Source organism: Pseudoalteromonas sp. NZS127 (genome assembly GCF_015864805.1).
Classification (GTDB): domain Bacteria; phylum Pseudomonadota; class Gammaproteobacteria; order Enterobacterales; family Alteromonadaceae; genus Pseudoalteromonas; species Pseudoalteromonas nigrifaciens.
Genome location: NZ_JADYWN010000001.1, coordinates 1 through 115,343, shown reverse-complemented (window position 1 = coordinate 115,343; position 115,343 = coordinate 1). Strand labels below are relative to the sequence as shown.

The window sequence follows — 115,343 nt, the reverse complement described above, 5'->3', positions numbered from 1 at the left end:
AATATTAGAAACATCACCTTTGTTGTTAATCTTTAAGTAACTATCTGGCAGCGCACTTAATAAACTGGTTAACTCATCGTGTTTATTTTTAAGGTTAGCCTCAGTAGCTAAGCGAGTTTCAGCCATTATTTTAAAGCGTTGATATAAAACCTTGAGTTCGGGGCTGTTAGGAGTGTCATTTTGCTCAGATGGCATAACGCCATTTGCTAAGCTGTCGGTTGCTTTAGTTAGGTTATTAATAGGTGTAAAAATACTTACTTTAAGTAGTTTGTAGGCAATAAATGTTAGCAGTAATAAAAAGATTATAAATACAGTTAAAGAGATTATAAAGTTATGATTTATTTGTGCTAAAACATCGGTGACGGGTAAACCAATATAAATATCTAAGTTGTTATTATGTGGATCGTTATAAATAGTTGAGCGAGAAAAAATACGGATAATACCTTGCTCATCTGTAATAAAATGAGAATCAGCCTGCATCGACTCCACATAACTTTGGGCAATGCTATTACCTATTAAAGTAGTGTTTTTGGGGTAGTGAGCTAAAATTTTAGTGTTAGAATCAACAATGGCAACTAACGATCCATCAGGTAAGTTAATTTCATTTATTGCTGCATTCCACCAATCTAAGGCAATCACAATTATAACAGCGCCTTTGGTAACCCCAGCGGTATTTTTTAACGACAGCGCAAAATTCACCGTTGTTGTTTGTAAACTTCGATCTAGCTGAAAATAGCCTACAGATAGCATGTCGCTATTTAATGCATTTTTAAAATAATCTCTATCTGCAATATTTATATTTTTTACTTGCCCCGATGTGGCGCAACTAATATTCCCCTGCAAGTCAATCATGCCAATATTAGCAACATTATTGTAGAGTGACTTAAATAGCTCAAAATAGTCAGGGCAGGTGGTTAGCAGCTCATCATGCTTGCTTTCTTGTTGTGCGATATAGCGCGCTAAACGCTCAATATCATCAAGCATATTTTTTTGTTGTAATGAAAAACGGTTGGCAATATTGGTTGCTTGTAGCTCACTTTGCTTAATTGAATAGCTACGTTCTAGTAATAACGTAAAAATGATCACAGCGATCCCAGGAATGCTAAATAAAATAAGCAAACGGTAAAGCTGATTTTTAAGTGAAGTGGTAAAAATAATAATGCCTTAATAGAGATTTACGCCAAAAATAATTGTAGCTAACTTTTTGTTTAATAACCATATAAATATTAAGGATTAAAGCATTGCTTATTAAATCAAAAATCAGCTGTAATAACTACTATAACAGCAAGTCATTTTATAACAGTAATGTTTTAGGATAAAAGCTAAAATTCGTTTAAAAAGAATAAATGGTACGAATTAAACATATATACGTAAATTTTCAGTGTGATTAAATAGTGTTATCTACTTTATTGGAGCAATAAAATGAAAGTAATTAAACAACTAAGTGCGCACGCAACCCAAGATGGTGATGGCGTTAATATTAGTAGAATTCCCGGTTTTGATGGCAAGCACCTAGATCCCTTTTTAATGATTGACGAACTAAAGTCAGATAATAAAAACGATTACATTGGCGGTTTTCCTGCGCATCCTCATCGTGGTATGGAAACCTTTACCTATATTATTAAAGGTGGCTTTGAACACCGTGACCAAATGGGTAATAAAAAGGCCATAAAAGCAGGCGATGTACAATGGATGAGTACAGGTAAAGGGGTAATGCATAGTGAAATGCCATTGGCAGATGCCAATGAAGGGTTACATGGTTTTCAGATATGGATCAATATGCCCAGTGCAGAAAAAATGCGCGCACCAATTTACCAAGATACAACAGCGCATCCTGCGCCAGTTGCCACCAATGATAATGGAGTAACACTTAAAGCATTGGCAGGCACATGGCAGTTTGCCGATCAGGCTTTAACATCAAGCCTACAAACGCTCGCTGCAAATGCCGCTTTAGCTGATGTAACTTTACCTGCAGGACAGCGTTTTGAGTTGCCACCACTGAGCCAGCAAAAAGTGATGCTATATATTCATACCGGTTCGTTAACTACGCAAGCAGGTAACGTTATTGCAGCAAAACAGCTGTTAATACTAGAACCAGGGAGTGACATTGACTTATATACAGAGCAAGGAGCAGGTGTGCTTATTTTAGCTGGTGATGAGCTTCAACAACCAATTGCTCACATGGGGCCATTTGTAATGACCACTGAAGCTGAAATTCAGCAAGCTATTCGTGATTATCAAAACGGTGAGTTTGGTAATATTTAGAATCGCCGATTTATGATCAATGATCAATTAAGCCGCTTAACAAAGGCTAAAGCTATCAATTAGTGCTGCGCTATTATTTATTGCGCGGCACTGGTTTTATCCATTAAGCTAATAATCTTGCTAGCCAAGCATATTTTTTGATTAAACCAGATTTAGTACTACTAGCCTGCACAACAGCACCGGCTAAAAATGCGCTTGAAATACCAACTTTGGTAACCGCAAAGCGTTTTAATCTGTACTTAAACGCCATGTGATGTTGGCGTTTTAATTCACTTTGTAAATCCATTTGTTTACTAAGATTATTCACCGCTTTGTTTGGCGACTGAATTAAATAGTTAACCAGCATTGTTATCTCCTTGAAGGTTAAATAACCTGAACTTTGGATAATAAATCTATCTCAAACAGCTACTTTAAGCGCTAACTGCGTTGAATTTACTTGCAATAGGCCAGCTATTGACGCGTCAATTCGTCTTGTTTTCACTGAAAGTTTCTGGCTAGAGAAAATAAATTTAAACATAGTTATGATTCAATACGTTAGTAAATCTTTTAACCAGAATTCAGGTTAAATAACTGTTTTAAGCTACGTAATGTTTTACTAAAGCCAATTTTGTTACTTAAATAAATAGCACTTTTCCAAAGCCAAATTAAGCCTATAACTTGTAGTAAAGTTGCGGTTGCTATACTTAGCCATACAGAGGCAAATAACTCATAAACTCCAAAGCCAATTGCGCCCAATAAAACAATCCACAACAAAATCAAACCGCTGGCAAAACAACCCAAAAGTATAGTAATGAGTGCAAGTGATCTGAGCGACAAATGCCACTCAGCTTTTGCTAATTGTTTGGTAAGTTTGCCTTGCGTTTTGTAGTCATCCTTAATTTGCTCAGAATAGGCTAAAAGCTTAGCAATATGATCTTGCCAATCTTCCTTTTGGCTCGCGTCTTGGGCCGTTTGATTTTGAGCGTCACCATCCTTGGTCGCTGTTGTTTGTGGATTATTCATCATTGTTTACTTACGACGAAACAATGCAGTTACTAGCATACCTGCGGCAAATGCAATTCCAGCTGTTGCTAATGGGTTCTCTGCTGCAAGGGTGCGTGTTTTAGATGTATATTCACCTAGTTTTTCACGGGCAATGAGTTGCTTTTCACTCAGTGTTTCAGCAGAGCTAGTTGCCCCTTTTCTTACGCTGCTCTCTGCTACGGCTGCTTTACTAGAAAGTGCATCTACTGCGTCGTGTGCAGCCGATGTTGCTTTTTCTGTAAAGGGTGCTTCGTTAACTTCAGGTTTAGTCGCTGTAGTTGTTGATGTTTTAGTATTTGTTGCAGTAGCCATAATCAATCCTTAATAAAAATAAAGTTAAAAAAATTTATTGGTAAGTATATAGCTGCAATGATCAAACCAACTTTAAAATAACTTTAACTACATGATTTATATTAATATATGTGTTTTACGGTTGGCCAGCTTTAACTTGAGTCGTAACAATTGCCATATAATTGAGTAAATTTTACAAATGGCTAAATCATGCCTTAAAATTTGTAATTGTTCACTGGTTATTCAGTAAGCAAAAAGTGTAAACGAAAGGTTACTTAAAATGATAAGAAAAAATCTCACCACGAATTCCATTTTTTCCCACTTAATTCAATCGCTTTACGCTAAGCCTTATTTTTTCTAGCTTTGAGACGCGTTAAAGGAAGCCTGATTACTTGACAAAAAGCCTTGTCAAGCCCTAAACTGGAGCACTGTGGTAAAAAGTGGTTTATAGTGGATCAAAATGGATCGGGTTAATCAAAAGTGTTGATTAAAACAATTTTAAAGTAGGCTTTTTATGTTTCGTGGCGCAAGTTCGCTGAGTTTGGATGATAAAGGACGTTTTGCGGTACCCACTAAGTACCGAGACGATCTATTGTCTGAAGATCAGGGAACGGTTATTTGTACCGTCGCATTAAATGAGCCGTGTTTATGGTTATATCCATTGGCACAATGGCAAGAAATAGAAAGCCGCCTAGCAAAAATATCTAATATGAACCCACGAGCCCGTCGTATGCAGCGCATGTTGCTGGGTAATGCTACTGAATATCAACTTGATAAAAATGGCCGGATTTTGCTAGCGCCTTCGTTGCGCGCCCATGCAGATCTTGGCAAAAAAATCATGCTAGTTGGTTTAATGAATAAATTTGAAATATGGGATGAAGCGCGTTGGCATCAGCAAATGCGCCAAGATACAGAGCTTGAAAGGCTTGGTGATTTTGAACCACACCCAGATTTAGATAATTTCACACTCTAACGGCACAATAAAAGGCAAACAATAGCTAATGACAGCACAATTTGAACACGTATCCGTGCTTATGGACGAAACCATAGATGCACTTGCAATTAAGCCAGACGGTATATACATGGATGGCACTTTTGGACGTGGCGGTCATTCAGGTCAAATATTAGCGCGCCTTGGTAGTGAAGGTCGCCTACAGGCCATAGATCAAGATCCACAAGCAATTAAATCGGCTGAAAAATTTGCAGATGATCCACGCTTTGCAATTGCTCATACACGCTTTTCAAACCTATACGATGTGGCTGAGCAAAACGATCTGATTGGCAAAGTTGATGGCATTTTACTTGATATTGGCGTGTCGTCGCCACAGCTTGACGATGCACTGCGTGGCTTTAGCTTTATGAAAGATGGCCCGCTAGATATGCGCATGGATCCAACCACAGGGCGCAGTGCTGCACAGTGGCTGGCCGAAGCTGAACTTGACGATATTACCCATGTTATTAAAAAACTAGGTGAAGAAAAGTTTGGTAAGCGCATTGCGCACAAAGTGCTGGAAGTTCGCGAACATACGCCAATTACCACCACTAAGCAGCTTGCCGACTTGGTAGATGAAGCGGTACCGGTTAAAGATAAATTTAAACACCCAGCTACACGAACTTTTCAGGCTATTCGCATTTATATAAATAGTGAATTAGAAGAAATTCAAACAGCATTACAATCTGCGATTAAAGTTCTTAAGCCAGGTGGTCGCTTAGTTGTTATTTCGTTCCACTCTTTAGAGGATCGTATTGTAAAACAATTTATTAGAAAGCAAAGTCGTGGCGAGACGCTACCTCGAGGTTTACCTTTAACTGACGCACAAATAAATCAAAATTTGACATTAAAAGCTGTGGGTAAAGCCATTAAGCCAAGCGCTGCAGAAGTAGAGCGTAACCCACGTTCACGTAGCTCTGTACTTAGGATTGCGCAGAGGCTGGGATGAGTAAAAAAGCGAGCTATCGTCAACCTAATTTATTTTTTGAAATAATTAAAGGCCTAGGTGCTAATAAGCTTACCTCGGCCTTATTGGTTGTGATACTCGCTTCTAGTTTAACTTTGGTGCAAATAACGCACCTTGCGCGAGGGCAACTTATCGAGCAAGACTCGTTACTGCAACAACGCGACGAATTAGATTTAGAGTGGCGTTACTTATTAGTAGAAGAAGAGTTTTACTCTCAGCATGCACGCATTGAAGAAGTTGCTATATCGCAGTTAAAAATGAAACGGCCAACCAGCCAAGATGAGCAGGTGATAATACTACAATGAGAACTCGCGGCAAAAAACCGGTTAATAATTTAATCACATGGCGCTTTACTTTAGTTTGCGCAGTGGTGTTTTTAGTGTTTGTAACACTGGTAGCCCGTGCTGCTTATTTGCAAATATTAGAACCAGATAAAGCCCGCTCAGAAAGCGATAAGCGTACGGTGCGAGTTGAAAAACTGCATGTACAACGAGGCATGATATTTGACCGCAATGGTAAAGAATTAGCGGTAAGTGTACCTGTAGTGAGTGTGTATGCAGACCCCAAAGCACTGCACAAATCATTGGTATCTAAAGTACTAAGGCAAGCACGTAAAAATGGTGAAGATCACCAAGCATTAGCAGAAAATGCTGCTGAGCTAGATAAGCGTACTGCACTTTATTATAAAAACGATTTGCGCTGGCGTGAGCTTGCCGATGTTTTACGTTTAGAACCTAAAAAAATAAACTCACGCTTGCTAAACGATCCAACGCGCCGCTTTGTATATTTAAAGCGTCAAGTAACCCCCGCAGTGGCAAATTACATTGGTGATTTACGCCTACCAGGCATTCATTTACTCGACGAGTCAAAACGCTATTATCCCGCAGGCGAAGTAACTGCGCATATTATTGGCTTCACAAATATTGATGGTAAGGGTATTGAAGGCATAGAAAAGCTTTACGAAAATGCCCTTACAGGTGAAGAAGGCCGTCGTACAATTCGTAAAGACGCCCAAGGCCGTGAAGTTGCAGTACTTGACGAGCGAGAGCGTGTAGAGCCCGAAAGCATTCACTTAAGTATTGATCAGCGCATTCAAGGTATTGCTTACAAAGCGCTAAAATCGGCAGTGCTTACTTATAAAGCTACATCTGGCTCTGCCATGGTGGTAGATGTTAAAACCGGCGAAGTATTGGCTATGGTAAATAGCCCATCGTTTAATCCTAATAATTTAAATGACGCTGCCCCGCATAAGCGCCGTAACCGTGCTATTACAGATTTGTTTGAACCAGGTTCAACCGTTAAGCCTCTAGCCATTTTAGCTGGGCTAGACTACGGCGCAATTAAGGCCGATGACACCATTGACACCTACCCAGGTTGGATGCGATTAGGCGGCAGCTTAGTACAAGATACCCGTAACCACGGTGAGATGACGCTGCGCGAAATTTTAAAATATTCCTCAAATATGGGCGTTGCTAAAGTAACTCAGTTGCTACCCAAAGATTATTTAGTGGGATTATTTCAAAAGGTAGGATTTGGATCGGATTCTGGCACCGGTATGGTGGGTGAAAGCAGTGGGTTGTTTTATCCAAATCGCCGTTGGTCTGACTTCGAAATTGCTACATTATCATTTGGTTATGCTATTGCGGTAAGTACCGCGCAAATGGCACGTTTTTACACCATGTTAGGCGCAGGCGGAATTAATCGGCCATTAACCATTTTAAAGCAAGATGACATCCCTGAGGGGGAGCGTGTTTTTAAACAAAAAGACGTAGAAGCGGTTGTACACATGATGGAAAGTGTATTTGAAAAAGACGGTACAGCGCGCAGAATTAACGTAGATGGTTATCGAGCTGCTGGTAAAACAGGTACTTCTAAAAAAGCAGCTGTTGGTGGCTACGGTGACGAATATGTAGGCTACTTTGCCGGTATTGCACCTGCAAGTAATCCTAGATTAGCAGTGGTAGTGATGATTAACGAACCCGGCGGCGATGTGTACTATGGAGGTGCCACTGCTGGCCCTGCATTTGCAGAAATCGTCTCTAACGCATTAAGAATATTAAACGTAGCGCCCGATAAGGAAGAGGTAGCGTACGTAAAAGGTAAAGAGAACGATGCGTGATTTAAAAGCAATTTTAAAATATATAGAGATAGATGCCCCCTCGCAGCAGGTAGGGCACCTACGCCTTGATAGCCGGGAAGTAACGCCCGGTGATGTATTTGTGGCAATTAAAGGTCATCAATTAGATGGCGGACAATTTATTGCGAAGGCAATTGAAAATGGCGCGGTTGCAATTATTGCCGACAGATTATGCGAATTTGAAACTAGTTTTGAGCCACTTTACTTAGTGTCAGAGCTGACTAAAAAGCTCCCTGAGCTGGCGAGTCGCTTTTACCAGCAGCCAAGCCACATGCTTGATTTAATTGGTGTGACAGGTACAAACGGTAAATCGACCACCACGGCTATGATCGCTCATTTAGCGCAGTTTTGTAACAGCCAGTCGGCCATTATTGGCACCTTAGGCTATGGTCATCCAGATAATCTAACACCACTAATAAATACCACGCCATCGTCGGTTGATTTACAACGAATTTTAAATGATTTAAAGCAGCAAAATACCAAGCTAGTGGCGATGGAAGTGTCATCCCACGGATTAGTACAGCAGCGGGTTGCACAGTGTCAATTTAAAGCGGCGGTATTTACTAATTTATCGCGCGATCACCTCGACTACCATGGTGACATGGCGCGTTATGGTGATGCTAAGCTAATGTTGTTTAAAGACTTTGAGCCTGAACTTGTGGTTCTTAATCAAGATGATGGACAAACAGATCAGTGGCTCGAAAAATACAGCTTTAACAGTTTAGTGTGTTACGGGCGAAAAAACTTACCACCTAAAAATGCACAGTTTGTGTACTTTTCAGACGTTACTTATTCAGCGCAAGGCATAGCAGCACAATTAACTACAAGCTGGGGCGATATTGCTATAAAGTCGCCGTTATTTGGCGAATTTAATTTATATAATTTAACTGCGGCACTTGCAACTTTATTGGGGCTAGGTTATCCGCTAGCACAATTAATTGCAGGCTGTGCGCAATTGCAACCGGTAGCCGGACGCATGCAAGCATTTAGCGCCAAAGGCAAGCCAACCTGTATTGTTGATTACGCTCACACACCCGAGGCGCTTGCGCTTGCGCTGCAAGCATTACAGCAGCATGTACCTGGTGGAGTAAGTTGTGTATTTGGTTGTGGTGGCGACCGCGATAAAGGCAAGCGGGCATTAATGGCACAAGCGGTAGAGCAAAATGCGGATAAGGTTATTATTACCAGTGATAATCCACGTTCAGAAAACCCTGACGCCATTATTGCCGATGTAGCACAAGGTTTAGCGCAACCAACAAAAGCTTATTTAGAGGCCGATAGAGCAACAGCTATTAGTTACGCTATAAACAATGCCAAAGCAGACGAGGTTATTCTTATTGCTGGTAAAGGCCATGAAGACTATCAAATAATAGGTGAACAGCGCATCGATTTTTGCGATCGCCGTTACGTACAACAACAACTAAAAAAAGCAGTAAGAGGGACTCAAGCATGATCCCGATGGATTTTGATTGGCTAGCTAACGTGCTGGCAACCGATTATCAAGGTGATAATCAACCAGTGCTAAATATAAATACAGATACTCGCAGCATTTGCAGTGGTGAAGTGTTTTTAGCACTAAAAGGGCCAAATTTTGATGGTCATAAATTTATTGCCCAAGCAAAACAAAATGGCGCGATTGGCGTTATTGTGCAGCACAAAGTTGATGTTGATATTCCACAGTTTATAGTTGCCGATACCCGTTTAGCATTGGGAATTATAGGCGGCGCAGTAATGGCGCAAGTAGCCCCTAAAACTATTGCCATTACTGGCAGCGTTGGCAAAACCACAGTAAAAGAAATGTGCGCTGCAATTTTATCTGTGCATGGTGATGTACTAGCCACTAAAGGTAATTTTAATAACGATATTGGCGTACCGCTAACCTTATTACGCTTAGAGCCGCAACACCGTTTTGCCGTTATAGAGTTGGGTGCAAATCATTTAGGTGAAATTGCTTATACCACCGCTATGACCAAACCCGATGTTGCCGTGGTATGTAATGTAGCCGCCGCTCACTTAGAAGGTTTTGGCAGCTTAATGGGTGTGGCTAAAGCCAAAGGCGAAATTTTTGATGGGCTTAAAGATGATGGCGTTGCCATTGTTAATTGCGACAGTGAGTTTAGCCAATATTGGCTAGATAAACTCGATGGCCGTAAAGTAACGCGTTTTTCGAGCAGTGAAAAACTCGATATTTGGGCTGAAAATATTAGCCTAGATGAAAATGCTCGCGCTAGCTTTACCCTATGTACTAAAAACGCACAAATACCGGTTAAGCTTGCGCTACCAGGTAAGCATAATATTAGTAATGCACTTATTGCAGCAGCACTAACCAGTGAGTTTGATGTCACCCTTGAGGATATAGCCAATGCGCTGGCAACCATGGGGGATGTAAAAGGCCGCGTTAATTTAATTAATGTTTCTGACTTATTAACTGTGGTTGATGATACCTATAACGCCAATGTTAAATCGGTTAAAGCCGCCATTGATTTACTAAGTGACATGCAAGGGCATCGTATTTTAGCACTGGGCGACATGGGTGAACTTGGCGAAGAAGCACGTCAATATCATCAAGAAGTAGGCGAATATGCATTAGAGCAAGGCATCAATGAGCTGTTTACTTTAGGTGTATTAAGTCGCTATGCCAGTGATGTGTATGGCCTGCCAAATAGGCACTTTTCAAACCGTGAGCAAATGCTGCAACAAATTCAAACAAGTATTAAAAAAGTAGATAAAAAAACCACCATAGTCGTGAAGGGATCACGCAGTTCTCGCATGGAGCTTTTAGTAACCGATTTAGTTAATGGCCAGCAACAAGCCATCAATGGAGTATTTTAATGTTAGTTTGGCTGGCAGAGTATTTAACCCAATATTACACGGGCTTTAATGTTTTTTCGTACTTAACCCTACGTGCGATTTTAGGGATTTTAACCGCATTAATGATGTCGCTTTATTTAGGGCCTAAGTTAATTCGCGCTTTGCAACGTATGCAAATAGGGCAAACAGTGCGCGATGACGGTCCACAATCGCATTTATCAAAATCAGGAACGCCGACTATGGGTGGCTTACTGATTTTAGCGGCTATTTTTACCAGTACCTTATTATGGGCCGATTTATCAAATAAATATGTTTGGGCAACGTTATTTGTTATTGGCTCGTTAGGAGTGGTTGGCTTTGTGGATGACTACCGAAAAGTTATTCGTAAAGACCCTAAAGGTTTAATTGCTAAGTGGAAGTATTTTTGGCAATCAGTTATAGCCTTAGTTGTTGCTTGTGCATTATTTTTTACCAGCACTCAAGCCAATGAAACTTCGTTAGTTGTACCATTTTTTAAAGATGTATTACCGCAACTAGGCTTGTTTTACATTGTTATTACCTACTTTGCGTTAGTAGGAACATCAAACGCGGTAAACCTTACCGATGGACTTGATGGCCTTGCCATAGTACCCACTATTTTAGTGGCAGCAGCACTGGCAATTATTGCTTACTTAACTGGTAATGTGAATTTTTCGAATTACTTACATATTCCATATTTACCGCTGGCCAGTGAGCTTGTTGTGGTATGTACCGCAATAGTAGGCGCAGGGCTGGGCTTTTTATGGTTTAACACTTACCCAGCGCAAGTATTTATGGGCGATGTAGGCTCATTAGCATTAGGCGGTGCATTGGGTATTATTGCCGTATTAGTTCGCCAAGAGTTACTGCTTATTATTATGGGGGGGGTATTTGTAATGGAAGCCTTGTCGGTTATTTTACAAGTAGGCTCGTATAAATTACGCGGGCAACGAATTTTTAGAATGGCGCCTATCCATCATCATTACGAATTAAAAGGTTGGCCAGAGCCGCGGGTTATTGTGCGCTTTTGGATTATTTCAATCGTGCTAGTGTTAGCTGGCCTTGCGACGTTAAAGATTCGATAAATGCGATACTTAAGTGAGATAAAAAACAAACAAATAACAGTGCTCGGACTCGGTGTAACCGGTCTGGGCATTGTGCGTTTTTTAGTGTCTCAGGGTTTAACACCAACCGTGGTTGATAGCCGAATAAACCCACCGGGAATTGATTGGCTAAAACAAAATACGCCAACCTTAACTACCCGTTTTGGTGATTTGGACAGTGCCGATCTTTGCGCCAGCGATATGATCATTATTAGCCCAGGCCTTAGCTTAACAATTCCAGCAATTGCTAAAGCTATAAACGCAGGCGTTGAAGTGATTGGTGATGTTGAGTTGTTTGCCCGTATTAATACTAAACCTGTGGTTGCTGTTACGGGATCTAATGGTAAATCCACAGTAGTCACACTGGCGCAGCAGGTATTACTTGCTGCGGGTTATAAAGCAGCATTAGGTGGCAACATTGGCACCGCAGTGCTTGATTTACTACAAAGTGATTTAAGTAACAACGACGTTGATGTGTACGTATTGGAGTTGTCTAGTTTTCAGCTAGATACCACAACAAGTTTACAGCCAATTAGCGCCACCGTGCTGAATGTTTCAGAGGATCACCTCGATCGTTACGCCAGTTATCAAGCTTATATAGATTCCAAGCTGAGTATTTATAATAACGCAGCTTTAGTGATAACCAATGCAGACGACGAAGCCACGCATAGTAAAGTAAAATCCCAATTAAGTTTTGGTGCTAACCAGGGCGATTACAGCCTAGGCGAATATCAGCAACAAACATATTTTATGCAGGCTAACAAAGCCTTTTTACCAGTAACTAGCTTGGCAGTAGTAGGCAAGCACAATTATTTAAATGCTCTTGCGGTAATGGCGCTACTTAGCCCGTTTAATATTAGTAAAACACAATGCAGTACAGCATTTAGCCAATTCAATGGCCTTGCACACCGCTGTCAGTTTGTTGCTGAACGTGCTGGAGTTAAATACTTTAATGACTCTAAAGCCACTAATGTGGGGGCTACTATTGCTGCAATAGATAGCCTTGCAACTAATGGTCAACAATTAATAGTTATTGCTGGTGGGGATGCAAAAGGGGCCGATTTAAACGCCCTTACACCTTACTTACAGCAGCATGTTAAAGCGCTAATTTGCTTTGGAAAAGATGCCAAAGATTTAATGGCATTAACCAATAAAAGCCATTTAACCAATAATATGAGCGAAGCGGTAACACTGGCTAAGCAATTAAGCGAGCCCGGTAATATTGTGTTACTTGCCCCAGCTTGTGCCAGTATTGATATGTACAATAACTACATGCAACGCGGCGATGACTTTATACAATGTGTTATGGCGGAACAGCCATGATGGCCTTTGCCGATATTAAAGAAGCACTAACGCCCAAGCCTTCGGCGCAGCTCTACGATGTACCATTATTGTATTGCATGCTGATGTTAATGGGGGTGGGTTTTGTCATGGTTACCAGTGCATCTATGCCTACAGCAGACAGATTATTTGGTAATATTTATCATTTTACTATTCGGCACGGTATATTTTTAGCTTTGTCGTTTTGTTTATTTTGGATCACCACTTCAGTGCCTATGAGTTGGTGGAAAAAAGCGAATCCGTACTTGTTGTTAGTGGGTTTAGGCTTATTACTTATAGTGCTTATTGTTGGCCGAGAAGTAAACGGTTCAACTCGTTGGATACCCATAGGGCCGTTTAACATTCAGGCATCTGAGCTGGCTAAGCTATTCTTTTTTAGTTATATATCAGGTTATTTGGTGCGTAAACGTAGCGAAGTCCAAGAAAACATAAAAGGTTTTATTAAGCCAATACTAGTATTTGCGGCTTATGCAGGATTAATTTTAATGCAGCCTGACTTAGGTACTGTGGTCGTTATGTTTGTAACTACCGTGGGTTTATTGTTTTTAGCTGGTGCCAAACTTTGGCAGTTTTTTGTATTAATTCTAACCGGTGTTGCCTTGGTTATCGGGCTAATAGTGCTAGAACCATACCGTATGGCGCGGGTTATTGGCTTTTTAGAACCGTGGGACGATCCATTTGGCAAAGGGTATCAGTTAGTGCAATCGTTAATGGCTTACAGTCAAGGTGATTGGTTTGGCCAAGGCCTAGGTAACAGCGTACAAAAGCTACAATACTTACCCGAGGCGCATACCGATTTTATTTTTGCGGTAATAGCCGAAGAGCTTGGTTTTGTTGGTGTATCGAGCATATTAATAGTATTAGGCACCTTAGTGTTTAGAGCCTTACTAATTGGCCAAAATGCGCTTAAAAATGGTAAAGAATACGAAGGCTATTTAGCGTTGGCAATAGGTATTTGGTTTGCTTTTCAAACCATGGTGAACGTAGGCGCAAGTGCGGGTATTTTACCTACTAAAGGGTTAACACTGCCGTTTATTTCTTACGGTGGGTCGAGTTTACTCATGATGACAATTGCTGCTGGTATTTTATTACGTGTTGATTTTGAAACTAAAATGGCGACCAAACAAGCCACGTCAGGTGGAGCTAAGCGATGAGTAAAAAGTGTGTTGTAGTTGCCGGTGGTACTGGCGGACATATATTTCCGGGTATTGCTGTGGCCGACTACTTAAAGCAGCAAGGCTGGCAAGTAAGTTGGATAGGCACTCCCGATAGAATGGAAGCAACGGTTGTTCCTAAGCATAATATTGATATCAATTTTATTAATGTAAAAGGCGTACGTGGTAACGGAATAAAGCGTCTTATTAAAGCCCCATTCATGGTGCTTAATGCAATATTACAAGCGCGTAAAGTATTGAAAAGCGAAAAGCCCGATGTGGTACTCGCTATGGGCGGTTATGTAACTGGCCCAACAGGTATTGCAGCTAAAAGTTTAGGTATTCCGCTGGTGATTCATGAGCAAAACGCCATTGCCGGTATGAGCAATAAGTGGCTTGCTAAGTTTGCTAATCGGGTATTGGCGGCTTTTCCAAGTGCATTTGCTACAGGGCAAGCCGAGTTGGTTGGTAATCCAGTGCGAGAAAGCGTGGCAAATATTGCAGTGCGAGAAGTATCAAGCCCAATTAATATTTTAGTGGTAGGCGGCTCATTAGGAGCGCAAGTACTTAATACAACTTTGCCTGCTGCGTTTGCAGAGCTGGGTAATACCAATGCTATAAGTGTTTGGCACCAAACAGGTAAAGGGCACTTAGGCAGTGTTGAAGCTGCTTATAAGTCGCATAAATTTAGCACTGAAAATACAAAAGTAGCTGAATTTATAGATGATATAGACACAGCTTACGGCTGGGCTGATATTGTTATTTGCCGCTCGGGCGCGCTCACTGTGAGTGAAATTGCCGCTGCTGGTAAAATGGCAGTGTTTGTACCTTTTCCGCATGCGGTGGACGACCATCAAACAGCTAACGCACAGTATTTAGTTGTGGCAAATGGTGCATTACTAATGCCACAAGGGCAGTTTAATCAACAATCAATTGTTGCGCTTTTAAGCCCATATTTAGCTAAACCTTCATTAATTAAAGAAATGGCGGCAAATGCAAAACAGCAAGCCATTTTAGATGCCACAGCAAGCGTAGCTATGCACTGTGAGCAAGTAACCAATAAGAGAGCATAAGTGAAACAAACGTCAATAAGAGAGCAATATACACGACCAGCAATGCGTCGCATTGAAACCATCCACTTTGTTGGTATTGGCGGCGCAGGCATGGGCGGCATTGCCGAAGTACTCGCGTTTGAAGGTTATAGGATTACCGGTTCAGACATTGCGCACAGCGCTATGACAGACAGGTTAATTAAAGCCGGTGCAGAGGTGTTTATTGGGCATCACGAAAATAACGTAAAAGATGCCAATGTAGTGGTTGTTTCCAGTGCTATTGATGAAACAAATCCAGAAATTATAGCCGCAAAGGCCGCAAGAGTACCTGTGGTACGCCGCGCCGAAATGCTCGCTGAGCTAATGCGCTTTCGCCACGGTATAGCTATTGCGGGTACACACGGTAAAACTACAACAACCAGTTTAATTGCCAGTATTTATGCACAAGCTGGCCTTGATCCAACATTTATAATTGGTGGCTTGTTAAATAGTGCCGGCAGCAATGCAAAAGTAGGTAAAAGCGACTTTTTAATCGCCGAAGCGGATGAAAGCGATGCCTCATTTTTACACTTACAGCCAATGGTATCGGTGATCACTAATATTGAAGAAGATCACATGGAAACCTATGGCGGCAGCCTAGAAAAAATGAAAGACACTTATGTGGACTTTATTCATAACCTGCCGTTTTATGGCTTAGCTGTAGTGTGTATTGACTCTGAAGTCGCGAGCGAGCTTATACCGCGCTTTGGTCGCCCAGTGATTACTTATGGTGAGTCGAGCGATGCGGATTATCGCATGAGCGACTTTAGCCAGTCGGCAAACACGTGCAAGTTTACGGTAACCAATAAACATGGCGAGAGCTTAACCGCAACGCTAAATATGCCAGGCAAGCATAATGCACTTAATGCCACTGCAGCTATAGCGGTAGCAAAAGATCAAAATATTGCTAATTTCGCTATTTTAGAAGCATTGCAAAAATTTGAAGGTATTGGCCGACGTTTTCAGCACTACGGTGAATTTGAAAACGAACGTGGCAGCGTAATGTTAGTTGACGATTATGGGCATCATCCGTCAGAAGTGGCCGCCACTATTACCGCTGCTCGTGAAGGCTGGCCAGATAAACGTTTAGTTATGGTGTATCAACCTCATCGCTTTACTCGTACTCGCGACTTGTACGAGGATTTTGTAAAGGTATTAGCCGAGGTTGATCAGTTGTTATTACTCGATGTATACAGTGCTGGCGAAGAGCCAATTGTAGGCGCAGATAGTAAAAGCTTATGCCGTAGTTTACGCCAGCGCGGTAAAGAGCCCCGCCACGTAGCTAATAGCGCAGAGTTGGCAAGCGTATTAGCCGATTGCTTACAAAATAACGATTTAGTATTAACCCAAGGGGCTGGCAACATAGGGCAATTAGTAAAAACCTTAGCCGCTACGGGTATGTCGATAGAAAAACTTAAACAAGGTGAAGTATGACACAGTTAAATACGCAGTTTGGTAAAGTAGCGGTGCTGTTAGGGGGTAACTCAGCAGAGCGTGAAGTGTCATTAAGATCAGGACAAGCGGTATTAAATGCATTGCAAAATCATGGCATAAACGCCATTGCCTTTGACCCAAAAGAGCGCCCGTTATGGGAGCTAAATGAGTTAGCAATTGATAGAGTGTTCATTGCACTGCATGGTCGTGGTGGCGAAGATGGTACAGTGCAAGGTGCGCTTGAATTTATGAACCTGCCGTATACTGGCAGTAACGTACTAGGCTCAGCGCTGGCTATGGATAAAGTGCGTTGTAAGCATTTATTTAAATCGGCAGGGTTAAGTACCGCTCCTTATACCGTGGTTGATGCCAAAAAAGGCTTTGATGCAGCGGCAATAATGCAGCAATTTAAAAAAGTGATGGTAAAGCCGTCACACGAAGGCTCAAGTATTGGTATGGCACAAGCAAGCACGCCACAAGAGCTTGAAGATGCACTGAGTAATGCGTTTAAGTTTGATAGCCAAGTGCTAGTTGAACAGTGGATCAGTGGCCGCGAATTTACCATAACGGTATTAGGCGATGAAGTGTTGCCAGTAATCGAAATGACAACCCCCAATGGTTTTTATGATTACCAAGCTAAATATCAAGCAACCACCACGCAGTATCATTGCCCGGCAGATTTATCGCCTGCAGATACCGAGCACTTACAAGCAATGGCACTCGATGCATTTGATTTAGTAGGTGCTAGCGGCTGGGGACGCGTAGATGCAATGCAAGATCAGCAAGGTAATTTTTACTTATTAGAAGTAAATACAGTACCCGGTATGACCGAAAAGTCGCTTGTACCTATGGCGGCAAAAGCACATGGTGCAAGTTTTGAGCAATTAGTTGTTCGCATTTTGGAGCAAACACTTTAATATGCATCCCCTTTTAGAAAAAACGCTACAAATCAAACAGCAACTAAACTGGTCGCTGATTTTTGGGGTGAGTTTTTTTCTAGCTGTGGTAATCGGCTTAGTGCAAATTACCACTGGTGTATCGGATTGGTTGGTAGAAAATAAAGATGCCCAAATTAAACACTTAACGGTGCAGGGTAATCCTAAATATACCGACGAAATCGCTATTATTAGGGCGATTAAAAAAGCAGATTTAACTAGCTTTTTTGACCTTAATGTAAAGCATGTACAGCAATTGGTACAAGATTTACCTTGGGTGGCAAGTGTATCGGTGCGTAAACAATGGCCCGACACACTGCAAGTTTATGTAGTTGAGCACCGCGCTGTTGCGCATTGGAATAGTGACTTGTTACTTAATCAAAACGGCGATGCATTTGAAGCTAAAAGTAATAAGTTAAGTAAAAACTTACCTCAACTATATGGCCCAGAGGGCAGTGAGCAAGAAGCATGGATTGCGTTTCAGCAATTTGACGAAATGCTAAAAGTAAACGCATTAACGTTAAAAAGTTTAGCGTTATCGGAGCGTTTCTCATGGCAGTTGTGGCTAGATAATGGAGTGCGCTTAAATTTAGGGCGCAAAGATAAAGCTAAGCGTGTACAGCGTTTTATAGACGTTTATCCACGCATGGAAAAGCGTGCAGATGCTCAAATAGATGCAATCGATTTACGCTACGATACTGGCCTTGCAGTCAGCTTTAAGCCATTGCAAGAAGAACAATTACAAAATAAGAGTAAGGCATGACTAAGTCAGCAGAAAGAAACCTAGTGATTGGATTAGACGTTGGCACCTCAAAAGTGATTGCAACGGTAGGTGAAATCACCGCAGACAACAAACTCAGTATTGTTGGTGTAGGCACGCAAATATCCCGAGGTATGGATAAAGGCGGCGTAAACGATTTAAACTTAGTATCTGAGTCTATTCGCCGAGCCATAGACGAAGCCGAATTGATGGCTGATTGTCGTATTAGCTCAGTGTACCTTGGTATCTCTGGCAAGCATATACAATGCCAAAACGAAAGCGGTGTAGTAGCAATTAACAACACCGAAGTAACCGATGAAGACATTGAAAATGTGATTCATATTGCCCGCTCAGTGCCTATTTCAGCAGAGCGTAAAATGCTACATGCGTTACCACAAGAATACAGTATCGACATGCAAGAGGGGATTAAAAACCCACTCGGTATGAGCGGCGTACGTATGGAAGCACGTGCTCACATTATTACGTGCTCAAACGATATGGCAAAAAATATCGAAAAATGTGTACAGCGTTGTGGGCTTGAAGTTGACCAGCTTATTTTTACTGCACTTGCCTCATGTTACTCGGTACTGACCGATGATGAAAAAGAGCTGGGAGTAGCAGTACTTGATATTGGTGGTGGCACTATGGATATCACTATATACATTAATGGTGCACTGCGTCACTCAGCGGTTATTCCGGTGGCGGGTAACCAAGTAACTGGCGATATAGCAAAAATATTTCGCACACCTATATCACATGCAGAGGCACTCAAAGTACAATACGCCTGTGCTAGTAGCCAAATGGCCAGTAATGAAGACACCATAGAAGTACCGAGTGTAGGCGGACGCCCAGCTAGATTAATGTCACGTCATACATTATCGGAAGTGGTAGAGCCAAGATTTAGAGAATTATTTGAATTAGCGATGGAAGAAATTCGTCGCTCAGGGTTAGAAGACCAAATTGCAGCAGGTCTCGTTATCACAGGCGGAACTGCTAAAATGGCCGGCGCAATGGAAGTAGCAGAAGATATTTTCCAAATGCCGGTAAGAATAGGCAAACCAATTGGGATAGTTGGTTTGACAGACTATGTGGACGATCCTTCGTACGCAACCGCTGTTGGTTTGTTACAATACGGGCGTACCATGCAATCAATGAATGCACAAAAGTTGAAAGCAGAAGGGAATAATAATTTATGGAGCCGCATTACTAAGTGGTTCCAAGGCGAGTTTTAGTACTCAAGTCGGAGAGTAAACATGTTTGATATGATGGAACAACATAGCGAAGAAGCTGTAATAAAAGTAATTGGCGTGGGCGGCGGCGGCGGTAACGCTGTTGAGCACATGGTAAAACAGCAAATTGAAGGCGTATGCTTTATTGCTGCTAATACAGACGCACAAGCATTACGTAACTCAGCAGCGCACGTTACTGTACAATTAGGCACGCAAATAACCTCAGGGTTAGGAGCCGGTGCAAACCCAGAAATAGGTCGTCAATCAGCTGAAGAAGATGCCGATACAATTCGTGCCAGCCTTGAAGGTGCCGACATGGTATTTATTGCAGCAGGTATGGGCGGCGGTACTGGTACTGGTGCAGCGCCTGTAGTGGCAAAAATTGCAAAAGAGCTTGGTATTTTAACCGTAGCAGTAGTTACGCGTCCTTTTGATTTTGAAGGTAAAAAGCGAGCTGCAGCGGCTGAACAAGGCATTAATGAATTGTCAGAAATTGTAGATTCACTTATTACAATTCCAAACAATAAACTGCTTAAAGTTTTAGGAAAAGGGACTACACTTTTAGATGCCTTCGCTAAAGCTAACGACGTATTATTTGGTGCGGTTCAGGGTATTGCAGAGTTAATTACTCGCTCTGGTCTGATCAACGTGGATTTCGCCGACGTACGTACAGTAATGTCAGCAATGGGTCCTGCAATGATGGGTACAGCGTCTGCATCAGGTCCTGATCGTGCGCAAGAAGCAGCAGAAGCGGCTATCTCAAGCCCATTACTTGAAGACGTAGATTTAACTGGTGCTAAAGGTATCTTGGTTAATATTACTGCGGGTATGGACATTGCGATTGAAGAATTTGAGATCGTTGGTAACCACGTAAAAGCATTGGCATCAGAAAACGCTACTGTGGTTGTAGGTGCAGTAATTGACCCTGAAATGACCGATGAATTACGTGTAACTGTAGTTGCAACTGGCTTAGGTGGCGATCGTCGTCCGCAGTTTGGCATTGTTGATAATGGCTTTAAAAAAGCATCAGGTTCTGATGTAGCCAGCACTTCAAACCAAAGTAGCAGCATGTACGTACCAAGCTTTGCAAGCCAAGGCACAAGCGCTGAAGAAAACACTGCAAAGACGCAAGTTGAAAGTGACGAAAAAACAACTTCATCTAGTGCTAACAAAAGCACAACGAGTGCTGCAGCGCCAAGTAACAAAAAATCAGACAAGTCAGAAGGCGGAGATTACTTTGATATTCCTGCTTTTTTACGTAAACAAGCTGATTAATATAAACAGTATTTCGTTTGAAATGTGAACGAATATTGCAATTGCGGCGTATTTATGTTAGTATCCGCCGTCTAACTGTAACTGAATTTAAGTGAGCGAACCTATGATTAAACAGCGAACGATTGCACAAGTAGTCAAAGCCATAGGAATTGGACTTCATAAAGGTGAGAAGGTCACAATAACTCTCCGACCTGCGAGCGCAAATACTGGGATTGTATTTCGTCGTGTCGACCTTGATCCGGTTGTTGATTTTGAAACAACACCTGAAGCCGTTGGTGATACGCAATTATGTACCTGTTTAATTAACAAAGATGGTGTTCGCTTATCAACTACTGAGCATCTTATTGCCGCTGTTGCTGCAATGGGTATTGATAATCTAATTGTAGAATTAGATAGCTCAGAAGTGCCAATAATGGATGGTAGTGCATTACCATTCATTTATTTGTTACAAAAAGGCGGTATTGAAGAGCAAAATGCAGCAAAACGCTTTATTCGTATTAAAGAAAAAGTACGTATTGAAGAAGGCGATAAATGGGCCGAGTTAGAACCGTATGACGGTTTTCATATCGACTTTGAAATTGCCTTTGATCACCCAGCTATCAATGAAAGTCGCCAACGTATTGGTTTAGATATTACGACGAAAAGCTTTATTGAAGAAATTAGCCGTGCACGTACTTTTGGTTTTATGAAAGACATTGAATATATGCATGCTAACAACCTAGCATTAGGTGGCAGCATGGATAGCGCAGTAGTACTTGATGAGTTTAAAGTGTTAAATCCAAACGGTTTACGCTACAGCGATGAGTTTGTTAAGCATAAGATATTAGACTGTGTTGGTGACATGTTTATGACAGGTCATAACATTTTAGGTAAAGTAACTGCATTTAAATCGGGTCACGATTTAAATAATAAATTACTACGTAAATTAATGGCTACTGAGTCAGCATGGGAGTGGGCAACCTTTGAAACGCCTGTAACGATGCCTGCACCCGGCCTTGAATTAGCGCCAGCCTAATTTATTGCTCACACAGTTATAAAAAATGACGCTAATTAGCGTCATTTTTTTTGCCTATTGAAAATACTTTAAGTGCGTAGCTACCTACAGCTCTAAAATACTTTGTAACTGCTTCAAATGAGTAACGGTATAGGTAGGCTTTATACCCTCGGGCAACTGCTCGTTTGGGTGTTGTAACCAGCAGGTATCAATCCCCGCATTATTACCGCCTAAAATATCGCTTGTGGCAGTATCGCCAACCATTAATATTTGGCTTTTATCTGGGTTACCCATTAATTCAAAGGTATGGTCAAAAATAGCTTTATTAGGCTTAGCTATGCCCACTAATTCAGAAATGACTAACCATTCAAACATATCTTTTAAACCAGTATGCTCAAGGCGCACGGTTTGTAAACGTGCAAAACCATTAGTAATAATACCTAACTTAGCGTGGGGCTTAAGTTTATTTAACAGCTCTATGGCACCGGGTAGCGGCTCGCATATTTCTGCCATAGCATCTAAAAATGCATCATTAAGCTCTTTTGCTGGCACATTTAGTTTAGTAGCCCATTCGCTAAAGCGAGTAACCTGCAAGTAGTCGGCACTAATGTCGCCATTTTGGTAATCAACCCATAGTTGCTTATTGGTTTTTTGATAATGAAGATAGTCGGCTTGGCTAAAATCTACGTTATATGTTTTAAACATGCGAGTCATGCCCGCTAAAATATCAAATCTAAACAAGGTTTCGTCTGCATCAAACAGCACGTAACTGTATTTCATTAAACTTCCTAAAATTAATTTGTTTGGCAATAAAGCGCTGAATGTAAAAAAGGTGCCATGGCCAAAGTAAGTGCCTGAGTATAGGTACTTTCGCGGGTGGCGTGGTTATTAGTGAGTAAACCAATAGCGCCGCCTTGCTGCTTTATATTGGTGGTATTAAAAGTCTTATCCATAACATCGCCAAGCTCTGCACCATTAAGTAATGCGTTATACAGTATTTGCGGCAAAGGTAGGTTGCTACTGCGTCCTACAACTTGATTTACCGCGTTATCGATAACTACATAGGCAAAGGTTGCGGCACCGTAACTAAATTGCTCTGCACCGCCTTCCATGGCCACATAATAGTGGGCTTGGTAGTGCTCTTTGCAGTAATTCACTCGGTTTTGTGCGCCAATGCGAGTTTGCTCTTCACCAATAGGTTGATCAGGCACACCCGAGGGAGCATTTACACCTTGGCAGTCAATGTCACGCTCTGGAAAATATATGCTAAAAATGCACTTAGCAGCATTTATTTTTACTGGGTTTTTAGAGCCCACAATAACTTTTAATGGTTGCGACATGCTGATCTCACTTTAAGCAAAATCAGCAGTGTACGTGAGTTGGCTTTAACAAAAAAGGGCAGTGGGTTATCCAATATCAAATAGGTAAATCCAGTGGTGCTAGGTTTTCTAATGCTCGTTTTTTTAAAATAATATCTTTAATGAGTGGGGTAAGTACCAACTCCATTGCCAAGCCCATTTTACCGCCAGGCACTACCAAGGTATTAATACGCGACATAAAGCTACCTTGGATCATCTGTAAATAGTACGGAAAATCGACATCTTCAATGCCCCTAAAGCGGATCACCACAAAGCTTTCATCGAGTGATGGAATGTCTTTTGCGCTGAACGGGTTAGAGGTATCTACGGTAGGGACTCGTTGAAAGTTAATATGGGTGCGTGAAAATTGTGGAGTAATATGGTTAATATAATCGTCCATACTGCGCACTATAGATCCCATTACCGCTTCGCGTGAGTGACCACGATCAGAGGTGTCGCGGATCAGCTTTTGGATCCACTCAAGGTTGATAATGGGCACCATACCAATAAGTAAATCTACATGTTTTGCTACATCCACATTGTGCTCTTGATCTACAACAGCGCCATGCAATCCTTCGTAAAATAATAAATCGGTATTTTGCTCTAGGTTTTGCCACGGAGTAAATGTGCCGGGCAATTGGTTGTAAGGCACCGCTTCGTCAAAGGTATGTAAATAACGACGCAGTTTACCTTGGCCGGTTTCACCGTAGCTATCAAATAGGGTTTCTAGTAAACCAAAGTCGTTGGCTTCGCGGCCAAAGTAGCTAATATGTTTGCCTTCTTGTTGCGCGTCACGTACTTTTTTTTCCATTTCAGGGCGAGTGTAACGATGAAAGCTATCCCCTTCGATAAAAGCCGCACTAATGTTAAGGCTACGAAAAATATGTTTAATTGCATTCGTGGTGGTAGTTGTCCCCGCACCTGAAGAGCCGGTTATTGCAATAATAGGATGTTTAGCTGACATATTAATTCTCTTTTATAAGACCCGGTTAGTTATAAAGATGTTGCTGGTCTAGGTCAAGTGACGTAATCAGCAAATAACGTTATCATGGGGTGCTTAAAAATAAAACGAGATAGAGCATGAAATTTTTAAAACCACTACTAGGGTTGTTTTCAATAAGCGCTTTAACGCTCTCAGTAGCACAGGCAAGTATGCCCAAAAGCCAAGTATTATTAGCCGATTTAAATACTCCTTATGGCCTGCAAGTTACTATTGTGAGCGACAGTGATAGTTATAATAATCAGCCTCATATACACAATAATGGTGTTTACTTTACCCATGAAGTATTAAGTATTGAGCAAAGCCAAACCGATATTGCTTACTACGACTTTGCAACAAAACAAATTATTAATATAACCAATACGCCAGTAAGCGAATACTCACCAACCGTAATGCCAAATAAACAAAGCTTATCGGCAATTGTGGTAGAGGCCAATGGCAAGCAAAAGCTATGGCAATATCCGCTTGATAGCGAAGTTGCAGCAAGTCGTATTTTTGACTGGATAGAGCCAGTGGGATATCACGCATGGGGTATAAATAACGATTTAGTAATGTTTATTTTAGGTGAGCCACATACATTACAATATAGCTTGGTTGCAGCGGCAAAAGGGCAAGTTGTGGCAAAAAACATTGGTCGTACGCTTATTTACAATCATACAATGGCGCAGTTTATATTTAGTTACACCCAAAATGAGCAACATATTGTAGCGCGTTTTAATCCACAAACTAAGCAGGTAGAAAACTTACTTAGATTGCCGCTACAAGTACAAGACTTTATCTTAAAAGACGACAGTACGCTGGCTTATGCGCTTAACAACCGTGTTTACCAACGTAACCTTAGTGGCAATAACACTGTATCGCAATGGCTGGATTTAACACCCTATTGCCATACCAATATTACCCGTATGAGTTATAACAACGACAAACTTGCTTTTGTTTGTGATGTAGCTGAGGACTAATTTAAATAAATTTCAGACTTTATAATGCGTATGCGTTAAGGTTATGCGCAAATTTAACTAATAGGGATTACAACGTGGCTTATAGTGCAGACGAGCTTACTGAGCAGCTAATTAAATTAGAGTGTAGAAGTAATTTTAAAATAAAGAATATTGCCGAATACATGTTAGTTAATTCAAAAGAAGCGTTTTACACGCACAGTGAAGGCGGCAAAGGTAAAATTATAATTCGCCCAGCATTTGAAGTGTTTAGTGATGATTTTACCGATATTGATGGGGTAGTGCGTACTCAGGGCTATTTTCATAGTAGCGAAATGACGCGTTTTCCTACGCGCATTTATAAAAGTGCACAGCCGATTCATTATGGTGTCGCGTTTAAAATAAACTCTGAGCAAGCAGCAAAAGATTTTATTGCTAAACTAACGATGATTTTAGGCGGGTAATAGTAAAGGTTTATAAATCAGCTTTCAGACTTCAGATTTAACAAAATATCGGCCAAGCTGGGTTTAGGTTATAAGTAGGCAAGGCAGTATGCCGCGCTTTTTTAAAGCCTGGTAAATTTAACACCACAGCGCAAAATGCTAGGTATTAGTAAAAAACAAACCAAGCTCGCAGTAAATTATTAGCTACGAAGCTTGGTTTTGTTATCAGCTCTAGGCTCTAAAATAAAACCTAGAACCCTAATATAGCTACTTACCTTTTAAGAAGTTATTAACCGATTCAAGCTCACGATTTTTCAGTGCAATACAATCATTAGTACTTTCTTCTAGTTTACTTAAAGTACGAGCGTAACCTGGTATTTCAGCTAACTTAGTATTAAAGAAGCTTTGTGTTGTGGCAAAGCTATTTGCATCACAATTTGCAGTCGTAAAATACGGTAGGTTAGGGATAAAAAACGGCGGTAAGCTTGCTGTTACTTTATCGTAATTACTGTAAACCCAGTCAATAAACAGCGCTTGGCGCTCATCAGTATAGCTTTGTCCTGCTAAAATAGTGCGCATGTCGGATGCGGTTACTTCATCTGTTAAGCTGTAAGCCAATACTGCTTTTTGCAGTGCAGGTTTTGCAAAGTAGCCCATAGCCGAGAGCATATTAGTACGTACTTGTGGATCTTTGGTGGTTTTAAAGGTTGCCATAAATTGATCAAGCAACGCTTTATCGCCGTTAAAAGCAGCTAAAGTTAAATAAGTACCTGCTAAGTACGGGTCTACTTTTTGTGGATCGTTTAAATAAACCTGAGTTTGCTGTTTTGCTTTATTGATCACATTTTGATCTTCGCCATCAAAACCTAAACGCGATACAACCGCAGCTCGAAGTTGTGAAATAGCGCCATCTTCACCTACTTTTGCCTCTAAGCCATATTTTTTAGCCGCAGGGGTTACTGCACCACGAATAAATTTAGGCCATAAGTCTTTATTGCTATCGTCTTTAAAGGTGCGTTGTTGCGATACTAAATAGCCCAGCGCGGTATTAGCAACGCGAGGGTGGCTGTCGCTTATAAATACTTCAAGCGTTTGCATTAACTTAGCGGCCGATATAACACCAGCATCAAGTAGTGCATCGGTAGCAGATAATAACGCTAAACGTTCGCGGTCATCTAGCTTGTCAGCAGCATTGTCGATAAGCGCACTAAACTGTGCATCGTCCATCACCCAGCGGTAATAACCCAATGCGCCTTGATCGGGATAAATCCACTCGGGTGCAAAATCTAAATCTAGCGTTTGGCTTTGTTTATTAAGTAATACGTTCGCTGTTTTTACTTTATCGCCCGCGCCATATTTAATTGCAACAGGCACATTCCATAATTGCTCAGGCGCATCAACACCGGCATTTACAAAGCGACTTTGCGATATAGTTATTTTACTACCTTGCTGAGCTACTTTAATCAGTGGGTAGGAAGATTGCTCAATAAACGATTTTAAAACACTCGCTACATCTTTATTAGAAGCTTTGCCAAGTGCTTGCCATAAATCGGCAGCTTCGGCATTTTTATAGGAAAATTCTTTTAAGTAATTTTGAATACCTTTTTGAAAGGCCTCTTCACCTATCCAGTTTTCAACCATAGCAAGTACCGAGCTACCTTTGCTATAAGCAAGGCCTAAACCATCCATAATATCGGCTTCGGTTTTAATTGGTTTACGAATTGGTTTAGTACTCAAACGTGCATCAAGTGGCATAACGTTATTTTGTGGTAAATCTAGGTGCGATTCAAATTCAGGGTTTAGTTGCTTGGTAATTTTTGCCGCCATCCAACTAGCAAACGCTTCGTTTAACCATAAATCGTTCCACCACTTCATCGTTACTAAGTTACCGTACCATTGGTGTGCAAGTTCGTGAGCAATAATAGACACATTGCGTTGTTTTTTACTGCGCGTAGCGGCAGCTAAATCAACCAATAAAATATCTTCTCGGTAGGTTACAAGTCCTGAGTTTTCCATGGCACCAAACGGAAATTCAGGTACAGCCACCGAATCTAGTTTTTGATACACATAAGGAATACCAAAATACGCCTCAAGTGCGCCTAGTACTTTTGGCATGTTTTCTTTTGCGTACTGGGCTAAATGAATTTTACCTTGTGGGGTAATTACGCGCCCTGGCACCGACATACCTTCAACATTAAGCTCTTCAAAAGGGCCCACAGCCATTGCTACTAAATAAGAAGGAATAGGCGGTGTTTTATCAAAAAAGTGGGTGGTCATGTCGCCATTTACTGTAGTTTTAAGCTCAGGTGTATTGGCATATACTTTTTGTGAGGTAGGCGCGGTAATAGTGAGCTGAAATGGAATTTTGTAGCTTGGCTCGTCAAACACCGGAAATGCACGGCGCGCATCACTCATTTCAAACTGAGTAAATAAGTAAGGTGTACCTTGATCTAAGGTTTTATATAGCCCAACACTTTGGCGATTATATGGCGCTGAAAAATCAATTTTTAAGGTGTATTTACCCGGCTGAATTTGCTCATCACAGCTAAATTTTACTTTACCGGTTTTGAGCATTTCGCTGTTTAAGTCACAATTTTGCTCGCCAAGTAATTGTGCCATTTTAGTTGCGTAAGCCACGCCGTTTAGCTCTATGTAGTTAGTTGGCTTGAGTACTTCTAAAATAATTTCAGTCATTCCAGTAAAGGTATCTTGGCTTGGATCGAGTGTTAACGACACTGATTGACTGCTTGGTTTTGCGAGTTTTTCAATTACGAATTCGTTAGCATTTGCGGCGTTCATCGCGAATGCAACACTTACGGTTAAGAGGCTTTTAAGAAACATAGTATCCCTAGTTTATTATTGTTATAAATGACTAAAGCAGACAGCGTTACCACGCTACTTCAATAGAAACGGTATTATATGCGGATATCCTAGCAGCTTTCTTTTATGGAGTAATCGAATAACCCCGGATTTGGACGAGTAAAGAGTAACAAAGTTTGTCAGTGACTATCGCGATTGATAAAGCGCTGCCAATGCAGTTGTGAGTTAATAACGCGAATTTGCCCAATTATGCTATTTAACACTGCTACATTGCTATAATTTGGGTGTGGGTATTCGTTAAAGCCCATTAAATAATTAAACGCGTCTTTAGAGTTGGCTTGCAGTGCATAAATACGTACTTGCTGCTCAAAGTTAAGCCGCAGGCTACTTATAGCGGTTTTCATTCCGAGTTGGTCAATGTTTGGAATTGCACATTTTTGTAAGTAACCAGCGCGCTCGCCTTCGCCGCTAAACCAAATGCGAACTTTTTCGCTGTAGCGACCGGTTTTAGCTGGCAAGTCGAACATTAATCGCTGTTGGTTTTGGCTTTTTATAAATGCTAAATAGTCGTTAAAGCCAGCATTAATTAGCGCTTGATGTACAGGAATAAGTCGCGGTTTTATTTTTCCGTGGGTATGAAAACTAAAACATAAAATATTTTGCTCAACAGTTAAGTCATCAAGTGTTAAACAGCCTATTTCGTCACTATAAGCGCCCGTATAGTAAGCAATTAATGGCAACCAAAAATGCCAATGTTTTGCTTGTTCACGCACCACGCGCATATCGCCATAAATATAGCCAGTGTAAAGTGTGTGCAGCTCCATAGCTGAAAAAGGACGGCGACCAAGATGGGTTTTCAACGGTGTACCTTGAAAATAATGACAAAATACATTTTATACCCAAAACATAGCAAGATGCGAGTATGTTTTGGGTATAAATACTTATACCTAATTAATTAAAACAAAAAAGCCAACTAGCACGAATGCAGTTGGCTTTTTTTATGCTTTATTAATTAAGCTATAGTGAATTATTCACTTAATGCGCGTGCTAAACCTACTGGTTCAATTTCTACGCATACTTGGTCGTCATTCCAGTTAAGGCCAACTAAAGCATTGTCTTCGTTTAGGTCTTCAACCCATTCATCTAAAAATTCATCAAGGCCAATTTCTACTGGGCTGTACTCTTTCCACTCGTCTTTACACTGAGCTTTAGCAGCCGCTTCGCTTTCCCAAAGTAGTAATACGTCAGTCTCGTCAAATTGATTTGAATCACACACTACAAAGCCATTATCTTCTGCACCTAGTGCCCAAATTACTTCGCTCATACGTACTTTTTCAACAAAGTTGACTAGTTCTGATTCAATCTCGATATCGCTCATGTGTTTACCTTTTTAAATTAATGACTAGGACTGGTATTTATTGCTGCTTGGCGTTGGCCATATTGCTCATAAAAAGCAACAAGCGCTGAATGCTGACTAATGTCGGTTAGTTCACGAAAGCAAATCCAATCAAGCAGGCAGTATAAACTGATGTTGAGGTATTCACAGCCTTTAAATTCATCATCAGTTAAATGATCATTTAAAAAGTGTAATGTTTCAACAATACGTTCGTTTTGCAAATTAAAAAATAACGCATCACTTTGCGTATCAAAACCAGAGCGCTGGCATAAAAGCATTTCCACTAAAGAGTCATTACAGGCATTAATAGTGGTAAGTAAGTGCTCTTGCGGCCAAGTTAATTTTGGCTGTGCTGTTTTTTCAAGTAAATAACGCAGTATTGAGTTTGAATCACTAAGGGTTAAATTGCCATCTACGAGAATAGGGATTTTGCGTGCTGGGTTTTTGCTCACCATAGTTGGGCGATCTTGCGCTGAAAAAATATCCAGATTAATAAACTCTAAATCACAGTTATTTTCCAGCGCCCATATTCTAATACGGCGTACATAAGGCGAGGTAACAGAACCAAATAGTTGCATAATTACTCCATAAAAAAGCCGCATAAGCGGCTTTTTTCAAAATTTACAGTACAGAATAAGTTACTCTGAACGGCTGGTTACTTCAAGTAAATGGTAACCAAACTGTGTTTGTACTGGGCCTTGTACTTGATTAATTGGCGCAGAGAACACCACTTTATCAAACTCTGGCACCATCATACCTGGGCCAAACTCACCAAGAGCACCGCCATCTTGACCTGAAGGACAGTTAGAGTGTGCTTTTGCTAACACAGCAAAGTCTTCACCTTGTTCAATTTTTTCTTTTAAATCTAAACACTGTGCTTCACTATCTACTAATATATGTCTTGCGCTTGCCACTGTCATAAAATCTCCTAATAATTAATCTGGTTGTTTTTTAATCATACTAACGTGTATTTTAGTTAGTTTAAACTAATTGTAACGGTTTTAACCTAGTTAATAGCTAATGTCGCTTCAATTGCTGCAGTTAGTTTTTCTGATTCGGGGGCTACTTTACTGTTAAAGCGCGTAATTGTTTTACGATCAGCAGACACTAAATACTTATAAAAATTCCAATTAGGTGAGCTGGTTTGGCTATTTAAGTGTTTAAAAATAGGGTTTGCATCGCTGCCGCGCACTGCGCTGGTGGCAAACATAGTGAAAGTAACCCCGTAATTAACAAAGCAGACTTTGGCGGTGTCTTGTTCGTTGTTTTCTTCTTGAAAAAAATCATCAGAAGGAAATCCCAATACCACTAAGCCTTGATCTTTATATTTATTATAAACCGCTTCAAGCCCTGCAAATTGCGGCGTAAAGCCACAGTTACTCGCTGTATTAACAATTAGCAGCGGTTGGTTTTCAAATTGGCATAAGTTAACAAACTCTTTTGAGCGTAGTTTACGCAAAGTAACGTTAGTAAAGTCTTGGCAGTTATTTTGTTTTTTAATGGGGTGCTCAGCCGTGCTTTGCGCTTGAGCTAATGCGGGTACAAGTAACGCCATTAATGCTAATAATATTATTTTTATCATTTTTAATGCCTAAAGTTAAAAGGTTACATATTGTTTATAGCCTCAATGATACGCTAATATAAACGCAACTGATCAACCTTATCTAGACCTTATGACAATCCGTTTAGCACGCCCAGAAGATTTAAAAACTATAGTCGCAATTTATAACGAAACCATTGCCAGCAGAATGGTTACCGCCGATACCGAAGAGGTAAGCGTTACCGACAAGCAAGCTTGGTTTGATAGTCACACTTCTCAGCGGCCAATTTATGTATATTCTGAAAATGACCAAGTGTTAGCATGGCTTAGTTATAAACCGTTTTATGGGCGCGTAGCTTACGAAGGCACGGTAGAAATAAGTATTTATATTACCGCTAAAGCACAAGGCAAAGGTTTAGGTAAAACACTGATGGAGTTTGCCCAAACGCAAGCTAAGCAACTTAATATTAAAGTGCTGCTAGGGTTCATTTTTAGTCATAATTTACCCAGTATTAAACTATTTAAACACTTTAATTTTAGTGTGTGGGGCGAGTTACCACAGGTGGCCATTATGGATAATAACCCTTACAGCTTAACTATTTTTGGTAAGCACTTATAACCGTAGCGATTAATTAAAAGTGCTTACTCCACACCTAAACATTTAAGCGTCGCGGGGTAGGCCTTTTTCAACAATTCTGATAAGCCTTGCGGTTTTACGCAGTATAGTACCTTGCTTATTGCGTTGCTGTTGCAGCGCCCAATTTATATGCTCTAAAACCAGTTCACTGCAAGCTAAGCTTTTATCTTCTAGGGCATGAATAATGCTAGGGCTAAATTCAGCATTACCTAAGCCTACAGCCAAATTACGCAACCAACGCTCGTGGCCAATACGACGAATAGGGCTGCCTTCGGTGTTTTTTAAAAAAGTGGCTTCATCCCAAGCAAACAGCTCAAGCAGGTCTTTATCTTTTAATTGGATGCGCGGATGAAAATCATTTTCGTCGGTAAGTTGGCCATAACGATTCCACGGGCAAACTAATTGGCAGTCGTCACAACCATAAACGCGGTTACCTAATAATGTTCGGTATTGCTCTGGAATAGGGCCTTGTAGCTCAATGGTTAAGTACGATATACACTTACGTGCATCTACCACGTAGGGCTCAACAATAGCGCCAGTTGGGCATAGTGTTATGCAGGCTACGCATTTACCACAGCCTTCAAAGGTGTTTTCTGCATCTATGGGCAGCGGTAAATCAACAAATAACTCACCTAAAAAAAACCAAGAACCGGCTTCTTTATTAATAAGTAATGAGTGTTTACCGCGCCAGCCCAAGCCTGCTTTTTCAGCAAGTTGGCGCTCAAGTACCGGGGCTGAGTCGACAAAAGGCCTAAAACCGTATTCGCCAATTTCGAGCTCTATTTTTTGGCCTAATTTTTTTAAGCGATTACGCATTAATTTATGGTAGTCGCGGCCAAGAGCATAGCGACTTATATACGCTTTTTCTGAGTTTTTAAGGGTTTTGGCAAAACCTGCATCGGGGGGCAGGTAATTCATTTTTACCGAAATAACACGCTGCGTTCCGGGCACTAACTCAGCAGGGCGAGCGCGTTTCATACCATGAGCGGCCATGTAATCCATATTGCCATGGTAGCCGGCGTCGAGCCAACGTTGCAGCTGCGTTTCATGCTTGCTTAAGTCTATATCAGTAATACCTACTTCGCTAAAGCCAAGCTCTTGTCCCCACGCTTTAATTTGTTGGGCAAGGTTTTTATAATCAGGAACTGTGTCGCTCACATGCATCACACGGTTAAATAAATAGCTGGGTAATTTAACATATTTAGCTTATGGGTAAAACGCTTGTTATACCCATAAGCTTGTTAGCAAATACCTATTTTTAATAAAATAGGTATTACTGCACAAAGCGTTTTAGTTGTTGTTGTGTTTGTTGGCTGAGGGTTTGTGATTGTTGGCAATCATTAAGTGCTGTATCTATGGTTTGTTTGGCTTGCTCGCCAAGCGCTACAATATGCTCTACCGATTGGTGGGTTTGATTTTGTGTTTGCTCAAGTAAGTGCACAGCCTCGGCAATTTGTTGTAACTGTTGCTGGTTATGCTCAAATTCAGTAAGCATATTAGTAAAACCATTAGAAGTACTATTAATTGATTTTTGCGCATTGTGTGAGTGAGTAATTAATTGCTCTGACTCTTTATTTGTTTCGTTTACTAGCTCGTTCATTTGGTTTATAAAATCACTAATTTGCCGCGTTGCACCACTTACCTTAATTGAAAGAGTACGTACTTCATCGGCAACTACCGCAAAACCACGTCCCGCATCACCGGCTCTTGCTGCTTCAATGGCGGCATTTAGGGCTAGTAGATTGGTTTGATCAGAAAACTCTTCCACCATTTTTAAAATGCTACGAATGTTTTCACTGTTTTCTTTTAAGCCTGAAATAGTTGCCGAAAAGCCGGTTAGCATATCGGTTATTAATTTTACTTGTTGCACTAAGGCCGACAACTCTGTTGCCGAAAGCTTAACAAAATTTAAATGCTCATTATTTACTTTATGCACGCTGTCGGTATTACTTACTATATTTTGTAAGCTCTGCGCTATTTGGTTGCTGGCATTTATAATGGTATGGCTTAAATGTATTTGTTGTCCGCTTAATTGCTCAGTATGTTGCATAGACTGAGTTACTTGCGCGATACTTTGCACGCCTGCTTGGGCGCTATTGTAGGTTGTGTTTAGTAGCTGATTTAAATGAGTAGTAAAAAGATTGTATTGCTCGCTTAGTTCACGAAACTCATCATAAGTAAAATGGGGTAACTTTGCCGATAAGTCTGCATCTTGCTGGTTTATATTTATTAGCGTGTCGCGCATTGCCTTTACTGGGCGCACCATTAAAAATCGCATATAAAATAGGGTGAAAATAAAGCCAGCCACAATCACTAAAGCTAATGCCCAAAATAACCCAGTACTTTGTTGGTTTAGGGTTAAGCTTTCATACAGCCAAAATAAAGTAATAGCCTGAAATAAAAATACAAAACTTAAATTACCCACAATTTTGCGCGTTAAGGTAAAAAAAAGTGTTTTTTCTAAAAAATTATAAATTCGCATATAGCTACTCATTATGTACAGACCATTTGGTTATTATTAATCACCTAAGTAAGCTTTAGTTTGTGCCGGATAATTTGTAAAAATACCATCCACACCTAAATCTAGCATCAGCTTTATATCTTGTTGTTTGTCTACAGTGTACGCATAAATTATTAAACCACGTTGTTTTGCATCATCTACAAAGGCTTTATTTATAAAGTTTTTATCTACATGAACACTGTACGCGCCCAAGTCTTCAGCAAACTTTGCATAATTAATTGGTATAGATGACGTTAGTGCACCCATTTTTAGCCAAGGTAAGCGTTTTTTTAACCAGGCTAGTTGATGATGATCGAACGACGACACTAAAATGTTATCTGCTGAAATGCGTTTTTCTGTAATGTTTTTTTCAACTTGAGCTGCAAACTGTTCAAGATTAAAAGTATGTTTTAGCTCTAAATTTAAGAGTGTTTGATTATTATTCCAATCAAAAAGTTGCTGTAAAGTTGGTACTTTTTCGCCATTACCAGCATTGAGTTGCATAATGTGAGCAGCAGTAAAGTTACACACTTTACCTACGCCGTTAGTGGTTCTATCAAGCCAAGTGTCGTGAATGATCATGTAATCATCAAGTGCGCTTTGTACATCTACTTCAATGCCGTCAACGCCTATTTGTAAGGCCGCCATAATGGCGCTTTGGGTGTTCTCTGGAAAGTGCCCACTGGCACCGCGATGGGCAAATACTTTCATTGGCGTGATTTCCGTGCAATAGACCAAGTTTCAAAACAAGCAGCGCTAACAATTAATGCACCACCAATAAAAGTGGCGATAGAGGGGCGCTCATGCAAAATAATAATAGCTAATAATGTGCCGTAAAGTGGCTGAAGACAAGCAATTAGCCCCGCGGTTGCCGCCGATAAATGCTTTAAACTGGCAGCAAATAATGAGTGTGGAGCTGCGGTAAATATAACTCCCGCAACTAAAATAAGCACCAAATCGTGATTAGTGGTCGCATAAATAGGCACTTCAATAAACGCGCAAAGCATTAGGCTGGCAACCAAGGTTTGATAAAACATGGTTTGCGGGCCACCGTATTGATTAAAATAGCGCTTATGAATGATATTACGAATGGCAAAAAAGAACGCCGAAATAACCCCAGTGATCACCCCAAGTGTTACATCATTCCCTAAATTTGCATTAGGTATTAATAAATAAATGCCGATTAACACTACCGCCGCACTAATAATATCTTTTGCTTTGGGCTTACTTTTATGAAAAAACGGTTCTAAAAACACGGTTATTACCGGGTAGCTAAAAAAAGCCAACATACCAATGGTGATCCCAGCAAGTTGCATTCCCGCAAAATAAGTTACCCAATGTATGCCTACTGCCACACCGAGTAACAGGGCAATTAAGTAATCTTTACCTTGGTTTAGCTTAATCGGTTTTTTTTGCATGCCGAGCAAAATAAAAATAGCGATGCCGGCTATGGCTGCACGATACACGGTAATGTCGAGTGCATTTAAACCAATTAACTTTGCAAATAGCGCAGTGCCGCCAAAGAGTAATACGGCAATGTGTAGGTAAATTAAACTTTGCTGTTGCGACTGCATGTTATTTCCTTATGTTGGCTCATCTAAATATTGCAGACAATGGTTAAGATGAATTTTTGATTTTTCGTGACAAATGTAAGCAAAGTTAGCTGTATTTAAGGTAATGTAACTAAAATCGAATTTACTTTTAATATTCGTTTAGCTTACACTCGTTAGTAGGTTACTGCGTTTAAAATTGATAAATACAGGAATTAAACGTTTATTTGTAAAGTTGTGCGTAAAAACACTAAACCAAGCTTGAGTGTATTAATAACAAAAACGCGCTGCTGAAACAGCATTAATAATTAAAATAATGAAAAATGAGGGAATAAATGACACGTTTTATAGCAATAAAAACCGAAGAAAGCACGGCCGTTTTAACCATGAATACCCCCGAAAACCGCCATAATCCAGAGTTTTTGGCTGAGTTTAATCAGCATCTTGATCAAATAGAAGCCGATAAAAATATTAAGTCGGTGGTGCTTACATCTAACAGTGAAAAAAATTGGTCATTGGGAATCGATCTAGAGTGGATGGCTAATACGAGTAATACCCCAGAAACAATTGCCGGCTTTATGAGCGATGTAACCGCGTTATTAAAACGCATTGTTACGTTTCCTATGCCGATTATTGCCGCGTTAAACGGCCATACTTTTGGTAATGGTGCAGTATTGGCCTGCGCTTGTGATTTTAGGCTAATGAAATCTGATAAGGGATTTTTTTGTTTTCCTGAAGTCGATGTGATGGTGCCATTTTTACCCTCAATGTTTCCTATTATTAATAAAGCTATTCCACAAGCCTTTTTTAACCGTTTAGCTATGTCGGGTATGCGAGTAGGGGCACAAGAGTTATTAGATAACAAAGTAGTAGAAGCTATTTTTGCCGATGAAGCTCAATTACAAGCAGGTGCGCTGGGCTTTGCACAACAGTTTAATAAAAACCGTTGGATTTACGCTCAAAATAAAACCCAAATGAATAAACAAATAGTGTTAACCATGGAAACAGAAGATCCGATCTTTATCGATAATATCAGTAAATTGTTATGGAAAAATTTACAGCAAAAACAATTCTAACTTAGCGTCAAACAGGCCTTAATGAGTTTGTTTGAGCTACTAATTTTAGTTACTAATTTTAACTTATAGCAGAATAAACCCGCCACAAAATTAAGGGCGGGTTAAGCCCGGTTAGGCTAAGTTTTTAAATACAAAAAGTAAGGTAAAAGTGCTTTATTAAAAGTTTAATAGCTTTTACCTGTCTCATTTTAGCTATATGGGTTAAAATACCTACATAACCAAACTAACAAGATAGTGAATGTCAAACCAAGATCCAAATCTCAGTCGAGAACAAGAAAAGTACGAAAACCCAGTCCCTAGCCGTGAGTTTATACTTACTCACCTTCAAGAGCGTTCAAAACCTGCTAACTATGCACAGTTATGTGAAGAACTAGCGGTAAACGATGAAGAACGGCAAATCGCATTTAAACGCCGCCTTCGTGCTATGGAACGTGACGGTCAGCTGTATTTTAATAAGCATAAATGTTACGCCCTAATTGACGAAGCCGGTTTAACTAAAGGCAAAGTAGTAGGCCACAGAGACGGTTTTGGCTTTTTAGAAGTTGAAGGCGAGAATAAAGATTGGTTTATTGCTAAGCACCAAATGAACATGGTGTTACATGGCGACATTGTACTTGCTAAAGGCACTAAACGTGGCTCTGGCTCAAAATGCGATGCACGTATTATAAAAGTACTTACCAACGAGCGCGCGCCTATTGTTGGCCGCTATTTTGTTGAGCATGGTATTGCCGTTGTGGTTGCCGAAGATCCGCGTATTACCCAAGACATAATGATTTTACCGGGAAGCGAAAACGGCGCGCGCCATAACCAAATGGTGCAAGTTAAAATAACGCAAAACCCCACCCGAAATATGAACGCGGTAGGTAAAGTAATTGACGTACTTGGCGAGCATTTAGCCCCAGGTATGGAAATAGAAGTTGCCCTGCGTAACCACGATATTCCGCACGTTTGGCCTGAAGAAGTTGAAGCGCAAGTAGCCCACTTTGGCGAATTTGTTGACGAGGCTGATAAGCAAAATCGCGTAGATTTACGCGACCTACCTTTAGTAACCATAGATGGCGAAGACGCACGCGACTTTGATGATGCCGTTTATTGTGAGCCTAAAAAGTCAGGTGGTTGGCGTTTATGGGTTGCCATTGCCGATGTATCGCATTACGTAGGTATGAACACCCCGCTAAACAAAGAAGCCATAGAGCGCGGTAACTCAGTGTATTTTCCTGAGCAAGTAATTCCTATGCTGCCTAAAGTATTGTCTAACGGCTTATGTTCGCTTAACCCTGAAGTTGACCGCTTATGTATGGTTGCCGAAATGACAGTGTCAGATTCGGGCAAGCTTTCGGGTTATAAGTTTTACGAGGCGATAATGAATTCGCATGCACGTTTAACTTACACCAAAGTAAATGCCATTTTACAAAACGATGAGAAACTACGTAAAGAATATGCGCATGTAGTGCCACATTTAACCGATTTACAGCAAATGTATTTAGCGCTTAAATCGGCTCGCCAAGAGCGTGGTGCAATTGAGTTTGAAACTCTCGAAACTCGTTTTGTATTTAACGCACAGCGTAAAATAGAATCGATAGTGCCGGTTATTCGTAACGATGCGCACAAACTTATTGAAGAATGTATGATTTTAGCCAACGTATCGGCGGCTAAATTACTTGAAAAACACGAAGCCAGCGCGCTATTTCGTGTCCATGACGAGCCAGATAGCGAAAAACTAGGTAACTTTACTAAGTTTTTAGGCGAACTTGGTATTGAGAGCATGTTAAGCGACGAGCCAACACCTAAAGAAATTACTCAAGTGCTAGCTCGTTTAGGCGATCGCCCAGAAGCAGAGCTTATTCAAACCATGCTGCTGCGCTCAATGAAGCAAGCTGTGTATCAACCAGATAACATAGGCCACTTTGGTTTAGCTTTATCTGCTTATGCGCACTTTACTTCACCAATTCGTCGTTACCCCGACTTAGTAGTGCATCGTGCTATAAAAGCGGTACTAAAAGCACAAGGCCAACATACTTCAGGCGAATACGCATACACAGATGACGAAGTAGATAAGTTAGGTGAGCAGTGTTCTACCACAGAGCGCCGCGCCGACGATGCTACTCGCGAAGTAGCCGATTGGTTAAAATGTGAGTTTATGCAAGATCACGTTGGCACCGAGTTTGATGGTGTTATTTCATCGGTAACCAATTTTGGTTTATTCATTCGTTTAGATGATTTGCAAATTGATGGCCTTATTCATGTTGCCAACTTAGGCAATGAATTTTTTGCCCATGATGCCGCAAAACATTGTTTAATAGGCGAGCAAACGCACAAAGTATATCGCCTTGGCGATAAAGTAACGGTAAGTGTTGCATCGGTTAGCTTAGAAGACAGACGCATAAACTTAACCCTTAAAGGCGATAAAGCGCAAGACCGATACACGCGCCGCCGTGGGCCAAAAGGCACTGATAAATCTGAGCATGCACCTGCGAGTGTACGTTCACAGTTAAAAGCAGGCAAAGTACCGGGTAAAAAATCGCATGGCGATGAAAAACCTAAAGGTAAAAAAAGGCCAGCAAGCAAAGATAAAGGTAAACCTGTAAATAAGTCGGCAACTAAACCAGCTGACAAAAAAGCAGTAGATGCCACAGCAAATAAAAAACCGAAAAAAAAGGCCGTTAAAAAGCCTAAAAGAGTAGGCAAAAATGCCCGCAAACGTAATACCCCAGGAGCAGAAAATACGTGAGTAATGAATTAATTTTTGGTTTTCATTCTGTTGAAGCGATTTTAGCAAGCGAACCAGAGCGTTTTGTAGAAATTTACGCGCTTAAAGGGCGTGACGATAAACGCTCAACCCCGATTATTGATGAAGCACTTAAATTTGGTATTTCAGTACAGTACATGCAACGCAAAGCCCTTGATAGCAAATCAAAAGGCGAGCAGCATCAAGGTATTATTGCCAACGTAAAAGCAGCACCAACGTTTAACGAAAAAGATCTTGATGCGATAATTGCACGTGAAGATACTCCATTTTTGTTAGTGCTTGATGGCATTACTGATCCGCATAACTTAGGTGCATGTTTACGTAGTGCCGACGCCGCTGGCGTACATGCTGTAATAGTACCTAAAGATCGCTCAGCTAAGCTTAACGGCACAGCGCGTAAAGTTGCCTGTGGCGCAGCCGAAACAGTACCGCTTATTCAGGTTACTAACCTTGCACGTACATTGCGTGAAATTAAAGACGCTGGCGTTTGGGTTGTAGGCACTGCAGGTGAAACCGATAACCACGTATTTGATGCCAGCTTAACAGGGCCAATGGCTATTGTTATGGGTGCCGAAGGTGAAGGCATGCGCCGTTTAACCCGCGAGCATTGCGACTTGTTAGTTAAAATACCTATGGCGGGAACGGTTTCAAGCTTAAACGTATCGGTAGCCACAGGTATTTGTTTATTTGAAGTATTACGCCAACGTAGCGTTAATAACTAAGTTATTAACTGGCTCGTTTAAGCAATAAAAAAACCGAGGTTGAAAATTCAACCTCGGTTTTTTTGTGTTCGTAATTTAATGCGGTTGTTATAAACGGTTCAATAACAAGGCAATAATTTAGATGTGTAGTGTTTCCTGCATAAAAAATTATTACCGCTGTTAGTGAGCCGTTTAACCAGCTTGAAGCTTAAAAGCTGTAAGTGTAGCCCAACTGTAGGGTACGAGGCTTACCTGGTTGAATACCGCCATTAGCACGATTAGCAATGTAGGTTTTATCAAACAAGTTATCAACGCTTAAGTATACTTTTTGATTGTCGTCGATGCGGTATTTAGCGGCTAAATCCCATACCACACGGCTATTAATAGCATTTAAGCCAGAGTCGGTTAAATCTGCATGTGAGTCAGATACATAGCGCAGTTGGCTGTGTACAACAAATGCTGATAATTCAGCACCCATAGAGAGTGCTACTTGGTTTTTTGGCACGTAAGGCATAGCGTCGCCTTTTTCTACTGTGCCCCAAATTTCTGAATCAAAAGTGTTTTTAAATTCAGAATCTGTGTAGGTGTAAGTTAGCTTAACCGGGAACATAACAGTATCGGTGTTAAAAGTATGGCCTGCACTAAATTCAACGCCAGAAACAGCTACTTCACCATAGTTATATTGATCGCCAATGTTCTCATCGCTACACCCTACAGCGGCAGTACAATTACCGTGCATGTTGTCGTAATCAGAATAAAACGCAATAATTTCACCATTAATACCGCTTACGTTATAGCGTGAACCAAATTCAATATTTACACTTTTTTCTTCTTCTTGGTCGGCATTACCCGGCGCGGCTGGTGCATAACCTTGTTGAATACCAGCAAGTAGAGTGATGTTGTCGTTTACTGTGTAAGTTGCACCGAGTGACGGCACTAAAATATCAGTGTCGTTCGACAGATTTTTAGTTAAACCATTGCTGCGTGTAGGATCCGACTTTGCCCACTCTTCACGGGTAATCGTAATGTCTTCGAAGCGCAGGCCTGCACTGATCACTAATGCATCTAGCGTCCATTCGTCTTGAATAAATAAAGTACGTGCAGTGGCACTATCTACGCGGTTACTGTCAGAACCCGGAACTCCGCGCTCTGTCAGTGTCATGCTTAAGTCTTGATTAAGCGTGTACTCGTCTTGCCACTGAAAGCGATCCATTTCGTCTTCATGGTAACGCATACCCACAGTTATATAGTGATTGCCAGCAGGAATATGCAGCTCAGACTGAATACCTTTAGCTTGGTAGTCGCGGTTATTTGCTTTTATAGCAATGCCTTCAATACCTTGTGCGGTAGGGTTGGCTTCAAATTCGCTGTACTGCTCAAGGTAGCTTTCGCTTACTTTACTGGCTTTATACCAGTTACGATGAAAGTCGTTTAAATATGCCGTAGCAAGTAGTTCGTAACCTGCACCAAAGCGATATGCATAGTTAAGTTGATAAGCATTGTGACGGGTATTCATTTCATCATTTTGCGATGCCGCATAACGACGGTATGGCGTTGCTTGGTAATCGGCATCGGTTAAGCCCATGTAAGTTTCGTCTGATGTTTCGTCTGAATACTTAATTTTTAGCTCAAGGTTATGCGCGTCATTTTTACCAAATGTATGGCCTAACTTTAATAGTAAGTCAGTTTTTTCAAAGCCGGTGTTGTCATCGCCAACTGGCAGGTCTTTAAAACCATCTGCGCCGTAGGTAAATACTTCAATTAAACCCGCGGTATTGTTTTTTTCTTTGGCAAAATAAGCATGGCCTTTATAGTAGCCATCGCTACCTAAGGCAGCATCAAGCATACCTGTTGAGCTATTAGGCTCGGTTGGTAAGCTGCGCGATAATAAGTTTAAAACGCCGCCTGTAGTACGTGGACCATATTTAACCGATGCAGCACCTTTTAATACTTCAATAGACTCCATGCGGCCCATAGTAGGGAAGTAATAAGCCGAAGGAGCCGAGTAAGGTGCAGGTGCTACAAGTACACCATCTTCCATTACTGAAATTTTGTCGTTACGACCAGTGCCAGTTCCGCGCATACCTATATTAGGGCGCAGGCCGTAGCCGTCTTCTTCTTGTACGTAAACACCAGGTACAGAGGCTAAAACACGAGAAATGTCGGTAAATTCAAATTTTTGCAGCTCAGCATCCGAAATAAACGTTGCAGAGCCCGGAATATCGTTAATAGCTTGTTGTGAGCCTATAACTGTAATTTGTTCAAAGTTACGCTCTACCTTACCCATATCTTTTGCCATTGCAGTTGCACTAATAGACAAGGCAACCGCAGTTGCAAGGGTAGATACTAAAAACTTATGTGCCATTGAGACTATCCTAAATTGGGTCAATTAACTAAATTGGCGCAATTTAAACACGTTAACGAATGAGAATCAATGTTATTCAGTGTTTGCGTGTGTAAGTTTTTATAACTAAAAATCTTCATATATATAACTTTTAATATATGAAGATTTGTTGGCTAGTATGTGTATAAAGCAGGTTAGCCTAAGCGAAGTTTTATAAATTCGGCCAGTTTAAAAACGGCATTTTCTGGCTCACTGGCCGTTTTTACTAAGCTAATACCAATATCACCCAAGGATGGTAAAAATTTGGTTTTAAGTTGATAGTTTAGCTCGTTTGGTACAGTACTTTTAGCCAGCACTGTAATGCCTAAGCCTTCTTTTAGCGCAGCAATAAGCCCGGTTAAATCGGCGTTGCTATACACAATACGATACTTTATTCCCGACCTTTCTAGCGCCTCTATAGCTCGGCGTCTGTAAATACACCCCTCGGGAGCGGTAACCAAAGTAACAGTGTCGTTTTGTGCCAGCGACAAGTCGCCCACCCATACCAGCTGATCTTGCTTAAAAATAGGAAATTGCTCCGAGTCGAGCTGCTCGTTGAGTGCCAGTACTAAATCAAACTGATCTTGGCGTTCTTGCGATAATAAATGCTTACTTAAACGCGATTTAACTTCCAGCGATACTTCAGGGTATAAAGCTACAAAGTCGCCAATAATAGAGGGTAAAATACGCGCTGCAAATTCGCTTGGAATACCCAAACGTACTCGGCCGGTAATACTTTCTGAGGTAAATAGCTGCAAAATGGCATCGTTGTGTTGCATCATTTGTTTAGCCATTGGCAATAATAGCTCGCCATATTGATTAAGCACTTGGCGTTGGCCTTGTTTTTTAAATAATTTATAACCGAGCAAATCTTCTAAGCGCTTTATTTGCAGGCTAACCGCAGGTTGCGATAAGCCAAGTAAATCGCCGGCTTTAGCAAAGCCGCTAGCCTCTACTACCATTACAAAAGTGCGTAAACTATCTGTTGAAATGTTTTTCATATTTAAAATCACAATTAATATCGCCATATATATAAGCATTATTTATCAATTGATTAATAATTACAATTTGTTGTTGTACAGCGGGAGCAATATACTTTTGATATTATAAGTTTGATAGGTGTTTGTTATGACTTTTAGCCCCATTATGTTTGCCCGCCATAGCAAAGCTAACAGCGCGGTTATTAATTCTTTGCAGGCCAGCAACAACCACGTTGTAATAGACTTTAGCGGCACAGAAGCCTCGGTATTTTTAAGTAATATACTAGGCCACGATTTAACTAAGTTAACTGCCAGTGGTTTGGGTTTAATTGGCACCCTTGATGGCGATTTTAATTCTGGTTATAGCTATGCCGTTTACTGCTTTAGCGAAACCGCTTTTAGATTTATATTACCGCACTGCGCAAGTCTGCAATTACAAGCACTTATAAACGAGCAACAACTGCGTTATGACATTGATTATGTTATGCGTACTGACCTAGCAAGCTTTATTTTAAGCGGCAGTAATGCCTTTGACTCAATTGTAGAAGCCTTTAAATTAACGCCGGGTTTACGTCTTTCAGATGCACAATTATGTTACGGTACGCAAAGCGGTGACGTATTTATCACAGCCATAAATAAAAACGACCAGCAACAATTTGTACTGGTGGCTAAAACTCCTGAGCTGCAAAAGTGGCAAGAGTATATGCAAGCTCAAGGCTTTGCCCTTATTCAAGGCGCTGCAGCGTAAAATATTCACCCTAACTTGGGTGCTCACAGCTTAGTATTAATATTTGGCTGTGTTTAATTACAATTTGGCAGGCGTTAAACGCAGGCCATATTATTCCCCCTCATTAAATTGAGGCCACGCCCAAATAACTGGGTTAATTTAAAAGTGAAGGAATATCATGACTTCTAAAACAGTACTTTATGCTAAGCACCTTGAAGCGGGCGCTAAAATGGTTGATTTTCATGGCTGGGAAATGCCAATTAACTACGGCTCGCAAATAGAAGAGCACAATGCAGTACGCAACGATGCCGGTATGTTTGACGTATCGCACATGACCATTGTTGATATACAAGGCGAGCAAGCACAAGCATTTTTACAAAAACTAGTAGCAAACGATGTTGCTAAACTTACCGTACCTGGTAAAGCGTTATATACCCCAATGCTAAATGAGCAAGGCGGCGTAATTGACGACTTAATAATTTATTTTTTCAGTGAGACCTCTTATCGCCTAGTTGTTAACTCAGCAACTCGCGAAAAAGACTTAGCTCACCTTGCTAAAATATCAGCCGATTTTGCCGTTACCGTTACAGAGCGTAACGAATTTGGCATGATTGCAGTGCAAGGCCCTAACGCTAAAGCTAAAACTGCCACATTATTAACAGCTGAGCAAAATGCAGCAATAGAGGGTATGAAACCGTTTTTTGGCGTGCAAACAGGTGATTTATTTATTGCCACAACGGGTTATACTGGCGAAGACGGTTACGAAATTGTAGTGCCAAAAGAGCAAGCTGCCGATTTATGGCAACAACTGTTAGACGCAGGAGTTGCACCAGCAGGTTTAGGCGCACGCGACACGCTACGTTTAGAAGCGGGCATGAACCTTTATGGCCTAGATATGGACGAAAGCGTATCGCCACTAGCGGCTAACATGGCTTGGACTATTGCATGGGAACCACAAAGTCGTGACTTTATTGGCCGTGATGTACTAGTACAACAACGCGCCGACCAAAGCACTGATAAACAAGTAGGCCTAGTGCTAGAAGAAAAAGGTATCTTGCGCAGTGGCTCTAAAGTAATTGTTGATGGTGGCGAAGGTGTTATTACTTCTGGCACTTTTTCACCAACACTGGGTTACAGTGTAGCGCTTGCACGTGTACCACGTTCAACGGGCGACACCGCTCAGGTAGAAATGCGTAAAAAATTAGTTACCGTAAAAGTAGTAAAGCCTGGCTTTGTACGTAACGGTAAATCAATACTTTAAAGTATAAATAAATTTAATTTTGGTGCTATCACCCAATATAAACCAAAGGACAAAACAAAATGAGCAATATCCCTAGCGAGTTAAAGTATGCCTCTTCACACGAGTGGGTTCGCAACGAAGGTGACGGTACGTTTACTGTTGGTATTACTGAACATGCGCAAGAGTTACTTGGCGACATGGTATTCGTAGAACTTCCAGAAGTAGGCGACGAAGTAGATGCAGGCGAAGAGTGTGCAGTAGCAGAATCGGTAAAAGCAGCATCAGACATTTACGCACCAATTGGTGGCGAAATTGTTGCAATTAACGAAGAGCTAGAAGACGCACCAGAAACAGTTAACACCGACGCGTTTGGTGACGGCTGGTTATTTCGCATTAAAGCATCAGATGAGTCTGAGCTTGAAAACCTACTAAATGCAGAAGACTACGCAAACACTATTGACGAAGATTAATCTTTAGTGAGTAAAAAGCCCCATTATTTAAAACATTGGGGCTTTTATGATTTTGCTGCTTACCTTTCCATACACTGTAAGTTATTAAATCATATTAATTTTAAGTTATTGCTGGTTACCCATTAGTAATAATCACATTTTTTGGATCATAGGAATCTGGACACATGTCAAACGCCAAATCTCTTGAGCAGTTAGAGCAAACGCAAGATTTTATTCGCCGCCATATTGGGCCAAGCCCAGCGCAAGTAAGCGATATGCTTAGCGCGCTTGAAGTATCGAGTGTTGAAGAGCTGATCGGTCAAACTGTACCTGCAGGTATTCGCCTTGAGCAGCCTTTAACCGTGGGCGAAAGCCGCACCGAAGTTGAAACACTAAGCTACTTAAAGTCAGTAGCAAGCAAAAATAAAGTTTTCAAATCGTATATTGGCCAAGGCTACCACCCAACACATGTACCACACGTAATTTTACGTAACGTACTAGAAAACCCAGGTTGGTATACTGCGTACACTCCATATCAGCCAGAGATAGCGCAAGGGCGTTTAGAGTCGTTACTTAACTTTCAAACTATGACCCTAGATTTAACCGGCCTAGATTTAGCAAGTGCATCGTTACTTGACGAATCAACCGCTGCTGCAGAGGCTATGGGCCTTGCAAAACGTGTATCTAAAGCGAAAAAAGCCAATGCATTTTTTATTGCCGACGACGTACACACACAAACAATTGACGTAGTAAGCACCCGCGCCGAGCAGTTTGGTTTTGAAATAATTGTTGGCAAAGCAGCCGACGCTGTTAACCATGAGATTTTTGGCGCGTTATTTCAATATCCATCAACAACTGGTGAAGTGGTAGACATTACCGACCTAATTGCTGGCGTACAAAGCAAAAAGGCAATTGGCTGTGTTGCTGCCGACATTATGAGTTTATTGCTATTAAAAGCACCGGGTAAATTAGGCGCAGACGTAGTATTAGGTTCGGCGCAGCGTTTTGGTGTACCTATGGGTTACGGTGGCCCACATGCTGCATTTTTTGCAACACGTGACGCGTACAAACGTTCATTACCAGGTCGTATTATTGGCGTATCTAAAGACCGTTTAGGTAACGATGCACTGCGTATGGCAATGCAAACGCGTGAGCAACACATTCGCCGCGACAAAGCCAACTCAAACATTTGTACCGCGCAAGTATTACTGGCCAACATGGCAGCGTTTTACGCTGTGTACCATGGCCCACAAGGCTTAAAAACTATTGCTCAGCGTATTCATCGCTTTGCCGATATTTTAGCTGCAGGCTTACAAGCTAAAGGCGTGAGCCTTAAACACAACACCTGGTTTGATACCCTAACGGTAGTAAGCGATAGCAAAGCCGACGTTATTGCGCGTGCACTAGCAAGCGGTGTTAACTTTGCTACTAACCGCGATGGCGAATACTCAATTGCCGTATCAGAAACCACCACACGTGCAGACGTAGCGCAGTTATTTGATATTGTATTAGGCGAAGGCCATGGCCTAAGTGTTGATGCAATTGCAGCCGATATTGAAAACAATGGCAGCACGTCAATTCCAGCAAGCTTAGAGCGTGATGACGAAGTATTAACGCACCCTAACTTTAATTCGTACCACAGCGAAACTGAAATGCTGCGTTATATTAAGTGCCTAGAAAACAAAGATTTAGCGCTTAATCACTCAATGATCTCGTTAGGTTCATGTACCATGAAACTAAACGCGACTGCTGAGATGATCCCAATTACCTGGCCTGAATTTTCAAACTTGCACCCATTTTGCCCGCTAGATCAAGCACAAGGCTATCAAATTATGATGGGCGAACTGCATGATTGGTTGGTAAACATTACCGGTTACGATGCGGTTTCATTGCAACCTAACTCAGGTGCTCAAGGTGAATACGCAGGCTTAATTGCCATTCGTAAATACCACGAGTCACGCGGCGACGCTCACCGTAACGTATGTTTAATTCCAAGCTCGGCGCATGGTACTAACCCAGCGTCGGCACAAATGGCCAGCATGAAAATTGTGGTGGTTGATTGTGATAAAAACGGTAACGTAGACATGGCCGATCTTAAAGCGAAAGCAGAAGCGGTAGCCGAAAACTTATCGTGTATTATGATCACTTACCCATCTACACACGGCGTATACGAAGAAACAATTCGTGAAATTTGCGATATTATTCATCAGCACGGCGGCCAAGTTTACATGGACGGCGCAAACATGAACGCGCAAGTTGGCGTAACTAGCCCAGGCTTTATTGGCTCAGACGTATCGCACTTAAACTTGCATAAAACCTTTTGTATTCCACACGGTGGCGGTGGCCCAGGTGTTGGCCCAATTGGTGTTAAATCGCACCTTGCGCCATTTATGCCTAACCACAGCATTATTAACGTACCAGGTACTAACGAAGGTAATGGAGCGGTATCGGCAGCGCCATATGGTTCAGCGTCTATTTTACCTATTTCGTGGGCTTACATTACCATGATGGGCTCAGAGGGCTTAAAACAAGCCACTGAAATGGCAATTGTAAATGCTAACTACTTAACGCATGAGCTAAGCAAGCACTTTCCAATTTTATACCGTGGCCGTAACAACCGTGTTGCGCACGAATGTATTGTTGACTTGCGTCCGCTTAAAGAGTTGTCGGGTATTACTGAAATGGACGTGGCTAAACGCCTACAAGACTACGGTTTCCATTCACCTACTATGTCGTTCCCAGTAGCGGGCACGTTAATGATAGAGCCTACCGAGTCTGAGTCTAAGGTTGAGATCGACCGCTTCATCGAAGCAATGGTGTCAATTAAGAGCGAAATCGACAAAGTAATCTCTGGCGAATGGTCAATCGAAAACAACCCGTTAGTGTTTGCACCGCACACCCAAGGCGACGTGTTAGGTAACGAATGGGACCGTGCATACGACCGTTTTTACGCAGCATTCCCAGTGCCAAGCGTGGCTAAAAACAAGTTCTGGCCAACCGTAACACGTATTGACGACGTATACGGCGACCGTAACTTAGTGTGTGCTTGCCCAGCGGTAGAGACTTATCGCGACTAAGAGCAGAGACTAATTTTTGAACTTTAATGGGTAGTAAGCCCCATTATAGTTTGGGAATTTATCAAAATTATAAAAGCCGTTGCAGCAATGCAACGGCTTTTTTGTGCGTGGTGATTCGCCATAAATTATATGGGCGTAGGTTGGGAAGAGTGAAACCAAACCCTACGAGGTTGATTTAAATTGTAGGTCGTCCTTTAGGGCGAAATAGTGAATTTAACTTGCAGAGCTTGCTGAAACTCTGTGTTATTGCTTGCTCATTTGTTGCTTCAAACTTGCTAACTTTACATATATTGTTGGGATAAATCCGCGACCTACATTAAGAAACCTTATTCAAGGTTTTGTCGCGCTGGCGACAGCAGCCAAAGAGGGGCTGCCGCTAGTCCCTCTCTGGACACTCTCAGCGCCACCCGAGCATCACGCTATTTCCTTCAAATCACAATTGATGTGAACGTAAACGCCATGAAAGCACATCCATGTGCAAGCATGGCTTTCATTTCATCCATGAAATGCATTACTCATCAATTGCTTATTTTAGGGCGTGATGACGGGGGAGGGTGTTAAACGTGAGATTAGTGCTTGGCAAGAAGCAAGATTTATCAGCTAATACCTTAATGTATGAAGTCAAGATTTGACCCCTTTACTTTCAATCGATGTGAACGTAAACGCCATGAAAGCACATCCATGTGCAAACATGGCTTTCATTTCATCCATGAAATGAATTACTCATCAATTGCTTATTTTTCAGGGCGTGATGACGGGGAAGGGTGTTAAACGTGAGATTAGTGCTTGGCAAGAAGCAAGATTTATCAGCTAATACCTTAATGTATGAAGTCAAGATTTGACCCCTTTACTTTAAGATTTGACCCCTTTACTTTTCACCGGTAGAGACATACCGCGACTAATTTTTTGAACTGTTCATGATAAATAAGTTTGCGAATGGATAAAAAAGGTAATTTAAATTCATAAACTCGCTAATCTTTAAGATCTAATTTACCTAGAATATTAGCCAACCAAGGTTCTGTTTTTTTAGGCTTAACAAAAGCTACTGCGGCTGCTGAAAACGGTGATTTCCTGTTACAGGCTTCTATCAGTCGAATTTCAGCATTATCTAAATGGACTTGCATGAGTTGTTTACTTGCCAATGGTAAGCCATAAATACTTTCCAATAGCTCTAAGTCTTGCTGAACGGATGTAATTACTTCTAGCCGTTTACCTTTCACCGTTTTGTGATTTAGGTTATAGCATTTAGCACTCGTCCGTACTCTTTCGTATTTTGTTTTATCAGTTGCTTGATCGTATCTAGAGTGCGCCATACCAGGAGATTTTTCAAAGGATAATAGTTGAACATCGGCAAGTACGCATGGATCAATAAGAATAGGGTCTTCAACATTATGGTTTGTTAACGAACATTGACCCCATACTCTGGTGCTTTCATCTTGAAGTGGAAAGTAATCATGTTTTCCACCATTATCTCTTGGTTGATTGGCGTATTGACATGAGTATCGATAATTTTTTGGTTCAAATGCTAACCACCAATAGCCAGTATGCTTTTGAGATTGCCCACCCACAACTCTTACGGCGTAAGACTCTTTGGCTTTCTTAACAGCGCCTTTAGGTCGAAAATGGTCAACATTGAAATCTGTGGCAATTCGAGGAACTTCTGAATACCAGCATTTATCACCAAATTGATTAACAAAGTTGTCCTTAAATGGTGACCACTTACTACCAAGTCGTGTAAATTCTGCTGATTTATCTTGTGCGTTCCTAACTTCAGTTAGCCACTGCCTAGCGTTTACATCCCAATTGTCAGGTTTACATGCATCGATTAAATTAATGTCTATATATCGCAATTAAACCAGTCCCTTTGTCTTTAATATATTTTCTATAATATTTAATCGATACTCTGTATCATCTAAACCTTTCGAATCCATAGTGTCCATTGCTCTTTTTCTAGCAATTAGGAACTGCCTATAATCTTCATCTGGGTGGGTATAGCCGTAGCCTAACCGTTCTAACGAACCGTTTAGCTTTCTTAGTTCTTTGGTTTCTTGGTCAGTTAAAGTCTCTTTTTCAAGTAACCTTCTACGTTTCTCAATAACACCACTTGTGTGTCTGTCTAGCGTTGTCGCCATGCCAAACATGTCACTAGTGAGGATGCCATTCACGCCCATTCCTATCGGGCTTTCTGCGGGTATTTCAGCTATCGACAGGCCATCTTTGTTATTGCGTATAACTTGTATTTGCTCTTTGTCTAATTCAGCAATCGCTAATGGGTGATGTGTTACCATTAAGATATGGCAGAATTTTTGATTAGGTATAAACCGCTTAAGGAAAGTATGATATTTGGCGGCCCATGCAGGGTTTAAATGAGTATCTGGCTCATCTAGTAAAAATAATGAATCATCTTCAACAGTAAACTCTAAAAGGCCTAATACTGTGAGCAATTGCTGCTCGCCTTCACTTAACTCACTAAAGCTTACAATTTCATCGTTATGTAATTTGACTTTAATATTGACGCTATCAATAAGCTCAGAAAGCAATGTGCTTTCTAGCATTTTAAAAAAGTCTTTCGGTTTTAGGCCTTTGGCTACCTTTTTTAAGCCGTAAATATCAGGCAAAAACAAATGTACGAATTCATTATCAACGCCTTTGCCTGTTAACGATGTAGCTTCTTCTCTTGTTGATTTTACAGGGCCATAACTATAAGGGAATAGCCTATCTAAAAACTCACGAACTACGCCACGAGCGCCCCAAAAGACATCTTTCTTATTATTTTTACCCCATTCAGGCCTGCGAAATACAAAGTGAACTGAATGAAAATCTTTTATACCTAATTGCTCAGCTAAGAATTCACGACCTACTCCGTGTTGCTGGTTTAAAAAGAAAGCAAGCAGTACAAATTGGCTGTGAAATGGTTTTGCGTAAAATAATGGGCGAACCTCATCTTCAATTTTTACTTTATTCTTTAATAACTGATTATAGAACTTAGTTCTATGTGGTTTGAACAAATCTTCTAACCTATCACTCGGTCCAGAGTAATAGGCGAATAGATGTTGAGGTAAGTACTCAGAAGCCCCATTTTTATCCCGCTTAACCTTTGACAGAGCCACTGTTTCAGGTTTCGAATAGCTATTATCTTCCTGTTTAATCGCAATCTTTATTTTGTGTTGTTGGTGAGGAGTAGTGCCATAATCTAGTGATGCATCAACTTCAATGCGCTTTTCATTATTAGCGCCTAATGAATATATTAATTTATAGCTAAAAGGCGCTAGTTCTTCTCCAAGATCTAATGCCCTGAAAATACGAACTAAGGCTTCAATAACATTCGATTTTCCAGAGCCGTTTCTACCTATAAGGACTGTTAATAATTCCTTATCGTCAAAGTCTATCTCTAAGTTGTGGATATTTTTAAAGCCATCCCTGATTTTTAAAAAATCTACTTTCACTTTTTAATCACCTTAAAAGTACTGCTTTCACCTTCACCAGATTGAATAACAACTTTTTGTTCAATAAGCTTCTTTAATTCACTGAAAAGATCATCAATAGCGCTGAAAGTGTTGTCAGATAACTCATCAAATAATGCCTGTGCAGACATGCCTTTGTTATTGCTATTTAGCATGGTAAAGACCTCACCAGCTTGTGCTGGATTATCCTCAGTCGCGGGGGTAGATTCTACTTTGATTTGAGTTTTAAGGTTATGCTCAATTTTATCCGCTTGAGCTTTTGTTTTTTCTTGAGTTACTCCAGTTTTTTCTGCCTCTGACTGCTTTGGCTGCGAACTCTGCGTTTTAACTACAGCCGTTTTTCTGTCATCTTCAGATATTGGAGAGAATAATTTTCCACTAAATGCTCTTGCTAGTATTGATTGGGTCATTTTATCAACACGAAGCTTTGCTGCTTTGTATTGCTTTTCTACAAGATCTGCATTAGAGAATAGTTCTGCTACGATACGAACAATTTCTGCCTGCTCTTCTATCGAAGGAAGATCTATCTCTATGCTTTGTACTACAGCTTTGTTTAATGCCTTTTGATTATTTCCTCCACCAATCTTCCTTGTTTCTTCATATCTCTCCCAAAGTAAGTAATATAGATATTCTGGAAGTAAAAATGGCTCCGAGACCCTTAAAGCAGCCGTGTTTTGATTATGACACGCTTCAGTTCTAAGAATTGCTGGTTGTCCGCGAGTTTTCCCTTGGCCGATCATTGCTAACATTACAGTTCCTGAAGGGTGAATTTTTGTAGAAGTGTTGTCTAACCCATCACTGGTAATTTTTTCTTTCGTGTCATAAATTTCGCAAAAAGCAACTTCTGAACTACTAACCCATTTCACATCACCGCCCCAGTATGATGACTCTGTTCGCTTAGGTGTTGAGCCTATATGGACGTCACAAATAACACCAAGTGTTGTATGTAGCCAACCTATATTATTTAAACCTGAGTTCTGATGCGGATAAGATTTGAATTTTCTTTTTTGTTTAGCAAACTCTTCTATCCAATATTCTTCAATCAAATCTATAGTTGGCGGCCTAGCATCATACCCTTCACGCCAGTCTTTGGTGAGTTCTCCAGAGGTAGCTGCTGCGAGGACTGATTGGCGAAAGCGCTTTAAGATAGTTGGGATTTTATCGAGGCGGGATTGAGTTGCTTCAACTTTGGCTAATACTGAATCCAGTTTGTCGGCAATGCGCTTTTGCTCATCGACACTAGGGTTAGGGATAGGTAAGTCGGAAAGTGTCTTGGATGATAAATGTTTTACCGTTGTAGCAGATGTATGTTCATTGATCAGCTTTAAATATACAGGAAGTAAATACGACAAAAATCTAGAATCGTACTTATTACTATCTAAAACTTCTATTTTACAAACTCGTTGATTGAGCAAAGCTTTGTCTGAAGGCCATCGACAAGTGTTAAAGTCTCCGTCCATGCCTACCAAAATATCACTTTTTTCAACCCAGTAGCCTTTAGGTATTTCACCATCATAATAAGTTTCAGTGAACCCTTTTACCACGTCCCTAATTCTAATTAATGGAGTGCCACTCGAAGTATTGAATTGCGCTGATTTAAATGCATAACCATTTATAACTTTTGCAACTTTTTGCAAAGGGGTCCTTGTCCAAGAAGGATCTATTTTAGTTGACCCATTTACAGATTCTCTCTCAACTAACTCAGCTATATTTTCTCTGAATGCCATAAATTACAAAGCCTCTTCTTCAGCTGCATCTAATTCAACTAAAATTGATTGTAAGTCAGTTATTGCACCCGCTAATTCTTCAATGGCTTCATTAATGAGGATATCTGGTTCTGGAAGATTGGCAGCATCTTCAATACTGTCATCACGTATCCATGCCAAATCGAGGGAGTCTTCTTTAGCTGCAATTTCCTCACGGGTAAACGCTCTTAATCGACAGGTATCAATGCTGCCAATTTCACTACCGTTTTGGTGGTTATTAATAAATTCTTGGCGCTTATCTTCGTCTACTTGAGTTAAATCACCGCCAACGGCTTTATAAAACTCATCAAAATGGTCTTTGCTTAATACGTTGCGTTTACCAAATTGTGGCATGTTTGCCCGAAGGTCATATACCCATACTTTTTTGGTGTTGCCTTTATCTTGATTTATATCTGTAGGCTTATCAAAAAACAACACATTGGTTTTCACACCGGCGGCGTAGAATATTCCTGTTGGTAATCTTAAAATGGTATGCAGATTACACTTTTCCATTAGGTCGTTACGAATTTTACGGCCAGTTGAACCTTCAAATAAAACGTTGTCAGGCAAGACGACTGCTGCACGACCACCAGGTTTTAACATGCTGTGATACATAGCATGCAAAAAGGCTAGCTGTTTATTGGAGGTATAATGGACTAAATCATCACGCGTTGGTATGCCGCCACCTTGTTTGGTGCCAAAGGGTGGGTTAGCTAAAATTAAACTTGCCTTAGGCAGTAAGTTTTTACCTTCATTTGAAAGTGTATCACCATATAAAACACCAGCGTTATCATCGTCTATTGCTAAGTCGTGCAGCATTAAGTTCATCATAGCTAGGCGGCGTGTGTCTGGCACTAATTCCATGCCAAAGAAGGTGCCATGCTGATATTTTTTGTATGCCGCTTCATCAAGGTTTTTAATGTTGTTATGCTTTTTAAGCTCGTGGTGTGCTGCAATTAAGAAGCCGCCTGTACCTGCGGTTGGGTCAACTATTACATCATCTAAGTTTGGCTTCATGAGCTCAACCATGGCTTCTATAAGTACTCGCGGAGTAAAATATTGACCAGCACCTGACTTTTTCTCACTAGCATTTATTTCTAGCAAGCCTTCGTACATATCGCCTAAACCTTCCTCTTTAGCAGAGTACCAATCAAGATTATCAATTTCAGTCACTAGCTTGTTTAAGGTAGCTGGTTTACGAATACAAGTTGAAGCATCAGCAAAAATAGCTTTGGTTATTAGTGAGCCGTGTGAGCCTAGATGAATAAGCAGTTTTTTGTACTCTTCTAAACGAGTTACCGCATTGAACTCTTCAATGTCAGACCATCGGAAACCCTCAGGGATAAGCTCTTCTTGCCCTGTTTCTTCTACCATTTTTAAAAATATTAAGTAGGTTAATTCGTTTAGGTACTCGTGGTAAGTTACACCGTCATCTCTTAACAGGTTACATAAATTCCAGAGTTTATTAATTAGGTCTTGTGTGCTCATTAGTTTCTACTTATAAATTTGTTAATTTGTATTTAGCTTTACTTAACTTTAAACAGGCTTGTTACTTTGCTTAGCAACCTATTCAGGCTTAGTTTTTTGTCGCTAAAAGCTATGTTTAAATAATAAAACGCTATTGTATCGGATTAAGCCGATTGTTGTTGCTCACCCTCTGACCAAATAGATTTATTAAATTTACTTAAAATATCAGTAATGGGTTGCTCGAATAATTTGGTGGCTCGTTTAATGCCGCCAATTTGTTTAAAAATGCCTTCATTTAGATTGGTTTCATCAACAATAATGTTGGCTTTTATTTGTCCTGCAATGGTTTCTAGCCATTCACGTTGTGGTGTTTTCCAAGGTTGGCTATTGAGTATTTTATTAAGAGCATTATCAACACGCTGCTCATAAGGCACTAGCGCCTCACCTAATGCCGCTTGGCGAATAAAACCAATGATACGGGCGGCAATATCTTCATTTTTGACTTCTTTCCAAGCGACTTTAAGGTCTTCTTCTCGGAATTCATTTTTTTCAAGCTCTAGTGCTAGCTGTTTGAGGCTATCGCGAGTTAACTCCCAAGGGCGCTGGATAACAGTTTGAATCGCGACCATACGGTTACTATTGGCATTAACAAATTTATTGAAAGATGAAAGGTAGTCTTCAGGCTTTTGACCACTACCGTAACCTGTTGAGGTGCCAGTAACTTTATCGCCGTGAGTGGAAATAACTACTTTATTGTTACCACCAGTGCCTTTTACTTTCATATCAAGTAATTCACCTAAGCCTGGGTTATTAACAAACCAGTCTGCAACGTCTTGCACTTTCATGTTTTTCAATTCTTGTGCAAACTCTTGAGGAGGCTTACCTACGATACGTTCAAAGTCTGAATGTTGGTTAGTTGAAAGGTATTTCTTTTTACTCTGTAATTTAGCTAGGAACTGGTCTTTAGCTAGTTGCTGAAGTTTTGGATCTGGGCTTTCTTTTATTTCACTTTCAAGTTCCGTAAATGTGATATCAACCTTAGTAACTACAGGCTTCATGCTGTTAACTTTTTCAAGCTGTTTGTAAATATCTACCGCATCAAAAATACGGAAACGTTCTTTGGATATTTCATCACATTTGCGAGTGGCACGACCAAGCATTTGTTCAAATAGAATTCGGCTGTTAACACGGCGTAAGAATACTAAGTTACATATCTTTGGAACATCAACACCGGTGGTGAGTAAATCGACCGTAACAGCTATATTAGGCAGCCTGTCATTTTTATATCGGCGTATTTTTTCAAGAGGCTTATCAGATGCTCCAGTGATTTTTTGAATGGCATCATCATCCACTTCACCTAGGTAGTTTTCACATGCTTCTTTTAACGCTTCAACTACGTCATCTGCATGCTTATCGGTAACACAAAATATTAAGGACTTCTCTTGAGAATATGGATTTAAAGAATCACTTTCGATCAGCCAACGACATATTTCTTTGGTAAATTCAGGCGCTATGACTTTACGATTAAACTGTGCAACATCAAAGTTTAATTCGTCAGGTGTATTGATTAAGTCGATCTGCTGCGTTTGAGGATCGTATATTTGAACTTCTTCATTAACTTGATATTTAATTCCGTCAGTATTGAGTTCGGTATGAATTCGAGTTGGTGGAAGGTGATCTACTAAGTGACCATCAATTACTGCTTCGGTATATGTATAGGTAAATACCGGATCACCAAAAATATCTTTAGTGTGTAATGCTGGTGTTGCAGTTAAGCCCACTTTGAACGCATCAAAATATTCAATCACTGCTCGATATTTTGACATGTAATCTTTTTGATCACGGAACTTAACTTCAGTTTCGCTTAATTCACGGTCAAGTAAGTAGCCTCTATGGCACTCATCTACAACTATACAATCATATTGACCTACACCAGGTTTCGCACCATTATCTGATGGGTACATGATACGTTTTACGAGCCCTTGAATAGTTGCAATGTGGACTTTGGTATCATCTTCTGGGAATGGTACAGCTGATTTATCTGGTTCAATACCTAACACTTCAAATGTATCGGCAAAGGAGTTGGTGATACTTTCCATTTTTACTTCGCCAAAGTCGACAGTTGCTTGCTCACCTAATGCACTTCGGTCAACAAGAAATAGGATACGGCGAAACCTTTCGGCTTTTAATAAACGATAAACAAGCGCAATACAGGTTTTAGTTTTTCCCGTACCTGTTGCCATCGCAACCATAGCTCGTTCTTTGCCATCTTTAATCGCTGTCTCAACTTTTAAGATAGCTTTTTGCTGGTAATCACGAAGCTTTAATTCATAGTCAAACCCCATGTCATCAAGCTCAGCATTCGCTTGTTGTGGAGTTTGGCGTAAATACGTTTTTATTTCTTGAGGCGAATACCAGCCTTTTAGAGCTTTACGGCGATTCGTGTTATCACGAACATCTAAAAACCAGATGCCGCTTTCTTGTTCTAATTGTTTTAAGTAAGCACGACCATTAGTGGAAAAAGTAAGAGGAGTATTAAACTCACCATATTGAGTTACTTCAACACCCTCAGGGAGGTTCTCAACACCTTTGGCATATCGTTTGGCTTGATCGATAGCGCCATATACATTTTTTGCATTCTTCTTGGCTTCAATAACAGCCACAAGAGCCATACCAATAAACAGAGCATAATCAGCGGGGCCGGATTCTGTAGGCCATTCAGCTATTGCTTTGTTTTTATTCGGCTCAGGACGAGTGCCTTTTGCATAACGTAGGTTTTCAGTATCGGCTTCCCAACCTGCATCAAGCAATTGTTGATCAATAACAACACGAGTTTCTGCCTCATCCATTTCAAATGGTGATTTCTCAATACGTTTAAGTTCTGCTGCTTGTTCTTGTTTTGGTTTAGCTTGGAAAGATTTAGCGTATTGTTGGTTCGTAGCCTCTGCCGCTACTTTATATTTTTCAGCTTCTTTTTCACTGTCTAAGGCAAGCTGTTCCCATACAGCTTTGTCCTCGGCCATTTTTTCGGCACGTTTACGTTCCGCTATGGCTTTTTCTGATTCGACTTTACTTAGTTGTTCCGCTGTTTTTATGCGTTCAGAACTACGCAGTGATTCATTTTTTAATTGCTCAACTTGTTCTTCAAGCTGACGAACATATTCCGATGGATCTTGAGGTTTGACAAATTTTTTAATTTTAAAACCTTTGGCTGCACTACCGCCAAAAGTGATATGAAACCACATGGCTAATGCATGGCCGACCATTATTGCTTTTAAGGCATCACGGTGACTGGTACTGTCAAAATTATGGGTAGCAGTGTTGCCTAACTTTCGAATAGTATGGAAAGCATCTCTAACGTTATCATCGAGACGTAAGTTGTAATCTAGGTCTTTAAGAAGGTCTACTTGTTTTATATTATTACCAGACTCAACACCAATGCGAGCCGCTATTGATTGCGCAATAGCTTCACCTAATTGTCTTATCTTTATGAGAGAGGTATTTGGATCTGAAGAAAAATTAAGTTCAGCACTTTCGGCTAATTTAAATAGCCAATCTTGATGTTTTTTTAAAAAATCGAAATTACTGATGTGTTCCATAAACCTTCCTTAGTATTTTTCAAAAAATTCTTCGTCGATTTTCTTGAGGTGTAATACCTGTTCGTCTCTGCTGCCAATATTGTATCGAAGCATGAGTTTGGCTAATTCTTTACCGCTGATAAGTACAATGCGCATCCCTAAATCTTTAGCAGTTTGTACTGCGGATGGTGTGAAATCAGATGTGGTAATGAATATACCTTTTTGCGCTTTCTTTAAATTGAGCGCCCCAAAAAAATCACGGATATCACCAGAGCCGACGTTATTTCCTTCTGCATAACGTTTAGCTTGAATATAAATTTGGTCAACGCCAAGCGGGTCTTGATCTATTACTCCATCTACACCATTGTCTCCAGTTTTACCTAATGCATGAGCAGCTCCCTCACCAGTACCGCCATAGCCCATAGCAATTAGCAACTCTATCAATAGCTCCTCAAAAAATGCAGGTGTAACTTTACGTGTTCTCGATAAAAGATCCGATGTAAGGGCGTCATTAATTGCTTTGTAGGCATTTCTTAATGCTTCATCTGGCGTGATCTCTTCTATATTATCATTACTTTGGGGATTTATTGAGGCAGTTATTACTGGGGCCTCATTTTTTTGTTCAGAAAAGACGACAAATTCATCAAATTGTTTTAAATAGTTTTTATCTATTACAGTTGATTCATCTTCGAGTGCTTTTATGCCTCGTGTAGTGATTACAAAGTGCGCGCGTCTTGTAACTTCTAGAAGTCCAGCCTTTGTCAGGTATGTGCGTGCCCAGCCAACTCGGTTATCGAGAATAGGCTGCCTCCCACTTGGGAGTGTCTCAGTTTTTTCTTCGTCAGTAAGGTTAAACTGTTCAGCCAGTTCGTTAATTACATCCCTTAGCTTAACTTCTCTTCCATGGGCTCTATGTGCAACCTCTAAAAATGGGCGCATAAATTGCTGGTAATTAGGTATCACTAGCAGTCCTTTGTGTTGTTAGTACAATGGCCGACAATACTGCGCACTGTAACTTTTATACTATCTAGGTACAGTATTGTAATTTAGCTAAAAGCTCAATATTTATGTGTTGTATAGCGTATAAATAGAACTGAATTTTAGCTACAAGCACTCATTTTCAATATTCCTCGCTAATTGAATCAACAAGCTATGCTGCTTAGGGTTATCTATTGCTTCAATCGCTGAGCTATTGAGGTCGCCAAAGTATGACCCTAACCAAAGTACAATATCCCAGTCGAAATAGTATTTACTTACCTGTTCAATAATAGGTTCTAAAATAGGTTTAACGCGTCGCTTATAGATATCAAACTGAAAGGCGGGGTAGCCCTCATAGCCTGCGAAATTTGGTGCTGTTACAAAACCAAAGAAAACCAAAGGGGTCAAATCTTGACTTCATACATCAATGGTCTAGATTTATAGTTTATAACCAAAGGGGTCAAATCTTGACTTCATACATCAATGGTCTAGATTTATAGTTTATTGCTCATTGAGTTTATTATTATGTCTAGACCACTGCGAATAGAGTATGAAAATGCGTTTTATCATGTGATGAATCGCGGAAGAGGGCGTGAAAATACCTTTTTGAGTGATGACGATTTTAAGTGTTTTTTATACTGCATTGAGCAAGCAAGCCTTCGTTTTAATATTGAAGTACATTCGTATTGTTTAATGACCAATCATTACCACCTGTTAATAAAAACCCCAGATGCAAATTTAGGCAGAGCCATGAAGCATATTAATGGCCTCTATACGCAATATTTTAATAGAGCACATAATACAGATGGTGCACTGTTTAGAGGTCGCTACAAGGCGGTGCTGGTGGATGCTGATAATTACTTACTACATGTTAGCCGTTATATACATCGTAACCCAATAGAAACAAGTACACCGTTAGTAGATGTACTTATTGACTATAAATGGTCTAGCTATTCAGCTTTCATCAAAAAAACAGCGACGCCAAAATGGCTAGTTCGAGACTTTATATTTTCGCTTCAAGGAAAAAATCGTAAATATGCTGCGTACAAACAGTTTGTTGAATATGAAAATAATAAAGAGGTAATTACGTTTTATGGCGCTAAAAAGTTACTTTCAGTTTTGGGTTGTGACGCATTTATTGAAAAAATAAAGGGGTATATAGCAATACCAGATAGCGAAAGAAGTATTGTTATTAAAAAACGCTCAACGGATGATGTAATTGATTACTTAGCTAAATATTTTTGTATAGATACACATGATATTGTAACGGTTAAAAAAGGGCGAAAAGAGAAAAACTTGCCACGTATGTTTGCTATTAAATTATGCCAAGATTTAACTGGGCAAAATTTAAAAGCGTTAGCCGTTATTTTTAATGTTCAACATTATTCAGCCATATCTCAAACGGTATGTAGGCTAAATAAGTTAATAATTGAAGATGATAAGGTCAAATTACAATTCGAAAAACTGCGAGATAGCTTGATGTGTGAAGTCAAGATTTGACCCCAAACCTTCGTAAAGCAGTTAACGGTAAAACCAAACCACGTTGGGAAACTATTTTTAAAGTGATGAAAGTACTGAATCTTCGCCTTGCAACGCAAATAAGGTAGGCCGGATAAGCGGCGCAGCCGTGCCATCCGACAGTTCACATAATTGCTTAAATAAACTTAAGAGCTTACGCTTCAGCCCCCAGTAAACTATCAATATAAGTGAGTTCTTCGCTAAAAATACCACTAATGAATGCACTTTGTTCGCTAATTACAGCGTCATGAGGTTGGGCTTTATAGTCTTGTTGGCACCTGACAAGTTCGGTGGCTAACCATTGGCATGTGTTGTTTGCTGTATTTATGGCTGTTTTTAAAAAAGATGACCATTTTATTTTTTGTAGATTAAAGCGGTATAGCGCGACAGCAATTAAGCTATAGGCTTGTTGCTTGGGCGATGGTGCGTTATTGCTCTTTAATGTGTAGCTGTTTAAAAGCTTGGTGCTGATAAGGGCTTGTTGCAGTGCGACTTGCTGTAATTGGCTTAAAAAAGTAGTTGTCATAACGTGTTTTGCCTCTGTGAGCTTAATAACCTGATCTCCGGATAATAAACTTATCTCAAGCAGCTATTTTCAGCGCTAACTGCGTTGAATTTACTTGCAATAGGCCAGCTATTGACGCGTAAATTCGCCTTGTTTTCACTGAAAGCCTTTGGCTAGAGAAAATAAAATTAAATATAAATATGATTCAATACGTTAGTAAATCTCTTAACCAGAGTTCAGGTTTAATAGTTAAGGTTAAGCAAGGCGTTTTATGACTCATGCAGTACCGAAAAATACAGCAACATTGATAGCAAAATAGGGCTGACTCTTTACTGAATTAATCAAACATAATTGTAATTGGGTGGGGAGCAGGTTTGTGTTGTCTTTTTTATGGGGAGCGCAGGAGCCTGTGTTTTATTGGTGAAAAAATCACGAACTAAAATATCATTCCCTTGAAGCTTAAAGCCTTTCACTTTTCCTTTATATGAATTTCATCTACAACTGCGTTATTATCTAAAAGGTATTAACCAAACCCGAGAACACGTTGAATTATTTAGCTCATCTTTATTTAGCACAGCCTACGGCCGATTCGCACTTTGGTAATTTACTGGGCGACTTTGGTGGTCAACGGCATTTAAACCAGATACCTATAACGGTAAAGAATGCGCTCGATAATCACTATTTAGTGGATAAATTTACTGACTCTCATCCTATAGTTAAAGAGGCTAAACAGTATTTTTCACCTAAGCGTAAGCGTTTTGCAGGGGTGGCTATTGATGTGGTGTTTGATCACTTTTTAATTATGCATTGGCAAAAATATAATCTACAGCCATTAAACGACTTTAAACAAACTAGCTTTGCGCTTTTGCATAAGCGTATGCCTGTAATGCCGCCGCGAATGCAGCACGTTGTAAAACACATGACCGACAACGATTGGTTTAAAGAGTACGAAACCCTTGATGGGGTAGGGCTAGCACTTGATAATATAGCCAAGCGCATTCGCTTTACTAATACCTTTGCTGGTGCTGTTGATGATATAGCAAAGCATTATGATGAATTGAATGTTGTATTTTTAGCATTTTTCCCTGAGCTGATTACGCATGTAAATCAGTTTAATCTTGAAAACGCTAAAAACATCCGTGGGTTTTATACTTTATAGCCGGGGGATTTAATCCCCGAATCTACTTTTTATCCTCGGTAATAAACCTGATTTAGCTATCGGGTGCTTCTAATGTAAATACTAAATGTTTACGCATATCTTTTAAAACAACGCCTTTTTTTAGCATGGCTGCGCTTAAGCGCTTTTGCCATTTTAATAACTCTGGTTTTGCTGCAGCTAAGGCTTGCTCGTTGTCAAATTGAAAGCACAGTAGTAAGGAGCCAGGGAATAAGTGATATTGAACGTCAAACCAGCATTGCAGCATACCAGGGAGCTCTGCTAGGCCTTGTTTTTCGAGTGTATCGGCAATATTAAGGACAAGCGCTTGCTGTTTTATTTGCACTGCAGAGAGTTTTTTCATTGTTTTATCCAAGTTGTAGGCTAACAAATACAGCCATAAGTGCTCATTATACCCAAGCTTTTAGGTGAGCAACAACTTTGAGGATAGTTAACCTAAACTCTGGATAATAAATTTATCTCAAGCAGCTATTTTCAGCGCTAACTGCGTTGAATTTATTTGCAATGGGCCAGCCATTAACGCGTAAATTCGCCTTATTTTCACTGAAAATCTCTGTCTAGAGAAAATAAGTTTAAACATCATTATTATTATTCAATGTGTTAGTAAATATCTTAACCAAAGCTCGGTGGTTAAAATAAAAGGCGCTGTTCAAAGTGGTTTTTAAAGGCTAATCTGGGCTTATTGTAAAAAGACGGTAGTAATAAGTTAATGAGTAAAACCACGAGTGGTATGCAGGCTTATCAGCAGCAAGAAGAAGGTTATCGAATTAAAGCGTTAAGATTGTACCCTTGGGTATGTGGGCGCTGTGCACGTGAGTTTGAGTATTCTAATTTACGAGAGTTAACGGTGCATCATATTGATCATGACCATAATAATAACCCTGATGATGGTAGTAACTGGGAGTTATTGTGTATTTATTGCCATGATAATGAGCATAATAAATATCACGAATATGTGTTGTACGGCGGCACTACAGAGCAAAAAGTGGTGGCGGCTACACATAACCCGTTTGCCGACTTAAAGGCGCTGCTAAACAAAGATAAATAATGGGTAAAGCCATTTTGGCCAAGTGGTTAGTTTAGCTTACTTATTTCAAAGCTTTAGGGTCTGTTTATCTTTCAAGGTTAAATTTGCAACAGTGTGTTTGGTATTTAGGCAAGGCAGAGCCTATGTGGTGTGGTTATTCCCCATAAATAGGCGATAACGTAGCATCAATACCAAACATGCGCTGCCCGAAGGGTTCTTAGGGGCAATTAACTCTTTGTTAGGGGCGTGAGCAGGATGCAAAAGCTTTGCTCGGTTTTTGCTTATTCTTACATGGATGTAAGCCAGTAGAATAACGCAGGAGCAGTTATCGAGCCCACTAGGTTACAAACCTCGCGCCGTGATTAACTCGCCCCTAGTTTGAACGAATTTTAATCCGCAAAGGTCAGCAGACCCTAATCTTTACTAAATACGGCGCAGTCGCGGCCTTGTTTTTTTGCTTGATACATAGCATCGTCGGCGCGTTTAAACCAGCTAGCAACTGTGGTGCCCGGTACCCAAGCTGCAACACCAAAAGATACAGTAACTGAGTTACCCGCAGGTGTTTTTAACTCGTTTTTTATTGTTTCGCGTAGCTTGTTTATAAAGCTAACTTGCTCTTTGGGCGGGATTTCGGGAATTATTAGCACAAACTCTTCGCCACCAAAGCGGTATAGCTTATCTGATTCTCTTATATGTGAATTGGTAATTGACACTAACTGCTTTAGTACTCTGTCTCCTTCGGCATGGCCGAATTCGTCGTTTACCTTTTTGAAAAAGTCTAAGTCTAAAAACGCTAATAAATAAGTGCTGTTATAACGCTCTGCTCGCGAAATGGCGGCTAGTGTATCATCGTTAAGCGCACGGCGATTTAATGCGCCGGTTAAAGGATCGGTACTGTTTAGTTCTGCAAGTAAAGCAAGCTGCTTGTTGCCAAAAGAGGCATATACAAAAGCACAGGCAGCTAGCATTAAGTTGGTTGTAAAGTAAGAGTTTAGTGGCATAACATCGAATAAATTAGGTATGCTCGCAATAATTGCCACATTGCTAAGGGTGAGTATGAGCGCTTCTATTGGTTTAACTAAAAAAAACGTAACGGCTACTACCGGATAAACCCATAGCATACTGTTAATGCCGTTGGTAATTATAATGGCAATAACGCCAATATTAACAAGCAATGCAATAACGGCGCTAATAACACGCGGCTTTTTAGTGTAATGGGCATAACCGACTAAGGTTAAAATACCGCTTACAATGGCTAAGTCAATTAGCGCTGCGACTATGTTATTTTCTATAAAACGAATAATAATAAATGGCGTAATACCAAATACTGACACAATACTGAGTATAAGCAGAATAGAAAGCTGATGTTTTTCTTGTAGTTGCTTGAACATAAATGCCTCAAGGTAATAAGTATAATAATGCCAAACCTAAACTAGTGATAGCTTAAGCAAGCGGTGCGCTTTTAAGTTTTTATTTACTACTTTGTAGGTTGGCACAGCGCAACGTGTTACAAGTTATAGCGTTGCGCTATAAAATAGTCAACTAAGTTAGAAGTTTAGCCTAAAGTTAACTAAGGCAAAACAGCAGGAAAAACTAGCTTGAACTGCAGAGCACTTTAGCTAGTTTTTAATAAGAGGTATTTACGCGGGGCCAACTAATTGCATTGTCACAATAGATAAAATAAGTACTGCTAAACCAAAACAAACAACCCAGTTTAATTTATGACCAAACAACAACCAAGTTGCCAGCGCAGTACCGCTAATTGAAAGAGCTCCCCACGTGGCGTAGGCAATAAACAGTGGGATGCCTTGCACAGCGAGGGTGAGTAAGGCAAACGCGGCCATAATAAAAACAATGGCAAGTATGCCAAAGCGTTTATGTTTAAATCCGTGCGACATTTCTAAAAATACGTTGGCGGCAATGTCAAAAATTACTGAGCCAAGAATATAAAGCCAATATACTGTCATTGTTTTTGCTCTTGCATAGCGTGGCCGCTGTTAATTATAACAATGCCGATAATAGCTAATAAAAGTGCAAACATTTGGCCAATAGAAATAGCTTCGCCTAAAAATACAAATGACACAGATGCAATTAATATCATCCCCAAGCCTTCCCAGAAGGCGTTAGCAAGTGCGATAGGAATTTTGCTGGTGGCTTGGCTAAGAGCAAGATAAGCTAAGCCAACCATTAAAGTTACAAATAAGCTACCTAATAGTAACTGGTCTTCGTTTACCAGCCACTTCATTACTGTTGTACCTATAACCTCAAGAGTTACAGCTATTATTAAATATATCCAATGCATTTTTCCTGCTCTTAATACTAAAACATTGTGCGTATAATACTGCTTATTATTTTTATACTATAATTGCTCAGAGTCAAAATAATTGACACTAAGGGGGCTTGATGAAATTAGAGTCGTTACAGTACTTTGTGATGATTGCACAAACCGGCTCTATTGCTAAGGCGGCAGCGCGCTTGTCGGTTAATCGTAGCACTATGAGTATGGCGCTATCGACGCTAGAGGATCAGTTGGGTACTGCGCTATTTATTCGCACTGGTAATAGCATGCAATTAGCCCCCGCGGGTGAAAAAATTATTGACGATAGCATTCGCTTAATTAACCTTGCAGAGAGTATTAAGCACCGCTGCCTGCACGATGACGAGCAACTGCCACACCGCTTAGTTATTGGCCGTGATGATGCTTTACCCGAAGCCTTTTGGCGCGAAATTATTCGCAGTATTCGCAAGCGCTACCCAGGTATATCGTTAGAAATGCACTATGCGAGTGCAAATACGTTGCAGCAAATGGTTGAAGAGGGCTTTATGGACTTAGCTTGTTGCTTAGATCAGAGCTTGTATGCAAATACTCAGCTACCTTTACAAGTTTTGGGCTGGGTGGCATTGCATATGGTTATTGCCAAAGATCATCCGTTAACGCAAATGCGCTATGTAAGTAATGAAGACTTAGCCAGTGTGCCGCAAATTGCTTATTTAGATTTAAGCCAAAGTGACATTCAAACCAATGTATCTGAGCGTTACGATATTGCGTTAAGTAGCTTTGAGTTAATTAGGGATGCAATACGCGACAAGCTAGGTTGGGGTTATGTGCCAGAGCCATTATTAAAAGGGTTTCAACCACAAGAGGTGGCGCGCATTGCTCATGGCTATAATGTTTCGTGGCATGGGTATGTGGCTATATCGCAGCAAGTAGTTGAAAACGAGCAGCCAATAATTCGTGATATTCGCCGCCTTATTAGCGATCAGATGGTGGCTTTACCTGGCATCGATATGAGTTTGCCTGCGTAATAGAGGGCTGTTTGTGCACTTATACACAAAAAATAATTGCTCCCTTTCGGCTTTTTAATCAATACAAAAACGACAAGCTAGAATGGCGAAGGTATTGCGAGTATTATAGCCTTTGGCAGTAGCGAAGAGGTGCTCTTTTCGTCTTAGCAATAATATATTAATGGAAGTAACGAATGACAACCAGTGGTCAAAATAACAGTAAAGGTAAAAAAAACAATCCATTATTTGAGGTCGTTTTTAATATTATAGTGCCTTCAATTATTTTAATGAAGTTTTCGGGGCCTGAATATTTAGGAACCGTTGTAGGGTTAATTGTCGCGCTTATATTTCCTGTGGGTTACGGTATTTATGATTTTATTAAAGCACGCTCGTTAAATTTTATTTCATTATTAGGTTTTTTAAGTACTTTATTAACGGGTGGCATTGCGCTGTTTGAGCTTAATGTAGAATGGTTGGCAATAAAAGAAGCGGCTATACCGGGTATTATTGGCCTGACTGTTTTAATGTCGGGTTTTTTTGGTAAGCCATTATTGGCAAAGGTGCTGTTAAACTCGATTTTATTTAAGTTAGATGTAATTTACGATACGTTAGATGCGCGCGGTAATACCCAGCGTTTTAAGCAGCAAATTACCAAGGCTAATTATATTTTAGCGCTTACTTTTGCTTTTTCATCAACTATGAATTACGTGCTTGCTAAGTGGATAGTGACCAGCCCTGCGGGTACGGTAGAGTTTAACGAGCAGCTTGGTGAAATGACCTTGCTCAGTTACCCTATTATTGCTATTCCGTCTATGTTGGCAATGATTGGTATTTTCTTTTATGTGATTAAAGTAATTACTAAATTAACCGGCATGAAGTTTGAACAAATGGTTCATTCACAGTAATTTAAGTTACTAAGTTTTTAGTATAAAAAGGCTTACAACTATGTGTTGTAAGCCTTTTTGCGTTTATAGCGGCTCGGGTTTTGCCTCATTGGTATGAGCTTCAAATAAGGCGACTTCGTCGGTAGGCTGGCTTACGCTATTTTTTTGTAGCGCAACATATAGATCGGAGTGAACATAAATGCCATTTTTACCCGATACCATTCCGGCAATTTCAAACCACGATAGAAGCTGGCGTTTTCTACCTGCTAGCTCAAGACTAATGCCACGCTTTTTAAATATAACGTCTAAATCGGCAAGCATGGCCATAACGCTTAAATCTAAATGGGTAAAGCAAGGTACGGCATCAATAATAACGCATTGGGTATCGTCTTTTTGTTTTGCGTATTGCTCAAGTAATCTGCGTTTAAAGTAACTGGCATTAAAGTAAGTTAATGGCGAATTAAAGCGGTAAATAAATACCCCTTGCACGGCTTTTGCTTTATCGGTGGCATCTAAGCTTCTTACCACGCCTTTTATGTCTACGCCTAATATGTTGTCGGTAGGGCGCATTACGGTGCGAATAAATTGAAATAAACCCAGTAATACAGCAAGCGTAATACCCGGAATAACACCAATAAACAGCACTGCAAACAAGGTGGCTAAGGCAAGGTAAAACGCCTGCTTATCTTTAAACTTTAGTTGCCATACCGCTTTTAAATCTAACAAATGCACAGAGGCAATAATAAGTACCACGCCGAGTGCTGCACTAGGTATAAACTCGAGCGGGGCGGTTAAAAAAATAGCAATAATAGCAATAATAGTGGCGGCTATAATCGACACTAATTGCGTTTTACCGCCATTAGCGTCGTTAACTGCGGTGCGAGAGTCGGCGCCACTTACAGCAAAACCTTGCGACAACGCAGAGGCGAAGTTGGCAATACCTAGGGCTCTAAACTCTTTATCTGCATCTATGTCGTAGCCATTTTTTGCGGCAAAACTACGCGCTGTTAGCATCATACTTACAAAGCTCACTATGGCTAAGTTAAGTGCCGGCACAACTAGTTCACGAATAATACCAATATCAAATACAGGGGTGTTAAATACCGGCAGTCCGCCGGTTACTGTGCCTATGGTTTTAATATTAAATTGCTCTAAATTAAAAAACCACACTAATATTGCGCCCAAGGTAATGGCAAACATTGATGCGGGCCATGTAGGCTTTAGTCGTTTCATAACAAAGTAAATAACCACAGTAAATAAGGCCATTAATAAAGTGGGAATATGGGTTTGTGATAAATAAGTGGGCACCCCCCCTAAGCGTTCAAGTAGGTATCTTTCATCAAAGGTAAAACCAAATACTTTAGAAAACTGACCCACAATAATAGTTATGGCTACGCCGTTTAATAAGCCCATTAAAATAGGCTTAGATAAAAAGTCTGCTAATACACCTAATTTAAATTTACTGGCTATAAAACACCAAAAACCGGTCATGGCGGTCATGGTTACAACTAGCTGCCAGTGCTTAAAACTGTCGCCTGCGGCAAGCGGGGTTACTACTGCAGCTATAACTGCACAGGTTGCGGCATCGGGGCCAACTATTAATTGTTTTGAGGTGCCAAAAAGTGCATATAGCATCATGGGTAGTATGCAGGAATACAGCCCAACTGCAGCATTAACACCAGTTAACTGTGCATAAGCAATAGCAACGGGTAGCGCCACGGCGGCAACCGATAATGCCGCTCTTAAATCATCAGCAAACCATTGTCGTTCATAATGAAGTAAAGTATTTAAACCCGGCATAAAATTATATAAACGCGACAGCACTACCTTTCCTTATTAATAGTAATTGCTCTTTGATATTAAGTTTTATATTAAGATAAGTATAGCTAGGGAGTGGGTTTTTTATGCAATATAAAGCTACTATTATTTAGGCATAAAAAAGCCTGCATAAAAGCAGGCTTTAGCCTTTAGGGAAAATTAAAATTTAGCGCGAATGCCTAAGCTATAACGGCGATCCGCCTCAGTGTACTTCCAAGCACCGCCTAGTTCAGATAGGTAGATTGAAGGTTCACCGGTTAAGTTTGTTGCGTTACCTACTAGGGTAAAGTTTTCGTTTATGTCCCAACTTGCAGAAAAGTCTAATTGGCCTCTGTCATCGCGGTAGTTATTACCATAAACAGTACCGTCTTGTGAAATGCTGCCGTTAGAGTTAATGTTTTCTACGCGTTTTTCGTTTTCAGTACTTAAGAAACCGTCACGGTAGTTATAAGCAAGGCGAGTAGAGAAGCCTTCGTGTTCCCAAAATACTTGTAAGTTATAAGTATTTTCAGAAATGTCTAATAGTGGGTTGCCGTTTGGCTGTTCGCTGTCTGCGTAAGTGTAGTTTGCATTAATACCTAAACCAGAAAACGCACCCGGCAGGCTTGTAAAGAACTGCTGGTAACCTACTTCAAAACCTTGAACAGAGCCGTTTTCACCGTTAATATTTTTAACGGTATCGATGCCGGTAAGCCCTGCATCTCTAAGGCCCGCAACGTGATTAAAACCATCAGCATCTACAGGATAGTTAGTTGCATCAGAGTAAACCATATTATCTTGAGATACGCCGGCAGTATCAAGCTGACATACTTGGTTCCACTGTGTTACGTTTTGCAGTGCAGCGGTAGTTGATGAGGCAACACACGTGCTTTCGTTGCTTAAAAATGACTTAACATCTTTATAAAATAGTGCAAAAGACAATACGTTACCTTCGTCAAAGTAATGCTCTACAGATAAGTCGTATTGGGTTGCGCGGTATGGTTCTAAATCAATAGCTCCTTGAGTTGCACCGGTTCGGTCGTTATTTACGTCAAATGCAGGGCTTAGCTCGCTAAAGTCGGCTCTGCGCATAACTTTTGCCGCAGCAAAGCGAAATAGTGTTTCGTCTGAATAGTTATATGTCACGTTTAAGCTAGGTAAAAAGTCGGTGTAATCATTTTCACCCGTCACTTTTATACCGTTTTGGTAAACACTTGACTCAAGATCTGTTGTTACATAACGAGCGCCCACAATGGCTGTAACGCTATCAAAATCTAAATAAGCCGATATATAAATTGCAGCGGTGTCTTCAACTACATTTTTGTATGCGCTTTCTTGAAACTCTTGATTGTCGTGTAAGCTCCCAGTAGACGCTAAATTAGTGCCTGCTAATAGTTGCTGTAATTGAGCATACGTATTACTTGGGTTAGATAAGCCATTATAAGTAAGGAATGTTAAAAGATCGTTTTGACCAGAGTGACCCAGTTGATTAAAAGAGTTATCGTGGCTCATAGTTGTAAAACTGCCAGGGAATAGGGCGTTATAATCATCGGCCCATAAAGTTGCTAATGACCCATCTGAGTCGTTAATAGCGTTTTTATAAATATCTTTAATTTCTACTTTGTATTGTTCATATTCGTAATCGCGTTTAGTAGCGCGAACACCTGCTTTTACTTTAGAGATCCAGTTTGCACTGCTTAACGGCTCAAACATTTCAATATCAAAACGAACCGCTGTTTCATCATTATTGGTTTTTCTATCTTCGCTTTTGAATGTTCTTAATGCTAAGTTTTGTGGATTAGTAAATGCAGTTGGATCTGAGTGTATAATGCTTGGTAAGCGATTACCGTCTTGTGAAAATGCGCCATCATATAAATGGTTTACTAAATCAACCCCGCCACTGGCTTCAAACGTCGATTTTTCGATTGGACGCAATGTAAACTCTGAGTCTGGTCTTATGCTTTCAGAGGATGCAACAGCAACTTCACCAGAAATTTTGATGCTATCGGTAAGGTTCCATTCTGCACCAAGTGCATTTGAAAACGAGTCAGTATCACGAAAATCACTGTATGTTTTAGGAATACCAAATTCGTTAGTTAACGTATAGTTATTTACGCCGTTAGCGTCTTGTGTGGTGTTTGCATCTGTTGATAGTGAACCTGCTACACCTAAAATAGAGTTACCAGCTTGCTCACCAGAGCGCTTAGTACCACTTAAATCAAGGTATACCATGCCATTACCCGAGTGTGGTGCCCACTGAAGTGACAAATTTACAGCAGTACGTTCACGTTTTTCTACATATTGCTCAATACTGTGCTCATCTCTGACGATGGCGTTACCGCTTGGTGTGTTTCCTTCTTGAGCGTTAATTACTATGTCTTGAGGTTTTACGCGGCTAGACGTTTCGTCTTGGCGAATTTCGCGATCTTGATATGAAAACATAGCAATGGCACCAAACGTGCCCATTTCATCAAAATCCCAATTATTACCAACAGATCCACTGAAAATAGGCGCTACGTTTTCGGTTTTATCTGCATATTCTGCATCTAATGACATGGCCGCTGTTAGTTTATCTAATTCTAATGGGCGAACCGTTCTTAAACTAACCGTACCACCAAGTGCGCCTTCAATCATATCGGCAGTTGGCGACTTAACAACTTCTACTGTTTTTAAGAAACTTGATGGAAAATCTTGAAGGCTAATGCCATCACGAGAATCGCCAATAGTAGAGCGACCATTTAATTCAACCCGGTTTTGCGGTAAACCACGAATCGAAACACTATCACCCACACCAAAGTCAGAATTAATAGATACACCAGTAATACGTTGCAGGGCTTCGGCAATATTATTGTCTGGTAATTTACCAATGTCTTCAGCAACAACAGCATCAACAATACGACCGTCAGTACGTTTAAGCATTGCAGCTGCTTTCATACTGTTAAGAATTCCTTTTACTTCAATAACCTCTATGTTTTTATCTGCTGTGGCTGAGGTGTTTTCAGACTCTTGTGCAGCTAAAGTAGATGATGTCATTAAAATAAGTGCGGCCGCGCTAATAAGTGCAGGATTACTTTTATGTTGTTTATTGATTAGTGAGGAAGTAATTCGATTAAGCTTCATGTATCTCTCCCGTTTGGGTAATTGTGTGTTGATGATGCGCTTTGGTTTACCAATTTTTCAGTGTTTTACTTTTTTTGGTAATGCGTAAAGTGTGGTTAAAATTAGTCCAATTAAGTTTTAATTTCAAGCTTTGTTTACCAGTAATGTGAATTTGGTATTACAATTTTGGTTTCTTTTTGTTTAATATTTAACAAATTTAACAAGTTATGTTTTTAATTTATTTTGTAATCGCAGTTAAAAAGTTTAATTTAATGTTGGTATATAGGTTTGTTATTGCTATTTGTTAATTATAATTTTTAAAAGCAGGGTGAGTTTAACCTTACTTATTTGGGAAGATTGGGGTTTTAACCTATAAAAAATTCATTGTTTTAGATAAGAAAGTGCTGATAAGTACCAAGGCGATAAAAAGAAATTAACTTACTGAGGGTGTATGAGGCGTTTATTTAAAATAAGAAATGTAAATTACTTACTGGTAATGGCTTTGTAGTTTTTATTTTAAGTTTAAAACTTAGTTGGTTAACCAATTTGATTGCTAATATAAATAAAATATCGACTGGTAATAATAGTATAAAATTTAAATGCAGATGTACGAGGGGTTAATCGGGGGAAGTTCTTTTTTATGCATTTGCTGAGCGTGACAATATTTAATGGCTACTTGGGGGTAAACTTTTTAAGAGCAAAATGCAGATACTTTGCTATGTATGATGTGCAATTATTTTAGTAGGTTATTATTTTAGTAAGTTATTAGCACTTAAAAAGCCCGCATTATTAATAATGCGGGCTTTTCTTAATTTTAAATTATTAACTAACAATAAATATTTAGCTATGTATGCCAGTTATAATAGTGCACCTACTTTTGTAGTTCACCTGTTGATGATTCAAGGTGAGCACGAATAAACCATTGAAATTGCTCTAGCTCGGCTAGTTGGCTGGTGATCATATCCTCAGAAACCGGATCAAGATCAGCAAGCGTATCTATGGCTTTACGATGATCGCTATTAATACCGCTATATACATTATCGAGTGCACTTAAATGCTCGGTAACGAGGGCTTTACCAATTGAGTACTCGTCCCATGTACGGCGATCAACAATTGATTTTGGCGTACCAACAGGTACTCCACCTAGCGTTGCGATGCGCTCAGCAATGGTGTCTGTCATTTCGCGTACAACCGCAACTTGTGGGTCTAGCATTTCATGCACGCCAATAAAATTAGGGCCAACTACGTTCCAGTGAATATGTTTAAGGGTAAGTTGTAAGTCAATTAGCGCAACCATACGATTGTCGAGTGTAGAGATAGTTTTTTCTGCTGAATCGTTACTCATACCTGGAGCGGTAAATTTAGCTGTTTTGTTACTATTACTCATAATTTCTCCTACTTAATTATTTTGCCCATTAATTACTATATGAACATACTTTACTTTATTTAAAGCAATCACCATGCCGAGAAGGGATTTTAAATAAAGTTGTTTATATACAATCAGATAGGGTTTTCAATATGAGGGGAAGAATGATGTTAAATATTACATATTTGAAAACTATGCACTTTTTTGTAAATTATGCACAGTGTAATAAATATAATAGCTAAAGGGCTTAGCTATTATATTTAATGCTAAGCCCTAAAACTAAGCCCGCAAAGTATTGTTTATTAATTTGACGAGTTATTCAATCCGCAGTGCCATACAGTCACTATTGCCATTAATAATCATGCTTTTATCGACTCGCACACCCGCACCAGAATATTTTCCTGCTGTGGTAAAACTGCATATTTGTACAAAGTAATCGTCTACTTTTGGTAGCGCAAATAATTGCTGATATATTTGCTCTTGGGATGCAAAGTGTCCGGCGGTTTCCTCAATGGTTTGTTGTTGCTGATCGACTAGTTGAATATTTGCTCCGCAGCGGCCAACAATGGGTTTTACTACATAGCCGGTTTGTAATAATTCATCACTGAGCTCAAACGCGGTATTGAGCAAATATTTATGATTAGGAAATAAACTCCACAGCACCGGTAAGATTGCTTTATTACTGGGGATCAGTGTCCATAGTGGTTCAAAAACCATGACATTTTTACGCAATAATACATCAGCCAACCGCGGGGTTGCTCCTGCTTGCCATTGCGGCTCAAAATTATGATTTTGAGCTTGATCAGCCTCGCATTCTTCACGAATTTGCTCAAGTGCAGTTTCCCACGACCAGGTTTTCCATACATAATTAAGTTTATTGCCATCGGCATCAATAATATTGCCAAAGGCATCCCAAGACAGAGTATTTAAACCAATAATAATTTTGCACTCAAAACCTGCTGCCGCAATTGTTTCTTTCATAAATAAAGCGTGGTAATGCTCTTCTGGCTCGTCATCTTGAAGAATATGAACTAAACCTTTTACTTCACTTTTTCGCCACGCTTTTACTAAGTCTTTAAATAAATCTTGGCCTGCATCAATACCCGTTTTAACCCCAAAGTGCTTTGCCCATTTACCCTGAACTTTACCGCTTTCCATATAACACGAAGCGGAGTCGCAGTTGTATTCATACACTTTTAAGCCTGCGGGGGTTAGTGCAAAGTCAAAGCGACTGGTGATCAATTGATTTAAGCGGTTATCCCACGATTGACGAATTTTATTGAGTACTACTTCAGGTAAATTAAACTTTTTTAATAGCTCAGGGTGCTGTAACACATAATCGGTGGCATGCATAAATAAGCCATGCAGCTCATTAGTGGCGTGCTCAATGACTTGTTGGGTTGTGTGTGAAATAGTAAAGTAGCTATGTTGATCCTCTGCATTGGAGGTAAGCTTGTGGCCTTGCATCATGTCTACATAGGCGGCTTCGTCATCATTAGCAATATTTAACCATGACTTTGCAGCTTGGCCTGTATCGGCAATGTAATTAGATTTGATTGTAAATAAATCGGTGTTTATTTCAGTGGTAGGTTCTGCGTGTTCAATTTGATCAGTTTGGGTCATCCAGCCTAAAATAGTTGCATCGTTATAAGAGCATTCAATCCAATAGTCGCCATCTTTGGTTATTTTAGCTTTAAGCTCGCGGCACCAATTTTGACCTTGTGGCCATGTTTGATGGCCAACATTTTGCTCAGCAAGACGAATTTTATCAGGGTGAACTTCTACTACAATGGCAACATGGCCGGTTTCTTCAAACTCACCACCTTCTTCCCAAATAAGTAAACTACCAACTTGAGGGTGATGCTTTGCGCCATTTTTAAATGCTTGTAAGGGAAGTCTATTTTGGCTGTTAACTTCACGTACTGAGCGTAGCTCAAAAATATCGTAAGCCATGGCTATGTCATCAAAAATATAACCATGATTGAGATACATCCAGCGCCTAGCAAATTCAACGCACTGCCATTTATAACCCATATAAATGCCATCTAAATAACTGCGATAGGCACTGCGGTTAGGGTAAATGCTTTCGTCGGCAGAGTCATAGTCAGACGAGTAAACAGCAACATTACCAGGTGCGTAACCTAATAGTTCACCAAAATCACGAGCTGGAGTGCTAGTTTTCATAACAAGTTTGTTCAAAATAAAGGCCTATAATCTGCTGACTATAGGAGCGAAGTAGCTTGATAGCAAGATAAAATGCTATGCCCTTATTTAGGTTTTTATTTGCGACAGATAAAGACAGTATTAATTGAGTTTAACAGCGAGATATTTAATTACATCATCACTAACTTGCGGTAAAAAATAAATGTCATCATATTTAAAGTACTGCACCGAGCTAATAGTTACGGGCTTTGCTGCCGTTGGTAGCGAGTCGTAAAACAGCCCAAGCTTATAATTGTTGCTGTTATTTACTTTGATTGCTCGGTTAACCTGTATTTTAGGCGTATCTACTACTGTGTAGCCGTTATTTTCGGCAATATAATATACATTTTGATAGGTATAATAAGTGTTATTGCGATGCCTTAAACGTGAGTGGTATCTAGGCAGTGATCTAATATGTAAACCTCTTGGTGGCATTACCTCTCGATAGCCTCTGCTGTGTTTACGATAGTAAGTGCCATTATGGGTATTAAATACTGCACCATTAAAACGTACCGATACACTATTACTAGGAATATGACGTATCACTTTACCTGGTTTATGGTGTTTGTTATGTACATTTTGCGGATTTGCAAAGGCGTTACTTGAGAGCATAGTAAGTGTTAAAAACACTGCTAACAAAACAGTTAAGTTAATAGTGTTTAGCTTTATAGGTGTTAGTTTCACAGTTATTTGTTTCATAGTAATGTCTCGCTTATGTTTTTTATACATAACCGATATTAGAGCCTGAAACTGAATAGCAACTGATAGCGGCTGTAATTACACAAAGCTTTACATATGTTTACATAACTAAAATGCTTGTTGGTAGGGTTTTGAGCATGCTAGATGAGCAGAGAAGTGGTTGATTATGGGCTGTTTTGCGGGTTTTATATATAACTGTAGCGCAGTATAAAAAGCCCAGCAAAGCTGGGCTTAATTATTAATTAGTCTTACTGTGGCGTTTTCATTATTTTACTGGTGATCACACCTGAAGTAATAGAGCCTGACACATTAAGCGCAGTACGTGCCATATCAATTAATGGTTCTATTGATATAAGTAACGCAACAATTTCTATGGGTAATCCCATTGTTGGTAATACCACTAGCGCAGCAAAAGTTGCGCCGCCGCCTACACCGGCAATGCCAAAAGAGCTAATCACTACAATACCTATTAAGGGTAGAATAAACTCAAAAGTCATCGGGTCTATTCCCACACTAGGTGCAACCATCATTGCTAGCATTGCAGGGTAAATACCTGCACAGCCATTTTGTCCAATCGTAGCACCAAAAGAGGCTGATAAATTAGCAATAGCTGGGGGAACTTTAAGTTGGTTTACTTGTGTATCTATGTTCATTGGAATTGATGCCGCTGAACTGCGCGAACTAAAAGCAAAGGTCATTACTGGCCAAATCTTAGTAAAATAATGTTTTGGACTAACCCCAACTAGGCTTAACAGTATGCCGTGCACAACAAACATTAATAAAATAGCGACATAAGAGGCGATAATAAACGCCAATAAATTAAGAATGTCGTTACCACTTGAGTTTGCGACTACATTCGCCATTAATCCTGCAACACCGTAAGGCGTTAAAGCTATAACCATTTTAACTAAGCTCATTACAGTGGCTTGTAAAGCGTTTACACCAGTACGAATAGGCGCTGTAAGTTCGCTGCGCTCTAGCATTACTTTACGTGCTGCAATGCCTATTAACACGCCAAAAATAACGACGGCAATAATAGAGGTTGAACGTGTATTACTTAAATCGGCAAATGGGTTTTCTGGAATAAAGCTAAGCAACATTTGTGGCACATTTAAGTTAGCAACATTAGCCGCTTTACTCTCTAAAGTAGTCATTTGTGCCGCTTCACGAGTGCCGGCCACTAATCCTTCTACGCTTAAGTTAAAGCCATAAGTAACCGCAATACCAACCAATGCAGCAAGGGCTGTGGTAACCAGTAAAATAGAAATACTTACAAATGAAATCTTACCTAAAGAGCCTTGGTTTTCAAGTTTGACTACCGCGGCAATCATAAACACTAATACCAAAGGCATAATGACCATTTTTAATAGCCCAACATAGCCTTTACCAACGACGGCAACCCAACTTAAAACATGGTTAATAACTTGGGGTTGTTCGGCAAATAAAAACTGTAAAGCCAAACCAAAAGCACTGCCCAGTACTAGGCCAAATAAAACGGTGCGTGATAACGTTTTACTTTTTTGCGAAAAAAGATAAATCGCGAATAACAGACCAACAAACAATGCCAGCATTAATAGTACAGCAAGCGACATAATATCCTCTTCATTAGCTGTGATTTAGCGGCGCACTTTAACGCTTTAAACTTATTTAAGAAAATACACTTTCGCTATGACTTAGAAGAAATTGTTATGTATTGCTAATATTTGGTTATAAGGGATGGCAAGCGTTTGTAAATATCTTCAAAGATGTATGGCTAAATGTTATATTACCAAAAGAGTAATCGCTGTAATTGCAGCAAACTAAACAAGTTTTTCAGGATATATGATGCCTAATATTTATATTATTTACCGTGCTATGTTTGATCATAACGGCACTATGCATACCATTGGTGGCATTGAAAACTATATCTTAAGTTTGTGCGATGTTTTTACTCGCCAAGGTTGGCCATGTCATATAGTACAACCGGCTAAAAAAGCGTTTACCTTAACTACTCCCCAGTACACTATTCATAGCGTTACTACCGGTTTATATCGCGGTAACTTAAAAAAAATCGCCCTTGCAAACTGGGTCAGTGAAAATGCAGACAAAAATAACGATATTATTATTTTTGCTACCGACTCTTATTCAGTAAAAATGCCTGATTATAAAACGCTAGCGATTCAGCATGGTATATCTTGGGATAAACCTCGCGCAGCAAAATCAGCCATATCACAATATTGCTCCTCGCTATTAAGTCAGTACAAATATTTATCCTATATAAAATCAGATTGCAGTTTGGTGTGTGTAGATCATAACTTTGTTAACTGGTATCGCACTTGGTTTAATATTGAGCAGCAACATATGAAGGTTATTTATAACTTTTATAGTGAAAAAATTAGCGAAAGTGAATTTGCCAAAAAATGGTCAGATGATAACGCAACACTAAATATTATTATTGCTCGTCGTTTTGTTGATTACCGTGGTATTAAATTAATAGCACCTATTATTAAGCAGCTTTTACCGCAATATAATATTCAAGTAAGCTTTGCCGGAAATGGGCCATTAAAACCATATTTAACAGAACTATTTGCTAATGAAGTAAAAGTGAAATTAATGCAGTACGGACCAAATGAAAGCTTTAGCGTACATAAACGCCAACACATTGCCATTATTCCAACACTAGGTTCAGAAGGTACTTCGTTATCTATGATAGAGGCAATGGCCGCAGGTTGTATGGTTATAAGTAGTAACGTTGGAGGCTTATCTAATCTTATAATTAATGGTTTTAATGGTCGATTAGTGATGCCTAATACTGCCGAGTTTACCCAAGCGCTAACAACTAGCTTGAATGACTATCAGCAAAGTAAAACGTTGGCATATAACGGGTTAACATCAATAGCGAAAGTGTGCTCTAAAGAAAATTGGGCGCAAGATTGGATTGATATGATCAAACATAAACAAGGCTAATATGCAGTGCATTTGGCATTAATTGCACCGTTATTTATGAAAGCACTTAACTAAATGTTAGGTGCTTTTTTGTTTGTACGTAAATTAGTTATTTTAAGTGGTATTAATCTAAAATAGGTTTGCTATGAATACGTGAACTTTTAAACAGGGCTTTATTGCCTGTATCGGCTTCGGCCCAAAAGTTGATATTAAATTGCGCGTCGTCGCTTAGCTCTACTTTATGCCAGTATTGTGGCGGGCTGGTAGCAAATTGCCCCGCGTTAATTACAATAGTTTGCTCAGGCTCTGTGGCGGCTTCATTTGCAAATCCGTAAAAGGTAACAGTGCCTTGCATAACGCAAATTTGGCCAAACACACCCTCGGCTGTGTTGTGGTGAGTAAGTAACGCTTTTGGAATGTTATCTTTAGTAAAAAAGTGAGTGGAGCGTTTTATTTTCCAGTGACTTGGTATAGTTAAGTGACTCATAACAATTCCTTTTTTGTATTAGTGAAACAAATATAAAAGTTTAAATCATTTCAGCATCAATATGGCGCATTAAATTAGTTACCCAATTAATATACTGACGGTGTATTTTACTACCGTTGTAATTAAGGTTAGTCGAATCTTGGTAATTGATAGAATAGGCTGTTTTGTCATAATTAATATTAACGATTAATTGATGAGTACGAATATTAAGAATTCCCTTTATTTTACCTTCACTAACAGGAGCACACTGCCAACCTAGTTGAATGCAGGCTTTTAAAATACCTGTTTCAACATCTGCTGTGTTATTAATTATTTTAGATGTTTGTGGAATAAGGTTTTGTTCAAAGTTTTTAATTGGCACTGAAGTTGAACAACCCGCGAGTGCGAATAACGCAGTGGCTATAAAAAGTGTTGTTTGTTTTTTCATGTTAGTCCTTTTGTTTAAATATGCAGCGTATCAGTAAATATTATTAAGTGGTAGATACTAGCAAAATTTACTAATAATTTTGCAAATAAGTGCCACTAATATTGATAAATAAATACGTGTTTATTTTATATTGTTTGCCACTTTAGACTAACCTTTGTAAGGAGAGCATATAACGAGGAGCACAACATGGCGGTATCAGCTATTCCAAAAGGGTATCATTCAATAACCCCTTATTTAATTATAAACGGTGCGCAACAAGCAATTGATTTTTATTGTGCCGCTTTTGATGCGCAGCTAGTTATGCAAATGCCTATGCCTGAAGGCGGCATTGCTCATGCCGAAATTAAAATTGGTAATTCACATATTATGATCTCAGATATGTGCCCAGATGTTCATTTTAAAAGCCCTACAGAGCTAGGCGGTACACCCGTAAGCATAATGTTGTATGTTGATGATGTAGATACGGTATTTGCAAAAACCATTGCGTTAGGAGCGAAAGAAATACGCCCCGTTCATGATCAGTTTTATGGTGATAGAGCAGGTACGCTGCAAGATCCTTTTGGCCACGTATGGACCATTGGCACTCATAAAGAAGACATTAATGAGCAAGAGCTCAGAAAAAGAATGGTAGATCTTATGAGTAAAGATCAAGATGCTTAGCTTTATAAAATAAAGGTAAGTAAACAAGGCTTTTACAAGCAGCTAATCCTGAATTCGTCATCTAGGTTTATTGGCAAAACCAGTGTATTAAATTGCCTATTAATAGCATCATCACACATATTGATCAGTTCAGCGCTACCATTACTATACTTACTATTATATTCAACATGAAAAACAGCTTTATTGTTATTTATAAAAGGGGTGAGTAATTCGCACTCTTGATACTCGTAGCATTGCTCGTTTACTGCAAAATCAAAATAACTATGCAGCTCATTTACCTGATGAAGATTGTTTTTTAAGCCAACCGCCAAGCCACGAGTATGCGCCTGATTTGCTATAAAGCGAGTAAATACAAGCTGATCGTTTGCAGTTAAATTAAAGCCCGAATTATTCATATAGCCGTCAACGTTATCGGGCTCTACGCCATCACATCCTTTTTGTACTGCTAAATCTAGACGACTAGCCATTATTGCTTGCACATTAGGTGAGCGAATATCTAACCAACGCTCTCCTTGCCAATTAGCTAAAGAGTTACCTAATTCGTTGATTAAAAATTGGCTTTTATCACTTCGCCACGATTCATAAGAACCCGCTGAAAAATAGCAAATAACCCGCTTACCTTGAGCTTGTAATGTTTGTATTAACTGTACTGGGGAATCGAATAGGTCTATGTCGTAAATATTAACATTGTAGTTAGTATTTATTGTGCCAGTTAGCTGCCATTGCCAGGTGCTCCCCAATGCGGGTTTATACCAGTTACCGGTAGTAATAGGGGCAATTGCAGGCTCGACTTGGCTAGAGGGAGTTGCTGGTGTATTGTCATTTTCACCGCAGCTACTAATACTGATTAGCAGTAAAAATATAACACAGTGGCCTGCGGTTTGTTTATTAAATAAAGACAAAAACATAACATACTCAAACGGTATTAGTAGTTATTAATTTAGCTGAAAACTATTGATATTGCATTAAGGATGTCGATTTTTATATTGAGTATTAGGCCTTCCATGGCCTGCTTAAATTAAATGTTTTTATAGTATGGATAATCACTATAACCAACCTCTGTGCCGCCATACATAGTGGCTGCATCAGCTTCATTTAAAGGCCATTGTTGTTTAATACGCTCAGGTAAATCGGGGTTCGCAATAAAAGGCCGACCAAAAGCAAACAAGTCACCGTAGCCATTATTTAAAATACGCAGTGCTTTATCTACCGTGTATTTTCCTGCATATATAATTCGACCAGAGAACTGCGCTCTAGCTGCTTTGTAAAACTGCTCAGGTAAATCAGGTGCGTTATCCCAATCGGCTTCAGCAATCGATAAGTAAGCAATACCTGCTTGTTCAAGTACCTTAATCGCTTCTATGTAGGTATTTTGTGGATCAGACTCGACCAAACCCAAATAAACGCGGGTTTCATCTGTGCTGCTAAAAAGTGGTGCAAAGCGAACGCCTAAGCGATCAGCGCCTACAACCGCGCTCACAGCAGCAACAATTTCTTTTAAAAAACGCAGACGATTAGTAAGTGATCCGCCGTATTGATCGTCACGCACATTAGTGTGCTCTGAAATAAATTGATTAACTAAATAACCGTTAGCACAATGTAGTTCAACGCCGTCAAAGCCGGCTTCTAATGCATTTTTTGCTGCTTGCGCATACATATTAACTAACTCGCTCACTTCATCAGTACTTAAAGCGCGCGGTGTACTTGGTTCACTTAAAGCACCTTGGCCTGGGCCGGTTTCAATAAACACCTTAACGTTGTCAGCTGTAATTGCTGAAGGAGCTATTGGCTTGGCTTCATTAGGTTGCAAACTGGTGTGCGATACACGGCCAACATGCCACAGTTGAGCAAATATAATGCCCCCTTTAGCATGCACAGCTTGAGTTACTTTTTTCCAACCTTCAATTTGCGCCGCAGAATGTATACCTGGAGTCCATGCATAGCCTTGACCTCTTGGCTCTATTTGCGTGCCTTCAGTAACCATAAAACCAGCGCTGGCACGCTGCGCATAATAGGTTGCCATTAAGTCGTTAGGAATATTACCTGGTTGGGTGCTACGAGAACGTGTAAGTGGTGGCATTACTATACGGTTTTTAAGTGTATAAGGGCCAAGTTCTACAGATGAAAATAACGAGCTGGTATCAGAAATAGATTGATTCATTAAAACTCTCTCTTAAAGCAAACTTAGTGGCTTATTACCTCGTAATTAACAAGGTAAAGTATGTTGATGCTTAGCTGTTTAAGCAATGTTGGTAAGCGTAGAGCTTTAAGGGTACAATTTGAAACAACACTTTATTGTTTTAGATACAATTATGAATGGTATTAACCGGCTCGATATTAAACAGCTCAGGGTACTAAATGCCTTGCTAGATTTAAAAAGCTTGTCGCAGGTTGCACGTAAAATGGGCTTAACCCAGCAAGCAATTAGCGAGCAACTGCGTAAACTACGTGATTTATTTGACGATCGTTTGTTTATTCGCCAAGGAAATAGTATGGTGCCAACGCCTAAAGCGTTATCTATGCAGCAACCTATTAGCCATATTTTAAAGCAACTTGAAATGCTGTTAGAGCCCGATGTATTTACACCGCAAACATACAAAGGTGTATTTACTATTAGCGCGACAGACTACGCAACTCAAGCCTTGTTACCGCAGCTTTTTAATATAACTAGGCGAGAAGCCCCTGGATTAAAACTAATAGTGCGCGACTTTGCCTCAGATAATGTTAACCAGCTAATTACGGCGGGCGAGCTTGATTTACTGATTAGTTTTCCTGAATTTATTCCAGATAACTTAGCTTATGTTACTTTGCTTGAAGAGCAGCATTTATGCGTTACAGGTTGTGGCAACAAGCTAACAAATGAGCCGTTAACACTGGCACAAATTGCAGCTTATCCGCAGCTAGTGGTATCACCTTCGCGTGCCAATTTACGTGGTTCTCACGATCAGTGGTTTGCTGCAAAGGGCCTTAAACGCAATATTGTTATGTCGGTACCTAGCTTTTCGGCAGTACCAAACATTCTTCATACAACCGATATGATCGCGTTTTACCCGGCGCGATTATTACCAAACAATAAAGTACAACAGCTAACCGTGGAAGCATTGCCGCCGCCTTTTAAAGTAATAGCTGCATGGCATCCACGTACCAGTGAAAGCCCAATTCATCGCTGGATACTGGAGCAATTAAAAGTGATTTGAAGTGTGAATAAATTTTAGCGAGCAACACTCGTTTTATAGTGTTACTCGCTAATATAGGAGCTAACGATAAAGTAAGCCGTAATTTTAGAGCTTACCTATCGACAAAGATCGCACATCGTTACCTGTTGGCGACTCATGTGCTTTAAGGTAAAACACCGGTAAAATAGCCAGTATATGGTCAAAAATATCAGCTTGAATACCTTCGTACTCTGCCCACACTGTGGTGTTGGTAAAGGTGTAAATCTCGATAGGTAAGCCTTTATTAGTTGGCTCTAATTGCCTTACCATTAGGGTCATATTTTGATGGATTTTAGGGTGTTGTTTTAACAGTTCTATTAAATAATGCCTAAAGGTACCGACGTTAGTTAAGCGGCGGCCATTAAGTAGGCAACTCATATCTTTGCTAGCGTTTTCGGCGCTAATAGATGATATTGTGGTATCTATATATTTGGTTAGTAAATTTGCTTTTCTAAGCTCAGTGAGCTCTTGTTCATTTAAAAAGCGCACACTGTTCATTTCTAAATGAATACTACGTTTTATTCTACGACCGCCCGATTCCGACATGCCGCGCCAGTTTTTGAATGAATCAGAAATAAGCGCATACGTAGGTATTGTAGTGATGGTTTTATCCCAGTTTCTTACCTTTACCGTGGTAAGTGCAATGTCAATTACATCGCCATCAGCGCCATACTTGGGCATTTCTAGCCAATCACCTACCGCTAACATATTATTAGCAGAGAGCTGAATACCTGCCACTAAACCTAAAATAGCATCCTTAAACACCAACAGCATAACGGCTGATAACGCACCTAAACCACTTAATAAAATTAATGGTGATTTATTCATTAATAACGACACAGCTAAAATACCGGTTAATACACTGGCAATTAACTTAATGGTTTGTAATAACCCTCGTATCGGGAAGTGGGCTCTGACTGCGCGCCTATCAGAAATAACCTGAAAAATATCGAGCAACGAAAACAGTGATAGTAAAGAGAAGAGAATGATCCATTGGTCGGTAACCATTTCAATAATATGTAAAAAGCTACTCCCTTCGGGGATCCAAAGCCTAGCTTGAATAACGACAACCGCACCTTGAATTACAAAAGAGATATGTTTTGCAAGTTTAAATGCTAAATCGGCGGGAGTTTTTGCATCAGGCTGAACAATTCTTTCGCTAAAGCGACCTTTAAGAAAGTGCTTAGCTGAGTTTCTGATAATTAAATGTAAAATTATGGCAAAAATGGCGAGCCAGCAAAGTACTAAAATGTCGTACCATAAAAGAGGGTTGGCGGGTAAATATTGGCCAAACCACCCCAGTAAATACTCACGTAGTTCAGCTCTTATATCTGTCATTTAATCTCCGTTTACATCATAAAGTTATTTATTTATTCCAAGGTTATTTAAGCAGAAGGCGTAGTTAAAGTCTATCTTCACTCGGTGCTGATAGACTTTAACTATAAACAGTTCGTTTTATTTTTCAGCAAGTTGTTCACTTAACTCGGCAAAAATACTGGGGTCGTCAATAGTCGATGGAATTTGCAGTTCTTCGCCATCAATAAGCTGGCGTAAGTTTTTGCGTAAAATTTTCCCTGAGCGTGTTTTAGGTAAGCGCTCAACACACATAATATTTTTTAAACACGCGATAGCACCAATTTGGTTACGTACAGATTGCACAAGCTGTTGTTGTACTTCTTGGTGAGAGCCGGTAAAACCGTCTTTCAGTACTATCATCGCCATTGGGTTTTGCCCTTTAAGCGCATCGTTTACACCAAATACAGCACATTCTGCAACCGCAGGGTGGGCGGCAACAATTTCTTCCATTTCGCCGGTAGATAGCCTGTGGCCAGCAACGTTAATTACATCATCGGTACGACCCATAATAAATAAGTAGCCGTCTTCGTCTATGTAGCCACCGTCTCCCGACAGGTAATAGCCTTCATATTCGCTCAGGTAACCTTGTTTATAGCGCTCGGTATTTTGCCAAATTGTAGACAAGCAACCCGGCGGTAAGGGCAGTTTTATTACTACTGCGCCACTTTCGTTAGGGGCACATTCTTCGCCTTCCATATTTAAAATACGTACGTCAAAGCCCGGTGTAGGAACGGTTGAACTACCTGCTTTGGTTTCTAAGTGTTCAATGCCAATAGGGTTGCAAGCAATAGCCCAGCCGGTTTCTGTTTGCCACCAATGATCGAGCACAGGTAGGCCGGTTTTTTCTTTTAACCAACCGTAAGTAGCGGCATCAAGGCGCTCACCGGCTAAAAATAACCGTTTTAAGCTAGATGTATCATATTTTTTAAAACCCTCAGCTTCAGGGTCTTCTTTTTTAATTGCTCTAAATGCTGTAGGCGCGCTAAACAAGGCTGTTACCTTATGCTCCTCTACTACTCGCCAAAATGCACTGGCATCTGGGGTGCGCACTGGTTTGCCTTCGTAAAGTACAGTTGCACAACGATACATTAACGGCGCATATACTATGTATGAGTGACCCACCACCCAGCCAATATCAGACGCAGCCCAAAAAACTTCGCCAGGCTCCATACCATATACGTTTTTCATGCTGTAATTAAGGGCAACAGCATGGCCGCCATTTTCACGTACTACACCTTTAGGTAATCCTGTGGTGCCTGAGGTATATAAAATATATAGCGGATCACTACCACTTACAGGTACAGGGTCAACAGCTTGTGCTGTTTGCATAGCCTTTGCCCAATCAATATCTTGGTCACTATTGAGTGTTGCAGTTGCTTGTTCGCGTTGATAAATTACGCAGTGATCAACTTTATGTGTGGCGCGCTTAATGGCATCATCTAATAAGGGTTTGTATTGAATAATATTACTTACTTCTACACCACAAGAAGCACTTAATACTAATTTAGGTTTAGCATCATCAATACGCACCGCTAATTCATGAGCTGCAAAGCCACCAAAAACCACAGAGTGCACTGCACCTAAACGAGCACAAGCTAGCATGCCAATCACGGCTTGTGGGATCATGGGCATGTAAATAACCACACGGTCGCCTTTTTGCACACCTAGCGATTGCATTACACCGGCAAACTTAGCCACTTCTTGTTGTAGCTGTGAATAATTATAAGTTTGTTTAGTATTGGTAACAGGAGAGTCGTAAATAAGCGCAGTTTGCTCGCCAAAGCCGGCTTCAACATGTTGGTCAAGTGCTAAGTAGCTAGTATTAAGCTGGCCATCATCAAACCAATGGTATAAGTCATCGCTGTCTTGTGTATAGGCATTTTGGGGTGTTTTATACCAAGGAATGCACTTACTTTGTGCTAACCAAAATTCAGCTGGGTTTTGTTTGAAGGCGTTATAGTGCTGTTTATATTGACCTGACATAAATGATCCTAAAACTAAAAAAGAGTGTGAGAGACATTAAAAACTAAGCGTTTTTGCTTAATTATTATATTAGACCTTGGTCGGCTAAAAGCTGAGCAAGGTGGTTGTTTTTTAGTTTGTTTTGCAAGGCCTAATTACGACTTAATACATAGCAAGCTAATTGAAATTGTTATGTTTTTATAAAAATCGTCAATTAAACTCTATTTGTACGGCTTTTTCTTTATTTTCGATAGAAAACTGGCTTGCTTAATTATCAAACTAAGCGTAAAATGCGCGCTCATTTCGGCTTTTAAACTATTAATTCCTTGCCTTAAACCGACCGGCCGAAACGGTAGAAGGCTCTATTAACCGTAAGGAATATCCATGCGTCATTACGAAATCGTATTCATGGTTCACCCTGATCAGAGTGAGCAAGTAACTGGTATGATCGAACGCTATACTGGTTCTATCACTGAAGCTGGTGGTGTTATCCACCGTCTTGAAGACTGGGGCCGTCGTCAACTGGCTTACCCAATCAACAAGCTTCATAAAGCTCATTATGTTCTTATGAACGTTGAAGCACCAACTGAAGTAATCAGCGAGCTAGAAACTACTTTCCGCTACAACGATGCAGTGCTTCGTAACTTAGTTATGCGTACTAAAAACGCGGTAACTGAAGCGTCTCCTCTTGTAAGAGAAGAGAAGAAAGAAGCACCAGCTGCTTAATTGTTTTGAGTCCTAGCATGGCGTTTAACTGGTGATGAATATAAATGGTTAGCCCTTTTATGAATCAACTGGTTTTATCTGGGGTAGTTTGTAAAACTCCCAAGTTAAGCCAAAGTCCTGCTGGTATACCGCATTGTATTTTTGTTATTGAACATAAGTCAATGCAAACAGAAGCAGATCTTAACCGTAATAGTTACGTTCGGCTTCAAGTGGTTGCCAGTGGAAAGCAAATGCAACAACAGACTCAACATTTGCACGTTGGGCAGGCATTGCAAGTGAGTGGTTTTTTAAATCGCCACGAAGGTCGTAACGGCCTTAGCCAATTGGTTTTGCATGCTCAGCATATCGAAAGAATTATTTGAGGAATTAATCTCATGGCACGTTATTTCAGACGTCGTAAGTTTTGCCGCTTTAAAGCGGAAGGCGTACAACAAATCGATTACAAAGATCTAGCTACTCTTAGAAACTATGTTACAGAAAGTGGCAAAATCGTACCTAGCCGTATCACAGGTACTAGCGCTAAATACCAGCGCCAGCTAGCAACTGCTATTAAGCGTGCTCGCTACTTAGCCCTTCTTCCATACACTGACTTACATAAGTAAGCAGCGGATTAACACGTTTTTAAAAGGTGTAGAAACATGCAAGTTATTCTACTAGATAAGATCGCTAACCTAGGTGGCCTAGGTGACCAGGTTGTTGTTAAATCTGGCTTCGCACGTAACTTCCTTTTCCCGCAAGGTAAGGCAGTTCCTGCAACTAAAGCAAACATTGAAACATTTGATGCTCGTCGCGCAGAACTTGAAGCGAAAATCGCTGATCAGTTAGTTGCTGCACAAGCACGCGCTGACAAACTTGAAGCATTAGCAGAAGTTACATTAGTATCTAAAGCTGGTGACGAAGGTAAATTATTTGGTTCAATCGGTACTCGTGACATCGCTGACGCTATCTCAGCTGTTGGTGTTGAAGTTGCTAAGTCTGAAGTTCGTCTACCTCTAGGTACTATCCGTGAGACTGGCGAATTTGACGTATCAATCGCAGTACATTCAGAAGTAACGGCTACTATTAAAGTAATCGTTATTGCTGAAGCTTAATTTTTAATTAAGCAAAAAAAGCCGTGCTATTTAGCGCGGCTTTTTTGTGCCTAAAATTTAGCTAGCTGTAGATCTAAAAACACGCTTAATAAAACCTCTTCTAAATAATCTTTCCTTTTTGCAATTATTTTTTCATTTCATTTAAACCTTTTCAAACTGTCATTACGTCTAACTTATCAATACACTTAAATGCTAACCCAGTAATTATAATTTAAAGGCGACATTACGGATGTTACACGTTAAACCCGAACAGTCGCAATTGTGCGAAGCAGCACTCATTAAGCGTGTTAAGTCGGGGGATCAAGCTGCATACACACTACTTTATGAACTACACATAAAACGAGTATACGGGATATGTTTACGTTTATTAGCTGATCAGTCGCATGCAGAGGATGCGGCCCAAGAAGTGTTTGTACAGGTGTGGCACAAAGTAGCGCAGTTTGATGGGCGCTCGCAGTTCTCTACTTGGCTTTACAGCGTAGCGAGTAATGTTGCTATTAATTACTTACGCAAACAAAAAAATTGGCTGCAAAAAGTGGTGAGTATTGAGCACAGCGGTATGGATGAGCAATCAGTTAACGACTGTAAAGGTTTAAATGGCCTAGATAAATTAATAGTAAGGCTTCCAGAGCGAGCACGTATGGTATTTGTGCTGTTTGCCATTGAAGGCTACAGACACGAGGAAATAGCCGAGCAACTAGGTATGGCTGTTGGCTCAAGTAAGTCGCAATATCATCGTGCTAGGCTGTTATTACAAGAGTGGTATGAAAATGAGTAAAGAAAATTTTGATGACTACTTAAACGAGTCACTCAATACACTTGATAAAGACATAACGCCACGCAAAAATTTATGGCCAGGGATTGAGCGAGCGATTATTAATGCTGAACGCTCTACACAAAAACACACTACTATTTGGCCAAAGTTAACGGCAGTAGCTGCATGCAGTGTTGCGGTTTTAATTGCAGTAAACATCGTTTTTATAACGCCTGAGCCAAAGCCTGCCGTGGCGATAAGTGATTACTTTTTAGCGCAAAAAAACAGTTTGTTAGTTGCGTATAAAAATCAAGACGCACTTACCAGCAATTGGCAAGTGCAATTGCAAGAACTCGAAGAAGCAGAGTTAGCCATAAAGCAGGTTCTTGAAAACGAACCACAAAACCAAGCGCTATTAACTATGTTAGCGCAAATATATCAACAACAACTTGATTTGATTAATAAGGTGCACGCACCTCGTTGGCAGCATATTTAGGAGCATAACATGAAAGCGATTTTACTAGGGTTGAGCTTATTTCCACTGGCGGTATTAGCGGGTGAAAAAATAGATAAGCAAATAGAGGTAGCCAATGGCGGCACTATTTATATTGAAAACCAACGTGGTGATATAAACATAACGGGCTGGGATAAAAGCGAATTTAAAGTGTCGGGCGAACTTGATGACAAAGCCGATGGCTATGAGCTTAAAACCAGTGGTGATAAAACCCAGTTTATTGTAAACATGCCACGTAATACGGATTGGGGTAACAGTGGTGATGGTTCAAAGTTAACTATATTTATGCCCAGAAGTAGTGCGCTTGAGTTTGCTGGTGTGAATGTATCTGTCAGTGCAAAAGAGCTACAAAACAGTGCAGAAATAGATGTGGTTAATGGTGAGATAAGCGCAAGTAATTTAGCGGGTAATATTAAACTTACCAGTGTTAATGGCGATGTAAAGGCGCAGAACTTAAGTGGTAATATTGCATTTGAAACCGTAAATGGCGAAATTAACGATAAAAACTCAAGCGGGAAGTTGCGCTTTAGCGCCGTAAATGGCGATGTTAAATCAAACTCAACGGCAAGCGATGTTCGCCTTGAAAACGTAAATGGTGATATAGACTTTACTTTGTCGAGCATTAAAAACTTACGAATTAATACCGTTAATGGTGAGGCCGAAGTGCATATTAAAGAGCTGTTAAAGGGCGCAGATGTTCGTTTTGAATCGGTAAGTGGCGATGGTGAATTTTACTTTGCGGCAGACGTATCGGCTAAGTTTGAAATTGAAGCGCATGCGAATGGCAAAATAATTAATAAAGTGACTAGCGATAAAGTCAGTAAAGCTAAATATGGCCCAGCCAGTAGTTTAAAATTTAGTATTAATGGCGGTAATGCTAACGTTGAAATGAATACAATTAGCGGGCGACTCGAACTTCATACTAAATAACATTCGCTACTGGCTATGATTACAAAAAGCAGGAAAAGATTTCCTGCTTTTCTATTTGCACAGCCCCTGCAAGTAGATAGAATAGGCACCATTGTATTTTAGTACTGTGAAGTCATGGCCAAACGAGATAAGCAAGTCGATACCCTTAAAGTTCCTCCCCATTCAATAGAAGCAGAACAATCTGTTTTAGGTGGCTTAATGCTTGATAACCAAGCATTTGACCGCGTAGCAGAGCTTGTTGTATCACAGGATTTTTATACCCGCACGCATAAGCTTATTTTTGAAGCGATGACAACGCTTGCTGAAATTGGCGATCCGATCGATTTAATTACTATTTCAGAGAGCCTAGAAAAAAATAATAAATTAGCAGGAATTGGTGGTTTTGCTTATTTAGCTGAAATAGCCAAAAACACCCCAAGTGCTGCTAATATTGACGCTTACGCAAGTATTGTGCGCGAACGTGCTGTGGTACGTGAAATGATTGGTGTAGCAAATGAAATTGCCGAAGCAGGTTTTAATACCGAAGGGCGCACCAGCCACGATTTGCTCGACTTTGCTGAGAGTAAAGTATTTAAAATTGCTGAGCAACGTACAAAAAACAATGAAGGCCCGCAAAGCATTCATAGCATACTTGAAAAAACAGTTGATAAAATAGAAGAGCTTTATCAATCACCGCAAGACGGTGTAACAGGTGTGAGTACCGGCTATGCCGACCTTGATAAAATGACCACAGGTTTGCAACCATCTGACTTAATTATAGTTGCGGCACGTCCATCTATGGGTAAAACCACTTTTGCGATGAACCTTGCAGAACATGCTGCAATGACCCAAGACAAGCCGGTATTAATTTACTCACTAGAGATGCCCTCAGAACAAATTATGATGAGGATGTTGGCGTCTCTTGGGCGTATTAACCAAACTAAAGTGCGTACTGGTCAGTTAGATGATGACGATTGGGCACGACTTTCATCAACCATGGGTTTGTTGATGGAAAAAGGAAAAATGTACGTTGATGATGCCTCGGGCTTAACACCTACTGATGTACGCTCTCGTGCACGACGTATTGCCCGCGATCATGGTGGTATTAGTATGATTATGGTCGATTACTTGCAATTAATGCGAGTACCTAGCCTTGCTGATAACCGAACGCTTGAAATTGCCGAAATTTCACGTTCACTTAAAGCATTAGCAAAAGAGCTAAAATGTCCGGTTGTTGCGCTTTCGCAGCTTAACCGTACGCTTGAGCAACGTGCCGATAAACGTCCAATTAACTCAGATTTACGTGAGTCGGGCTCTATTGAGCAAGATGCCGATTTAATCATGTTTATTTATCGTGATGAAGTGTACAACGAAGACAGTACCGATAAAGGTATTGCCGAAATAATCATAGGTAAGCAACGTAACGGTCCTATTGGTAAAGTACGTTTAACCTTCCAAGGTCAATTTTCTCGCTTTGATAATTATGCGGGGCCAGCAGTAGATGACGATTATTAATGCGCCTAGCTATAGCCGAAATTAACTTAACAGCACTTGCGCATAATCTTGCGCAAGTTAAGAGCTTTGCGCCTAATAGCAAAGTAATGGCAGTGCTAAAAGCCAATGCCTACGGGCATGGCTTAGTAACCATAGCGCAGCACTTAAACGATGCCGATGCATTTGCTGTGGCACGTATAGATGAAGCGCTGGCACTGCGTGCTGGCGGTTTAACTAAGCCAATTGTATTGTTAGAAGGCTTTTTTGATGAAGCCGATTTACCCATTTTATTAGCTAATAATTTTCAAACCATTATTCATGACGAAAACCAATTAGCGGCACTGGAAAATGCGCAGCTTGAGGCTCCTATAAACTGCTGGTTAAAAATAAATACCGGCATGCATCGATTAGGTATTGCACCAGATCAATTTGATGAGTTTTATAATCGCTTACAAAAAACAGCCAATGCGAATAATACGGTTAATTTAATGACCCATTTTTCGTGCGCGGATGATGTTGATAGCAGTAAAACAATGCAACAAATAGCATTGTTTAATCGCTTGGCAGAAAACGTTGAGCAGGCACATTGTTTATCAAATTCTGCCGGTATTTTAGCTTGGCCAAGTGGCCACGGTGATTGGGTACGCCCAGGGTTAATGCTTTATGGTGTATCGCCTATGGCAAATACCACAGGTAAAACGTATCAATTAGAGCCGGTTATGCGCTTAACCACAAAAGTAATTGCAGTGCGTAATGTAGCTGCCCATGAAGCGGTGGGTTACAGCGGGCGTTGGCAAAGTGATAAGCCGACCCAGTTAGCGGTTGTTGCTATGGGGTATGGTGATGGTTATCCGCGCCATGCGAGGGCGGGCACTCCGGTAATAATAAATAAGCAGCGTTATGGTATTGTAGGTAGCGTAGCTATGGATATGATCACCTTAGATATAGGCAATAATACACATAATATTAAAGTAGGTGACGAGGTAACTATGTGGGGGCCTGAGCTACCAGTAGAAGAAATAGCCCAGTGCGCCGATACTATACCTTACGAGTTATTGTGTAATATTACACCAAGGGTAAGCTATCAGTATCAGCGTTAAACTGTTGGTACTATTACTCTTTTATAAAGTAAATATCGCTAAAGCCCATACGGGCAAACTCTTGGTCGCGAAAATTACGCACCGACGCTGAGCCTTTCGAAGTCATTTCGATTTGCTGTACCATAGATAAATAATTAGTAAGATCGATACCCTCAGCGGCGGCAATTGCCTGATACATGTCGTGGTATTTATCTTTAGCGAAATTAATTTCGCGCGGTTGGTTTTTAAATGTATAGGTTATTCTGCGTGCCATATTAAGCTCATTTCGATTGCGAATTAGGGTGATTTTACACTGTATTGAATCACCATTGAATGATTTTTTAAAATGAAATAATAAAGAGATAAAAATGAAATTAACAGTAGAGATCAGCAAATACCCACTTCATCAAGACTATATCCCGTTTATAAAAGGCTTTATAGATCGCTTAAACGAGTACGATAATTTAAAAGTAATTACTAATACCTTATCAACGCAAATTTTTGGTGATTACGATTTAGTAATGCAAGTGTTAAGTACCGAAATTAAACGCTCGTATGAAGAGTTTGGTAAAGCTATTTTTGTCTGTAAATTTCTATCTGGCGATTTGTCTCCACAATAACGGCTAATATGCATATTAGTAGTAACACGGAACCACACAATATGGATTTTTTAACACAAACCTTAAGCGGTTTTACAGCAATGTCGCATTGGGAGTATATTGCAGTGGGGCTGTCTATGGCTTATTTATTATTAGCAATAAAAGAGAGTTTATGGTGTTGGCCAGCCGCATTTTTTAGCACCCTTATTTATACTATTATGTATTGGAATGGCGCGTTATTAATGGAGTCGTTACTGCATTTTTATTATATGTATATGGCGGTGTTTGGTTGGCTAGTATGGCGTAAAGGCAAAACTAACAACGATAGTTTAAGTATTACCTCATGGTCAATGAATCGTCATATAATATTGATAATAGTGACCAGCATAGTTGCTCTTGCCATTGGTTACTTTATGAAAAATTACACCCATGCAGACTTTGCTTACCTTGATAGCTTTACAACCTGTTTTGCGGTAGTTACTACTTATTTAGTGGCAAAAAAAGTACTCGAAAATTGGCTGTATTGGATTGTAATAGATGCCGCGTCTATGTATTTATATTACGAAAAAGGCTACTACCCAACGCTCGCGCTCTTTATTTTTTACACCATAGTGGCTGCGTGGGGGTTTAAAACTTGGTACGAAGAGTACGAGCAAAAACAAGCTAAACCTATAGCGCAGTTATAAGACATTCATGCAGTCAATTAGCGATATTATCAACGGGTTTAATGCACAATTAACACTACTTAGTAGTGAGCGATTACATAGTGGTTTAAGCAATGACAACTTTTTAGTGCGCGCTGCGCTAAATAATCAACAGTATGCTTATTTATTAAAAAGTTACCGCGATCACTGGCCTACATTAGGCTTAGCTGCACAAGCTCGATTTGCACAGCTGCAATTGTGCCCTAAACCACTTTGGTTAGACAAAGCTAACAGGCTCGCTATTTTTGAATACATAGAAGGCGACACAGCCCAAAGCAATTATACCCCTGAGCTAATTAAAAAGTTGGTTAGTTTACATTGTCATAATGTGGTTAGCGAGGCGATGAATATAAAGCAAGAGCTGGATTTTTATCAACATACAGCGTTATATCAACAATATAGCCAAACTGTAGGTGTGGCGGTAGCAGAAATAGAAAAGCTACCACGTGATGAAGGCTTTTGTCATAATGACTTAGTAAAAGAAAACATCATAGAGAACCCGCAAGGCATGTTTTTAATCGATTTTGAGTACGCCAAAACCAACGACGTTTACTTTGATTTAGCCGCAATAGCTGTAAGTTTTGAACTAGACAGGGAGGGTAAGCAACAGTTACTTAAAACCTATCAACAGCAGTTACCGCTTTCGCAACGCTTTTACTGCTCTATTAATAAGCTAGAGTATTATCAAGTAGTGTTTTTAGTACTGTGTGTTTGCTGGTATAGCGATCGCTCAATAAATGAAAAAGTGATGCCTCTGTGCGCGCAATTAGACGCATTAATAGCGCTGCAACATTAACTTATCTCTTAAGTGGCTAATTTAAGCTAGTAGCCCACCTGGTTTTTAGCAACAAATAGCTGATTTACCAGCTACCACTAAGTCTTTTATTTAAAAGCGTTTAAATAATAAGCATATGAACGAATGGCGCTAGCATTTACCTTTAGATGTCTTTATCATTACGCATGCCAAAGCATTGATATCGCGAGTTGATGTGGCGGCAACAAATGTGCTCTCGTGGTGAAATGGATATCACGTGGCCCTCCGGAGGCTGAGTTGTAGGTTCGATCCCTACCGAGAGCGCCATTTGCATTCCTCTAATACACTTGCTAACTTTTAGTATTATCCTTTAAAAAATATTCAACATGACTTATCTACCAATTAAATGTGGCGACTACGATCAGCTTGAGCTTTATTGCATGCGTGCAAATAAAGTGGCTATCACATTAGATACCCAAACCTTAGTGGGTGTTGCTAAAACCTTAGAAAATATTAAAGGCGAAGGCGAGTTTTTGGTGCTGCAAGAGCCAACAAACAAAATAATAAAAATACGGCTAGATAAAATTAAAACGATTTCACTCGTTTAGTTTGTAGCTATTTATTACTAGTAAAAACTTTAAAAGTAGACATTTAAGGTTGAAAAGTGCTATTTAAGAGACACGCCTTATAATTGTAGAACCTCCCGCACTTATGCTTATCACTTTACCTATATCTGAGCTTGTCCCTGGCATGTTTGTTGACAATGTTACCAAGCAGCATGAAAACATTAGTAGTATAAAAATCAAAACCAGTGGACTAGTGCGAGATAAGTCAATAATTAAGCGTTTAGTAACAGAAGGGGTGCTAGAGCTACTCATTGATTTTACTAAAAGTGATGTTGAGATACCCGCCAAATACAAACCGAAAAATAAAGCTAAAGTAGCTAGCAGCCAAGAAAAGCCAGCTAAAGCTGCTCTCGCTATATCGGTAGAGCAAGAGTTTGCAAAAGCGAGCGTAAGCTATGAGCAGCATAATCGTAAAATACAGGCTTTATACGGTGACTTAACAGCAGGGCTTGCGCTTAATGTAAATGTGTTGGATGAAATTGCCGGTGAAATAGTGGCATCGGTATTTAGAAACCCCAATGCAATGACCATTCTTACCCGCCTTAAAGACAAACACAGCTATAATTGGCGTCATATGATCAACTGCGCCATTTTTGCAGCAGTATTTGCTAAATACTTAGGCTATGAAGAGTCTACTGTGCAGCAGCTTGCAATGGGGGCATTGCTGCATGACTTAGGTCAGGCAAAAGTGCCGCAGGGTATATTATCAAAGCAGACTAAAGTCACTAATAATGAGTTTGCAGCAATAAAAAAACATGTTGTACAAAGTTTAGGTTTAGTTAAAGGCGAAAAAGGGATCACACCGTTAATGCTTGATATGATAGTGAATCATCATGAGCGATTAGATGGTTCGGGTTATCCGCGAGGCCTTAATGCAGAGAAATTAAGTCGCCCTGCACGTATAATGGCTATTGTAGATGTGTATGACGCGATAACAGCAGATAGGCCTCACCAAGTCGGTGACGAGCCAATAAACGCACTGCGTTATTTGCTCGCTAACAAACAACTGTTTGACGCTGAATTAGTACAACACTTTATTAAATGTTTGGGTGTGCATCCGGTAGGTACTATTGTAAAGCTGACCAATGAACGTTTAGCACTGGTACTTGAGGGCAATAACCTTAATCCCATTAAACCTAAAGTTAAACTATTTTATAATGCGAAGCATGGCCACCATGTTACGCCAAAAGATATTGATTTGAGCGACCTGAGCCAAGAGCTTAAAATTATTGCCAGTGTTAAGCCCCTTGATTATCAGATTAACTTGTCTCGTTTATTAAAAGAGCACTTACTTTTATAGCGTTAGTACATTTGCGTTTTTGGCTTTGTTTAGCCGAAATAAACGCACCTAAAAAGCAACTTGCCATTAATATTAACCACAATAAAGTACCAAGCTCTACATGCAGCGCTAAACAGCAAAATGTTAGCGAGATTAATGCACAAGTAATAGCCGCCAACCAAAAGTGATTAACTGGATTGTCACATTGCCCAGCACGAGTACACGCACAATAGTTTGCTTTATAAAAACAAAATACACTTGCGCCACAAAAAATAAGCCCAGTCAAAATAAGTAAAATGCTCACCGTTTTCTCTCATCATCGTTTTATAGAGAGTGTAGATTGCAGCGCATTTCAAGTCAATTCAAATGAGAATCAATTACAATTAGAGCTTGTGCTCTAATAGCACACTTCTAGTCCGATGAGTTTTAATAAGTTGTTAAATGGTCGTTAAAAAACGTGTTTTTTACTGTTTTTTGACGTGTTTGTAGAGTTTTTTATAAAAAATTAATGTAGTGTGATCAGGTTTGAAATCCTAATAACAACACACATAGCTACCCAAACAATAAGTTTGGTTAAGGAAACAACAATGAAATTTACTAAAACTCTAATCGCAGCGTCGCTGGTACTTGTTTCAGCAGATAGTTTTGCTGCAGCATTTCAGTTATCTGAGCAAAATGCCTCAGGACTCGGTCGTGCCTATGCAGGTGAAGCTTCAATCGCAGACGATGCGTCTGTAGTAGCTCGTAACCCAGCATTAATGTCACTATTTAAAGAAAAACAAATATCAGTGGCGGGTATTGCTGTACTTCCTGATGTAAGCTTAAAAGGCACTGATACAAATAACGGTTTAGATCCAAGCGTGCTAAATAATGACAGCATCGCTCCTAATGCAATTGTACCTGCGGGTTACTTTACCATGCCAGTTAACGATAAAGTGTCAGTTGGCTTTGGTGCATTTTCTAACTTTGGCTTAGCCACAGAATTTAATGGTGACTATGCTGCAGGCCAAATAGCTGGTGAAACAGAAATTGTAACAGTTAACTTCAATGCCAGCGTTGCTTATAAAGTAACAGAGCAATTTAGTTTTGGTATTGGCTTAAACTATATTTATGCAGATGCAACGATAATTCGAAAAGTGGGTGCGAACCCTAATATTCCAGCTTCAACTGATGCGGTTCACTTAGAAGGTGACGATACTGGTTTAGGTTTAAATTTAGGCTTAATGTATCAACTTGATGAAAACAGCCGCTTTGGTTTTAACTACCGCAGCGAAACCGATATTACTTTTGAGGGGACTTTCTCAAGCGCAGCTAAATTATTACCTGAAATGCCAGGTTCTGTTGAAATTACACTACCAGCTATTGCTGAATTTTCTGGTTCTCATCAGTTAGATGAAAAGCTTGGTTTACACTACAGTGTAATGTGGACAGGTTGGAGCAGCTTTGACAAGTTAGAAGCAAAAGTAAACGGACCAGCAGGTGAGTTTACAGGATTTGAGAAAGAAGAAAATTTCTCAGATTCTATGCGCTACGCAATAGGTTCTGATTACCAGTACAGTGAAAACCTATTATTACGTGCCGGTGTTGCGTTTGATGAGTCACCAGCGGATAAAAACCATATGTCGATTTCTATCCCAGATACAGACCGCTTTTGGTTCTCGTTTGGTGGTAACTACGCAATTGATCAACATTCAGACTTTGATTTAGGTGTGAGTGTACTACGTGGTAAAACACAAAACTTCACTGAAAAAGATAATTCACAGCAAGAATGGTCTTTTGAATCAAAAGGTCATGCATTGCTAGTTGGTGCTCAGTACAACTATAAGTTTTAATGCTTGCCTAGAGCCTAGAGCCTAGAGCCTAGAGCCTAGAGCCTAGAGTCAAAAAAAGCCGCGCTATGTAATTACATAGCGCGGCTTTTTAATGCCTATATAAATGTTCCGGGCTAATGCCCGGAAACTAAATTATAAGCTTTCTATTTTTGCTTTTTGCTCAAGTAGCTTAGTTTTAGCATCGCTAAACTCAGCTAGTTTGGCATTTTCTTTAGCAAGTACAGCTTCTGGTGCGTTGTTAACAAACTTTTCGTTAGCGAGTTTATTTTGCACTTGTGCTAGGCCTTTTTCGGCTTTTTCGAGTTGTTTATTAATACGTGAAAGCTCGGCTTCTACGTCAATTAAACCCGCCATTGGGATCATAATTTCAAGATTACCAACATAAGACGCTGCACACGCAGGCGCATCATCTTTATTTTCGAGCATGGTGAACTCTTCAATTTTTGCAAGTGATGCTAAAAATGAGTTGTTCTCCTCAATGCGGCGCACGTCGTCGCTCGAAGCATTTGCAAGTAATACGCTAAGCGGCTTGCTTGGGCTAATGTCCATTTCACCACGAATGTTACGAATTGCTAAAATGAATTGTTTAACCCACTCTAAATCGTCCATTGCTTTGGCATCAACGCTAGCTGCATTATAAACAGGGAATGCTTGTACCATAATACTGGTGTTCTCTGTTTCAAGGCCTGCAAGTGGTGCTACACGTTGCCAAATAGTTTCGGTGATGTATGGCATCATTGGGTGCATTAAACGCAACAAGCTTTCAAGTACGGTAATTAGTGTATTACGTGTACCGCGTTGCTGTGCTTCACTGCCTTTAAATAATACCGGTTTAGTTAGTTCTAAGTACCAATCGCAAAATTGGTGCCAAGTAAACTCGTACAGGGTGTTAGCAGCTAAGTCAAAGCGGTAATTATCTAAATGCTCAGTATAACTTTTAACAGTTGACTCAAATTGACCTAAAATCCAGCGATCGGCTAACGACAACTCTTTTTGTGCATTGGTTGCAAAACCACAGTCTTGCTCTTCTGTGTTCATTAATACGTAACGACTCGCGTTCCATAGTTTGTTACAGAAGTTACGGTAGCCTTCAAGGCGGTTCATGTCCCAGTTAATATCGCGACCGGTAGAGGCCATTGCTGCAAGCGTAAAGCGAAGGGCATCGGTGCCGTGTGCTTCAATACCGCCTGCAAATACTTTGCGGGTATCTTTTTCGATTTTAGCCGCTAATTTTGGCTGCATCATGTTACCAGTACGCTTTTGTACTAACTCTTCAAGTTCAATGCCGTCAATCATGTCTAGTGGGTCAAGTACGTTACCTTTTGACTTAGACATTTTATCGCCGTTGTCGTCACGTATTAAACCAGTTACATACACGGTTTTAAACGGCACTTGTGGTTTACCATTTTCGTCTTTTATAAAGTGCAGCGTCATCATGATCATACGCGCAACCCAGAAGAAAATAATATCAAAACCAGTTACCAGCACGTCAGACGGGTGGAAGGTTTTTAAATCATCAGTGTTTGCAGGCCAACCTTGAGTTGAGAACGTCCAAAGCGCTGATGAGAACCAGGTATCAAGTACGTCTTCGTCTTGGCTTAGTGTTACGCTGTCTGCAATGTTATTTTCGCGGCGTACTTCAGCTTCATCGCGACCAACAAATACGTTGCCTTCGCTGTCGTACCAAGCAGGAATGCGGTGGCCCCACCAAAGCTGGCGTGAAATACACCAATCTTGTACGTCGTTCATCCACGAAAAGTACATGTTTTCGTATTGTTTAGGTACAAATTGAATGTCGCCGTTTTTAACCGCTTCTTTAGCCGGCTCTGCAAGAGGTGCAACACGTACATACCATTGGTCGGTAAGCAGTGGCTCAATTACCACACCCGAGCGGTCGCCGTAAGGAACGGTTAAACCATGATCTTCAATTTTTTCAAGTAAGCCTAGTTCTTCAAATTCAGCTACAATCGCTTTACGCGCAGCAAAACGGTCAAGCCCGTGTAGGCGCTCAGGAATTGGTGCATCAAACTCAAGTTCTTTGCCATCAAAGCTGTAGGTTTCGCCTTGAGTAAGAATAGCGGCGTCTTTATCGAAAATGTTGATCATCGGCATTTTGTGACGCTTGCCTACTTCGTTATCGTTAAAGTCGTGCGCTGGGGTTATTTTTACACAGCCCGTGCCTTTATCTTTATCGGCATGTTCATCGGCTACAATTTTAATACGGCGATTAACAATGGGTAATAAAATCTCTTTACCGATTAAATCTATGTAGCGTTCGTCATCAGGGTTTACTGCAACGCCCGAGTCGCCCAACATAGTTTCTGGGCGGGTTGTTGCTACTACTATGTAGTCTTTACCATCTTGAGTTTTAACACCGTCGGCTAGTGGGTAACGTAAGTTCCACATGTGGCCTTGCTTGTCTTTGTTTTCAACTTCAAGATCAGAAATAGCAGTGTGTAATTTAGGATCCCAGTTTACTAGGCGTTTGCCACGGTAAATTAGGTTTTCTTTATGCAGGCGTACAAACACTTCTTTAACGGCTTCAGATAGGCCATCGTCCATGGTAAAGCGTTCACGATCCCAATCAACCGATGCGCCAAGGCGACGAAGTTGTTTAGTGATTGTGCCACCGGATTCTTTTTTCCATTCCCAGATTTTATTAATAAAATCTTCGCGACCTAAATCGTGGCGTGTTTTGCCTTCCTCAGCATGCAGCTTACGCTCAACCAACATTTGCGTTGCAATACCTGCGTGGTCAGTGCCTACTTGCCATAATGTGTTGTTACCTTGCATACGTTTAAAGCGCGTTAAGGTATCCATTATGGTGTCTTGGAAAGCGTGGCCCATGTGTAAGCTACCAGTGACATTTGGCGGCGGGATCATAATTGAATACGGGACGCCTTGGCCAGATGGTTTAAAGTAGCCTTTTTCTTCCCAGCCTTGGTATAGAGACTGTTCAATATCTTGCGGATTGTAGGTTTTATCCATTACACAGAACCTTAAATAAGTACTTAAATTAGTTGGTTAGCTATTTTACTAAAAGTGTTTTTAGTTATTAATATCTTGCGTGGTGATGTTGGCACCGAGTTGGCGTAGCTTTTTAAAACGCTCGCGAGCTGCTTGTTTAGCAACGGCTTCTACGGGTACAAAATCAAAAACTTGGTTAAAGCGGCGAATAAAATCCGGTAAGTTATTAGCCAAGTTAATTAAAACTTTACGATTGCCAACAGGGGGCGTAGTACCAATTTCTACCGGTGCGCCGCCTTTTGGGCCTTCACCTTGTAGGTTATGAGGTACAAAACTGTCGGGATCAAATGCCCAAAGTGTTTCATCAATGGCAAAGGCGGTATTTTCGTTATCTACACAAATAAATACACGTTGGCCAAGCCGATACTGATCAGCGGCAATTTGAGCCGCCAAAGCAAAATGATCATCAGGCTTAGCTAGCGACTCATCTTGTTGCTTTAGAACGAAAAATTGGGCGTTCATGTTCATTGTATCGGGGTTTCCCATGACATTGAATGTGTAGCTAGTTAATACACATAAATTAAGAGGCTGATTTTGCCATATAACGGGTTTTGCTTCAATTAATACCCAAATAAATAAGGCGCCAAACGGCGCCTTAATAAGTAGCTAAGCGGTATGCTTAATCTTGAGCGGCTTCGTTTACGCCGGCTCTGTTTAATAAATATTGAGTAAGCATAGGAACAGGGCGGCCTGTTGCGCCTTTTTTAGCGCCACTGCGCCATGCCGTGCCTGCAATATCTAAATGTGCCCAGTTGTACTTTTTAGTAAACTTAGATAAAAAACACGCTGCGGTAATAGTACCAGCTGCACGGCCCCCTAAGTTAGTAAAGTCGGCAAATGGGCTCTCTAGTTGATCTTGATAGTCGTCCCATAGCGGTAGTTGCCATGCACGGTCGCCACTTTGCTCCGATGCTTTTAACAACTCATGCGCAAGCGGATTATGGTTAGAGAGTAAACCGGTTGCATGTGCGCCTAGTGCTACAATACAAGCACCTGTTAATGTAGCTACATCAATAACGGTTTCTGGCTCAAAACGCTCTACATAGGTTAGTGCATCACATAATACTAAGCGCCCTTCGGCATCAGTATTTAATACTTCAACGGTTTGTCCCGACATAGTGGTTAAAATGTCACCTGGGCGATATGCATTTGGCCCCGGCATATTTTCGCAGCCGGCTAAAATACCAATCACGTTAATAGGTAACTGCATTTGTGCCAGTGCACGCATTGCACCAATAACACCTGCAGCACCGCCCATGTCGTATTTCATTTCGTCCATGCCTTCGCCAGGTTTTAATGAAATACCGCCCGAATCGAAGGTTAAGCCTTTACCAACTAATACGATAGGAGCTTGATCATCTGCGCCGCCTTTGTAGTTAATTACCGACATAACCGATTCGTTCACACTGCCGCGACCAACAGCTAAGTAAGAGTTCATACCTAGCTCAGCCATTTGCTCTTCGCCGATTAGATCAACAGTAATGTTGTCAAAATTAGTTGCTAGCTGTTGTGCTTGCTCGCCTAAATACGCAGGGTTACAAATATTAGGTGGCATATTTGCTACGTCTTTACACAGCTTACTACCGGCAGCAATAGCTAAACCATGCTCAATAGCGCTTTCGCCTATAGTTAGCTCGCGACGCGTTGGAACATTAAACACCATTTTACGCAGTGGACGACGTGGGTCTACTGTTTTACTTTTTAGTTGATTAAAGGTGTATAAACAATCTTGGGTGGTTTCTACTGCTTGGCGCACTTTCCAGTAGGTATCGCGACCTTTAACGTGTTGCTCTGTTAAAAAGCATACCGCTTCCATAGAGCCGGTGTCGTTTAAGGTATTAATTGTTTTAGAAATAATTTGTTTATATTGCTTATCGTCAAGCTCGCGCTCTTTACCACACCCTACAAGCAATATGCGCTCGCTTAAGATGTTTGGTACATGATGCAATAATAAAACTTGGCCCGGCTTTCCTTCTAGGTCACCTCGGCGAAGTAAATTTGAGATATAACCATCACTGATTTTATCGAGTTGTTCACCAATGGGGGATAACCGACGAGGCTCGTATACACCAACTACAATACATGCGCTACGTTGTTTTTCTGGGCTACCACTTTTTACGTTAAATTCCATTGTCACTCCTGATTTTGAGTCATCTTTAGAAGCTAAGCAGAAACTAAAAATATTTTTAGTCTTATATACCTAAATTATTTAGGTGTAGCTCTAATCTTAGCTGATTTTGCCCGACTCTTACTGTGTAATTGAACTTTATCTGCTTAAGGGTCACTAATGCAACATTATATCGTGTTGTTAGGTAGGATAATTAATTTTCATGGCTTATAATATTAGATCTATACTCGGCAACGCTGAGTAAAATCATGACTAACTATAAACTTTCACTATTGCAGTGACACACCATGTTTAACAGGGGCGACTATTGCTTATTTTTCGTTATTTGACTGCTGAGGTTTTAAAATCGCAGGTCGCCGTATTTTTAACTTTGATGACCATTTTTTTGTCGCAAAAGTTAGTTAGTATTTTAGGCGATGCCTCTGAGGGTAGTATTCCTGCTAAATTAGTGCTATCGATGATCGCACTTAAATTGCCACAGTTAGCCTCGTTAATTTTACCATTGAGTATATTTTTAGGCATAATTTTGGCCTACAGCCGTATCTATGCCGATAGCGAAATGACCGTGCTTAAAGCCTGTGGTGTAAGTGAATGGTATGTGGTTAGAGTGACGCTTATATCAAGTGTGGGGTTGGCTATTTTAGCCGCCGCGCTCACTATGCATGTTGCCCCTTGGGCAAGCGAGCAAGAGTACCAATTAAAAGAGCAAGCTAAAGCCGATGCGGGATTATCTGCATTAAGGGCAGGTCGCTTTCAGCAAACCGGTAACGAAAAAGCCGTGGTGTTTATTCATAACATTGAAAACGGTGGAAAAGAGCTTAATAAAGTATTTGTAGCACAACTCCCCGATAGCGAAAAAGACAACCTTGCACGCCTAGTTTATGCAGAGCAAGGAGTTGTAATTGAAGCGCAAAATGGCGAACAACAACTCGTTCTTAGCGACGGCAAACGCTATGAAACTGATGGCTTAACGCCGGCGCTCAATTTAACCGAGTTTGACGGTTATAGTGTACAAATACGTGAGCAAGAAATAGAGCACCAACGCCGTAAGTTAGAAGCAATTCCTACTAATCAATTGTTGGCACTTAACACTCCAGAGGCAACCGCGCAGTGGCAATGGCGTATTGCTATACCGCTTTCTATTCCACTGCTGACACTATTAGCAGTACCGTTAAGTGTGGTTAATCCACGCCAAGGTAAATTTGCTAAGTTAGTGCCGGCAATTAGTTTGTACTTAGGTTATTTTATTTTACTTAACGCTGCTAAATTTGCTGTTGAAGATGGCAAAATACCTCCCTCTATTGGCCTTTGGTGGATTCACTTAAGTGCCTTATTTATTGGCGGACTATTAATAATTAAAGGGCGACCACTTGGCGCTTGGCTTAAAGCGGTAATTACTAAGCGGGAGTTGGGCGCATGATGAAAACCCTTGATTGGTATTTAGGTCGCAGCATTTTACAAACCACCGGCTTTGCATTATTGGTACTGGTAGGCATTAGCACCTTAATTAAATTTATCGACCAGTTAAAGTCAGTTGGCCGTGGTAGTTACGATTTAATGACCGCGATGCTCTACACGCTTTACACAATACCGGGCGATTTAGTGGTGTTTTTTCCGATGGCCGCGCTCATTGGTGGCTTAACTGGGTTAGGAGCGCTTGCCTCAAACAGCGAGCTGGTGGTAATGCACGCTGCAGGTATGTCGCGCTTACAAATTATAAGCTCGGTAATGAAAACCGCCGTATTTATGGCGCTATGTATGATGGCATTAGGCGAGTGGGGAGTACCCGAGGCGCAATTACAAGCTAAAGAAATGCGTAACCAGGCAATTCATGGTGGCGATGTTTTTAATGCGCAAAAAGGCGTATGGGCAAAAGACGGCAATAACTTTATAAATATAGAAGATGTAGATCAAAATGGTAAATTAAATGGTGTACATATGTACCACTTTGATCAGTCGCTATCGCTTACACAAATAACGAAGGCAAAAGATGCGCTAAGTCGCGAAAACGGCTGGTTACTGCGCGGCGTCAATAAAGTAAAAATAAGTGATGAGCTTATTACCACAGAGCAAGTGCCTGAGGAGTTTTACCCATCACAACTTACTGCTGAAAAGCTGGGTGTGGTATCGGTTAAACCTGAGTCGCTGTCGTTTACTGGGTTATGGTCTTACTTAGACTATTTAAAGCAAAACGATCAAGATACCAGCACCTATGAACTCGCGCTGTGGCGCAAACTTATGCAGCCAATATCTATAGCCGTAATGTTGCTAGTTGCACTGTCGTTTATATTTGGCCCGTTGCGTACCGTCACTATGGGCGCACGTATAATAATGGGCGTAGTTACGGGTATAGTGTTTCACCTAACTAACGAAATATTTGGTCCTGTGGTTATGGTGTATCAAATACCTGCGTTTATTGGCGCTGTAGTGCCTAGCATTATATTCACCGGCTTTGCTGCTTACTTAATGAATAAACGCGCATAAAACTAGTTATAAAAAGGTAGTTACAAAAATACCTTGAAACAAAAAAGCGTGGCTACTTTATAAAAGTGCCACGCTTTTTTGTGCTTATAAATTACAGTGTATTACTTTTAATTAATCAAGCTCACGGTAAATACGCTTGTTTTCTTCTTTGGTGAGTGCAATAACTTCGGTTTTAGAAAGGTAATCTTGCAAAGCTTTTTTATTTTTAAAATCAACCAATACCACTAAATTACCTAAACCAAGTAATGCACTAACACTGCGAATTATTGCTTGCGGCCAGCTAATAAGTTGCCCATCTAGAGTTTGTACTTTTAAGCGCCATGCGCGCATGCCAATGGTTTGCCCGCTTTTAGTCCAAAAATAAGCAAAAAAGAATACGTTTACTCCAACAAACAACGCACTTCTAATACCAGAGAGTAACGTGGAGTCTTGTATTAAAGCAGCAGGATCGTCAGTTTTAACTATCATATCTAAAGACGTTAGTAGCTGAATGACTGCAAAGTAGAGTATGGCAGTAAGCATAGATAAAGAAATTACGACCAAGGCATCATAAATTAACGACGCCAAACGACGCCAAAAGCCAGCTCGTGGAAATTCATTCAACATAAATATACTCTCACTATTAATATGCGCGCTAGTTTAGCAAATAGGCTGGTAAATACTACCTCTTCAGTAAGGCATAAAAGCGCTGCGCAGAGTTAAATGTTAATGGTTGCTTAATTGTTAAGCGGTTGATTGTACTTATGTCATAAAACGCTTGCCGCTACCTTTATTGATTGTATAATGCTTAGCATAGAGACAAAGGCAGTTTTATAAACCTAAGCTCTAAAGTGGTTTTTCTTTATCTTCTGGTATTTAGAAGGTTAAAGAAAAATTATGCCAGCGTGATGAAATTGGTATACATGGGGGATTCAAAATCCCCTGCCGAAAGGCGTGCCGGTTCGAGTCCGGCCGCTGGTACCACTTTTTATAGCCCCGATCAAATTGGTCGGGGTTTTTTTATGCCTACAGAAAAGTGTAAACGGACACAACCCGCCGGACTCGAGCGGCACGCGGGAGTGCCGCTGTTATAAGTTAAGGTCCGGCCGCTGGTACCACTTTTTATAGCCCCGATCAAATTGGTCGGGGTTTTTTTATGCCTACGAAAAGTGCAATCGGACACAACCCGCCGGACTCGAGCGGCACGCGGGAGTGCCGCTGTTATAAGTTAAGGTCCGGCCGCTGGGTGAGAGTGAACCGAAACGCAGTTTCGCAGTGACTCGAAGTGGGTTCATGGATGAGTGATGGGTACTGCTTCAGGGATGAATTATTAGAGCTGGTATCAATCTTACTTTTTATGGCTCTAGAAGTAACAATGGACGTAAACTGTCACTTGGAATGGCGTGGTAATAAGGTTATCTAATTAACTAGGCCTCTTGATAAAGAGGCCTTGTTAATTTTGCAAAAAACAGTAGAAATTAAGCTACTTGTAAATGCTGCTTACTTTGACTTTTAACAAAGAGCAAACAGCCAGCTAAAACTAATAAAGGGAATAGCGGGTCATAAATACTACCATGGCTACCAAAGAACAGATTCAAAATCATGATAAGTGATCCACCTATAGCCCAAGCAATAGTCGTTGGCACTGTCCAAATAACAAGTTGCTTTTTAACTTCAGTGACGCCCATTAAGCGGTTAACAATGTGAAATAAGCTATCGTTAAAGTAGCCCGCAAATAAACTACCCATAGTTGCTGCTGATGCTGCGAATAACATATTTACTCCATCCATTTCGAGCAGTACTGGCGCAGATATTGACGCTGCAGTAATCATTGAAACGGTACCACTGCCTTGAATAATTCGCACCAACGTAGCAATAATAAATGGGATCATTATTGGTGATATTGATAACTCAATAATTTGGTTGGCAATTTCAGCACCTGCACCTGATGCGCGTAATACTGCGCCCAATGCGCCACCGGCACCGGTTACAAGTAAAATAATACCGCAAGTCGTAATGCCTTCTTCTAGTTTAGTTGTTGTTGTTTCTTTATCCAAATGAGGCGTTAATGTATAGACAGCTAATAAAGTACTTATTGAAAGTGCGATGATAGGATGGCCAAGAAAGTTAAAAACAGCACCAAAAGTACTGGCCGATAGCCCGTCCATACCAAACTGCTTTTCAGCAAGGCCCATAAGCGATTTCACTAAAATTAATACAATTGGCACTACAATAGGCATAATTGACTTGGTTAGTGAAGGGAGGTTTTTAGCTTCTTTTGTTGCCATGTAGTCATTATGAACTTGCTTAGCAGCATCGCCTGTGTGGCTTATCGTTGGGATAGCAATGAACTCCGGGAAGTGCTTTTCTAGCCAGCGTGAGTATAGAATAATACCGTATACGCAAGGAGCGGCAATCAAAAGTCCAAAACCTAACATTGAAGCTAAATCGACACCAAATATACTCGCTACACCTAAAGGGCCAGGTGTTGGTGGGATACAGTGGTGGGCAACAACTAAACCACCCGCCAGCGATACTGTTAAGGTTAAAATAGAGCGATTTGACGTTCTTGCTAACGATTTAGCTATAGGGTAAAGAATAATAAGTGCACTATCAACAAACACAGGAATACTTACAATATAACCAGTTACGGCCAGTGCGGTTTCTTCTTTTTTCTTACCTAGCCACTTAATAAAGTTGTAGGCTATTGATTCACCAGCGCCAGAGGCTTCTAAAATAGCCCCCATCATTACACCTAAACCGATAACAATACCGATGCCACCTAAAGTGCCACCAAAGCCATCACTTATGGCTGCCATAGTTTCGTTTACACTTAAACCGCCAATTAAACCAGCCAAACAGGCAGCTGCAAGCATAGCAATGAAAACGTGTACTCTGGTTCTTAATACTAAAAATATTAACACAAATACGGCTATTATTAAGCCGATTACAGATATTGGTAACATACGCGAGACCTCTTTGTTATTAAGTAATAGGTTTACTTTATTTTTGGGTGTCTAAGTAAGCATTTAAAATAGAGTTAAAGTCTTTATCTTTAACAAATCCTATTGCTAGTTCTTTTTCGTTATTCATTGACTGTGGCCAACTAGAAACAATACGTTCTACATTTTCATCTTTTTCGTAACTAATGAGCTCTAAAACGGGCTCGCCTTTTATTTTAACTAAGCATTCGATCATTTCTTTTGGTGATGTTTTTAATCCAGGTAAATTTACAGTGCGAAAGCCTTTTAACAGTTTTGTGTCGAGCTGACTTGCATGAATAATATTTTTAATCACGCTGTTAGGACTAGATACCCATAAAGGTAACTCAACATCAACAGGGCAGTTTGACGCTTGCTGTTTAAGTGGTTCGCGTATCATGCCACTGACAAAAGAAGAGGCCGCTTTATTAGGTACGCCTGGGCGAATACAAATAGTAGGCAGACGAACCGTAACTGCATCAACAAAGCCTTTTCTGGCGTAATCGTTGACGAGTAACTCACAAATCGCTTTTTGTGTACCGTACGAAGAACTAGGTTGCATAGCCGTCATGTAATCAATTTGTTCTGGAAGCTCCCCACCAAACACAGCAAGTGAGCTTGAAAAAACAAGACGAATATTAGGGTTAGCTTGGCGACAGCACTCGAGTAAAATTTGTGTGGCTTTTAAATTAACCAGCATGCCTAACTCAAAATCTTCCTCTGCATGGCTTGAAACAATTGCAGCTAAATGGAACACGTGAGTAGTTTGTTCATCGATGATTTTTTCTATATCTTCTTTAACGGTAATATCAGCAACGATAGAGTGAACTTTATTATTGGTAATTAAATTGCTGTCTAATTTAATACGGTCTACTACTTTAATTGTTTCAATTTGAGGAAACTGTTGTAGCAAGTTATTTAGTAGCTCTGAGCCTAAAAAACCAGCACCACCGGTGATAATAATATTCATGTAAATACCTTTGTATGTTTATTAACTGTGTTATTTATTATTGATAAATAGTGCTTATAAGTGGGGCTTTAGCCACTCAAGGCCATCTTCAGTGTTGTTTTTAGGGTTGTATTCGCAGCCGATCCAGCCTTTATAACCAGATTCGTCTAGTACATTAAATATATGTGGGTAATTAATTTCCCCTTCAGAGGGCTCATGGCGTGCTGGTACAGAGGCAATTTGAATATGCCCTGTCACCGAGGCGAGATCATTAATTAGGTGGGTCAGATCACCATCCATTATTGCAGCATGATAAATATCTAGTTGCAGCTTCACATTTGGACGGTCAATTAATTTAATTAACTCAGCAGCTTCTCGTTGGTGAGCAATAAAATAATGAGGTACATCTCGGTTATTTAATGGCTCTATCATCAGTTCAATATCATGTTTTGCAAACGTATCAGCGGCATAGCGAATGTTTTTAATAAATGTGTCAACATGCTGCTCACGGCTAAATTGAGCGTTTACAATACCAGCCATAGCATGTACTTTTTTACAGTTTAATGCGGCGGCGTAGTCGAGCGCTATTGCAACACTTTGCTTAAACTCTTGTTCACGCCCGGGGATGGCTGCAAAGCCGCGCTCACCAGCATCCCAATCGCCCGCTGGCATATTAAATAAAGCTTGCTCTAATCCAAATTGCTGTAATTTATCTGCTAATACTTGTGCTTCAAAAGCATACGGGAAAAGGTATTCAACGGCTTTAAAGCCTGCTTTGTGTGCGCGTTCAAAGCGTTCAAGGAATGCGACTTCACTAAAAAGCATAGTTAGATTTGCTGCAAATTGAGCCATTATTTTCCTCTCCCTTTTAAATCAGTTACTTCTGAGTCGGTTAGGTAACGTGTTGCTTTACCTTGTAATAAAAATGCTAGCTTAGCGGTTTCTTCTAATTCTTCTGCGTTATCTACGGCATCTAAAAAATCACTACCAGTAATGATAGGGCCATGATTAGAAAGTAAAAATGCCCGATATTTCCCTGCTAACTGGGCTAAATCTTTAGCTATTTGCGGATCGCCCGGGCGGTAATAAGGCACCACAGGTAACTCACCAACGCGCATTACGTAATAAGGTGTAAATGCCTTTATTGCATTGTTAGGATCTAAGTTTTCAAGGCAAGATAACGCGGTTAAGTACGTTGAATGTAGGTGTACAATTGCATTGCAGTTAGGGTCTTTATCGTAAATAGCTAAGTGAAAAGACACCTCTTTAGAGGGGGGCTTACCTGTAAGGTGTTTTCCGTCTTTATCAACTACAGAGAGCTCTTCGGCGACCAAACGACCAAATGAAGATCCTGTCGGGGTTGTTAAAAAATGGCCATTAGATAACTTTACCGAAAGATTACCGGCACCACCTGTGGCATACCCACGTTCAAACATTGAACGCGCAAGCTCTACTACTTGCAGCCTTAATTGTGCTTCATTCATTTAAAATACTCCTGAGCTTGGGTAAAGAAAGGTTCAGCGCCAAAATTTCCAGATTTTAATGCCAAGGAAATATCGCTATTAATGCCCTTTACCCATGGCACACCTGGGCTAATTTGAGGGCCGATATGAAAGCCATCAAGCTGCAAACTTTGGGTAACAACGCCAGATGTTTCGCCACCGGCAACAATGAAATTACGCACACCATATTCTTTAAGTTTAATGGTTAATTGACTAAAGAGGTTTTCAACTGCTTGGCTGGAAATATCAGCACCATACTTTTTATGCGTTGCTTGTAATGCATTAACATCCGCAGTGGCATAAATTAAGGGGGCGAATGGGGTATTCAAGTTGTTAATCACCCAGTCAAATACTTGGTTGCTATAATTATCTAAGTTTAAGCAATGGTCGATATCGAGCGCGAAGTGAGGAGCTTTAGTTTTATAAGCTGCAACTTGTTTATTGGTCATTAACGAGCACGAACCCGATAATATGACGGTGGCTGCTTTGGTTGGGTAGCCCGCTTTTTTGGCTTCGCCTTGATCTTGTAGTTGCTGCTGCCAGTTTTTAGCAATGCCCGCTGCCAATCCAGAGCCGCCAGTAATTAACTTTAGCGACTTAGCCGCTTTGCCTAGGGTTGCTAAATGTGCACTATTAAAGGCATCAACCACAGCGTAGCGTTTACCTGCACTTTGTAGCTCAGCAAACTGGTTAGTGATGGCCTCAGCGCCTTGCTCAATGGTTTGGTAA

At 40.3% G+C, this 115,343-nt stretch carries 106 protein-coding genes and 2 tRNA genes (1 of these 108 running past the window's edge); 54 read left to right on the top strand and 54 right to left on the bottom strand.

Features of this window, described 5'->3' with window-relative positions:
* On the bottom strand, positions 1 to 1,086 hold the beginning of the coding sequence (locus tag I6E78_RS00540) for a bifunctional diguanylate cyclase/phosphodiesterase (protein ID WP_331459133.1). Its footprint begins 1,938 nt before the window's first position; only the first 1,086 of its 3,024 coding nucleotides appear in the window; its start codon is at positions 1,084 to 1,086; its stop codon lies beyond the left edge, outside the window.
* Positions 1,087 to 1,422: 336 nt separating this feature from the next.
* Between I6E78_RS00540 and I6E78_RS00535 the strand changes: the two genes are divergently transcribed.
* Positions 1,423 to 2,265 (top strand): pirin family protein, encoded by an 843-nt coding sequence (locus tag I6E78_RS00535; RefSeq protein WP_086993251.1) that lies wholly within the window; start codon positions 1,423 to 1,425, stop codon positions 2,263 to 2,265.
* 103 nt (positions 2,266 to 2,368) lie between these two features.
* Here I6E78_RS00535 and I6E78_RS00530 read toward each other — a convergent pair whose 3' ends face one another.
* The 3 genes from I6E78_RS00530 to I6E78_RS00520 form a co-directional block, all read right to left on the bottom strand.
* Positions 2,369 to 2,611 carry a hypothetical protein gene (locus tag I6E78_RS00530; RefSeq protein WP_011329164.1) on the bottom strand — a complete coding sequence of 81 codons (243 nt, stop codon included), beginning with the start codon at positions 2,609 to 2,611 and terminating at the stop codon, positions 2,369 to 2,371.
* Positions 2,612 to 2,811: 200 nt separating this feature from the next.
* Positions 2,812 to 3,267: a hypothetical protein gene (locus I6E78_RS00525; protein ID WP_011329163.1), complete on the bottom strand. Its 456-nt coding sequence runs from the start codon at positions 3,265 to 3,267 to the stop codon at positions 2,812 to 2,814.
* Positions 3,268 to 3,273: 6 nt separating this feature from the next.
* The gene (locus I6E78_RS00520; protein WP_011329162.1) at positions 3,274 to 3,600 is read right to left on the bottom strand and encodes a hypothetical protein; all 327 of its coding nucleotides are present in this window, start codon (positions 3,598 to 3,600) and stop codon (positions 3,274 to 3,276) included.
* Between the two features lie 493 nt (positions 3,601 to 4,093).
* Here I6E78_RS00520 and mraZ point away from each other — a divergent pair, with 493 nt between their 5' ends.
* The 16 genes from mraZ (at position 4,094) to lpxC (ending at position 21,840) form a co-directional block, all read left to right on the top strand.
* Positions 4,094 to 4,552, top strand: a complete 459-nt coding sequence (mraZ, locus tag I6E78_RS00515) for a division/cell wall cluster transcriptional repressor MraZ (protein ID WP_011329161.1) — start codon at positions 4,094 to 4,096, stop codon at positions 4,550 to 4,552.
* A gap of 28 nt (positions 4,553 to 4,580) precedes the next feature.
* Positions 4,581 to 5,519, top strand: a complete 939-nt coding sequence (gene rsmH / locus I6E78_RS00510; RefSeq protein WP_089368734.1) for a 16S rRNA (cytosine(1402)-N(4))-methyltransferase RsmH — start codon at positions 4,581 to 4,583, stop codon at positions 5,517 to 5,519.
* On the top strand, positions 5,516 to 5,842 hold the full coding sequence (gene ftsL / locus I6E78_RS00505; RefSeq protein ID WP_011329159.1) for a cell division protein FtsL: 327 nt from the start codon (positions 5,516 to 5,518) through the stop codon (positions 5,840 to 5,842). Before rsmH ends, ftsL begins: the two co-directional genes overlap by 4 nt.
* Entirely contained in the window at positions 5,839 to 7,656 is a 1,818-nt protein-coding gene (locus tag I6E78_RS00500) for a penicillin-binding transpeptidase domain-containing protein (protein ID WP_197181792.1), read from the top strand. The genes ftsL and I6E78_RS00500 overlap by 4 nt, the downstream gene beginning before the upstream one ends.
* Positions 7,649 to 9,127 (top strand): UDP-N-acetylmuramoyl-L-alanyl-D-glutamate--2,6-diaminopimelate ligase, encoded by a 1,479-nt coding sequence (murE, locus tag I6E78_RS00495; RefSeq protein WP_182676484.1) that lies wholly within the window; start codon positions 7,649 to 7,651, stop codon positions 9,125 to 9,127. Before I6E78_RS00500 ends, murE begins: the two co-directional genes overlap by 8 nt.
* Positions 9,124 to 10,506, top strand: coding sequence for a UDP-N-acetylmuramoyl-tripeptide--D-alanyl-D-alanine ligase (locus I6E78_RS00490; protein WP_011329156.1), 1,383 nt, complete (start codon positions 9,124 to 9,126; stop codon positions 10,504 to 10,506). Before murE ends, I6E78_RS00490 begins: the two co-directional genes overlap by 4 nt.
* The gene (mraY, locus tag I6E78_RS00485) at positions 10,506 to 11,588 is read left to right on the top strand and encodes a phospho-N-acetylmuramoyl-pentapeptide-transferase (protein ID WP_011329155.1); all 1,083 of its coding nucleotides are present in this window, start codon (positions 10,506 to 10,508) and stop codon (positions 11,586 to 11,588) included. The genes I6E78_RS00490 and mraY overlap by 1 nt, the downstream gene beginning before the upstream one ends.
* On the top strand, positions 11,589 to 12,929 hold the full coding sequence (gene murD / locus I6E78_RS00480) for a UDP-N-acetylmuramoyl-L-alanine--D-glutamate ligase (protein WP_197181791.1): 1,341 nt from the start codon (positions 11,589 to 11,591) through the stop codon (positions 12,927 to 12,929). It begins immediately after the preceding gene.
* On the top strand, positions 12,926 to 14,101 hold the full coding sequence (gene ftsW / locus I6E78_RS00475) for a cell division protein FtsW (protein WP_041454565.1): 1,176 nt from the start codon (positions 12,926 to 12,928) through the stop codon (positions 14,099 to 14,101). Before murD ends, ftsW begins: the two co-directional genes overlap by 4 nt.
* A complete protein-coding gene (gene murG, locus I6E78_RS00470) occupies positions 14,098 to 15,174 on the top strand; it encodes an undecaprenyldiphospho-muramoylpentapeptide beta-N-acetylglucosaminyltransferase (RefSeq protein ID WP_086993258.1) in 1,077 nt (358 codons plus the stop codon). The genes ftsW and murG overlap by 4 nt, the downstream gene beginning before the upstream one ends.
* Positions 15,175 to 15,216: 42 nt before the next feature.
* Complete coding sequence (gene murC, locus I6E78_RS00465) at positions 15,217 to 16,626, top strand: UDP-N-acetylmuramate--L-alanine ligase (RefSeq protein WP_231617923.1); 1,410 nt, start codon at positions 15,217 to 15,219, stop codon at positions 16,624 to 16,626.
* Positions 16,623 to 17,543, top strand: coding sequence for a D-alanine--D-alanine ligase (locus tag I6E78_RS00460; RefSeq protein WP_011329150.1), 921 nt, complete (start codon positions 16,623 to 16,625; stop codon positions 17,541 to 17,543). The genes murC and I6E78_RS00460 overlap by 4 nt, the downstream gene beginning before the upstream one ends.
* Before the next feature lies 1 nt (position 17,544).
* Positions 17,545 to 18,324: a cell division protein FtsQ/DivIB gene (locus I6E78_RS00455; protein WP_011329149.1), complete on the top strand. Its 780-nt coding sequence runs from the start codon at positions 17,545 to 17,547 to the stop codon at positions 18,322 to 18,324.
* A complete protein-coding gene (gene ftsA, locus I6E78_RS00450) occupies positions 18,321 to 19,553 on the top strand; it encodes a cell division protein FtsA (protein WP_011329148.1) in 1,233 nt (410 codons plus the stop codon). Before I6E78_RS00455 ends, ftsA begins: the two co-directional genes overlap by 4 nt.
* 21 nt (positions 19,554 to 19,574) lie before the next feature.
* On the top strand, positions 19,575 to 20,825 hold the full coding sequence (gene ftsZ / locus I6E78_RS00445) for a cell division protein FtsZ (protein WP_011329147.1): 1,251 nt from the start codon (positions 19,575 to 19,577) through the stop codon (positions 20,823 to 20,825).
* Between the two features lie 103 nt (positions 20,826 to 20,928).
* Positions 20,929 to 21,840, top strand: a complete 912-nt coding sequence (gene lpxC / locus I6E78_RS00440; RefSeq protein WP_011329146.1) for a UDP-3-O-acyl-N-acetylglucosamine deacetylase — start codon at positions 20,929 to 20,931, stop codon at positions 21,838 to 21,840.
* Positions 21,841 to 21,924: 84 nt separating this feature from the next.
* Here lpxC and yjjG read toward each other — a convergent pair whose 3' ends face one another.
* The 3 genes from yjjG to I6E78_RS00425 all read right to left on the bottom strand — a co-directional run bounded on the left by yjjG (position 21,925) and on the right by I6E78_RS00425 (position 24,141).
* Positions 21,925 to 22,599, bottom strand: coding sequence for a pyrimidine 5'-nucleotidase (gene yjjG, locus I6E78_RS00435; protein WP_011329145.1), 675 nt, complete (start codon positions 22,597 to 22,599; stop codon positions 21,925 to 21,927).
* Positions 22,600 to 22,613: 14 nt separating this feature from the next.
* Positions 22,614 to 23,159 carry an inosine/xanthosine triphosphatase gene (gene yjjX, locus I6E78_RS00430; RefSeq protein ID WP_089368725.1) on the bottom strand — a complete coding sequence of 182 codons (546 nt, stop codon included), beginning with the start codon at positions 23,157 to 23,159 and terminating at the stop codon, positions 22,614 to 22,616.
* A 76-nt stretch (positions 23,160 to 23,235) separates the two neighbouring features.
* Positions 23,236 to 24,141, bottom strand: coding sequence for a phosphoribulokinase (locus I6E78_RS00425; protein ID WP_011329143.1), 906 nt, complete (start codon positions 24,139 to 24,141; stop codon positions 23,236 to 23,238).
* Positions 24,142 to 24,257: 116 nt separating this feature from the next.
* Between I6E78_RS00425 and I6E78_RS00420 the strand changes: the two genes are divergently transcribed.
* Together I6E78_RS00420 and I6E78_RS00415 are read left to right on the top strand one after the other, a co-directional pair.
* Positions 24,258 to 25,136: a TolB family protein gene (locus I6E78_RS00420; protein ID WP_086993260.1), complete on the top strand. Its 879-nt coding sequence runs from the start codon at positions 24,258 to 24,260 to the stop codon at positions 25,134 to 25,136.
* 74 nt (positions 25,137 to 25,210) lie between these two features.
* A complete protein-coding gene (locus I6E78_RS00415) occupies positions 25,211 to 25,576 on the top strand; it encodes a hypothetical protein (RefSeq protein WP_011329141.1) in 366 nt (121 codons plus the stop codon).
* Between the two features lie 246 nt (positions 25,577 to 25,822).
* On the opposite strand, the gene I6E78_RS00410 is transcribed toward I6E78_RS00415, so the two are convergent.
* From I6E78_RS00410 to I6E78_RS00385, 6 genes are all read right to left on the bottom strand, one after another.
* A complete protein-coding gene (locus tag I6E78_RS00410) occupies positions 25,823 to 28,396 on the bottom strand; it encodes a M1 family metallopeptidase (protein ID WP_089368724.1) in 2,574 nt (857 codons plus the stop codon).
* A gap of 158 nt (positions 28,397 to 28,554) precedes the next feature.
* Entirely contained in the window at positions 28,555 to 29,235 is a 681-nt protein-coding gene (locus tag I6E78_RS00405; protein ID WP_011329139.1) for a hypothetical protein, read from the bottom strand.
* 167 nt (positions 29,236 to 29,402) lie between these two features.
* Complete coding sequence (locus tag I6E78_RS00400; RefSeq protein WP_011329138.1) at positions 29,403 to 29,753, bottom strand: DUF2750 domain-containing protein; 351 nt, start codon at positions 29,751 to 29,753, stop codon at positions 29,403 to 29,405.
* Positions 29,754 to 29,770: 17 nt separating this feature from the next.
* A complete protein-coding gene (locus I6E78_RS00395; protein ID WP_011329137.1) occupies positions 29,771 to 30,349 on the bottom strand; it encodes a glutathione S-transferase family protein in 579 nt (192 codons plus the stop codon).
* Positions 30,350 to 30,409: 60 nt separating this feature from the next.
* Positions 30,410 to 30,691, bottom strand: a complete 282-nt coding sequence (locus I6E78_RS00390; protein ID WP_011329136.1) for a peptidylprolyl isomerase — start codon at positions 30,689 to 30,691, stop codon at positions 30,410 to 30,412.
* A gap of 86 nt (positions 30,692 to 30,777) precedes the next feature.
* The gene (locus I6E78_RS00385) at positions 30,778 to 31,353 is read right to left on the bottom strand and encodes a glutathione peroxidase (RefSeq protein ID WP_197181789.1); all 576 of its coding nucleotides are present in this window, start codon (positions 31,351 to 31,353) and stop codon (positions 30,778 to 30,780) included.
* 91 nt (positions 31,354 to 31,444) lie between these two features.
* Here I6E78_RS00385 and I6E78_RS00380 point away from each other — a divergent pair, with 91 nt between their 5' ends.
* Positions 31,445 to 31,930, top strand: a complete 486-nt coding sequence (locus tag I6E78_RS00380; protein WP_011329134.1) for a GNAT family N-acetyltransferase — start codon at positions 31,445 to 31,447, stop codon at positions 31,928 to 31,930.
* A gap of 42 nt (positions 31,931 to 31,972) precedes the next feature.
* Here I6E78_RS00380 and queG read toward each other — a convergent pair whose 3' ends face one another.
* From queG to I6E78_RS00360, 4 genes are all read right to left on the bottom strand, one after another.
* The gene (gene queG, locus I6E78_RS00375) at positions 31,973 to 33,112 is read right to left on the bottom strand and encodes a tRNA epoxyqueuosine(34) reductase QueG (protein WP_231617922.1); all 1,140 of its coding nucleotides are present in this window, start codon (positions 33,110 to 33,112) and stop codon (positions 31,973 to 31,975) included.
* Positions 33,113 to 33,221: 109 nt separating this feature from the next.
* The gene (locus I6E78_RS00370) at positions 33,222 to 34,442 is read right to left on the bottom strand and encodes a methyl-accepting chemotaxis protein (RefSeq protein ID WP_197181787.1); all 1,221 of its coding nucleotides are present in this window, start codon (positions 34,440 to 34,442) and stop codon (positions 33,222 to 33,224) included.
* Between the two features lie 24 nt (positions 34,443 to 34,466).
* Positions 34,467 to 35,159: a glycerophosphodiester phosphodiesterase gene (locus I6E78_RS00365; protein ID WP_197181786.1), complete on the bottom strand. Its 693-nt coding sequence runs from the start codon at positions 35,157 to 35,159 to the stop codon at positions 34,467 to 34,469.
* Positions 35,156 to 36,022: a DMT family transporter gene (locus I6E78_RS00360; protein ID WP_011329130.1), complete on the bottom strand. Its 867-nt coding sequence runs from the start codon at positions 36,020 to 36,022 to the stop codon at positions 35,156 to 35,158. Before I6E78_RS00360 ends, I6E78_RS00365 begins: the two co-directional genes overlap by 4 nt.
* A 311-nt stretch (positions 36,023 to 36,333) precedes the next feature.
* On the opposite strand from I6E78_RS00360, the gene I6E78_RS00355 reads away from it, so the two are divergent.
* From I6E78_RS00355 to rlmB, 3 genes are all read left to right on the top strand, one after another.
* The gene (locus tag I6E78_RS00355) at positions 36,334 to 37,074 is read left to right on the top strand and encodes an enoyl-CoA hydratase/isomerase family protein (RefSeq protein ID WP_197181785.1); all 741 of its coding nucleotides are present in this window, start codon (positions 36,334 to 36,336) and stop codon (positions 37,072 to 37,074) included.
* Positions 37,075 to 37,312: 238 nt separating this feature from the next.
* The gene (rnr, locus tag I6E78_RS00350; protein ID WP_197181784.1) at positions 37,313 to 39,805 is read left to right on the top strand and encodes a ribonuclease R; all 2,493 of its coding nucleotides are present in this window, start codon (positions 37,313 to 37,315) and stop codon (positions 39,803 to 39,805) included.
* Positions 39,802 to 40,545, top strand: a complete 744-nt coding sequence (gene rlmB / locus I6E78_RS00345) for a 23S rRNA (guanosine(2251)-2'-O)-methyltransferase RlmB (protein ID WP_011329127.1) — start codon at positions 39,802 to 39,804, stop codon at positions 40,543 to 40,545. The genes rnr and rlmB overlap by 4 nt, the downstream gene beginning before the upstream one ends.
* Before the next feature lie 187 nt (positions 40,546 to 40,732).
* Here rlmB and I6E78_RS00340 read toward each other — a convergent pair whose 3' ends face one another.
* On the bottom strand, positions 40,733 to 42,889 hold the full coding sequence (locus tag I6E78_RS00340) for a TonB-dependent receptor family protein (protein WP_197181783.1): 2,157 nt from the start codon (positions 42,887 to 42,889) through the stop codon (positions 40,733 to 40,735).
* A 173-nt stretch (positions 42,890 to 43,062) separates the two neighbouring features.
* Positions 43,063 to 43,908, bottom strand: coding sequence for a LysR family transcriptional regulator (locus I6E78_RS00335; RefSeq protein WP_011329125.1), 846 nt, complete (start codon positions 43,906 to 43,908; stop codon positions 43,063 to 43,065).
* A 127-nt stretch (positions 43,909 to 44,035) separates the two neighbouring features.
* Here I6E78_RS00335 and I6E78_RS00330 point away from each other — a divergent pair, with 127 nt between their 5' ends.
* The 4 genes from I6E78_RS00330 to gcvP all read left to right on the top strand — a co-directional run bounded on the left by I6E78_RS00330 (position 44,036) and on the right by gcvP (position 49,380).
* Positions 44,036 to 44,635, top strand: coding sequence for a hypothetical protein (locus I6E78_RS00330; protein WP_197181782.1), 600 nt, complete (start codon positions 44,036 to 44,038; stop codon positions 44,633 to 44,635).
* A 157-nt stretch (positions 44,636 to 44,792) separates the two neighbouring features.
* Positions 44,793 to 45,875, top strand: coding sequence for a glycine cleavage system aminomethyltransferase GcvT (gene gcvT, locus I6E78_RS00325; protein WP_197181781.1), 1,083 nt, complete (start codon positions 44,793 to 44,795; stop codon positions 45,873 to 45,875).
* A gap of 59 nt (positions 45,876 to 45,934) precedes the next feature.
* Positions 45,935 to 46,324, top strand: coding sequence for a glycine cleavage system protein GcvH (gene gcvH, locus I6E78_RS00320; RefSeq protein WP_011329122.1), 390 nt, complete (start codon positions 45,935 to 45,937; stop codon positions 46,322 to 46,324).
* A 164-nt stretch (positions 46,325 to 46,488) separates the two neighbouring features.
* The gene (gene gcvP, locus I6E78_RS00315; protein ID WP_197181780.1) at positions 46,489 to 49,380 is read left to right on the top strand and encodes an aminomethyl-transferring glycine dehydrogenase; all 2,892 of its coding nucleotides are present in this window, start codon (positions 46,489 to 46,491) and stop codon (positions 49,378 to 49,380) included.
* Between the two features lie 971 nt (positions 49,381 to 50,351).
* Here gcvP and I6E78_RS00310 read toward each other — a convergent pair.
* The 7 genes from I6E78_RS00310 to I6E78_RS00280 all read right to left on the bottom strand — a co-directional run bounded on the left by I6E78_RS00310 (position 50,352) and on the right by I6E78_RS00280 (position 61,020).
* Entirely contained in the window at positions 50,352 to 51,230 is an 879-nt protein-coding gene (locus I6E78_RS00310; RefSeq protein ID WP_197181779.1) for a hypothetical protein, read from the bottom strand.
* The gene (locus tag I6E78_RS00305) at positions 51,231 to 52,826 is read right to left on the bottom strand and encodes an AAA family ATPase (protein ID WP_197181778.1); all 1,596 of its coding nucleotides are present in this window, start codon (positions 52,824 to 52,826) and stop codon (positions 51,231 to 51,233) included.
* Complete coding sequence (locus tag I6E78_RS00300; RefSeq protein ID WP_197181777.1) at positions 52,823 to 54,571, bottom strand: restriction endonuclease subunit S; 1,749 nt, start codon at positions 54,569 to 54,571, stop codon at positions 52,823 to 52,825. Before I6E78_RS00300 ends, I6E78_RS00305 begins: the two co-directional genes overlap by 4 nt.
* Positions 54,572 to 54,574: 3 nt before the next feature.
* Positions 54,575 to 56,077, bottom strand: a complete 1,503-nt coding sequence (locus I6E78_RS00295; protein ID WP_197181776.1) for a class I SAM-dependent DNA methyltransferase — start codon at positions 56,075 to 56,077, stop codon at positions 54,575 to 54,577.
* Positions 56,078 to 56,220: 143 nt separating this feature from the next.
* Positions 56,221 to 59,655, bottom strand: coding sequence for a type I restriction-modification system endonuclease (hsdR, locus tag I6E78_RS00290; RefSeq protein WP_197181775.1), 3,435 nt, complete (start codon positions 59,653 to 59,655; stop codon positions 56,221 to 56,223).
* A gap of 9 nt (positions 59,656 to 59,664) precedes the next feature.
* The gene (locus I6E78_RS00285; RefSeq protein ID WP_197181774.1) at positions 59,665 to 60,597 is read right to left on the bottom strand and encodes a restriction endonuclease; all 933 of its coding nucleotides are present in this window, start codon (positions 60,595 to 60,597) and stop codon (positions 59,665 to 59,667) included.
* Between the two features lie 141 nt (positions 60,598 to 60,738).
* Positions 60,739 to 61,020: a hypothetical protein gene (locus I6E78_RS00280; protein WP_197181773.1), complete on the bottom strand. Its 282-nt coding sequence runs from the start codon at positions 61,018 to 61,020 to the stop codon at positions 60,739 to 60,741.
* A gap of 117 nt (positions 61,021 to 61,137) precedes the next feature.
* Between I6E78_RS00280 and I6E78_RS00275 the strand changes: the two genes are divergently transcribed.
* Entirely contained in the window at positions 61,138 to 62,112 is a 975-nt protein-coding gene (locus tag I6E78_RS00275) for a transposase (protein WP_182683937.1), read from the top strand.
* A 172-nt stretch (positions 62,113 to 62,284) separates the two neighbouring features.
* Here the strand turns inward: I6E78_RS00275 and I6E78_RS00270 are convergent, their stop codons facing one another.
* Complete coding sequence (locus I6E78_RS00270; protein ID WP_086994464.1) at positions 62,285 to 62,656, bottom strand: hypothetical protein; 372 nt, start codon at positions 62,654 to 62,656, stop codon at positions 62,285 to 62,287.
* A 523-nt stretch (positions 62,657 to 63,179) separates the two neighbouring features.
* Here I6E78_RS00270 and I6E78_RS00265 point away from each other — a divergent pair.
* Positions 63,180 to 63,794: an acyl carrier protein phosphodiesterase gene (locus tag I6E78_RS00265; protein ID WP_011329116.1), complete on the top strand. Its 615-nt coding sequence runs from the start codon at positions 63,180 to 63,182 to the stop codon at positions 63,792 to 63,794.
* 52 nt (positions 63,795 to 63,846) lie between these two features.
* On the opposite strand, the gene I6E78_RS00260 is transcribed toward I6E78_RS00265, so the two are convergent.
* Entirely contained in the window at positions 63,847 to 64,155 is a 309-nt protein-coding gene (locus I6E78_RS00260) for a hypothetical protein (RefSeq protein WP_011329115.1), read from the bottom strand.
* Positions 64,156 to 64,521: 366 nt separating this feature from the next.
* On the opposite strand from I6E78_RS00260, the gene I6E78_RS00255 reads away from it, so the two are divergent.
* The gene (locus I6E78_RS00255) at positions 64,522 to 64,860 is read left to right on the top strand and encodes a YajD family HNH nuclease (protein WP_086997751.1); all 339 of its coding nucleotides are present in this window, start codon (positions 64,522 to 64,524) and stop codon (positions 64,858 to 64,860) included.
* 392 nt (positions 64,861 to 65,252) lie between these two features.
* Here I6E78_RS00255 and I6E78_RS00250 read toward each other — a convergent pair whose 3' ends face one another.
* The 3 genes from I6E78_RS00250 to I6E78_RS00240 form a co-directional block, all read right to left on the bottom strand.
* Entirely contained in the window at positions 65,253 to 66,230 is a 978-nt protein-coding gene (locus I6E78_RS00250) for a GGDEF domain-containing protein (RefSeq protein ID WP_011329112.1), read from the bottom strand.
* A 249-nt stretch (positions 66,231 to 66,479) separates the two neighbouring features.
* A complete protein-coding gene (locus tag I6E78_RS00245; RefSeq protein WP_011329111.1) occupies positions 66,480 to 66,806 on the bottom strand; it encodes an SMR family transporter in 327 nt (108 codons plus the stop codon).
* Positions 66,803 to 67,141, bottom strand: coding sequence for a DMT family transporter (locus I6E78_RS00240; protein WP_011329110.1), 339 nt, complete (start codon positions 67,139 to 67,141; stop codon positions 66,803 to 66,805). The genes I6E78_RS00245 and I6E78_RS00240 overlap by 4 nt, the downstream gene beginning before the upstream one ends.
* Before the next feature lie 101 nt (positions 67,142 to 67,242).
* Between I6E78_RS00240 and I6E78_RS00235 the strand changes: the two genes are divergently transcribed.
* Together I6E78_RS00235 and I6E78_RS00230 are read left to right on the top strand one after the other, a co-directional pair.
* Positions 67,243 to 68,145: a LysR family transcriptional regulator gene (locus I6E78_RS00235; RefSeq protein ID WP_197181772.1), complete on the top strand. Its 903-nt coding sequence runs from the start codon at positions 67,243 to 67,245 to the stop codon at positions 68,143 to 68,145.
* Positions 68,146 to 68,318: 173 nt separating this feature from the next.
* Positions 68,319 to 69,029, top strand: coding sequence for a VC0807 family protein (locus tag I6E78_RS00230; protein ID WP_011329108.1), 711 nt, complete (start codon positions 68,319 to 68,321; stop codon positions 69,027 to 69,029).
* A 63-nt stretch (positions 69,030 to 69,092) separates the two neighbouring features.
* On the opposite strand, the gene I6E78_RS00225 is transcribed toward I6E78_RS00230, so the two are convergent.
* The 6 genes from I6E78_RS00225 to I6E78_RS00200 form a co-directional block, all read right to left on the bottom strand.
* Positions 69,093 to 70,832 (bottom strand): SulP family inorganic anion transporter, encoded by a 1,740-nt coding sequence (locus I6E78_RS00225; protein ID WP_011329107.1) that lies wholly within the window; start codon positions 70,830 to 70,832, stop codon positions 69,093 to 69,095.
* Between the two features lie 153 nt (positions 70,833 to 70,985).
* On the bottom strand, positions 70,986 to 73,925 hold the full coding sequence (locus I6E78_RS00220) for a TonB-dependent receptor (protein WP_197181771.1): 2,940 nt from the start codon (positions 73,923 to 73,925) through the stop codon (positions 70,986 to 70,988).
* A gap of 850 nt (positions 73,926 to 74,775) precedes the next feature.
* Positions 74,776 to 75,291, bottom strand: coding sequence for a DNA starvation/stationary phase protection protein Dps (dps, locus tag I6E78_RS00215; protein WP_011329105.1), 516 nt, complete (start codon positions 75,289 to 75,291; stop codon positions 74,776 to 74,778).
* A 294-nt stretch (positions 75,292 to 75,585) separates the two neighbouring features.
* A complete protein-coding gene (gene gss / locus I6E78_RS00210; RefSeq protein WP_182683956.1) occupies positions 75,586 to 77,454 on the bottom strand; it encodes a bifunctional glutathionylspermidine amidase/synthase in 1,869 nt (622 codons plus the stop codon).
* 120 nt (positions 77,455 to 77,574) lie between these two features.
* The gene (locus I6E78_RS00205; protein ID WP_011329103.1) at positions 77,575 to 78,171 is read right to left on the bottom strand and encodes a DUF6515 family protein; all 597 of its coding nucleotides are present in this window, start codon (positions 78,169 to 78,171) and stop codon (positions 77,575 to 77,577) included.
* Between the two features lie 248 nt (positions 78,172 to 78,419).
* Positions 78,420 to 79,763 (bottom strand): L-cystine transporter, encoded by a 1,344-nt coding sequence (locus I6E78_RS00200; RefSeq protein WP_086997764.1) that lies wholly within the window; start codon positions 79,761 to 79,763, stop codon positions 78,420 to 78,422.
* A 229-nt stretch (positions 79,764 to 79,992) separates the two neighbouring features.
* Here I6E78_RS00200 and I6E78_RS00195 point away from each other — a divergent pair, with 229 nt between their 5' ends.
* Positions 79,993 to 81,117 carry a glycosyltransferase family 4 protein gene (locus tag I6E78_RS00195; RefSeq protein ID WP_231613350.1) on the top strand — a complete coding sequence of 375 codons (1,125 nt, stop codon included), beginning with the start codon at positions 79,993 to 79,995 and terminating at the stop codon, positions 81,115 to 81,117.
* 103 nt (positions 81,118 to 81,220) lie between these two features.
* Here the strand turns inward: I6E78_RS00195 and I6E78_RS00190 are convergent, their stop codons facing one another.
* Complete coding sequence (locus I6E78_RS00190) at positions 81,221 to 81,583, bottom strand: DUF1971 domain-containing protein (RefSeq protein ID WP_089368711.1); 363 nt, start codon at positions 81,581 to 81,583, stop codon at positions 81,221 to 81,223.
* 40 nt (positions 81,584 to 81,623) lie between these two features.
* Positions 81,624 to 82,010 (bottom strand): lipoprotein, encoded by a 387-nt coding sequence (locus tag I6E78_RS00185; RefSeq protein WP_011329099.1) that lies wholly within the window; start codon positions 82,008 to 82,010, stop codon positions 81,624 to 81,626.
* 186 nt (positions 82,011 to 82,196) lie between these two features.
* On the opposite strand from I6E78_RS00185, the gene I6E78_RS00180 reads away from it, so the two are divergent.
* Complete coding sequence (locus I6E78_RS00180; protein WP_011329098.1) at positions 82,197 to 82,670, top strand: VOC family protein; 474 nt, start codon at positions 82,197 to 82,199, stop codon at positions 82,668 to 82,670.
* Positions 82,671 to 82,702: 32 nt separating this feature from the next.
* On the opposite strand, the gene I6E78_RS00175 is transcribed toward I6E78_RS00180, so the two are convergent.
* Positions 82,703 to 83,578 (bottom strand): endo alpha-1,4 polygalactosaminidase, encoded by an 876-nt coding sequence (locus I6E78_RS00175; protein WP_197181770.1) that lies wholly within the window; start codon positions 83,576 to 83,578, stop codon positions 82,703 to 82,705.
* Positions 83,579 to 83,688: 110 nt separating this feature from the next.
* Positions 83,689 to 84,831, bottom strand: a complete 1,143-nt coding sequence (locus I6E78_RS00170) for an alkene reductase (protein WP_197181769.1) — start codon at positions 84,829 to 84,831, stop codon at positions 83,689 to 83,691.
* A 118-nt stretch (positions 84,832 to 84,949) separates the two neighbouring features.
* Here I6E78_RS00170 and I6E78_RS00165 point away from each other — a divergent pair, with 118 nt between their 5' ends.
* Entirely contained in the window at positions 84,950 to 85,867 is a 918-nt protein-coding gene (locus I6E78_RS00165) for a LysR family transcriptional regulator (RefSeq protein ID WP_197181768.1), read from the top strand.
* Positions 85,868 to 85,951: 84 nt separating this feature from the next.
* On the opposite strand, the gene I6E78_RS00160 is transcribed toward I6E78_RS00165, so the two are convergent.
* Positions 85,952 to 87,223 (bottom strand): mechanosensitive ion channel family protein, encoded by a 1,272-nt coding sequence (locus I6E78_RS00160; protein ID WP_011329094.1) that lies wholly within the window; start codon positions 87,221 to 87,223, stop codon positions 85,952 to 85,954.
* 117 nt (positions 87,224 to 87,340) lie between these two features.
* Positions 87,341 to 89,224 carry a propionyl-CoA synthetase gene (locus I6E78_RS00155; protein ID WP_197181767.1) on the bottom strand — a complete coding sequence of 628 codons (1,884 nt, stop codon included), beginning with the start codon at positions 89,222 to 89,224 and terminating at the stop codon, positions 87,341 to 87,343.
* Between the two features lie 363 nt (positions 89,225 to 89,587).
* Between I6E78_RS00155 and rpsF the strand changes: the two genes are divergently transcribed.
* The 9 genes from rpsF to alr all read left to right on the top strand — a co-directional run bounded on the left by rpsF (position 89,588) and on the right by alr (position 95,791).
* On the top strand, positions 89,588 to 89,929 hold the full coding sequence (rpsF, locus tag I6E78_RS00150) for a 30S ribosomal protein S6 (RefSeq protein ID WP_011329092.1): 342 nt from the start codon (positions 89,588 to 89,590) through the stop codon (positions 89,927 to 89,929).
* 44 nt (positions 89,930 to 89,973) lie between these two features.
* Positions 89,974 to 90,291, top strand: a complete 318-nt coding sequence (gene priB, locus I6E78_RS00145) for a primosomal replication protein N (protein ID WP_041454555.1) — start codon at positions 89,974 to 89,976, stop codon at positions 90,289 to 90,291.
* 12 nt (positions 90,292 to 90,303) lie between these two features.
* Positions 90,304 to 90,531 carry a 30S ribosomal protein S18 gene (rpsR, locus tag I6E78_RS00140; RefSeq protein WP_002962753.1) on the top strand — a complete coding sequence of 76 codons (228 nt, stop codon included), beginning with the start codon at positions 90,304 to 90,306 and terminating at the stop codon, positions 90,529 to 90,531.
* A gap of 36 nt (positions 90,532 to 90,567) precedes the next feature.
* Positions 90,568 to 91,020 (top strand): 50S ribosomal protein L9, encoded by a 453-nt coding sequence (rplI, locus tag I6E78_RS00135; protein ID WP_011329089.1) that lies wholly within the window; start codon positions 90,568 to 90,570, stop codon positions 91,018 to 91,020.
* Between the two features lie 229 nt (positions 91,021 to 91,249).
* On the top strand, positions 91,250 to 91,798 hold the full coding sequence (locus I6E78_RS00130; protein WP_197181766.1) for an RNA polymerase sigma factor: 549 nt from the start codon (positions 91,250 to 91,252) through the stop codon (positions 91,796 to 91,798).
* Positions 91,785 to 92,270, top strand: coding sequence for a hypothetical protein (locus I6E78_RS00125; RefSeq protein WP_089368705.1), 486 nt, complete (start codon positions 91,785 to 91,787; stop codon positions 92,268 to 92,270). The genes I6E78_RS00130 and I6E78_RS00125 overlap by 14 nt, the downstream gene beginning before the upstream one ends.
* 9 nt (positions 92,271 to 92,279) lie before the next feature.
* A complete protein-coding gene (locus I6E78_RS00120; RefSeq protein WP_197107635.1) occupies positions 92,280 to 93,218 on the top strand; it encodes a DUF4097 family beta strand repeat-containing protein in 939 nt (312 codons plus the stop codon).
* A 114-nt stretch (positions 93,219 to 93,332) separates the two neighbouring features.
* Entirely contained in the window at positions 93,333 to 94,712 is a 1,380-nt protein-coding gene (gene dnaB / locus I6E78_RS00115) for a replicative DNA helicase (protein ID WP_041454554.1), read from the top strand.
* A complete protein-coding gene (alr, locus tag I6E78_RS00110) occupies positions 94,712 to 95,791 on the top strand; it encodes an alanine racemase (RefSeq protein ID WP_086997797.1) in 1,080 nt (359 codons plus the stop codon). The genes dnaB and alr overlap by 1 nt, the downstream gene beginning before the upstream one ends.
* Before the next feature lie 13 nt (positions 95,792 to 95,804).
* Here alr and I6E78_RS00105 read toward each other — a convergent pair whose 3' ends face one another.
* A complete protein-coding gene (locus I6E78_RS00105) occupies positions 95,805 to 96,044 on the bottom strand; it encodes a DUF2960 domain-containing protein (protein ID WP_011329083.1) in 240 nt (79 codons plus the stop codon).
* Between the two features lie 94 nt (positions 96,045 to 96,138).
* On the opposite strand from I6E78_RS00105, the gene I6E78_RS00100 reads away from it, so the two are divergent.
* The 6 genes from I6E78_RS00100 to I6E78_RS00075 all read left to right on the top strand — a co-directional run bounded on the left by I6E78_RS00100 (position 96,139) and on the right by I6E78_RS00075 (position 99,753).
* Complete coding sequence (locus tag I6E78_RS00100; RefSeq protein WP_011329082.1) at positions 96,139 to 96,390, top strand: hypothetical protein; 252 nt, start codon at positions 96,139 to 96,141, stop codon at positions 96,388 to 96,390.
* A gap of 41 nt (positions 96,391 to 96,431) precedes the next feature.
* Entirely contained in the window at positions 96,432 to 97,055 is a 624-nt protein-coding gene (pnuC, locus tag I6E78_RS00095) for a nicotinamide riboside transporter PnuC (RefSeq protein ID WP_041454551.1), read from the top strand.
* A gap of 7 nt (positions 97,056 to 97,062) precedes the next feature.
* Positions 97,063 to 97,869 (top strand): phosphotransferase, encoded by an 807-nt coding sequence (locus I6E78_RS00090; protein WP_197181765.1) that lies wholly within the window; start codon positions 97,063 to 97,065, stop codon positions 97,867 to 97,869.
* A gap of 210 nt (positions 97,870 to 98,079) precedes the next feature.
* Positions 98,080 to 98,154, top strand: a tRNA-Arg gene (locus I6E78_RS00085).
* 59 nt (positions 98,155 to 98,213) lie between these two features.
* Positions 98,214 to 98,435, top strand: coding sequence for a Rho-binding antiterminator (locus I6E78_RS00080; protein WP_197181764.1), 222 nt, complete (start codon positions 98,214 to 98,216; stop codon positions 98,433 to 98,435).
* Positions 98,436 to 98,538: 103 nt separating this feature from the next.
* Positions 98,539 to 99,753, top strand: coding sequence for an HD-GYP domain-containing protein (locus tag I6E78_RS00075; RefSeq protein ID WP_197181763.1), 1,215 nt, complete (start codon positions 98,539 to 98,541; stop codon positions 99,751 to 99,753).
* Here I6E78_RS00075 and I6E78_RS00070 read toward each other — a convergent pair.
* Entirely contained in the window at positions 99,713 to 100,036 is a 324-nt protein-coding gene (locus I6E78_RS00070; RefSeq protein ID WP_041454548.1) for a hypothetical protein, read from the bottom strand. The genes I6E78_RS00075 and I6E78_RS00070 overlap by 41 nt on opposite strands.
* Positions 100,037 to 100,319: 283 nt before the next feature.
* On the opposite strand from I6E78_RS00070, the gene I6E78_RS00065 reads away from it, so the two are divergent.
* Entirely contained in the window at positions 100,320 to 101,564 is a 1,245-nt protein-coding gene (locus I6E78_RS00065) for an outer membrane protein transport protein (RefSeq protein WP_011329076.1), read from the top strand.
* A 132-nt stretch (positions 101,565 to 101,696) separates the two neighbouring features.
* On the opposite strand, the gene I6E78_RS00060 is transcribed toward I6E78_RS00065, so the two are convergent.
* From I6E78_RS00060 to pepA, 3 genes are all read right to left on the bottom strand, one after another.
* The gene (locus tag I6E78_RS00060; protein ID WP_197181762.1) at positions 101,697 to 104,552 is read right to left on the bottom strand and encodes a valine--tRNA ligase; all 2,856 of its coding nucleotides are present in this window, start codon (positions 104,550 to 104,552) and stop codon (positions 101,697 to 101,699) included.
* Positions 104,553 to 104,612: 60 nt separating this feature from the next.
* Complete coding sequence (locus tag I6E78_RS00055) at positions 104,613 to 105,059, bottom strand: DNA polymerase III subunit chi (RefSeq protein WP_058374054.1); 447 nt, start codon at positions 105,057 to 105,059, stop codon at positions 104,613 to 104,615.
* Positions 105,060 to 105,210: 151 nt separating this feature from the next.
* Positions 105,211 to 106,722, bottom strand: a complete 1,512-nt coding sequence (gene pepA, locus I6E78_RS00050; RefSeq protein WP_011329073.1) for a leucyl aminopeptidase — start codon at positions 106,720 to 106,722, stop codon at positions 105,211 to 105,213.
* A 304-nt stretch (positions 106,723 to 107,026) separates the two neighbouring features.
* Between pepA and lptF the strand changes: the two genes are divergently transcribed.
* Together lptF and lptG are read left to right on the top strand one after the other, a co-directional pair.
* Complete coding sequence (gene lptF, locus I6E78_RS00045; protein ID WP_011329072.1) at positions 107,027 to 108,139, top strand: LPS export ABC transporter permease LptF; 1,113 nt, start codon at positions 107,027 to 107,029, stop codon at positions 108,137 to 108,139.
* Complete coding sequence (lptG, locus tag I6E78_RS00040) at positions 108,136 to 109,203, top strand: LPS export ABC transporter permease LptG (protein ID WP_011329071.1); 1,068 nt, start codon at positions 108,136 to 108,138, stop codon at positions 109,201 to 109,203. Before lptF ends, lptG begins: the two co-directional genes overlap by 4 nt.
* A gap of 111 nt (positions 109,204 to 109,314) precedes the next feature.
* Here the strand turns inward: lptG and I6E78_RS00035 are convergent, their stop codons facing one another.
* Positions 109,315 to 109,809, bottom strand: a complete 495-nt coding sequence (locus I6E78_RS00035) for an RDD family protein (RefSeq protein WP_011329070.1) — start codon at positions 109,807 to 109,809, stop codon at positions 109,315 to 109,317.
* 272 nt (positions 109,810 to 110,081) lie between these two features.
* On the opposite strand from I6E78_RS00035, the gene I6E78_RS00030 reads away from it, so the two are divergent.
* Positions 110,082 to 110,166 (top strand) — tRNA-Leu (locus I6E78_RS00030).
* Between the two features lie 494 nt (positions 110,167 to 110,660).
* Here the strand turns inward: I6E78_RS00030 and I6E78_RS00025 are convergent.
* The 5 genes from I6E78_RS00025 to I6E78_RS00005 all read right to left on the bottom strand — a co-directional run.
* A complete protein-coding gene (locus I6E78_RS00025) occupies positions 110,661 to 112,148 on the bottom strand; it encodes a GntP family permease (RefSeq protein ID WP_197181761.1) in 1,488 nt (495 codons plus the stop codon).
* A gap of 37 nt (positions 112,149 to 112,185) precedes the next feature.
* Positions 112,186 to 113,133: a D-erythronate dehydrogenase gene (gene denD / locus I6E78_RS00020; RefSeq protein WP_182684575.1), complete on the bottom strand. Its 948-nt coding sequence runs from the start codon at positions 113,131 to 113,133 to the stop codon at positions 112,186 to 112,188.
* A 54-nt stretch (positions 113,134 to 113,187) separates the two neighbouring features.
* A complete protein-coding gene (otnI, locus tag I6E78_RS00015) occupies positions 113,188 to 113,964 on the bottom strand; it encodes a 2-oxo-tetronate isomerase (protein WP_197181760.1) in 777 nt (258 codons plus the stop codon).
* On the bottom strand, positions 113,964 to 114,596 hold the full coding sequence (otnC, locus tag I6E78_RS00010; protein ID WP_182684573.1) for a 3-oxo-tetronate 4-phosphate decarboxylase: 633 nt from the start codon (positions 114,594 to 114,596) through the stop codon (positions 113,964 to 113,966). Before otnC ends, otnI begins: the two co-directional genes overlap by 1 nt.
* Positions 114,593 to 115,343, bottom strand: a 751-nt coding sequence (locus tag I6E78_RS00005) for a four-carbon acid sugar kinase family protein (protein WP_197181759.1), incomplete at its 5' end; no start/stop codon positions are given. The genes otnC and I6E78_RS00005, both read right to left, overlap by 4 nt.

Bases quoted from the DNA above. Each gene is read 5' to 3' on its own strand.
- I6E78_RS00195 (WP_231613350.1), top strand. From the start codon at position 79,993: ATGATGCCTAATATTTATATTATTTACCGTGCTATGTTTGATCATAAC.
- I6E78_RS00200 (WP_086997764.1), bottom strand. From the start codon at position 79,763: ATGTCGCTTGCTGTACTATTAATGCTGGCATTGTTTGTTGGTCTGTTA.
- I6E78_RS00250 (WP_011329112.1), bottom strand. From the start codon at position 66,230: ATGTTCAAGCAACTACAAGAAAAACATCAGCTTTCTATTCTGCTTATA.
- I6E78_RS00065 (WP_011329076.1), top strand. From the start codon at position 100,320: ATGAAATTTACTAAAACTCTAATCGCAGCGTCGCTGGTACTTGTTTCA.
- I6E78_RS00255 (WP_086997751.1), top strand. From the start codon at position 64,522: ATGAGTAAAACCACGAGTGGTATGCAGGCTTATCAGCAGCAAGAAGAA.
- I6E78_RS00185 (WP_011329099.1), bottom strand. From the start codon at position 82,010: ATGAAAAAACAAACAACACTTTTTATAGCCACTGCGTTATTCGCACTC.
- I6E78_RS00400 (WP_011329138.1), bottom strand. From the start codon at position 29,753: ATGAGCGATATCGAGATTGAATCAGAACTAGTCAACTTTGTTGAAAAA.
- mraZ (WP_011329161.1), top strand. From the start codon at position 4,094: ATGTTTCGTGGCGCAAGTTCGCTGAGTTTGGATGATAAAGGACGTTTT.
- hsdR (WP_197181775.1), bottom strand. From the start codon at position 59,655: ATGGAACACATCAGTAATTTCGATTTTTTAAAAAAACATCAAGATTGG.
- ftsW (WP_041454565.1), top strand. From the start codon at position 12,926: ATGATGGCCTTTGCCGATATTAAAGAAGCACTAACGCCCAAGCCTTCG.
- rpsR (WP_002962753.1), top strand. From the start codon at position 90,304: ATGGCACGTTATTTCAGACGTCGTAAGTTTTGCCGCTTTAAAGCGGAA.
- ftsA (WP_011329148.1), top strand. From the start codon at position 18,321: ATGACTAAGTCAGCAGAAAGAAACCTAGTGATTGGATTAGACGTTGGC.
- I6E78_RS00025 (WP_197181761.1), bottom strand. From the start codon at position 112,148: ATGTTACCAATATCTGTAATCGGCTTAATAATAGCCGTATTTGTGTTA.
- I6E78_RS00180 (WP_011329098.1), top strand. From the start codon at position 82,197: ATGGCGGTATCAGCTATTCCAAAAGGGTATCATTCAATAACCCCTTAT.
- I6E78_RS00335 (WP_011329125.1), bottom strand. From the start codon at position 43,908: ATGAAAAACATTTCAACAGATAGTTTACGCACTTTTGTAATGGTAGTA.
- I6E78_RS00370 (WP_197181787.1), bottom strand. From the start codon at position 34,442: ATGAGTAGCTATATGCGAATTTATAATTTTTTAGAAAAAACACTTTTT.
- rnr (WP_197181784.1), top strand. From the start codon at position 37,313: ATGTCAAACCAAGATCCAAATCTCAGTCGAGAACAAGAAAAGTACGAA.
- I6E78_RS00340 (WP_197181783.1), bottom strand. From the start codon at position 42,889: ATGGCACATAAGTTTTTAGTATCTACCCTTGCAACTGCGGTTGCCTTG.
- I6E78_RS00105 (WP_011329083.1), bottom strand. From the start codon at position 96,044: ATGGCACGCAGAATAACCTATACATTTAAAAACCAACCGCGCGAAATT.
- I6E78_RS00425 (WP_011329143.1), bottom strand. From the start codon at position 24,141: ATGTCAGCTAAACATCCTATTATTGCAATAACCGGCTCTTCAGGTGCG.
- lptG (WP_011329071.1), top strand. From the start codon at position 108,136: ATGATGAAAACCCTTGATTGGTATTTAGGTCGCAGCATTTTACAAACC.
- I6E78_RS00100 (WP_011329082.1), top strand. From the start codon at position 96,139: ATGAAATTAACAGTAGAGATCAGCAAATACCCACTTCATCAAGACTAT.
- I6E78_RS00120 (WP_197107635.1), top strand. From the start codon at position 92,280: ATGAAAGCGATTTTACTAGGGTTGAGCTTATTTCCACTGGCGGTATTA.
- gcvT (WP_197181781.1), top strand. From the start codon at position 44,793: ATGACTTCTAAAACAGTACTTTATGCTAAGCACCTTGAAGCGGGCGCT.
- yjjG (WP_011329145.1), bottom strand. From the start codon at position 22,599: ATGAAATACAGTTACGTGCTGTTTGATGCAGACGAAACCTTGTTTAGA.
- I6E78_RS00055 (WP_058374054.1), bottom strand. From the start codon at position 105,059: ATGAACATGAACGCCCAATTTTTCGTTCTAAAGCAACAAGATGAGTCG.
- I6E78_RS00245 (WP_011329111.1), bottom strand. From the start codon at position 66,806: ATGACAGTATATTGGCTTTATATTCTTGGCTCAGTAATTTTTGACATT.
- I6E78_RS00295 (WP_197181776.1), bottom strand. From the start codon at position 56,077: ATGAGCACACAAGACCTAATTAATAAACTCTGGAATTTATGTAACCTG.
- murG (WP_086993258.1), top strand. From the start codon at position 14,098: ATGAGTAAAAAGTGTGTTGTAGTTGCCGGTGGTACTGGCGGACATATA.
- I6E78_RS00390 (WP_011329136.1), bottom strand. From the start codon at position 30,691: ATGACAGTGGCAAGCGCAAGACATATATTAGTAGATAGTGAAGCACAG.
- priB (WP_041454555.1), top strand. From the start codon at position 89,974: ATGGTTAGCCCTTTTATGAATCAACTGGTTTTATCTGGGGTAGTTTGT.
- ftsL (WP_011329159.1), top strand. From the start codon at position 5,516: ATGAGTAAAAAAGCGAGCTATCGTCAACCTAATTTATTTTTTGAAATA.
- I6E78_RS00270 (WP_086994464.1), bottom strand. From the start codon at position 62,656: ATGACAACTACTTTTTTAAGCCAATTACAGCAAGTCGCACTGCAACAA.
- dnaB (WP_041454554.1), top strand. From the start codon at position 93,333: ATGGCCAAACGAGATAAGCAAGTCGATACCCTTAAAGTTCCTCCCCAT.
- queG (WP_231617922.1), bottom strand. From the start codon at position 33,112: ATGCATGTGAGCGACACAGTTCCTGATTATAAAAACCTTGCCCAACAA.
- rpsF (WP_011329092.1), top strand. From the start codon at position 89,588: ATGCGTCATTACGAAATCGTATTCATGGTTCACCCTGATCAGAGTGAG.
- I6E78_RS00360 (WP_011329130.1), bottom strand. From the start codon at position 36,022: ATGCAGTCGCAACAGCAAAGTTTAATTTACCTACACATTGCCGTATTA.
- rsmH (WP_089368734.1), top strand. From the start codon at position 4,581: ATGACAGCACAATTTGAACACGTATCCGTGCTTATGGACGAAACCATA.
- I6E78_RS00300 (WP_197181777.1), bottom strand. From the start codon at position 54,571: ATGGCATTCAGAGAAAATATAGCTGAGTTAGTTGAGAGAGAATCTGTA.
- I6E78_RS00155 (WP_197181767.1), bottom strand. From the start codon at position 89,224: ATGTCAGGTCAATATAAACAGCACTATAACGCCTTCAAACAAAACCCA.
- I6E78_RS00075 (WP_197181763.1), top strand. From the start codon at position 98,539: ATGCTTATCACTTTACCTATATCTGAGCTTGTCCCTGGCATGTTTGTT.
- I6E78_RS00230 (WP_011329108.1), top strand. From the start codon at position 68,319: ATGACAACCAGTGGTCAAAATAACAGTAAAGGTAAAAAAAACAATCCA.
- I6E78_RS00490 (WP_011329156.1), top strand. From the start codon at position 9,124: ATGATCCCGATGGATTTTGATTGGCTAGCTAACGTGCTGGCAACCGAT.
- gcvH (WP_011329122.1), top strand. From the start codon at position 45,935: ATGAGCAATATCCCTAGCGAGTTAAAGTATGCCTCTTCACACGAGTGG.
- pnuC (WP_041454551.1), top strand. From the start codon at position 96,432: ATGGATTTTTTAACACAAACCTTAAGCGGTTTTACAGCAATGTCGCAT.
- I6E78_RS00080 (WP_197181764.1), top strand. From the start codon at position 98,214: ATGACTTATCTACCAATTAAATGTGGCGACTACGATCAGCTTGAGCTT.
- denD (WP_182684575.1), bottom strand. From the start codon at position 113,133: ATGAATATTATTATCACCGGTGGTGCTGGTTTTTTAGGCTCAGAGCTA.
- I6E78_RS00455 (WP_011329149.1), top strand. From the start codon at position 17,545: ATGCATCCCCTTTTAGAAAAAACGCTACAAATCAAACAGCAACTAAAC.
- I6E78_RS00525 (WP_011329163.1), bottom strand. From the start codon at position 3,267: ATGAATAATCCACAAACAACAGCGACCAAGGATGGTGACGCTCAAAAT.
- I6E78_RS00355 (WP_197181785.1), top strand. From the start codon at position 36,334: ATGACACGTTTTATAGCAATAAAAACCGAAGAAAGCACGGCCGTTTTA.
- I6E78_RS00130 (WP_197181766.1), top strand. From the start codon at position 91,250: ATGTTACACGTTAAACCCGAACAGTCGCAATTGTGCGAAGCAGCACTC.
- I6E78_RS00090 (WP_197181765.1), top strand. From the start codon at position 97,063: ATGCAGTCAATTAGCGATATTATCAACGGGTTTAATGCACAATTAACA.
- I6E78_RS00035 (WP_011329070.1), bottom strand. From the start codon at position 109,809: ATGTTGAATGAATTTCCACGAGCTGGCTTTTGGCGTCGTTTGGCGTCG.
- mraY (WP_011329155.1), top strand. From the start codon at position 10,506: ATGTTAGTTTGGCTGGCAGAGTATTTAACCCAATATTACACGGGCTTT.
- alr (WP_086997797.1), top strand. From the start codon at position 94,712: ATGCGCCTAGCTATAGCCGAAATTAACTTAACAGCACTTGCGCATAAT.
- otnC (WP_182684573.1), bottom strand. From the start codon at position 114,596: ATGAATGAAGCACAATTAAGGCTGCAAGTAGTAGAGCTTGCGCGTTCA.
- I6E78_RS00160 (WP_011329094.1), bottom strand. From the start codon at position 87,223: ATGACAGATATAAGAGCTGAACTACGTGAGTATTTACTGGGGTGGTTT.
- I6E78_RS00380 (WP_011329134.1), top strand. From the start codon at position 31,445: ATGACAATCCGTTTAGCACGCCCAGAAGATTTAAAAACTATAGTCGCA.
- yjjX (WP_089368725.1), bottom strand. From the start codon at position 23,159: ATGTCGCAACCATTAAAAGTTATTGTGGGCTCTAAAAACCCAGTAAAA.
- I6E78_RS00365 (WP_197181786.1), bottom strand. From the start codon at position 35,159: ATGAAAGTATTTGCCCATCGCGGTGCCAGTGGGCACTTTCCAGAGAAC.
- ftsZ (WP_011329147.1), top strand. From the start codon at position 19,575: ATGTTTGATATGATGGAACAACATAGCGAAGAAGCTGTAATAAAAGTA.
- I6E78_RS00520 (WP_011329162.1), bottom strand. From the start codon at position 3,600: ATGGCTACTGCAACAAATACTAAAACATCAACAACTACAGCGACTAAA.
- I6E78_RS00500 (WP_197181792.1), top strand. From the start codon at position 5,839: ATGAGAACTCGCGGCAAAAAACCGGTTAATAATTTAATCACATGGCGC.
- I6E78_RS00410 (WP_089368724.1), bottom strand. From the start codon at position 28,396: ATGTTTCTTAAAAGCCTCTTAACCGTAAGTGTTGCATTCGCGATGAAC.
- murE (WP_182676484.1), top strand. From the start codon at position 7,649: ATGCGTGATTTAAAAGCAATTTTAAAATATATAGAGATAGATGCCCCC.
- I6E78_RS00220 (WP_197181771.1), bottom strand. From the start codon at position 73,925: ATGAAGCTTAATCGAATTACTTCCTCACTAATCAATAAACAACATAAA.
- rplI (WP_011329089.1), top strand. From the start codon at position 90,568: ATGCAAGTTATTCTACTAGATAAGATCGCTAACCTAGGTGGCCTAGGT.
- I6E78_RS00530 (WP_011329164.1), bottom strand. From the start codon at position 2,611: ATGCTGGTTAACTATTTAATTCAGTCGCCAAACAAAGCGGTGAATAAT.
- gcvP (WP_197181780.1), top strand. From the start codon at position 46,489: ATGTCAAACGCCAAATCTCTTGAGCAGTTAGAGCAAACGCAAGATTTT.
- I6E78_RS00060 (WP_197181762.1), bottom strand. From the start codon at position 104,552: ATGGATAAAACCTACAATCCGCAAGATATTGAACAGTCTCTATACCAA.
- I6E78_RS00170 (WP_197181769.1), bottom strand. From the start codon at position 84,831: ATGAATCAATCTATTTCTGATACCAGCTCGTTATTTTCATCTGTAGAA.
- gss (WP_182683956.1), bottom strand. From the start codon at position 77,454: ATGAAAACTAGCACTCCAGCTCGTGATTTTGGTGAACTATTAGGTTAC.
- I6E78_RS00240 (WP_011329110.1), bottom strand. From the start codon at position 67,141: ATGCATTGGATATATTTAATAATAGCTGTAACTCTTGAGGTTATAGGT.
- dps (WP_011329105.1), bottom strand. From the start codon at position 75,291: ATGAGTAATAGTAACAAAACAGCTAAATTTACCGCTCCAGGTATGAGT.
- I6E78_RS00235 (WP_197181772.1), top strand. From the start codon at position 67,243: ATGAAATTAGAGTCGTTACAGTACTTTGTGATGATTGCACAAACCGGC.
- I6E78_RS00125 (WP_089368705.1), top strand. From the start codon at position 91,785: ATGAAAATGAGTAAAGAAAATTTTGATGACTACTTAAACGAGTCACTC.
- lpxC (WP_011329146.1), top strand. From the start codon at position 20,929: ATGATTAAACAGCGAACGATTGCACAAGTAGTCAAAGCCATAGGAATT.
- otnI (WP_197181760.1), bottom strand. From the start codon at position 113,964: ATGGCTCAATTTGCAGCAAATCTAACTATGCTTTTTAGTGAAGTCGCA.
- I6E78_RS00535 (WP_086993251.1), top strand. From the start codon at position 1,423: ATGAAAGTAATTAAACAACTAAGTGCGCACGCAACCCAAGATGGTGAT.
- murC (WP_231617923.1), top strand. From the start codon at position 15,217: ATGCGTCGCATTGAAACCATCCACTTTGTTGGTATTGGCGGCGCAGGC.
- I6E78_RS00260 (WP_011329115.1), bottom strand. From the start codon at position 64,155: ATGAAAAAACTCTCTGCAGTGCAAATAAAACAGCAAGCGCTTGTCCTT.
- I6E78_RS00420 (WP_086993260.1), top strand. From the start codon at position 24,258: ATGAAATTTTTAAAACCACTACTAGGGTTGTTTTCAATAAGCGCTTTA.
- I6E78_RS00190 (WP_089368711.1), bottom strand. From the start codon at position 81,583: ATGAGTCACTTAACTATACCAAGTCACTGGAAAATAAAACGCTCCACT.
- murD (WP_197181791.1), top strand. From the start codon at position 11,589: ATGCGATACTTAAGTGAGATAAAAAACAAACAAATAACAGTGCTCGGA.
- I6E78_RS00275 (WP_182683937.1), top strand. From the start codon at position 61,138: ATGTCTAGACCACTGCGAATAGAGTATGAAAATGCGTTTTATCATGTG.
- I6E78_RS00205 (WP_011329103.1), bottom strand. From the start codon at position 78,171: ATGAAACAAATAACTGTGAAACTAACACCTATAAAGCTAAACACTATT.
- I6E78_RS00460 (WP_011329150.1), top strand. From the start codon at position 16,623: ATGACACAGTTAAATACGCAGTTTGGTAAAGTAGCGGTGCTGTTAGGG.
- I6E78_RS00395 (WP_011329137.1), bottom strand. From the start codon at position 30,349: ATGCAACTATTTGGTTCTGTTACCTCGCCTTATGTACGCCGTATTAGA.
- I6E78_RS00385 (WP_197181789.1), bottom strand. From the start codon at position 31,353: ATGATAAAAATAATATTATTAGCATTAATGGCGTTACTTGTACCCGCA.
- I6E78_RS00330 (WP_197181782.1), top strand. From the start codon at position 44,036: ATGACTTTTAGCCCCATTATGTTTGCCCGCCATAGCAAAGCTAACAGC.
- I6E78_RS00175 (WP_197181770.1), bottom strand. From the start codon at position 83,578: ATGTTTTTGTCTTTATTTAATAAACAAACCGCAGGCCACTGTGTTATA.
- pepA (WP_011329073.1), bottom strand. From the start codon at position 106,722: ATGGAATTTAACGTAAAAAGTGGTAGCCCAGAAAAACAACGTAGCGCA.